This is a genomic window from Streptomyces sp. NPDC058274 (assembly GCF_042881375.1).
GTDB lineage: Bacteria > Actinomycetota > Actinomycetes > Streptomycetales > Streptomycetaceae > Streptomyces.
The window spans coordinates 1-113,434 of the sequence record NZ_JBHVXW010000004.1 but is presented as its reverse complement, the minus strand read 5'-3'; the positions used below and the strand labels follow the sequence as shown (position 1 = coordinate 113,434).

94 protein-coding genes and 1 pseudogene (1 of these 95 cut by a window edge) are annotated in these 113,434 nt (G+C 72.4%); 38 read left to right on the top strand and 57 right to left on the bottom strand.

What is annotated here, in order from left to right; translation table 11 throughout:
* Positions 1-590: the 3' end of an FG-GAP-like repeat-containing protein gene (locus tag ACFVYF_RS10480; RefSeq protein WP_389453906.1), read on the top strand. Its footprint begins 811 nt before the window's first position; the window shows 590 of its 1,401 coding nt (coding positions 812-1,401); its start codon lies beyond the left edge, outside the window; its stop codon occupies positions 588-590.
* Between the two features lie 240 nt (positions 591-830).
* On the opposite strand, the gene ACFVYF_RS10475 is transcribed toward ACFVYF_RS10480, so the two are convergent.
* Entirely contained in the window at positions 831-3,347 is a 2,517-nt protein-coding gene (locus tag ACFVYF_RS10475; RefSeq protein ID WP_389453903.1) for a tetratricopeptide repeat protein, read from the bottom strand.
* A 96-nt stretch (positions 3,348-3,443) separates the two neighbouring features.
* On the opposite strand from ACFVYF_RS10475, the gene ACFVYF_RS10470 reads away from it, so the two are divergent.
* Positions 3,444-3,965: a DUF2165 domain-containing protein gene (locus ACFVYF_RS10470; RefSeq protein ID WP_389453900.1), complete on the top strand. Its 522-nt coding sequence runs from the start codon at positions 3,444-3,446 to the stop codon at positions 3,963-3,965.
* Between the two features lie 60 nt (positions 3,966-4,025).
* Here the strand turns inward: ACFVYF_RS10470 and ACFVYF_RS10465 are convergent, their stop codons facing one another.
* Together ACFVYF_RS10465 and ACFVYF_RS10460 are read right to left on the bottom strand one after the other, a co-directional pair.
* A complete protein-coding gene (locus ACFVYF_RS10465) occupies positions 4,026-6,611 on the bottom strand; it encodes a bifunctional FO biosynthesis protein CofGH (protein WP_389453897.1) in 2,586 nt (861 codons plus the stop codon).
* 151 nt (positions 6,612-6,762) lie between these two features.
* A complete protein-coding gene (locus ACFVYF_RS10460) occupies positions 6,763-7,611 on the bottom strand; it encodes a TIGR03619 family F420-dependent LLM class oxidoreductase (RefSeq protein WP_389453894.1) in 849 nt (282 codons plus the stop codon).
* 128 nt (positions 7,612-7,739) lie between these two features.
* Here ACFVYF_RS10460 and ACFVYF_RS10455 point away from each other — a divergent pair, with 128 nt between their 5' ends.
* On the top strand, positions 7,740-9,251 hold the full coding sequence (locus ACFVYF_RS10455) for a CehA/McbA family metallohydrolase (protein ID WP_389453891.1): 1,512 nt from the start codon (positions 7,740-7,742) through the stop codon (positions 9,249-9,251).
* A gap of 127 nt (positions 9,252-9,378) precedes the next feature.
* Here ACFVYF_RS10455 and ACFVYF_RS10450 read toward each other — a convergent pair whose 3' ends face one another.
* From ACFVYF_RS10450 to ACFVYF_RS10420, 7 genes are all read right to left on the bottom strand, one after another.
* Positions 9,379-9,780 (bottom strand): hypothetical protein, encoded by a 402-nt coding sequence (locus ACFVYF_RS10450; protein WP_389453888.1) that lies wholly within the window; start codon positions 9,778-9,780, stop codon positions 9,379-9,381.
* 22 nt (positions 9,781-9,802) lie between these two features.
* Positions 9,803-10,372: a protease inhibitor I42 family protein gene (locus tag ACFVYF_RS10445; protein WP_389453885.1), complete on the bottom strand. Its 570-nt coding sequence runs from the start codon at positions 10,370-10,372 to the stop codon at positions 9,803-9,805.
* Positions 10,344-11,927, bottom strand: a complete 1,584-nt coding sequence (locus ACFVYF_RS10440; RefSeq protein WP_389453882.1) for a peptidoglycan-binding protein — start codon at positions 11,925-11,927, stop codon at positions 10,344-10,346. The genes ACFVYF_RS10445 and ACFVYF_RS10440 overlap by 29 nt, the downstream gene beginning before the upstream one ends.
* Before the next feature lie 11 nt (positions 11,928-11,938).
* Positions 11,939-12,310 (bottom strand): hypothetical protein, encoded by a 372-nt coding sequence (locus ACFVYF_RS10435; RefSeq protein ID WP_389453879.1) that lies wholly within the window; start codon positions 12,308-12,310, stop codon positions 11,939-11,941.
* Between the two features lie 378 nt (positions 12,311-12,688).
* Positions 12,689-13,405 (bottom strand): TetR/AcrR family transcriptional regulator, encoded by a 717-nt coding sequence (locus ACFVYF_RS10430; RefSeq protein ID WP_389453876.1) that lies wholly within the window; start codon positions 13,403-13,405, stop codon positions 12,689-12,691.
* Between the two features lie 20 nt (positions 13,406-13,425).
* On the bottom strand, positions 13,426-14,343 hold the full coding sequence (locus ACFVYF_RS10425) for an SDR family NAD(P)-dependent oxidoreductase (RefSeq protein ID WP_389453873.1): 918 nt from the start codon (positions 14,341-14,343) through the stop codon (positions 13,426-13,428).
* Positions 14,344-14,447: 104 nt separating this feature from the next.
* Complete coding sequence (locus ACFVYF_RS10420; protein WP_389453870.1) at positions 14,448-15,194, bottom strand: SDR family oxidoreductase; 747 nt, start codon at positions 15,192-15,194, stop codon at positions 14,448-14,450.
* A gap of 137 nt (positions 15,195-15,331) precedes the next feature.
* Between ACFVYF_RS10420 and ACFVYF_RS10415 the strand changes: the two genes are divergently transcribed.
* Entirely contained in the window at positions 15,332-15,727 is a 396-nt protein-coding gene (locus tag ACFVYF_RS10415; RefSeq protein ID WP_389453867.1) for a nitroreductase/quinone reductase family protein, read from the top strand.
* A gap of 238 nt (positions 15,728-15,965) precedes the next feature.
* Here ACFVYF_RS10415 and ACFVYF_RS10410 read toward each other — a convergent pair whose 3' ends face one another.
* The 6 genes from ACFVYF_RS10410 to ACFVYF_RS10385 all read right to left on the bottom strand — a co-directional run bounded on the left by ACFVYF_RS10410 (position 15,966) and on the right by ACFVYF_RS10385 (position 23,952).
* Positions 15,966-17,417: an aldehyde dehydrogenase family protein gene (locus ACFVYF_RS10410; protein ID WP_389453864.1), complete on the bottom strand. Its 1,452-nt coding sequence runs from the start codon at positions 17,415-17,417 to the stop codon at positions 15,966-15,968.
* Entirely contained in the window at positions 17,414-19,144 is a 1,731-nt protein-coding gene (locus tag ACFVYF_RS10405) for an amidohydrolase family protein (protein WP_389453861.1), read from the bottom strand. The genes ACFVYF_RS10410 and ACFVYF_RS10405 overlap by 4 nt, the downstream gene beginning before the upstream one ends.
* Before the next feature lie 354 nt (positions 19,145-19,498).
* The gene (locus ACFVYF_RS10400) at positions 19,499-20,617 is read right to left on the bottom strand and encodes an LLM class flavin-dependent oxidoreductase (RefSeq protein ID WP_389453859.1); all 1,119 of its coding nucleotides are present in this window, start codon (positions 20,615-20,617) and stop codon (positions 19,499-19,501) included.
* 97 nt (positions 20,618-20,714) lie between these two features.
* The gene (locus ACFVYF_RS10395) at positions 20,715-21,491 is read right to left on the bottom strand and encodes an SDR family NAD(P)-dependent oxidoreductase (RefSeq protein ID WP_389453856.1); all 777 of its coding nucleotides are present in this window, start codon (positions 21,489-21,491) and stop codon (positions 20,715-20,717) included.
* A 136-nt stretch (positions 21,492-21,627) separates the two neighbouring features.
* Positions 21,628-22,569, bottom strand: a complete 942-nt coding sequence (locus ACFVYF_RS10390; protein ID WP_389453853.1) for an LLM class F420-dependent oxidoreductase — start codon at positions 22,567-22,569, stop codon at positions 21,628-21,630.
* A 135-nt stretch (positions 22,570-22,704) separates the two neighbouring features.
* Entirely contained in the window at positions 22,705-23,952 is a 1,248-nt protein-coding gene (locus ACFVYF_RS10385; protein ID WP_389453850.1) for an amidohydrolase family protein, read from the bottom strand.
* A gap of 247 nt (positions 23,953-24,199) precedes the next feature.
* Between ACFVYF_RS10385 and ACFVYF_RS10380 the strand changes: the two genes are divergently transcribed.
* The 3 genes from ACFVYF_RS10380 (at position 24,200) to ACFVYF_RS10370 (ending at position 28,027) form a co-directional block, all read left to right on the top strand.
* Positions 24,200-27,142 carry a BTAD domain-containing putative transcriptional regulator gene (locus ACFVYF_RS10380; RefSeq protein WP_389453847.1) on the top strand — a complete coding sequence of 981 codons (2,943 nt, stop codon included), beginning with the start codon at positions 24,200-24,202 and terminating at the stop codon, positions 27,140-27,142.
* Between the two features lie 214 nt (positions 27,143-27,356).
* Positions 27,357-27,560 carry a hypothetical protein gene (locus ACFVYF_RS10375; protein ID WP_389453844.1) on the top strand — a complete coding sequence of 68 codons (204 nt, stop codon included), beginning with the start codon at positions 27,357-27,359 and terminating at the stop codon, positions 27,558-27,560.
* 311 nt (positions 27,561-27,871) lie between these two features.
* Positions 27,872-28,027, top strand: coding sequence for a hypothetical protein (locus ACFVYF_RS10370; protein ID WP_389453841.1), 156 nt, complete (start codon positions 27,872-27,874; stop codon positions 28,025-28,027).
* Here ACFVYF_RS10370 and ACFVYF_RS10365 read toward each other — a convergent pair.
* Positions 28,024-29,625, bottom strand: a complete 1,602-nt coding sequence (locus ACFVYF_RS10365; RefSeq protein ID WP_389453839.1) for a FadD3 family acyl-CoA ligase — start codon at positions 29,623-29,625, stop codon at positions 28,024-28,026. The genes ACFVYF_RS10370 and ACFVYF_RS10365 overlap by 4 nt on opposite strands.
* 103 nt (positions 29,626-29,728) lie before the next feature.
* On the opposite strand from ACFVYF_RS10365, the gene ACFVYF_RS10360 reads away from it, so the two are divergent.
* Genes ACFVYF_RS10360 through ACFVYF_RS10350 form a run of 3 tightly spaced genes read left to right on the top strand, consistent with a single transcriptional unit; the run spans position 29,729 to position 32,355 of the window.
* Positions 29,729-31,057: a lipid-transfer protein gene (locus tag ACFVYF_RS10360; protein ID WP_389453836.1), complete on the top strand. Its 1,329-nt coding sequence runs from the start codon at positions 29,729-29,731 to the stop codon at positions 31,055-31,057.
* 9 nt (positions 31,058-31,066) lie between these two features.
* Positions 31,067-31,579 carry a Zn-ribbon domain-containing OB-fold protein gene (locus ACFVYF_RS10355; protein ID WP_389453833.1) on the top strand — a complete coding sequence of 171 codons (513 nt, stop codon included), beginning with the start codon at positions 31,067-31,069 and terminating at the stop codon, positions 31,577-31,579.
* Complete coding sequence (locus tag ACFVYF_RS10350; RefSeq protein WP_389453830.1) at positions 31,576-32,355, top strand: enoyl-CoA hydratase/isomerase family protein; 780 nt, start codon at positions 31,576-31,578, stop codon at positions 32,353-32,355. The genes ACFVYF_RS10355 and ACFVYF_RS10350 overlap by 4 nt, the downstream gene beginning before the upstream one ends.
* A gap of 253 nt (positions 32,356-32,608) precedes the next feature.
* Here ACFVYF_RS10350 and ACFVYF_RS10345 read toward each other — a convergent pair whose 3' ends face one another.
* Positions 32,609-33,232 carry a hypothetical protein gene (locus tag ACFVYF_RS10345; RefSeq protein WP_389453827.1) on the bottom strand — a complete coding sequence of 208 codons (624 nt, stop codon included), beginning with the start codon at positions 33,230-33,232 and terminating at the stop codon, positions 32,609-32,611.
* A gap of 101 nt (positions 33,233-33,333) precedes the next feature.
* Between ACFVYF_RS10345 and ACFVYF_RS10340 the strand changes: the two genes are divergently transcribed.
* A complete protein-coding gene (locus ACFVYF_RS10340; protein ID WP_389453824.1) occupies positions 33,334-33,939 on the top strand; it encodes a hypothetical protein in 606 nt (201 codons plus the stop codon).
* Between the two features lie 280 nt (positions 33,940-34,219).
* Here ACFVYF_RS10340 and ACFVYF_RS10335 read toward each other — a convergent pair whose 3' ends face one another.
* Positions 34,220-36,559 (bottom strand): PQQ-binding-like beta-propeller repeat protein, encoded by a 2,340-nt coding sequence (locus ACFVYF_RS10335; RefSeq protein ID WP_389453821.1) that lies wholly within the window; start codon positions 36,557-36,559, stop codon positions 34,220-34,222.
* Between the two features lie 223 nt (positions 36,560-36,782).
* Complete coding sequence (locus tag ACFVYF_RS10330; RefSeq protein WP_389453818.1) at positions 36,783-37,562, bottom strand: VOC family protein; 780 nt, start codon at positions 37,560-37,562, stop codon at positions 36,783-36,785.
* Between the two features lie 133 nt (positions 37,563-37,695).
* On the opposite strand from ACFVYF_RS10330, the gene ACFVYF_RS10325 reads away from it, so the two are divergent.
* Positions 37,696-38,343 carry a TetR family transcriptional regulator gene (locus ACFVYF_RS10325; protein ID WP_389453815.1) on the top strand — a complete coding sequence of 216 codons (648 nt, stop codon included), beginning with the start codon at positions 37,696-37,698 and terminating at the stop codon, positions 38,341-38,343.
* 313 nt (positions 38,344-38,656) lie between these two features.
* Here the strand turns inward: ACFVYF_RS10325 and ACFVYF_RS10320 are convergent, their stop codons facing one another.
* Positions 38,657-39,145: a nitroreductase family deazaflavin-dependent oxidoreductase gene (locus ACFVYF_RS10320; protein ID WP_389453812.1), complete on the bottom strand. Its 489-nt coding sequence runs from the start codon at positions 39,143-39,145 to the stop codon at positions 38,657-38,659.
* The gene (locus ACFVYF_RS10315; protein ID WP_389453809.1) at positions 39,145-40,677 is read right to left on the bottom strand and encodes an acyl-CoA dehydrogenase family protein; all 1,533 of its coding nucleotides are present in this window, start codon (positions 40,675-40,677) and stop codon (positions 39,145-39,147) included. Before ACFVYF_RS10315 ends, ACFVYF_RS10320 begins: the two co-directional genes overlap by 1 nt.
* Positions 40,678-40,823: 146 nt before the next feature.
* On the opposite strand from ACFVYF_RS10315, the gene ACFVYF_RS10310 reads away from it, so the two are divergent.
* Entirely contained in the window at positions 40,824-42,131 is a 1,308-nt protein-coding gene (locus ACFVYF_RS10310; RefSeq protein WP_389453806.1) for an acetyl-CoA acetyltransferase, read from the top strand.
* A gap of 152 nt (positions 42,132-42,283) precedes the next feature.
* Here ACFVYF_RS10310 and ACFVYF_RS10305 read toward each other — a convergent pair.
* Positions 42,284-42,697: pseudogene (locus tag ACFVYF_RS10305) on the bottom strand (GtrA family protein); the annotation flags it as partial.
* Here ACFVYF_RS10305 and ACFVYF_RS10300 point away from each other — a divergent pair.
* The 3 genes from ACFVYF_RS10300 (at position 42,606) to ACFVYF_RS10290 (ending at position 44,344) form a co-directional block, all read left to right on the top strand.
* Positions 42,606-42,833: a hypothetical protein gene (locus ACFVYF_RS10300; RefSeq protein ID WP_389454745.1), complete on the top strand. Its 228-nt coding sequence runs from the start codon at positions 42,606-42,608 to the stop codon at positions 42,831-42,833. The pseudogene ACFVYF_RS10305 and the gene ACFVYF_RS10300 sit on opposite strands and share 92 nt — an antisense overlap.
* A gap of 336 nt (positions 42,834-43,169) precedes the next feature.
* Positions 43,170-43,607, top strand: coding sequence for a pyridoxamine 5'-phosphate oxidase family protein (locus tag ACFVYF_RS10295; RefSeq protein ID WP_389453803.1), 438 nt, complete (start codon positions 43,170-43,172; stop codon positions 43,605-43,607).
* Between the two features lie 65 nt (positions 43,608-43,672).
* Positions 43,673-44,344 (top strand): pyridoxal 5'-phosphate synthase, encoded by a 672-nt coding sequence (locus ACFVYF_RS10290; protein ID WP_389453800.1) that lies wholly within the window; start codon positions 43,673-43,675, stop codon positions 44,342-44,344.
* A 179-nt stretch (positions 44,345-44,523) separates the two neighbouring features.
* Here ACFVYF_RS10290 and ACFVYF_RS10285 read toward each other — a convergent pair whose 3' ends face one another.
* The 3 genes from ACFVYF_RS10285 to ACFVYF_RS10275 all read right to left on the bottom strand — a co-directional run bounded on the left by ACFVYF_RS10285 (position 44,524) and on the right by ACFVYF_RS10275 (position 46,209).
* Entirely contained in the window at positions 44,524-45,126 is a 603-nt protein-coding gene (locus tag ACFVYF_RS10285) for a GNAT family N-acetyltransferase (RefSeq protein ID WP_389453797.1), read from the bottom strand.
* A gap of 109 nt (positions 45,127-45,235) precedes the next feature.
* Positions 45,236-45,760 carry a Zn-ribbon domain-containing OB-fold protein gene (locus tag ACFVYF_RS10280; RefSeq protein ID WP_389453794.1) on the bottom strand — a complete coding sequence of 175 codons (525 nt, stop codon included), beginning with the start codon at positions 45,758-45,760 and terminating at the stop codon, positions 45,236-45,238.
* On the bottom strand, positions 45,757-46,209 hold the full coding sequence (locus ACFVYF_RS10275) for a DoxX family protein (RefSeq protein WP_389453791.1): 453 nt from the start codon (positions 46,207-46,209) through the stop codon (positions 45,757-45,759). Before ACFVYF_RS10275 ends, ACFVYF_RS10280 begins: the two co-directional genes overlap by 4 nt.
* Before the next feature lie 269 nt (positions 46,210-46,478).
* On the opposite strand from ACFVYF_RS10275, the gene ACFVYF_RS10270 reads away from it, so the two are divergent.
* Positions 46,479-47,678: a flavin-containing monooxygenase gene (locus ACFVYF_RS10270; RefSeq protein WP_389453788.1), complete on the top strand. Its 1,200-nt coding sequence runs from the start codon at positions 46,479-46,481 to the stop codon at positions 47,676-47,678.
* A 49-nt stretch (positions 47,679-47,727) separates the two neighbouring features.
* Here the strand turns inward: ACFVYF_RS10270 and ACFVYF_RS10265 are convergent, their stop codons facing one another.
* Positions 47,728-49,071, bottom strand: coding sequence for a hypothetical protein (locus ACFVYF_RS10265; protein WP_389453785.1), 1,344 nt, complete (start codon positions 49,069-49,071; stop codon positions 47,728-47,730).
* Positions 49,072-49,691: 620 nt separating this feature from the next.
* On the opposite strand from ACFVYF_RS10265, the gene ACFVYF_RS10260 reads away from it, so the two are divergent.
* Both ACFVYF_RS10260 and ACFVYF_RS10255 read left to right on the top strand, forming a co-directional pair.
* Entirely contained in the window at positions 49,692-51,917 is a 2,226-nt protein-coding gene (locus tag ACFVYF_RS10260; RefSeq protein WP_389453782.1) for an acetate--CoA ligase family protein, read from the top strand.
* A 58-nt stretch (positions 51,918-51,975) separates the two neighbouring features.
* The gene (locus tag ACFVYF_RS10255) at positions 51,976-52,947 is read left to right on the top strand and encodes an enoyl-CoA hydratase/isomerase family protein (RefSeq protein ID WP_389453779.1); all 972 of its coding nucleotides are present in this window, start codon (positions 51,976-51,978) and stop codon (positions 52,945-52,947) included.
* A gap of 22 nt (positions 52,948-52,969) precedes the next feature.
* Here ACFVYF_RS10255 and ACFVYF_RS10250 read toward each other — a convergent pair whose 3' ends face one another.
* Entirely contained in the window at positions 52,970-53,968 is a 999-nt protein-coding gene (locus ACFVYF_RS10250; RefSeq protein ID WP_389453776.1) for a hypothetical protein, read from the bottom strand.
* Positions 53,969-54,196: 228 nt separating this feature from the next.
* On the opposite strand from ACFVYF_RS10250, the gene ACFVYF_RS10245 reads away from it, so the two are divergent.
* Positions 54,197-54,856, top strand: a complete 660-nt coding sequence (locus tag ACFVYF_RS10245; RefSeq protein WP_389454698.1) for a flavin reductase family protein — start codon at positions 54,197-54,199, stop codon at positions 54,854-54,856.
* A 106-nt stretch (positions 54,857-54,962) separates the two neighbouring features.
* On the opposite strand, the gene ACFVYF_RS10240 is transcribed toward ACFVYF_RS10245, so the two are convergent.
* On the bottom strand, positions 54,963-56,279 hold the full coding sequence (locus tag ACFVYF_RS10240; protein WP_389453773.1) for an MFS transporter: 1,317 nt from the start codon (positions 56,277-56,279) through the stop codon (positions 54,963-54,965).
* A 71-nt stretch (positions 56,280-56,350) separates the two neighbouring features.
* Between ACFVYF_RS10240 and ACFVYF_RS10235 the strand changes: the two genes are divergently transcribed.
* Positions 56,351-57,403 carry a GlxA family transcriptional regulator gene (locus tag ACFVYF_RS10235; protein WP_389453770.1) on the top strand — a complete coding sequence of 351 codons (1,053 nt, stop codon included), beginning with the start codon at positions 56,351-56,353 and terminating at the stop codon, positions 57,401-57,403.
* Here ACFVYF_RS10235 and ACFVYF_RS10230 read toward each other — a convergent pair.
* The 4 genes from ACFVYF_RS10230 to ACFVYF_RS10215 form a co-directional block, all read right to left on the bottom strand.
* On the bottom strand, positions 57,284-58,576 hold the full coding sequence (locus tag ACFVYF_RS10230) for an MFS transporter (RefSeq protein ID WP_389453767.1): 1,293 nt from the start codon (positions 58,574-58,576) through the stop codon (positions 57,284-57,286). The two genes, ACFVYF_RS10235 and ACFVYF_RS10230, sit on opposite strands and share 120 nt — an antisense overlap.
* 125 nt (positions 58,577-58,701) lie before the next feature.
* Positions 58,702-59,751 (bottom strand): Zn-dependent alcohol dehydrogenase, encoded by a 1,050-nt coding sequence (locus ACFVYF_RS10225; RefSeq protein WP_389453764.1) that lies wholly within the window; start codon positions 59,749-59,751, stop codon positions 58,702-58,704.
* Between the two features lie 37 nt (positions 59,752-59,788).
* Positions 59,789-60,949: an acyl-CoA dehydrogenase family protein gene (locus ACFVYF_RS10220; protein ID WP_389453761.1), complete on the bottom strand. Its 1,161-nt coding sequence runs from the start codon at positions 60,947-60,949 to the stop codon at positions 59,789-59,791.
* Positions 60,950-61,150: 201 nt separating this feature from the next.
* The gene (locus ACFVYF_RS10215) at positions 61,151-62,062 is read right to left on the bottom strand and encodes an SDR family NAD(P)-dependent oxidoreductase (protein ID WP_389453758.1); all 912 of its coding nucleotides are present in this window, start codon (positions 62,060-62,062) and stop codon (positions 61,151-61,153) included.
* Between the two features lie 84 nt (positions 62,063-62,146).
* Between ACFVYF_RS10215 and ACFVYF_RS10210 the strand changes: the two genes are divergently transcribed.
* Positions 62,147-63,073 carry a cyclase family protein gene (locus ACFVYF_RS10210; protein ID WP_389453755.1) on the top strand — a complete coding sequence of 309 codons (927 nt, stop codon included), beginning with the start codon at positions 62,147-62,149 and terminating at the stop codon, positions 63,071-63,073.
* Positions 63,074-63,577: 504 nt separating this feature from the next.
* On the opposite strand, the gene ACFVYF_RS10205 is transcribed toward ACFVYF_RS10210, so the two are convergent.
* The 4 genes from ACFVYF_RS10205 to ACFVYF_RS10190 all read right to left on the bottom strand — a co-directional run bounded on the left by ACFVYF_RS10205 (position 63,578) and on the right by ACFVYF_RS10190 (position 67,763).
* Positions 63,578-64,060, bottom strand: a complete 483-nt coding sequence (locus tag ACFVYF_RS10205) for an ATP-binding protein (RefSeq protein ID WP_389453752.1) — start codon at positions 64,058-64,060, stop codon at positions 63,578-63,580.
* A 477-nt stretch (positions 64,061-64,537) separates the two neighbouring features.
* A complete protein-coding gene (locus ACFVYF_RS10200) occupies positions 64,538-65,413 on the bottom strand; it encodes an acyl-CoA dehydrogenase family protein (protein WP_389454695.1) in 876 nt (291 codons plus the stop codon).
* 8 nt (positions 65,414-65,421) lie between these two features.
* Entirely contained in the window at positions 65,422-66,576 is a 1,155-nt protein-coding gene (locus ACFVYF_RS10195; protein WP_389453749.1) for an acyl-CoA dehydrogenase, read from the bottom strand.
* Positions 66,576-67,763 carry an amidohydrolase family protein gene (locus ACFVYF_RS10190; RefSeq protein ID WP_389453746.1) on the bottom strand — a complete coding sequence of 396 codons (1,188 nt, stop codon included), beginning with the start codon at positions 67,761-67,763 and terminating at the stop codon, positions 66,576-66,578. Before ACFVYF_RS10190 ends, ACFVYF_RS10195 begins: the two co-directional genes overlap by 1 nt.
* A gap of 166 nt (positions 67,764-67,929) precedes the next feature.
* Between ACFVYF_RS10190 and ACFVYF_RS10185 the strand changes: the two genes are divergently transcribed.
* Positions 67,930-69,462, top strand: a complete 1,533-nt coding sequence (locus ACFVYF_RS10185; protein WP_389453743.1) for a class I adenylate-forming enzyme family protein — start codon at positions 67,930-67,932, stop codon at positions 69,460-69,462.
* 121 nt (positions 69,463-69,583) lie between these two features.
* Here the strand turns inward: ACFVYF_RS10185 and ACFVYF_RS10180 are convergent, their stop codons facing one another.
* Both ACFVYF_RS10180 and ACFVYF_RS10175 read right to left on the bottom strand, forming a co-directional pair.
* Complete coding sequence (locus ACFVYF_RS10180; RefSeq protein ID WP_389453740.1) at positions 69,584-70,096, bottom strand: EF-hand domain-containing protein; 513 nt, start codon at positions 70,094-70,096, stop codon at positions 69,584-69,586.
* A gap of 174 nt (positions 70,097-70,270) precedes the next feature.
* A complete protein-coding gene (locus ACFVYF_RS10175) occupies positions 70,271-70,651 on the bottom strand; it encodes an STAS domain-containing protein (RefSeq protein ID WP_383277192.1) in 381 nt (126 codons plus the stop codon).
* A 353-nt stretch (positions 70,652-71,004) separates the two neighbouring features.
* On the opposite strand from ACFVYF_RS10175, the gene ACFVYF_RS10170 reads away from it, so the two are divergent.
* Both ACFVYF_RS10170 and ACFVYF_RS10165 read left to right on the top strand, forming a co-directional pair.
* Positions 71,005-71,586 carry a sigma-70 family RNA polymerase sigma factor gene (locus tag ACFVYF_RS10170; protein WP_389453737.1) on the top strand — a complete coding sequence of 194 codons (582 nt, stop codon included), beginning with the start codon at positions 71,005-71,007 and terminating at the stop codon, positions 71,584-71,586.
* The gene (locus ACFVYF_RS10165) at positions 71,583-73,001 is read left to right on the top strand and encodes a maleylpyruvate isomerase N-terminal domain-containing protein (RefSeq protein ID WP_389453734.1); all 1,419 of its coding nucleotides are present in this window, start codon (positions 71,583-71,585) and stop codon (positions 72,999-73,001) included. The genes ACFVYF_RS10170 and ACFVYF_RS10165 overlap by 4 nt, the downstream gene beginning before the upstream one ends.
* A gap of 168 nt (positions 73,002-73,169) precedes the next feature.
* Here ACFVYF_RS10165 and purU read toward each other — a convergent pair whose 3' ends face one another.
* Positions 73,170-74,051, bottom strand: a complete 882-nt coding sequence (gene purU, locus ACFVYF_RS10160) for a formyltetrahydrofolate deformylase (protein ID WP_389453731.1) — start codon at positions 74,049-74,051, stop codon at positions 73,170-73,172.
* Positions 74,052-74,098: 47 nt separating this feature from the next.
* Positions 74,099-74,599 (bottom strand): hypothetical protein, encoded by a 501-nt coding sequence (locus tag ACFVYF_RS10155; RefSeq protein ID WP_389453729.1) that lies wholly within the window; start codon positions 74,597-74,599, stop codon positions 74,099-74,101.
* A 117-nt stretch (positions 74,600-74,716) separates the two neighbouring features.
* On the opposite strand from ACFVYF_RS10155, the gene ACFVYF_RS10150 reads away from it, so the two are divergent.
* Positions 74,717-76,024, top strand: a complete 1,308-nt coding sequence (locus ACFVYF_RS10150) for an ABC transporter substrate-binding protein (protein WP_389453727.1) — start codon at positions 74,717-74,719, stop codon at positions 76,022-76,024.
* Between the two features lie 55 nt (positions 76,025-76,079).
* Here ACFVYF_RS10150 and ACFVYF_RS10145 read toward each other — a convergent pair whose 3' ends face one another.
* Positions 76,080-78,092, bottom strand: a complete 2,013-nt coding sequence (locus ACFVYF_RS10145) for a hypothetical protein (protein ID WP_389453724.1) — start codon at positions 78,090-78,092, stop codon at positions 76,080-76,082.
* A gap of 285 nt (positions 78,093-78,377) precedes the next feature.
* Positions 78,378-79,763: a transcriptional regulator gene (locus ACFVYF_RS10140; RefSeq protein WP_389453721.1), complete on the bottom strand. Its 1,386-nt coding sequence runs from the start codon at positions 79,761-79,763 to the stop codon at positions 78,378-78,380.
* A gap of 429 nt (positions 79,764-80,192) precedes the next feature.
* Here ACFVYF_RS10140 and ACFVYF_RS10135 point away from each other — a divergent pair, with 429 nt between their 5' ends.
* From ACFVYF_RS10135 to ACFVYF_RS10125, 3 genes are all read left to right on the top strand, one after another.
* Positions 80,193-80,852 (top strand): bifunctional DNA primase/polymerase, encoded by a 660-nt coding sequence (locus tag ACFVYF_RS10135; RefSeq protein ID WP_389453719.1) that lies wholly within the window; start codon positions 80,193-80,195, stop codon positions 80,850-80,852.
* A 161-nt stretch (positions 80,853-81,013) separates the two neighbouring features.
* Positions 81,014-81,808, top strand: a complete 795-nt coding sequence (locus ACFVYF_RS10130; protein WP_389453716.1) for an ABC transporter ATP-binding protein — start codon at positions 81,014-81,016, stop codon at positions 81,806-81,808.
* Entirely contained in the window at positions 81,805-83,442 is a 1,638-nt protein-coding gene (locus ACFVYF_RS10125; RefSeq protein WP_389453713.1) for a transporter, read from the top strand. The genes ACFVYF_RS10130 and ACFVYF_RS10125 overlap by 4 nt, the downstream gene beginning before the upstream one ends.
* 145 nt (positions 83,443-83,587) lie before the next feature.
* Here ACFVYF_RS10125 and ACFVYF_RS10120 read toward each other — a convergent pair whose 3' ends face one another.
* Together ACFVYF_RS10120 and ACFVYF_RS10115 are read right to left on the bottom strand one after the other, a co-directional pair.
* Positions 83,588-84,517 (bottom strand): alpha/beta fold hydrolase, encoded by a 930-nt coding sequence (locus ACFVYF_RS10120; RefSeq protein WP_389453710.1) that lies wholly within the window; start codon positions 84,515-84,517, stop codon positions 83,588-83,590.
* A gap of 644 nt (positions 84,518-85,161) precedes the next feature.
* On the bottom strand, positions 85,162-85,854 hold the full coding sequence (locus ACFVYF_RS10115) for a metal-dependent transcriptional regulator (protein ID WP_383277156.1): 693 nt from the start codon (positions 85,852-85,854) through the stop codon (positions 85,162-85,164).
* 316 nt (positions 85,855-86,170) lie between these two features.
* Here ACFVYF_RS10115 and ACFVYF_RS10110 point away from each other — a divergent pair, with 316 nt between their 5' ends.
* Positions 86,171-86,926 (top strand): SIS domain-containing protein, encoded by a 756-nt coding sequence (locus tag ACFVYF_RS10110; RefSeq protein ID WP_389453707.1) that lies wholly within the window; start codon positions 86,171-86,173, stop codon positions 86,924-86,926.
* Positions 86,927-86,985: 59 nt separating this feature from the next.
* Here ACFVYF_RS10110 and ACFVYF_RS10105 read toward each other — a convergent pair whose 3' ends face one another.
* Entirely contained in the window at positions 86,986-88,371 is a 1,386-nt protein-coding gene (locus tag ACFVYF_RS10105; RefSeq protein ID WP_389453704.1) for a PAS domain-containing protein, read from the bottom strand.
* Between the two features lie 755 nt (positions 88,372-89,126).
* On the opposite strand from ACFVYF_RS10105, the gene ACFVYF_RS10100 reads away from it, so the two are divergent.
* The gene (locus ACFVYF_RS10100; protein ID WP_389453701.1) at positions 89,127-90,155 is read left to right on the top strand and encodes an isopenicillin N synthase family dioxygenase; all 1,029 of its coding nucleotides are present in this window, start codon (positions 89,127-89,129) and stop codon (positions 90,153-90,155) included.
* A 28-nt stretch (positions 90,156-90,183) separates the two neighbouring features.
* Here ACFVYF_RS10100 and ACFVYF_RS10095 read toward each other — a convergent pair whose 3' ends face one another.
* Entirely contained in the window at positions 90,184-91,284 is a 1,101-nt protein-coding gene (locus tag ACFVYF_RS10095; RefSeq protein ID WP_389453699.1) for a citrate synthase 2, read from the bottom strand.
* A gap of 370 nt (positions 91,285-91,654) precedes the next feature.
* On the opposite strand from ACFVYF_RS10095, the gene pdxH reads away from it, so the two are divergent.
* Positions 91,655-92,416 (top strand): pyridoxamine 5'-phosphate oxidase, encoded by a 762-nt coding sequence (pdxH, locus tag ACFVYF_RS10090; protein ID WP_389453696.1) that lies wholly within the window; start codon positions 91,655-91,657, stop codon positions 92,414-92,416.
* On the opposite strand, the gene ACFVYF_RS10085 is transcribed toward pdxH, so the two are convergent.
* The 10 genes from ACFVYF_RS10085 to ACFVYF_RS10040 all read right to left on the bottom strand — a co-directional run bounded on the left by ACFVYF_RS10085 (position 92,406) and on the right by ACFVYF_RS10040 (position 107,019).
* Positions 92,406-93,086, bottom strand: a complete 681-nt coding sequence (locus ACFVYF_RS10085) for a TetR/AcrR family transcriptional regulator (RefSeq protein WP_389453693.1) — start codon at positions 93,084-93,086, stop codon at positions 92,406-92,408. The two genes, pdxH and ACFVYF_RS10085, sit on opposite strands and share 11 nt — an antisense overlap.
* A complete protein-coding gene (locus ACFVYF_RS10080; RefSeq protein WP_389453691.1) occupies positions 93,074-93,808 on the bottom strand; it encodes an enoyl-CoA hydratase family protein in 735 nt (244 codons plus the stop codon). Before ACFVYF_RS10080 ends, ACFVYF_RS10085 begins: the two co-directional genes overlap by 13 nt.
* On the bottom strand, positions 93,805-95,379 hold the full coding sequence (locus ACFVYF_RS10075) for a 4-coumarate--CoA ligase family protein (RefSeq protein ID WP_389453688.1): 1,575 nt from the start codon (positions 95,377-95,379) through the stop codon (positions 93,805-93,807). The genes ACFVYF_RS10080 and ACFVYF_RS10075 overlap by 4 nt, the downstream gene beginning before the upstream one ends.
* Before the next feature lie 8 nt (positions 95,380-95,387).
* Positions 95,388-96,551, bottom strand: coding sequence for an acyl-CoA dehydrogenase family protein (locus ACFVYF_RS10070; protein WP_389453685.1), 1,164 nt, complete (start codon positions 96,549-96,551; stop codon positions 95,388-95,390).
* A 46-nt stretch (positions 96,552-96,597) separates the two neighbouring features.
* Positions 96,598-98,454, bottom strand: a complete 1,857-nt coding sequence (locus ACFVYF_RS10065; RefSeq protein WP_389453682.1) for an acetyl/propionyl/methylcrotonyl-CoA carboxylase subunit alpha — start codon at positions 98,452-98,454, stop codon at positions 96,598-96,600.
* 18 nt (positions 98,455-98,472) lie between these two features.
* Positions 98,473-100,077, bottom strand: a complete 1,605-nt coding sequence (locus tag ACFVYF_RS10060) for an acyl-CoA carboxylase subunit beta (protein WP_389453679.1) — start codon at positions 100,075-100,077, stop codon at positions 98,473-98,475.
* A gap of 34 nt (positions 100,078-100,111) precedes the next feature.
* Positions 100,112-101,809 carry an acyclic terpene utilization AtuA family protein gene (locus ACFVYF_RS10055; protein ID WP_389453676.1) on the bottom strand — a complete coding sequence of 566 codons (1,698 nt, stop codon included), beginning with the start codon at positions 101,807-101,809 and terminating at the stop codon, positions 100,112-100,114.
* Positions 101,806-102,645 carry a TIGR03084 family metal-binding protein gene (locus ACFVYF_RS10050; protein WP_389453673.1) on the bottom strand — a complete coding sequence of 280 codons (840 nt, stop codon included), beginning with the start codon at positions 102,643-102,645 and terminating at the stop codon, positions 101,806-101,808. The genes ACFVYF_RS10055 and ACFVYF_RS10050 overlap by 4 nt, the downstream gene beginning before the upstream one ends.
* Before the next feature lie 156 nt (positions 102,646-102,801).
* A complete protein-coding gene (locus ACFVYF_RS10045; protein WP_389453671.1) occupies positions 102,802-103,776 on the bottom strand; it encodes a DMT family transporter in 975 nt (324 codons plus the stop codon).
* A 138-nt stretch (positions 103,777-103,914) separates the two neighbouring features.
* On the bottom strand, positions 103,915-107,019 hold the full coding sequence (locus ACFVYF_RS10040; protein ID WP_389453668.1) for an FAD-binding and (Fe-S)-binding domain-containing protein: 3,105 nt from the start codon (positions 107,017-107,019) through the stop codon (positions 103,915-103,917).
* A 230-nt stretch (positions 107,020-107,249) separates the two neighbouring features.
* Between ACFVYF_RS10040 and ACFVYF_RS10035 the strand changes: the two genes are divergently transcribed.
* The 6 genes from ACFVYF_RS10035 (at position 107,250) to serC (ending at position 113,390) form a co-directional block, all read left to right on the top strand.
* Positions 107,250-109,412: an ATP-binding protein gene (locus tag ACFVYF_RS10035; RefSeq protein ID WP_389453665.1), complete on the top strand. Its 2,163-nt coding sequence runs from the start codon at positions 107,250-107,252 to the stop codon at positions 109,410-109,412.
* On the top strand, positions 109,409-109,816 hold the full coding sequence (locus ACFVYF_RS10030) for a roadblock/LC7 domain-containing protein (RefSeq protein WP_389453663.1): 408 nt from the start codon (positions 109,409-109,411) through the stop codon (positions 109,814-109,816). The genes ACFVYF_RS10035 and ACFVYF_RS10030 overlap by 4 nt, the downstream gene beginning before the upstream one ends.
* The gene (locus ACFVYF_RS10025; RefSeq protein WP_389453660.1) at positions 109,813-110,169 is read left to right on the top strand and encodes a DUF742 domain-containing protein; all 357 of its coding nucleotides are present in this window, start codon (positions 109,813-109,815) and stop codon (positions 110,167-110,169) included. Before ACFVYF_RS10030 ends, ACFVYF_RS10025 begins: the two co-directional genes overlap by 4 nt.
* A 13-nt stretch (positions 110,170-110,182) precedes the next feature.
* Positions 110,183-110,815: an ATP/GTP-binding protein gene (locus ACFVYF_RS10020; protein WP_389453657.1), complete on the top strand. Its 633-nt coding sequence runs from the start codon at positions 110,183-110,185 to the stop codon at positions 110,813-110,815.
* 17 nt (positions 110,816-110,832) lie between these two features.
* Positions 110,833-112,026: a cytochrome P450 gene (locus tag ACFVYF_RS10015; protein WP_389453654.1), complete on the top strand. Its 1,194-nt coding sequence runs from the start codon at positions 110,833-110,835 to the stop codon at positions 112,024-112,026.
* Positions 112,027-112,271: 245 nt separating this feature from the next.
* On the top strand, positions 112,272-113,390 hold the full coding sequence (serC, locus tag ACFVYF_RS10010) for a phosphoserine transaminase (RefSeq protein ID WP_389453651.1): 1,119 nt from the start codon (positions 112,272-112,274) through the stop codon (positions 113,388-113,390).
* The last annotated feature ends 44 nt before the right edge of the window (positions 113,391-113,434 follow it).

Genomic DNA, 113,434 nt, shown 5'->3' with positions numbered 1-113,434 from the left:
AGGTGTCGGAGACGATGCAGTACGACGCGGGCGCGGTCCGGGTCGTCTACGGCTCCTCGTCCGGCCCCTCCACCCGCACCGCGAAGATCACCCAGGACACGGCCGGCGTCCCGGGTGTGGACGAGGCGGGCGACAACACCGTGGGCTACGGCGACCAGTTCGGCTACTCGCTGGCCGCGGGTGACGTGACCGGCGACGGCTACCCCGACATCGCGGTCGGCGTGCCCGGCGAGGACATCGGCTCCGTGCGTGACGCGGGCTCGGTGGTGCTGCTGAAGGGCGGGGCCGCCGGTCTCACCGGCACCGGCGCGCAGGCCTTCGACCAGTCCACGTCCGGTGTCCCGGGCGCCTCCGAGGCGAACGACAACTTCGGCGTCGGGGTGCTGCTCGCGGACGTCAACGCCAACAACCGGGCCGACCTGATCGCGGGCGCCCCGCAGGAGGACGGTGCGTACGTCGACTCGGGCGCGGCCTGGGTGTTCCGCGGCTCCAAGGCCGGTCTGACGACCACCAACATCGCCTCGTTCGGTCCGAGTTCGCTCGAAGCGCCGGAGAACGGGGCTTACTTCGGGCAGGGGTTCGCCCACTGAGGCCTTCGGCGGGTGGGGTTCGGCCGGGGGCCTGCGAGCGCTCGTCTCCGGGGTGAACCATCGGGCGCGCCAGGGCACATGGCGCGCCCGGACGCCACGGGCCCGGGCCCTCGGCTACCCGAGTCCTCGGCTACCCGGCTCCTCGGCTCCTCGGTTCCCCGACTCCCGGGTATCGCCACCGCCGCCGTGCCCCGTCCGCGGGTGTCGCCGTCGCCACCGCCCGTGCCCCGTTCGCGAGTGTCACCCCCCGCCGTCACCCGCGAACCGCTCTCGGATCGCGGCCCGTTGTTCCAGCGCCCACGCGTACCCCGGCCTGAGCTCCAGCGCCCGGTCCAGATCGGCGAGGGCCTCCTCGTGGCGGCCGAGGGCGGCCCGGGATGCGCCCCGGCTCGCGTAGGCCGACGCGTACGCGCTGTCGAGCGCGAGGGCTCTGTCGTAGTCGGCCAGCGCCTCCTCGTGGCGGCCCGCCGAGCGCAGGGCGTCCCCGCGCTCGCACGCTCCCCAGGCCCAGTCGGGCTGCAGGGCGACCGCCCGGTCGAGGTCGGCGAACCGGCGCGTCTGGTCGCCGCGCGCCCGCCACACCCGGGCCCGGCGGGCCAGCGCCCACCCGTACCCCGGATCGAGTTCGAGCGCCCGGTCCAGATCCACGAGGGCCTCGTCGAGTTCACCACGGCTGAGCCGCGTCGCGCCCCGGGAGGCCCAGGCGAAGGCCTGCGCCGGATCGAGGGCGATCCCCCGGTCCAGGTCCTGGATCGCGGCGTCGTAGTTCCGCAGGATGCGCTGGTACTCGCCGCGCAGCGAGAAGGCCCGGCCGTCGTCCGGCGCCAGGGCGACCGCCCGGTCCAGGTCGCCGATCGCGCCTTCGTAGTCGCCCAGTTCACCGCGGCTCGTGGCCCGGCCCCGGTAGGCGCGGGCCAGCCCGGGGTCGAGACCGACGGCAGCCTCGTACTGCGCCAGGGCCGCCTCGTACGCGCCGGCCCGGTGCAGGGCGCCACCCCTGACCGTGTGGGCGAGGGCCCGCGCCGGTGCGTCGAGGCCGGCGGGGTCCGGCGAGAGGTCGTGATCGGACTCCTCCGTGGCGCTGGAGCCCTGGTGCTCCGAGGCGCGGTTGTCGCGCGGGGGACCGTTCAGCAGGAGTCCGAGCGCCGCGGCCGTCCCGTGCCCGGCGAGGCCCTGCCCCAGCTCGAACCCCCACCACGCCGCGTCCTGCGCGCCCGCGTCCCGCCCCGCCTCCAGCAGGGCACCGGCCCAGCGCACGGCGACGGCCTCCCCCTGGTCGCAGGCGTCGACGAAGTCCCGCAGCACCTCGGGCAGAACGGTCCAAGGCTGTGCGCACAGCCGGTGGTAGGACTCCGCGAGACGCAGCTCCCGCCACCGCTCGTCGGCCCACAACTCCCCTGTACCGCTTGCCACTTCGACATCGGCGCGCCAGCCCGCGAAGGTCTCCGCGAGGCGCCCGTGCCGCTCGGCCCAGCCGCGCGGGGAGCGGTGCCGCTGCAGACGCAGCATTGGGGCCCGTACGACCTCGTGGTACTGGATCCGGTCGCCGCGGTCGCTGACGAACGGCCGCCCCCGCAGCCAGTCGAACAGCGCGTCGGCGTCCTCGTCGGGGCAGTCCACGGCGGCCCGGAAGACATCGGCGTCGAGCCGGCGCGGGAAGGCACAGGCGAGGGCGGCGGCCCTGCGCACCGGGTCCTGCTCCCACTTCAGGAACCGCTCCACGGCCGTCGCGCTGGGATCTCCCACGTCGCCCGGATCGGCCGGCCGTGTCTCGGCGAGCGTGGAGACCAGCACCGGCAGTCCGCCGGTGAGCCGGAGCACCTCCGCCACGACCGGCGCCGAGACCACTCCCCGGTCCGCGAGCAGGCCCCGCGCCTCCGCCTCCGTGAAGGGGTCCAGCGGCACGTCCCGCACCCAGTCGGCGAAGCCGCCCCAGCGCAGGGTGTCGAAAGGGTGCTGGCCCGCGGTGACGACCACGACGTTCGCGGGCAGGGCGCCGTACCGGTCCGTGGTCATCGTGTCGTGCAGCCAGCCGTCGAGGAAGAGCCCGGTGCGCTCGTAGGTGTCGAAGAGCAGCACGATCCAGGGGACTTCGGCGGCGGCCCCGGCCAACTCGGCGAGCAGGACGGGCGTCAGTACGCGCTCCGGGGAGAGCACCAGCTGCAGGTCCTCCTGGTTGCGCAGCCGGGTTCCGAACCCCGCCCGCAACCGGTCGGCGCCCTGGGCGAGTTGGGCCGGATCGACGGCTCCCGCGAACGCGCCGACGCCGGGCACCAGACCGAGGCCCACCAGTCCGGCCCGCGCGGCGGCCAGGCTCGCCGCCGACGGTGAGGCGGCCGGCACCTCATCCCGTGCCACCACGGCCGTCTCCGCCTCGTGGCGCCGCTCACGATGGGTGGCCAGCAGCCGTTCCAGGTCCTTGAACCGGTGCCCCTGCCGGGCGAACCGCTCGCAGATCACCGCCAGCGCCTCGGGCACACTGCCCACGCCCTCGTCGACGTAGGCGGTGAGCGCGCCGCGTTCCCGGGCGAGCTGCTCCAACTCCCGTACGAGGAAGGTCTTTCCCACGCCCGCGTTCCCGTGGACGTGGAACAGGAACCGGTGCCGTTCGTCCCCGGACGGCACGTCCAGATTCTCCCGGAAGGCGGCGCGCTCGACCTGCCGCCCGACGAACCCCCGCCGCCGGCGCCCCTGAATGATCTCCTGCATCGACTGCACCGACTGCATGGACCGCGACGACGGCCGTGCCCGCGCCATGTGCACACCTCTCCCCCGGTCGGCCGGCATCCAGTCTCGCCCAACTCGCCGAAAAACTCCTGGGAGTCACCCCGGCCCCGACGACATAGTGGGACCATGTCCGTCACACGAACCCCTCGCACCCCAGGCGCACTCCCGCTCGCCGCCGCCCTCCTCACCGCCACCGTCGCGCTCTACATCACCCTCGTCGCCTTCGGGAACATCACCGACTTCGGCACCAACCAGCAGTTCGTACGCCATGTCCTCGCGATGGACACGACGTTCAAGGACGACGACCTGATGTGGCGGGCCATCACGTCCACCGCCTGGCAGGACACCGCGTACGTCGCGATCATCGTCTGGGAGACCCTCGCCGCCCTCATCCTCCTCGCCGCCACCTACCTGTGGATACGCAGCGACCACGCCCAGGCCCGCCGCATCTCCACCTACGGTCTGCTGATGGTCCTGCTCCTCTTCGGCGCCGGCTTCATCGGCGTCGGCGGCGAGTGGTTCGCCATGTGGCAGTCCAAAACCTGGAACGGCCTCGACGCCGCCACCCGCGTCATCACCCTCGCGGGCATCACGCTGGTGGTGATCCATCTGCCGTTCGGCGGCCGATCCACGGAGCCGTCCGCCTAGGCCTGTCCGCGCCCCGACCGGGGCTCGTCCAGGCCCCGGTCGGACGGTGAGTCGCTCCGCTCAGTCCAACACCGGCAACAACTCCGGCAGATGACCGTCCGAAGCCGCAGCCGCCTGTTGGCGTTCCGCCGGGACCGCGCCGTACAGGGTGGTGCGGGGCTTGGCCGGGCGGCCTGCGGTTTCGGCTACGGCGATCAGGTCCTTGACGGACTTGTAGGAGCCGTAACTGGAGCCGGCCATGCGGGAGATGGTCTCTTCCATGAGGGTGCCGCCGAGGTCGTTGGCGCCGGAGCGGAGCATTTCGGCGGCGCCCTCGGAGCCGAGCTTGACCCAGCTGGTCTGGATGTTGGGGATGTGGGGGTGCAGGAGCAGCCGGGCCATGGCGGTGACCGCGCGGTTGTCGCGGACGGTGGGGCCGGGCCGGGCGATGCCCGCCAGGTACACCGGGGCGTTGGTGTGGATGAAGGGCAGGGTCACGAACTCCGTGAAGCCGCCGGTCTGTTGCTGGATGCGGGAAAGCGTGCGGAAGTGGCCGAGCCAGTGGCGGGGCTGGTCCACGTGGCCGTACATCATGGTCGAGGACGAGCGGATGCCGAGTTCGTGGGCGGTGGTGATCACTTCGATCCAGGTGGCCGTGGGCAGTTTGCCCTTGGTCAGGATCCAGCGGACCTCGTCGTCGAGGATCTCGGCGGCCGTGCCGGGGATCGAGTCGAGGCCCGCCTCCTTCGCGGCGGTCAGCCATTCGCGGATCGACAGGCCGGTGCGCGTCGCGCCGTTCACCACCTCCATCGGGGAGAAGGCGTGGACGTGCATCCCCGGGACGCGCTCCTTCACCGCCTTGGCGATGTCGAAGTACGCGGTGCCGGGCAGGTCGGGGTGGATGCCGCCCTGCATGCAGACCTCGACCGCGCCGACGTCCCAGGCCTGCTGGGCGCGGTCGGCGACCTGGTCGAGGGAGAGGGTGTACGCGTCGGCGTCCGTGCGGCGCTGGGCGAAGGCGCAGAACCGGCAGCCGGTGTAGCAGACATTGGTGAAGTTGATGTTCCGGGTGACGATGTACGTGACGTCGTCGCCGTTCACCGACTTGCGGACCTCGTCCGCGATGCGGCACAGGGCGTCCAGGGCCGGCCCGTCCGCGTGCAGCAGGGCGAGGGCCTCGTCGTCGGTGAGCCGGGCCGGGTCGTCGGCGGCCGTCGCCAGCGCCTGCCGGACGTCGGTGTCGATGCGCGAGGGCACCATCCCGGGTGCCGCGGCCTCGCGCAGCGCGCCCCAGTCGCCGTAGACGAGGTCGAAGTCCTCCCGCCGGTCGCCGGTGCGCCCCTCGGTGTCGATGGTGCGGTGCAGGTCCGTGCGGCCTGACGAGGTGAACGCCTCCTCGGGCTCCTGCCACGGATGCCCCTCGACGACCGCGTCCTCGCGGGCGAGGCCCGTCTCCGGGTCCGCCAGCGCCCGGACGTGCGGCAGCAGTCGCGGGTCCAGCCACGGCTCGCCGCGCTGTACGAACTCCGGGTAGACGCAGAGCCGTTCGCGCAGTTCGAAGCCGGCCGCCGCGGACTGCTCGCGCAGGACGTCGATCCCCGGCCACGGCCGCTCGGGGTTCACATGGTCGATGGTCAGCGGGGACACCCCGCCCCAGTCGTCGATGCCGGCGGCGATCAGCCGCCCGTACTCGGCGTCCACCAGGTTGGGCGGCGCCTGGAGGCAGCCGCCGGGGCCCATGATGTGCCGCGCCACCGCGACCGTGGCGACGAGCTCGTCCAGCTCGGCGTCGGGCATCCCGCGCATCGCCGTGTCCGGTTTGGCGCGGAAGTTCTGGATGATCAGTTCCTGGATGCCGTGGTAGGCCCGGGAGGTCCGGCGCAGCGCGAACAGCGACTCGGCCCGCTCCTCGTACGTCTCACCGATGCCGATGAGCAGTCCGCTGGTGAAGGGGACGGAGGAGCGGCCCGCGTCCTCCAGGACCCGCAGCCGCACCGCCGGTTCCTTGTCGGGCGAGCCGTGGTGGGGGCCGCCCGGCTCGGACCACAGGCGGGTGGCGGTCGTCTCCAGCATCATGCCCATCGACGGCGCGACCGGCTTCAGCCGCTGGAAGTCGGTCCACGACATCACCCCGGGGTTGAGGTGCGGCAGGAGGCCCGTCTCCTCCAGGATGCGGATCGAGATGGCCCGTACGTACGCGATCGTGTCGTCGTATCCGTGCGCGTCCAGCCATTCGCGGGCCTCGGGCCAGCGGTCCTCCGGCTTGTCGCCGAGGGTGATCAGCGCTTCCTTGCAGCCGAGTCCGGCGCCCCGGCGGGCGATGTCGAGCACCTCGTCCGGGGACATGAACATCCCGTGCCCGGCACGGCGCAGCTTGCCCGGCACGGTGACGAAGGTGCAGTAGTGGCACTTGTCCCGGCACAGCCGGGTGAGCGGGATGAAGACGCTCTTCGAGTACGTGATGACGCCGGGGCGACCGGCTGTCGCGAGCCCGGCGTCGCGCACCCGGCCGGCGGACGCGGCGAGGTCGGCCAGGTCCGCGCCGCGCGCCTGGAGCAGCACGGCGGCCTCGGTGACGTCGAGCGCGACGCCGTCCCGCGCGCGTTTGAGCGCGCGCCGCATGGAGTTCGCCGTCGGCCCGGTTCCGGAGGTCTCGGAGGTCGTCATCCTTCGAGCATACGATCGCCGTGATCAGGCCAAACGGGCGCGGCCCGGTGCGTACCGCCGGACGGGCCGTCCAGGAGTGCTCCCGGCCCGGGCCGCCCACCGCTCCCGCCGCTCCCGCCGCCCACGGACGCCCCCGTTCCGCACCCTGCACTCACCGCGTGTACGCGGCGTACTCGTCGAGCACGCGCAGGACGTCCGCCTCGCCGGCGGGCGGGAGTTGCAGGACGACCTCCTCGATGCCCAGCTCCGCGTAGTACGCGAGCTTGCCCGGGGTGGGCAGGACGGCGGACGGCACGACGTGCAGCGCGCCGGGGTCCCGGCCGGCGTCGGCCCAGACGGCGCGCAGGACGGGCAGTGACTCACCCAGTCCGCGCCCTCCGATGGGCATCCACCCGTCCGCGTACTCACTGATGTGCGCGAAGAGCTTCGGCCCGGCCGCGCCCCCGATGAGCGTGCGCGGCCCGACGACGGGACCGCGCGGCTTCTGTACGGGTTTGGGGTGGGCGTGACTGGCCCGGACGCTCCCGTACGTCCCGTCGTAGGCGGTCGGCTCCGCGGCCCACAGCGCCCGCATCAGCGCCATCCGGTCCCGGCCGAGCTCCCGTCGCGTACGCCAGTCGACTCCGTGGTCGGCGGCCTCCTCCACGTTCCAGCCGAACCCGATCCCGAGGGTGAAGCGGCCTTCGGAGAGGTGGTCGAGCGTCGCGATCTGTTTGGCGAGGCCGATGGGGTCGTGCTGGGCGATGAGCGTGATGCCGGTGCCGAGCCGCAGGTCCCGCGTGACCGCGGCGGCCTGCGCGAGGGCGACGAAGGGGTCGAGGGTGCGCCCGTACTCGCGCGGCAGCGGGCCGCCCGAGGGGTTCGGGGTGGTGCGTTCGACAGGGATGTGGGTGTGCTCGGGCAGGAACAGCCCGGCGAAACCGCGCTGTTCCAGTTCCCCGGCGAGCCGCACGGGGGTGATGGTCTCGTCGGTGAGGAAGATCGTGGTGGCGATCCGCATGGGCCCTTCCTAGCATCAGCGCCGCCAAGTCGAAAGCTGTGGATCCCCTTCCCTTGCACGGGAGTTCACGGCTCAATACCAAGTTGGTACGCGCCACCCCTGTCACTCACCACACCGGGAGCACCAGCATGTGCGAGGACGACCACGGGATCGGCAGACGCGCCCTGCTCGTGACGGGAGCCGCCGCCGCGCTTACGTTGGGCAGCGTGACCTTCGCGAACGCGGCCGGTACAGCCGGCGGAACCGAGACCCGAACGGTGCGCGGCACCCTGCCCACCGGTTCGCCGGACTTCGTCTATCTGCCGGTCGAAGTCCCCGCCGGCGTACGGGAGATCAGGGTCGCCTACACCTACGACAAGCCGGCTGTCCCGGCCGGCACGATGGCCAACGCCCTCGACATCGGCGTCTTCGACGAACACGGCACCGAGCTGGGCGGCCGGGGTTTCCGCGGCTGGTCGGGCGGCGCCCGCACGGAGTTCTTCATCCGGGCCGACGAGGCGACGCCGGGCTACATCCCGGGCCGGGTCCGTCCGGGTACCTGGCACATCGCGCTCGGCCCGTACACGGTGGCGCCGCAGGGACTGTCGTACGAGGTCACCATCACGCTCACGTACGGCGAGCCGGGCCAGGCGCCGAAGCCGGTGTACCCGCCGTCCCGCGCCAAGGGCCGCGGGCGGGCCTGGTACCGCGGCGACTGCCATCTGCACTCCTGGTACTCCGACGGCCGCCGCACCCCGGCGGAGATCGCCGCCCTCGCCCGGGCCGCGGGCCTGGACTTCATCAACTCCTCGGACCACAACACCTGCTCCTCGCACGCCCATTGGGCGGACCAGGCGGGCGACGACCTGCTGATCATGGTCGGCGAGGAGGTGACCACGCGCAACGGCCACGTGGTGGCCCTCGGTACCGACCCCGGCACGTTCATCGACTGGCGCTACCGCGCCCGGGACAACCGCTTCGGCAAGTACGCCCGGCAGATCCGCGGAGCCGGCGGCCTGGTGGTCCCGGCCCATCCGCACGCCACCTGCATCGGCTGCAACTGGAAGTTCGGCTTCGCTGAGGCGGACGCGGTCGAGGTGTGGAACGGCGCGTACACACCGGACGACGAGGTAGCGCTGGCCGACTGGGACGGCATGCTGGTCGCGTCCGTGCGCGAGGGGCGGGAGTGGATCCCGGCGATGGGCAACAGCGACGCCCACCGCGACCCCGACCCGGTCGGTACGCCGCAGACCGTGGTCCTCGCCGAGGATCTGACCCGCGACGCCATCCAGGACGGCATCCGGGCCGGCCGCTCGTACGTGGCCGAGTCCAAGGACGTGTCGCTGACCTTCTCGGCGGCCGGCCCGAAGGGTGAACACGCGGGCATCGGCGAGCGGTTGCGGGTGGCGGCGGATGCCCCGGTGACCGTCAGCCTGTCCGTCACCGGCGCCCCCGGCTGCACCCTCCGCTTCGTCACCGACCAGGGAGTCCTCTTCACCTCCCCGGCCGTGGACGCGTCCGGCGCCGGCACGGCCCAGTGGCGTACGACGGCGGCGAACTCCTCGTACGTCCGCGCCGAGGTCCGTCACCCGGCGCAGGTCCCGAGCCTCCCGGGCCCGCTGGCGGCGTTCACCAACCCGGTCTTTCTGGGCCGATCGTGACGGAGCCCGTCTTCGTCGGCCGTTCGTGACGGTCGCGGTCAGCCGGGCCCGGGTCGTGACTGTCCCCGTCAGCCAGGGCCGGGTCGTGACAGTTCCCGTCGGCCAGGGCCGTTCGTGACGGTCGCGGTCAGCCGCGGGCTCGTTCCAGCTGCCGTAGCTCGATGACACTCGCCACGGCCCGCAGCCAGCGGGCGGCGGTGTCGTCGGCGGCGACACCGCCGACGAGTTCGGTGGCCGCCTGCAGCCAGGCGCGGACCACGGCCGCCGCTTCGGGGCGCGGCAGCGGTTCGGGCAGCTCCGCCGCGTAGGCGAGGCCGCCGGCGCGGACGGTGTCGGCGAGGAAGGCGACCGAGCGGGGCTGGGTGCCGAGGCGGTCGAGGACCACCGCGGCGCCCGCGACGCCGTCGCCGAACAGCGCGGTGCGCCGGGGTCCCGCGGGCGCGGTGAGGCCGTACCGCAGCAGGACGGTGAAGTCGAGCCGGGCCAGTTCGTCGTCGGTGCGGGACGGGGGGTGCGGGGTGGTGTTCATGGCGAGCCTCGGTTGTCTCGTCTCAGCTGACGGTGACGGTGTAGGTGACGCGCTCGGGCTCGGGGGACGAGGACGAGGACGAGGTCGGCGTGGCCTTCGCCGATGAGGGCGAGGAGGTCGAGGAGGGCGTGGTCGTCGCCGACGGGGTCGACGAGGCCGTCGCGGTCGGGGTGTTCGGGTCCGTCGCCGACGCGGTCGGGGAAGCGGTGCTGTCGTTGCAGGTGTTGAACGTGCAGTGCAGCAGCACGATCTTGGTGGTGCCCTTGCCGGTGGCCTCGAAGGTGAAGACGAGGTGGCCGCCGCTGCCGGGCGCCGCCTCGTCGGAGTCCGACTCGTAGCGGTTGCCCCGGCTGCGGACCACCGAGCTGTCGGGCTTCGGGTCGGCCAGGTACCAGTGCTCGCGGGTGGAGGCGTTCTCGTTGACAGCGAGCGTGAAGCGCTCCCCGACCCCGGCGGTGATGCTGCTGTCCGAGACGGGGTGGCTGGTGGGTCCGTCCGTGCCGCCCCCGCAGCCCGCGACGAGTGCGAGGAGCGCGGCCGCCGCGACGGCGCCGGTGCCCCTGCTACTGCGGGACGTAGACCTGGTACGCATTGGGGAGATCACTGCTGGATGCCTTACCCATGTTGCCGTTGATGAAGTCGTCTTCGCTGACCCAGGTGGTCGTGCCCCAGGGGTTGTAGACCTGCAGCATGTCGCCCTCCTGGGCGATGATGGTCATCGCGTGGGCGCCGTTGCTGCCCGAGACGTCGACCGGCACCGGGCGCCCCTCCGCGACCGCCTTCTCGACGTCGGTGAGCACCGCCCGGCGCTCGTCCGCGTTGTTCAGGTCGTGGCGCTGGTAGTCGTTGCCCGTGGCGCTGCCGATGGCGGAGTCGGCGATGCGTTCCTGGCCCTCCTGGCCCATGCCGCCCCAGTTCGCGCCGCCGTCGCCCTCGGTGTGCAGCCGGTGCTGTTCGGCCACCAGACGGTCCCTGAAGGCCTTGGGGTCGTCCTCCTGTCCGCTGGGGCCGCCGGTGAGGTCGAGGGCGTACACGGGGTCGACCATGGCGCGGGCGGTGACGGTGGACGAGGCCACACAGGTGCCCTCGGAGCCGTTGCCGCCCTGGATCCACGCCTGGCCGTCGAACGTGACGGAGTCCTTGTTGTTGTTGGAGCCGTCCTTGGCCAGGCCCTCGTCGTCGAGGCTGTCCGCCTCGGTGACCACCGGCGTGAGGTGCCGGCGCATCCATTCGGGGTCCTTGCCGTGGATCTTGCCCTGGAACGCCTCGATCTCCTGGACGCTGTGGCCCGAGGCCAGGGCCTTCATCAGATAGGCCCGTTCCTGCGCGCTGTCCGAGTGCGACAGCATCCGCTCCATGGCCGCCTCGTCGTCGAGGTTCAGCTGGTCCATGCGCCGGGCGGCGCGCTCCAGGTCGCCGGCCGAGAGGATCTCGTTCATCTCGGGATCGCCGTCCACCGCGCTGGTGTCGGCGAGCATCAGCCGGTCGACGGCGGTCAGTTCACTGGTGTCCAGCTTCCCGGCGCGGGCCTCGGAGGTCCACTTGTTGAGGTCCCGGGCCGCGATCCGTACGGCCTCCTCCTCGGCGACGGCGGCCGCGTGCATCAGCCCGACCCCGTCGGAGGCGAAGAAACGGGCGGTCAGCCGGTCGTTCTCCTCGTCGTCGTTCTCGTGCAGGTCGTCGAAGAACCCGTCCCTGCCGCCGAGTTTGCTCTTCGCGTCCTGCAGTTTCCCGCGGCCGTCGCCGTCCCGCTGCTGTGCGTCCTTGACCGCGTCGGCCAGCGCGAGCAGCACCATCGCGCCGCCCTGGAACGCCTCGGCCAGCTGCGTCGCGGCGCGGGCGGCGGCGGCCACCACGTCGGAGGCGAGGACGCTCGTGTCGCCGACCCAGACCTCCGGCAGGCCCTTGCGGGACACCCGGTCGACCCGGTCGTACACGTCCCCGGCCTTGTCGACCTGGTCGCGGTACTTCTTGCTCAGCGTCTCCAGCGTCCCCACGTCGCCCTTCGGGGCGGACACGGAGAGCGCGCTGTCGATCAGGTCCAGCAGATCGTTCTTGCTGCCGGCCTTGGGGATGGACTCGCAGAGCCCGGCCAGCCATGCGCGGCGTCCGGCCGGAGTGTCCGCCGGCCGCAGGAATCCCGTCATCTCCGGAGCCCTCAGTAACCCGACAGGGCCGAGGGGCGCCCGGCGTTCGTCGAGGTGGTGGTGAGCCGGCTCTCGCCGACGGTGACGCTGTTGGTCTGCGTCTCGACGAGGGAGTCGCTGCCGGAGTAGGCCCCCTTGGCGAGCCGCACCTTGTCGCCGAGCTCGTGCAGCGCCGATTCCAGCGTGCGGGCTTCCGCCTGCCACGCGGTGGCGAACGAGTTGAACGCCGCGGAGGCGTCGGAGCCGCCCAGGGCGTCCGCCGAGTAGCACATCGCCGGCGTGACGGCCGTGCGGATCTTCCCCGCCTGGTCGCCCGCGCCGTCGAGCTCCTTGGCCGGGCCCGACATGCCCGCCTTGACCTGGTAACCGTCCGAAGAGGTCATCTTTTTCCCCCGATCCCGTCCCCGTGCCTCCCGCGCTGTCGACGCGGGCGCCCGGGCCGGGCCATGCCTTCGATCTGACCGTGCGGGGGAGGCTAACACGGGGCGGACACACCGCTGTCCCGGATCACATGCCTCCCACAGGGCTCACACACGATCCACGTGGTGACGCTGCTGGGGGGCTTCGCCGAGGCCCCCTGGGGGCCGTCTGGGGGCTGTTGGCGACCGCCCGGGGACTCCGCCGGCTTCTGGCGCCCCCGGCCCTCGCGGCGAACCGGCGCTCCCGGCCCTCGCAGCGCTCACGGCGAACCGGCGCTCCCCGCACTCCCGGGCCATCCCGGGCCATCCCGGGCCATCCCGGGCCATCCCGGCGCAACGGCCCTACTCGCGCGGCGCGTTGGAGAGCCGGTCCAGCCATTCGGTCAGCAGGGTTCCCTCGGCGGGGGTGAGCGCCGGGCTCGGCGACTGGCGGAGCAGCGCGCCGAGCGAGGCCGCGGTGGCGGGCACCCGTACCTCGTCCCCGCCGGCCGGGGAGGCGGCGCCCGCGGCCATCACTTCCGGCGTGAAGACCATCGCGTGGACGGCGTCGCGGACGCGGCGCGAGATGGTCGGGTCGTCGAAGGTCGCCGGGCGGGAGACCAGCATCAGGGCGACCCCGACGTTGGCGGACATCACCAGCTGCGCCGCCAGCTCCGGCGCCATCCGCAACTTGCCCTGCTCGGCGGCCCGTTGGAGGTCGGAGGTGAGGATCCGGTGGGACTCCAGGGCGGCGGCCGGCGGGGTGCGCATCGCCGGGGAGTTCATCAGCCGGTAGAGGTTCGGGTTGCGCAGGGCGAAGTCGGTGTGGGTGTCCCAGCCGTCCCGCAGATCCTGCACGGGATCCGTACCGGGGCCACGCTCGCGCTTGGTCGCCAGGTACTGGCCGAAGCCGTGGTCGACGACCGCCGACAGCAGGCCCTCCTTGTCCCCGAAGTGGCGGTAGAGCGCGGGTGCGCCGACGCCCGCCGCCTCGCACACGGCCCGGGTCGAGACGTCCCCGTCCGGGGACTCGGCGACCAGGGCCGCGGCCACTTCGAGAATGCGCGCTTTCGTACTCACGGGAGCGACGCTACCCGCCGTCACGCGGGCGCCTCCGTCCGCTCGCCGACCGACTGCGGGGCCAGCAGGTCGGCCAGCCCGATCCGGGTGAGGAACTCGGCGCGGATGCGGTCCGCGACCCGGCTGACCTCCTCGGACCCGTCGTTCGCGGGGTCGACATGGACCCGGAAGGGCCGCTTCCCGTCAGGGGCGTCGACGATCTCGACGATCGCGTCGGCCACCAGGGAGACATCGGCGTCGGCCGGGGCGAGGGCGGCCAGGCGCTGGGCGACCTGGTCCATCAGTCCCGCGTACCGCGCCTCGTACGCGGGGATCACGGTCTGCTCGGCCGGGTGCCCGCCGGTGGCGAAGTGGTTGGTGCCGGAGGTGAAGGCGCCCGGCACGACGATGCTCGTCTCGATGCCGAAACGGGCCAGCTCGGCGGCGTACGACACGGCGAGCGCGTCCATCGCGGCCTTGGCGGCGAAATACGGCGCCAGATAGGGCGGGGTGCCGCCCCGGCTGGAGGTGGACCCGACCCACAGCACCAGGCCGTGTCCCTGGGCGCGCAGCTGGGGCAGGGCGGCCCGGTTGACCCGCTGGGTGCCCAGCACGTTGGTGTCGTAGACCGCGGCCAGCTCCTCGGGGGTGAAGGCCTCCGTCGGCCCGGTCACCATGTGGCCGGCGTTGTGGACGACGACGTCGAGCGTGCCGGCCTCGGCGAGGATCGTGCCGACGGCCGCGTCCGCCGACTCCTGGGAGAGGACGTCGAGTTCGACGGTCCGCAGCCGCACACCGTGCTCGGCGGCGTACGCCTCGGCCTGTGCGACGCGGTCCGCGTTACGGCCGCCGGTGTCACGCATCGCCGCGTAGACCGTGTGGCCGGCCCGGGCCAGTGCGCGGGCGGCGAGTGCGCCGAAGCCGGAACCGGCGCCGGTGATGACGATGGTCTTGCTCATGGCAGAACTCCTCGAAGCAGTGCGGTCGTTACTGGTCGAAGCAGTGCGGTAGTTACCGGTCGGCGGGACGGCTCTCGCTCACCGGTCGGCGGGACAGCTCTCGCTCAGACGATTCCGCCGTTGGCGCGGATCACCTGGCCGTTGACCCAGCGGCCGGGGCCGGCCAGGAAGGAGACGACCTCGGCGATGTCCTGCGGCGTACCGAGGCGCTCCAGCGGCGGCTGGGCGGCCATCCGCGCGACGGTCTCCTCGTCCTTGCCGTCCAGGAAGAGCGCGGTGGCGGTCGGGCCGGGCGCCACCGCGTTGACGGTGATGTCCCGGCCGCGCATCTCGCGGGCCAGGATCAGGGTCATGGCCTCGACGGCGCCCTTCGTGGCGGCGTACCCGCTGTAGCCGGGGAGGGCGAGAGCCAGCACGGAGCTGGAGAAGTTGATGATCGCCCCGCCCTCGCGCAGCCGGCGGGCGGCCTGCTGGTCGACGACGAAGGTGCCGCGGATGTTGGTGCGGTGCATCCGGTCCAGGGCGTCGAGGTCGGTGTCGACCAGCGGGGCCAGGGTCATGACGCCCGCCGCGTGGACGACCACGTCGACACCGCCGAAGGCGGCCTCGGCCGCGTCGAAGAGGGCGGCCACCTCGGTCTCGTCGGCCACGTCGGCGCGGCAGGCGATCGCCTGTCCGCCGTTCTCCGTGATCGCGGCGACGGCCTTGTCGGCCTCGGCCTGGTTGCCCGCGTAGTTCACGACGACGGCGAATCCGTCGGCGGCCAGGCGCTCGGCCGTCTCCCGGCCGATCCCACGGGACCCGCCGGTGACGACGGCCACCCGGCTGGAAGTGCTGGACTGCTCGCTCATGACGTTGCTCCTGTCGCAGCTGGGGTTGCGGTGCGCACCCCGACAAGAACAACGCTAACACCAACACGTTAGCGACGCTACGGGCCAGCCGGCTGGAGTACGTTCACACCGGCAGCGGACCGGGAGAAGGAGCACGCATGTCGCGTCAGCACGAGGCCAAGTTCCGGGCGGTCACGGCCTTCCAGCGGCGGATCGCCAATCCGCTGCTGCGCCGGGTGCCGTTCCAGACCCTCCTGGAGACCACGGGCCGCACCTCCGGCCTGCCGCGCCGCACCCCCATCGGCGGGCGCCGCGTCGGACAGGCCTTCTGGCTCGTCTCCGAGTACGGCGAGAAGTCCCAGTACGTACGCAACATCAAGGCGAACCCGCAGGTCAGGGTAAGAGTCAACGGCCGTTGGCATGCGGGTACGGCCCATCTGATGCCCGCGGACGACCCCCGCGCCCGGCTGCGCACCCTGCCCCGCTTCAACAGCACGGCGGTCAAGGCCTTCGGCACCCAGCTGCTGACCGTGCGGGTGGATCTGGAGGGCTGACCGCCCGGCACGAGCGAACGGGCCGCGCCCGAACGCCGCGGTGCGGAGCGCTCAGCGAGCGGGTGGGTCGGCCGGCCCGTGGCCCTGCCCATGGCCGTCCCCGGCCGGATGGTAGAAGGCGGCCCGCAGGCCCGCCCCTGGCATCCGGCGGTCCGCACCCTGGCGGAGTCGGCCGCCGGTCATCTGGCACGGTCCGCCTCCCGCTCCTCGGAGGCCGGAGCCGTCCCGGACAGCGGCGTCAGCCCGCCCACACGATCGACTGCACCTCGCTGTACGCGTGCAGGGCGTACGAGCCCACGTCCCGGCCCACTCCGCTCTTCTTGAAGCCGCCGAACGGGGCCTCCATGTTGCGGCCGACGGTGTTCACGCCGACTCCGCCGGCCCGCAGGCGGCGGGCGACGCGGAAGGCGCGGGCCACGTCGGCCGACCAGACGTAGTCGATCAGGCCGTAGTCGCTGTCGTTGGCGAGGGCGATGCCCTCCTCCTCGTCGTCGAAGGGGACGACCACGACGACTGGGCCGAAGATCTCCTCCCGGACGACCCGCATGTCGGGGGTGCAGTCGGCGAGCAGGGTCGGCGCGACATAGAACCCCCGCTCGTACGGCGGCCGTTGACCGCCCGCGACGACCCGCGCGCCCTCCTTCCGGCCCAGTTCGACGTACGACTCGACGCGGTCGCGGTGGGCCGCCGAGATGACCGGGCCGACCACCGTGCCCCGCTCCCGCGGGTCCCCCACCTTCAAGTGACCTGCATAGGCGGCCAGTTGTTCGACCAGCCGGTCATGCAGACCCCGCTGCACCAGCACCCGCGTCGGCGCCGTGCAGATCTGTCCGCTGTAGAACGAGAACGTGGTGCCGATCCCGGCCACCGCCGAGTCCAGGTCCGCGTCGTCGAAGACGAGTGCCGCGCCCTTCCCGCCCAGCTCCATGAGCTGCCGTTTCATCCCGCGCCCGCAGACCTCGGCGATCCGCTGCCCGACGGCGGTGGACCCGGTGAAACTCACCATGTCCACGTCGTCGCTGTCGACCGCGGCCTCGCCGGCCTCCGCCCGGGAGCCGCTCACCACGTTCACGACCCCCGGCGGAACGCCCGCCTCCGCCAGGGCCTCCGCCATCCGGTACACGGACAGCGGGTCCTGCGGGGCGGGCTTCACGACCACGGTGTTGCCCATGGCGAGGGCCGGCGCGATCTTGCCCGCCGGGTTGGCCCAGGGGTTGTTGTACGAGGTGATGCAGGTGACCACGCCGACGGGCTGGCGCACGGCCAGCGCACCCATCACGGCGGCCTTCCCGAAGGGGCCCGCCTCGTTGATCTGCGGCGGCAGCGCCTGCTCCACGGGCTCGGGCCGCGCGTACCGCCGGAAGCGTGCCATGCCCACACCCACCTGCATGCCGCGTGCGGTGCCGGTCGTGGCGCCGCTCTCGGCCTGGGCGAGCTCGGCGTACGGGACGAAGTTGCGCTGGATGATCCCGGCAGCGCGGTCGAGGACGGCGGCGCGTTCCCCGGCGGGCGTGCGCGACCACGCCCCGAAGGCCTCGCGGGCCGCGGCGGCCGCCGCGTACACCTGCTCCCGCGAGGCCTCCGGCGCAAGGCCGACGACGCCCTCGGTCGCCGGGTCGATCACCTCGTAGAACCCGTCGTCCGGCGCGACCCACTCCCCGTCGATGAACAGCCGCTGTTCCTCGGTCACTTGGTGCTCACCGTCCTGGTGTCCCGCCCCGACCGCAGCACCCTCCCCGGCACGGAACCGCTCACCACGTCGTCCCGGATCACCTCGACTCCGTTGACCCAGACGGCTTTCACGCCGATCGCCCTGGCGTCGAGCCGCGGACTGTCTCCCGGCAGGTCGTGCACCAGGGTGGCCTTGCCCGCGTCGATCCGCTCCGGGTCGAAGAGCACGAGGTCCGCATGGAAGCCCTCCCGCAGCCGGCCGCGCTCGCGCAGCCCGAAGAGCCGCGCCGGGTCGTCCGTCAGCATCTTCACCGCCTGCTCCAGCGACACCAGCTTCCGCCCGCGCAGACAGTCCCCGATGAACCGGGTGGTGTACGGGGCTCCGCACATACGGTCCAGATGGGCGCCCGCGTCGGAGCCGCCGAGCATGACGTCCTCGTGCCGCCAGGTCTCCTGCCGCAGCGCCCAGGAGTCGGGGTCGTTGTCGGTGGGCATCGGCCACAGCACCGTACGCAGCCCGTCGTTGGCGCAGATCTCCACCAGGCACTGGAACGGCTCCTGGCCGCGCTCGGCCGCAATGTCGTTCACGACCCGCCCGGTCAGGCCCTCGTTCGCCGCGCTGTAGGTGTCGCCGATGACGTACCGCCCGAAGTTGGCGAGCCGGCGGAAGACGCCCGCCTCCTTGCTGTCCGCCCGGCGCAGCATCCCGGCCCGTACGTCGGGGTCGCGGAGCTTCTCGATCCGCTCCGGCACCGGCAGGCCCAGGACCTCGCCCCACCCGGGGATCAGGTTCAGCGCGCAGAAGGTGCCCAGCGACATGTTCATGGGCGTGAGGATCGGCATGGTGAGCGCGACGATGCGGCCGCCGGCCTTGCGGGCGCGCTCGCTCGCCTCCAGCTGGCGGGGGACGCGCTCGGGGACGGACGCGTCGATCGTCAGGACGTTCCAGTTCAGGGGGCGGCCCGCCGCCGCGCTCATCTCCACGAACAGATCGATCTCGTCGTCGCTGAACTGGTCGAGGCAGCCGGCGACGATCGCCTCGATCTGGGTTCCCTCGTGGTCGCCGACGGCCCGGGAGAGGGCCAGCAGTTCCGCGGGCTTCGCATGCCGGGAGGCGACCGGTTTCCCGTCGCCGTCGGAGTGGGTGGAGGACTGGGTCGTGGACAGCCCCCAGGCTCCGGCCTCCATCGCCTCGTGGAAGAGGGCGAGCATCTCCGCAAGCTGCTCCTCGGTCGGCTGCCCGCCGACCGCGTCCGCGCCCATCACGTACCGCCGCAGCGCACAATGCCCCACCATGAAGCCCGCGTTGACGGCAATCCGCCCTTCCAGGGCGTCCAGGTACTCCCCGAAACTGTGCCAGCTCCAGGGCGCGCCCTCCTCCAGGGCGACCAGCGACATGCCCTCGACCTTGGACATCATGCGGCGCGTGTAGTCGGCGTCATCGGGGCGGCCGGGATTCAAGGGGGCAAGGGTGAAGCCGCAGTTGCCGCCCGCGACGGTCGTCACCCCGTGGTTCAGCGACGGCGTCGCGTACGGGTCCCAGAAGAGCTGCGCGTCGTAGTGCGTGTGGGGGTCCACGAAACCGGGCGCGAGGACGAGCCCGGCGGCGTCCTCGCTGGTCCGCGACGGCTCGGTGACCGACCCGATCACGGCGATTCGCCCATCCCGTATCCCCACGTCAGCGGTATACGCGGCCGCCCCCGTCCCATCCACCACGCTCACACCCTTGATCAAATGATCAAGCATCTCCAACCCCTTCCCTCACATCCCTCACCAGAGCCCCGCCAGGGACAAGCCCCCGAAGGGGGTCAGGGGCGCGGGGAACTGCGCGCCCAGCCCCCACTCCCCCGCAGCCAAGCGACTCCCGCCCCGTCAGGGGCAAGACCCCGAAGGGGTCAGGGGCGCGGGGAACTGCGCGCCCAGCCCCCACACACCCGCAGCCAAGCGACTCCCGGCCCGCCAGGGCCAAACCCGACCCCGAAGGGGTCAGGGGCGCGAGGAACTGCGCGCCCAGCCCCCACACACCCGCACCCGCACCCGCACCCGACAGGGAGCCCCACCCACAAGGACCGCCCCCGCAAAAACCAGCAACGCGACCCGTCAGGCCGACTGCCGGAACCGCGAGGTCCGGTGCACAGGATCCGTATCGATCTTCGGAATCACGTGCTCCCCGATCAGCTTGATCGACTGCAACGTGTCCTCCCGCGAGATCCCGATCGGCATCCCGAAGGACAGCTGATCGGCCCCCGCCTGCTCCCACCGCTTGCACTGCGTGAGCACCTCGTCCGGGTCGCCGCAGATCAACAGCTCCTCGGCGATGAGGAGTTCGATGATCTCCTCGTTGAACTCGGGGAGCGTCTCGGGCCACACGGGGAAGCCCTCGGGCCGCGGGAAGGTGTCGTGGTAGCGGAAGACGAGCGACTGCAGATAGTGCAGTCCACCGCCGGCCGCGATCCGCACGGCCTCCGCGTGCGTCGGCGCGCAGATCGCCGTCGACGTCACCATCACGTTGTCGTTGACGAAGTCCCCGACCGGCTCGGCCTCGACGATCGCCGTCTTGTACTGCTCGAGGACCCACTCCATGTCGGAGACCTTCTGCACACTGAAGCCGAGCACCCCGAGCCCCTTGCGGGCGGCCATGGCGTACGAGGGCGGCGACCCGGCGGCGTACCACATCGCGGGGTGCGACTTCCCGTACGGCTTGGGCAGGATCTTGCGCGGCGGCAGCTGCCAGTGCTTGCCCTGGAACCCGACGTACTCCTCCTGGAGCCACATCTTCGGGAACTCGGCGATGGTCTCTTCCCAGATCTCCTTGGTGTAGTTCATGTCGGTGACGCCCGGTATGAAGCCGAGGATCTCGTGCGAGCCCGCGCCGCGTCCGGACCCGAACTCGAAGCGTCCCTCGCTGAGATGGTCGAGCATGGCGACCTTCTCGGCGACCTTCACCGGGTGGTTGACCTGGGCGAGCGGGTTGAAGATCCCGGAGCCGAGGTGGATGCGCTCGGTGGCGTGGGCGAGGTATCCGAGGAAGACGTCGTTCGCCGAGAGGTGCGAGTACTCCTCCAGGAAGTGGTGCTCGGACGCCCAGACGTACTTGAAGCCGGACTGGTCCGCCTGGATGACGTACTCGGTCTCCTCCATCAGCGCCTTGTGCTCCGCGAGTGGATCCGTCTCGGCGCGCTTGCCCACGTATCCCTGTACAAAGAGCCCGAATTCCAAGGAGGTTCACCGTCCCCACGTCTTAGCTGACGTACCGTCAGATTCTCTGCGCCGACTGTTGCACCGCACCCATGGACCGTCAATAGCTGACGCCCTGTCAGATAACGCTCACGCCCGCCAGCCAGCCGCCGTCGATCACGAAGGGCTGCCCGGTGATGTACGAGGAGTCCTCGCTGGTGAGGAAGAGGGCAAGCTTGGCCACCTCCTCCGGCTGTCCGATCCGCCCGAGCGGCACGAGCTTGCTGTACAGCTCGTCGAGCGCCTGGGAGGTCTCCTCGCTGTTCGCGGCCGGGTCGAGCTGCGACGGGTTGCTCATCGCCGTGTCGATGGCACCCGGGCAGACGGCGTTGACGCGGATCTTCCGGCCGGCCAGTTCGAGGGCGGCCACCCGGGTCAGCCCGACGATGGCGTGCTTGGTCGCCGTGTACGCGCCCACGTACGCCATCCCGGTCAGTCCCGCGTACGAGGCGGTGTTCACGATGGTCCCGCCGCCCGCGGCCGCTATCTCCGGCGCCACCGACTTGATCCCCAGGAAGACCCCGACCTGGTTGACCTGCACGATCTGCTGGAACTCGTCGAGGGGCGTGCTGACCAGCTCGTTGAAGCGCAGGATGCCGGCGTTGTTGACGAGCCCGTCGATCCGTCCGTACGCGCTCCCGGCGGCGGCGACGGCCGCGTGCCAGTCGGCCTCCTGGCTCACGTCCAGGTGGACGTACCGCGCCCCCAGCTCCTTCGCCAGCGCCTCCCCCTGGTCGTCCAGCACGTCCGCGATGACGACCCGCGCGCCCTCCGCGACGAAGAGCCGCGCCTCCTGCTCACCCTGCCCGCGCGCCGCGCCGGTGATGAGGACGACCCGTCCGTCGAGCTTGCCCATGGCATGACTCCCTGAGTGAGGTGGGACACGGCTTCAGTCGAGGTGGGACGCGACCCCGGCGCCGAACGCGGCCATCCGGTCGACGAGTTCGACGAGTTCGGCGAGTTCGGCGAGTTCGGCGAGGGAAGTCACGGCTTCAGTCGAGGTGCGGCGCGACTCCGGCGCCGAACGCGGCCATCTGGTCGGTGAGTTCGGCCCGGCTGCGGCTGCGGAACCGCACCTGGATCTGGTGCACCCCCATCGCCCGGTACGCCCTGAGCGACTCGGCGAGCGCGTCCGGCGAGCCGCTGAGCGTGCGCCGCCCGACGTCCCAGCCGGGCGCGCCCACGTACAGCGGCTCGGTGATGGCCCCGACGGCGATGGGGTCGGTGACGCCCGCCTCGGCCCGGAGGCGGTGCAGCCGGGCGATCTGGTCCGGGAGCCGGTCACGGGGATCGTCCTGCGGCAGCCAGCCGTCACCCCGGACGGCGGCCCGGCGCACGGCGGCGGGCGAGGACCCGCCGACCCAGACCGGGATCCGCTCCTGCGCGGGGCGCGGCCGCTGGCCGAGCCCTTCGAAGTCGTACAACTTGCCGTGGTGGACGGGGTATTCATCCGGCCCGAGCGCGGCGCGCAGGGCGTCGATGGACTCGTCGAGCACCGGACCCCGGCGCTCGAAGTCCACCCCCAGCGCCTCGAACTCCTCCTGTACGTGCCCGGCGCCGACCCCGAGGACCAGCCGGCCGCCGGCGAGGTGGTCGAGGGTCGCGTACTGCTTGGCGGTGACCAGCGGGTGCCGCAGCCCGACGATCGCGACATGGCTGAGCAGCCGCACCCGTTCGGTCACGCCCGCCAGAAAGGCGAGGGTGGCGACGGGGTCGTACCAGATGGTGCTCATGGCGCCCGCGAGCCGGCGCGGGATGGCGACGTGGTCGCAGCTCGCGAGGTACGCGAAGCCGGCCCGGTCGGCGGTACGGGCGATCTCGACGAGGTCGTCCGGGCCTGCCTCGGCCTCCCAGCCCTCCGCGTAGATGGTGCTCTGCGACTGGACGGGGAGTTGCATCCCGTACGCCAGTCGCCCTTCCGGCAACACCCACATGGGCACGCACCCCTTATCTGACGGACCGTCACATCGCAGGCAAGCAATGCTCCTTGCTGACGGGTCGTCAGACAAGAGGCGTGCGAGCTTTCACGGCGCCCGCCGGCCGGCGGGCCGGTTCTCCGGTCCACCCCTTCACTGCGCCCAGAGGCCGTCGTCCGTCAGGCCCAGCAGCTCGATGGCGTTGCGCCGTACGATCCGGTCGACGACGTCCGCGTCCAGGTGGCCCATCTGCGCCTCGCCGACCTCGCGGGACTTGGGCCAGGTGGAGTCGGAGTGCGGGTAGTCGGTCTCGTACAGGACGTTGCCGACACCGATCGCGTCGAGGTTCCTGAGCCCGAAGGCGTCGTCGAAGAAACAGCCGTAGACGTGCTCGGTGAAGAGCTCGGACGGCGGCCGGTGGACCTTGTCGGCGACCCCGCCCCATCCCCGGTTCTCCTCCCAGACCACATCGGCGCGTTCCAGGATGTAGGGAATCCACCCGATCTGCCCCTCGGCGTACATGACCTTCAGATTCGGGAAGCGCTCGAACTTCCCGCTCATCAGCCAGTCGACCATCGAGAAGCAGCAGTTGGCGAAGGTGATGGTGGAGCCGACGGCGGGCGGGGCGTCGGCGGAGGTCGAGGGCATACGGCTGCTGGAGCCGATGTGCATGGCGATGACCGTGCCGGTCTCGTCGCAGGCGGCGAGGAAGGGGTCCCAGTCGTCGGTGTGGACGGAGGGCAGCCCCAGGTGGGGCGGTATCTCGGAGAAGGCCACCGCGCGGACGCCCCGGGCGGCGTTGCGCCGTACCTCCTCCGCCGCCAGCCGGGCGTCCCACAGCGGGATCAGCGTCAGGGGTATCAGCCGGCCCCCGGCCGCCGGGCCGCACCACTCCTCCACCATCCAGTCGTTGTAGGCCCGCACCCCCAGCAGCCCCAGCTCGCGGTCCTTGGCCTCGGTGAACGTCTGACCGCAGAAGCGGGGGAAGGTCGGGAAACAGAGCGCCGACTGGACGTGGTTGACGTCCATGTCCGCCAGCCGCTGCGGGACGTCGTACGAGCCCGGGCGCATCTGCTCGTAGGTGATGACTTCGAGCTTGATCTCGTCGCGCGAGTAGCCGACGGCGGTGTCGAGACGGGTCAGCGGCCGGTGCAGATCCTCGTACACCCACCAGTCGCCGATCGGACCGTCGTCGCCGGGGCTGCCCATGACGGGCGCGAACTTGCCGCCCAGGAAGGTCATTTCCTTCAGGGGCGCACGGACGATACGCGGGCCGCTGTCCTGGTACTTCGCCGGGAGCCGGTCCCGCCAGACGTCCGGGGGCTCCACCGTGTGGTCGTCCACCGAGATGATCTTCGGGAAGGCGACTGAGGGACTCTCCGTGCTTTCCGTGGTCTCCATACGGCCCACGGTAGCGCTGATCTGACGGGTCGTCAGCTAGTCGTGGGCCAGGCCGTGGCCCCCCTCGCGGGATCGCCCGTATTCCCGTCCGCGGTGGTCGACTGTGTGCGGATGTGTGGGGAGAGCTTGTGAGGACCTTGTGGTGTAGCGCCCACGCCCCTGTGATCGCCGTCTCCCACGGCTGACGCATCCGCCATGAACAAGGCAAACTGGCCTCGTTGTCATGACGGTCGGCAGGGGGACAGCGATGGACGGTGTACCGCGAGTGCCGGAGCAGCGGGGCCCCGAGAACTCGGCGGCGCTGCGCTTCGGCGTGCTCGGCCCGGTGCGCGCCTGGCGCGGGGCGGAGTCCCTGCCCATGGGTTCCCCGCAGCAACGCGCCCTGCTCGCCGCGCTGTTGCTCCGCGAGGGCCGTACGGCGACGGCCGCCGAGCTCATCGACGCCCTGTGGGGCGAGGAGTCGCCGTCCCAGGCGCTGGCCGCCGTCCGTACGTACGCCTCCCGGCTCCGCAAGGTCCTGAACCCCGGTGTGCTGGTGAGCGAGTCCGGCGGGTACGCCCTGCGCCTGCCCGAACCCGGCGCACTAGACCTCGCCCGCGCCCAGCAGCTCGCCACCGACGCCGAGAAGGCGAAGAACACCGGCGGCCTGTGCCAGGCCCGCGGCCTGCTGAACGAGGCACTGGCGCTGTGGGACGGGGAGCCGCTGGCCGGCATCCCCGGCCCGTACGCGGACCACCAGCGCACCCGCCTGGACGAGTGGCGTCTGCAACTGCTCGAATCCCGCCTCGACATGGACCTGGAGCAGGGCTGCCACGCGGAGGCGGTGTCCGAGCTGACGGTCCTCACGGCCGCGCATCCGCTCCGGGAGCGGCTGCGCGAGCTGCTGATGCTCGCGCTGTACCGCTCGGGCCGCCAGGCGGAGGCCCTCGCCGTGTACGCGGACACCCGGCGCCTGCTCGCCGACGAGCTCGGCGTCGACCCCCGGGCCGGTCTGAAGGAGCTCCAGCAGCGCATCCTCCAGGCGGACCCCGGCCTCGCGGAACCCTCGGCGCCGGCCGCCGAGCCGGCCTCCGCACCCGTACGGCCCGCACAACTCCCGGCGACGGTCCCGGACTTCACCGGCCGGGCGTCCTTCGTGTCCGAGCTCGGCGACGTGCTCGCGTCCGCCGAGGGGCGGGTGATGGCGGTCTCCGCCCTGGCCGGGATCGGGGGCGTGGGCAAGACCACCCTCGCCGTGCACGTGGCGCACCAGGCGCGCGGGGCCTTCCCCGACGGGCAGCTGTACGTGGACCTCCAGGGCGCCGGGGCGCGGGCCGCGGAGCCGGAGACGGTGCTGGGCGCGTTCCTGCGGGCCCTCGGCACCTCGGACTCCGCCATCCCCGACTCCCTGGAGGAGCGCTCCGCCCTCTACCGCTCGGTGCTGGACGGCCGCCGGGTGCTGGTCCTGCTGGACAACGCCCGGGACGCCGCGCAGGTACGGCCGCTGCTGCCCGGCACCGAGGGATGCGCGGCGCTGGTCACCTCCCGGATACGGATGGTGGACCTGGCCGGGGCGCACCTCGTGGACCTCGACGTCATGTCTCCCGAGGAGGCACTCCAGCTCTTCACGAAGATCGTCGGCGTGGAGCGGGTGGCGTCGGAACGCGAGGCCGCGCTCGACGTGGTCGCCGCCTGCGGCTTCCTCCCCCTCGCCATCCGCATCGCCGCCTCCCGGCTGGCCGCGCGCCGCACCTGGACCGTCTCGGTGCTGGCCGCGAAGCTCGCTGACGAGCGCCGCCGGCTGGACGAACTCCAGGCCGGCGACCTGGCCGTCAAGGCCACCTTCGAACTCGGCTACGGCCAGCTCGAGCCGGCCCAGGCCCGCGCCTTCCGGCTGCTGGGCCTGGCCGACGGCCCGGACATCTCACTGGCGGCCGCCGCCGCGGTGCTGGACCTCCCCGTCGAGGAGACGGAGGACCTCCTGGAGTCCCTCGTCGACACGTCCCTGCTGGAGTCCGCCGCCCCCGGCCGCTACCGCTACCACGACCTCGTCCGCCTCTACGCGCGTGCCTGCGCCGAGCGCGACGAACATCCCCCCACCGAGCGCGACGCCGCGCTCTCCCGCCTCCTCGACTTCTACCTGGCCACGGCCGCGGGCGTGTACGCGATCGAGCGCCCCGGGGACCGGCTGGTGGACCACCTGGAGCCGACCGGCACACCGGGCCTTGCCTTCGCGAACCGGCAGGCCTCCTGGGACTGGCTCTATTCCGAGGCCGTACCCCTGCTCGCCTGCGTCCGGCAGTCGGCCGGCCCCGGGACCCTGCGCCGCGCGATCGACCTGCTGTGGGCGGCTGTGGACCTGGCCGAGTCGGGGGCCAACTCCAAGGAGTACGAGGCCGCCGCGGCGGCGCTGCGTGACGCCGCCCGGCAGACGGCGGACACCCGCGCGGAGGGCCGGGCCTGCGTCGTCCTGAGCAACGCCCGTCTCTTCTCCGGGGTGTTCGACCAGGCGTACCGGGAGGCGCAGCAGGCGCTCCAGCTCGCCGAGGCAGCCGACGACCCGCTGCCCACCTGCTGGGCCGCGAACATCCTCGGCAGCATCGCCTTCTACCAGAACCGTCACGAGGACGCCGAAGGGCACTTCAGCCGGGCCATCGAGAGGTTCCGCGGCTGCGGCGACATGGCCGGCTCGGCCAGCCCCCTGTGCAACCTCTCGCGCCTGCACCTCGCCGCCGGCCGCGCCGACAGCGCCGTCGTCCTCGCCCGCCAGGGCACCGAGATCTACGAGACCCTGGGGCACTCCCTCCGGGTGGCCAACGGCCGCTATGCCCTGGGGATGGCCCTCGGCAAGAGCGGGCAGCATGCGGACGCCACCGCGCAGCTGGAGGAGGCGCTGCGCATCTTCCGCGGCAGCCGGCAGCGGCTGTGGGAGGGCATGGCCCTGTGCCGGCTCGCCGAGGTCGACCTGGACGCCCGCAAACCGGCGCGGGCGGCGAGCAACGCCGAGATGGCCCTGACGGTGCTGCGGGGCATCGGCGGCGAGTGGCGCCGCGGCAACGTCCTGACGGTCCTTGGCAGGGCCCTGGAAGGCATCGGCCAGTCCGGCCGGGCCCAGGTCTGCTGGCGCGAAGCCCTCGAGATCTACGAGAAGCTGGGCTCGCCGGAGGCCGCCGAGGTCCGCACACACCTGACGCCGATCGCGGCTGCGTAGGCGGTCCGTCAGGGCGTTCATCGTTCGTTTATCGCGGTCAGGCAGTCTTTTCCTTGTCGATCCGTCGCGTCGGGGGGCAGACGGACCGCCGGTGAAGGTCGCCTCGCTCGCAGTTCAGGGTGGGCGACCCGAGTGGCCCGTCCGGCCGTTCACGGGGGAACAGCCGGACGGGCTCTCGAAGTCCAGCCAGTGCCACAACAGGGGAGGCAGCAACATGAGCGCCACGGAGAAGGACGGCCCGGTCGTCGGACCCGACAACACCCACGTCACGGGCGGGGAGGCGGACGCGGGGGACATCAGGCCGCTCAACACCCACGTGACCAGCAGCCCGATCAAGCCGCTGAACACGCACGTGACCGACGAGGACGACGGCGAGACCACGCCGGACAACACGCACGTGACGTCCGAGCCCAGCTAGACCTTCACCCACACGGGGATCGGCCGCGGCGGCGCGGAGGGGGAGCCGCCGCGGCCGAAGTGTGTGCGGCGCGATGTCTGTTGATGCCGGGCGCCGGGGGGCACCCGGCATCCGAATGCACCAGCCGTGGCGGACACCCGGCATCCGGACCCGCGCGCCGTGGTGAGCGCGTCCGGACGCCGGATCCGCCACCGCGGCGGGCGCGTCCGGACGCCGGATCCGCCGCCGTGGCGGGCGCGTCCGACGTCCGGACCCCCTGCCGTGGTGGACACCCGCCGTCCGGACGCGCCCTCTCAGCCACAGGAGTCGCCATGACCCGCACCAGGAAGACCCTGATCACCCTCGCGCTCGCGCTCGCCGCGGCCACCGTCGCCGGCACCTCGGCACCGACGTTCGCCGGCACCCCCGCGCAGGACACCGGTGTGGCCCACACGGACAACACCCACATCACGTCCGAGGACGGCTAGGTCCTGGTGCGCAACTCCCCCTTCACCACCTTCCCGCTCGCGTTGCGCGGGAGTTCGCGTACGAATTCCACTGTGCGGGGGACCTTGTAGTTGGCCATCTCGCGGCGGGACCAGGCGATCAGGTCGTCGGCGGTGAGGGTGGAGGTGGGGCGGCGGACGACGTAGGCCTTGCCGACCTCGCCGAGGCGGGGGTCGGGGATGCCGATGACGGCGACGTCGGCCACGTCGGGGTGGAGGCCGAGGAGCTGCTCTATCTCGGCGGGGTAGGCGTTGAAGCCGCCGACGATGAACATGTCCTTGATGCGGTCGGTGATGCGCAGATTGCCGTCGCGGTCCAGTACGCCGACGTCGCCGGTGCGCAGCCAGCCGTCGGGGCTCAGTACGGCGTCGGTGGCGAGGGCGTCCTCGAAGTAGCCCCGCATGACGTTGAAGCCGCGGACCAGGATCTCGCCGGGGGAGCCGGCCTCGACGGTGGCGCCGGACGCGTCCACGACCCGTACCTCCGTGCCCGGAAGGGCGCGTCCCGACGTCGCGGCGATCACCGGCGGCGCGTCCCCGCGCCGGCACATCGTGACGATGCCGCTCGCCTCGGAGAGCCCGTACGCCGTCAGGACCGTGCCGATCTTCAGCTCCGTCTTGAGGCGCTCCACCAGCCGCAGCGGGACCACCGCCGCACCGGTCACCACCAGCCGCAGCGCCGACAGGTCGTACGCGTCCCGGGACGGGTGGTCCAGGAGGGACTGGTGGAGCGTGGGCGGGCCCGGCAGGACCGAGATGCGCTCCGCGGCGACGTTCGCGAGGACCGTGTCCACGTTGAACACCGGCTGCGGGATCATCGTCGCGCCCCGCATCAGACAGGCCACGATCCCGGCCTTGTAGCCGAACGTGTGGAAGAAGGGGTTCACGATCAGATAGCGGTCCCCCTCGCGCAGACCGGACAGTTCGCACCACATGGCGTACGCGCGCAGCGTCTGCGCGTGGGTGATCACCGCTCCCTTGGGGCGCCCCGTCGTCCCGGACGTGAAGACGATGTCCGAGGCGGAGGAGCCGGTGACGTCCTCGCTCCGCGCCCGGATCTCGGCCGGTCCCACCCCCTCCCCGCCGGCCAGGAAGTCCTTCCAGGTACGGAAGTCGGCCGGGGCGTCGTCCGAGAGCACGACCACCTGCTCCAGATGCGGCAGCCCCGGCAGCGGTCCGGGCCCGTCCCCCTCCCCCGCGGCCCGCCGCAGCGACGCCACATACGACGTCCCGAGGAACGTGCCCGTCACGAACAGCAGTTTCGCCCGGCTCCGGGACAGGACGTACGCCGCCTCCGCCCCCTTGAAGCGGGTGTTCAGCGGGACCAGGACCGCGCCGGCACAGACGGCACCCAGTGCGGAGACGATCCAGTCCAGGGTGTTGGGCGCCCAGATCGCCACCCGGTCACCGAGCCGCACCCCGTTCGCCAGACAGGCCGCCGTCGCCCGCTCCACGCGCGCGCCCAACTCCGCGTACGAGACGCGGGTACGGCCCTCGACGACCGCCTCGGCGTCGCCGTACCGCTCGGCCGCGGCCCGTACCAGTCCCGGGATGCTGCCCCACTCCAGGTCCCCGCGCATCGCACGCCTCCCCACGACCCCGACACCACTAGCTGACTACCCGTCAGATTAGCTGTAGCCTGACGCCCTGTCAGCAGCCGGGACGGCGTGCGGAGGTGGACCCATGGCGGGGATCAGGGCGACGGGCACGACCGGAGCAGCAAGGGCGAGCAGGGCCGCGCGTGCGGGCCTGGCAGCAGGTACGGGTACGGACACCGGGGCGGGACAGCAGGTCGCCGGGCCCGCGCCCGGCGGTGACGCGAGCCCCGCGCGCCGCCGGTCACCGTCCCGCCGGTCCGGACACTCCGCCGGGATCAAGGACGCCACCGCGATCGTCGGCATCGGACAGACGGCCTTCGCCAAGCAACTCCCGGAGTCCGAAAAGGCGTTGGCCTGCCGGGCCATCCTCGCCGCGCTCGACGACGCCGGCATCGCACCCGCCGAGGTCGACGGTCTCGCCTCCTACACCATGGAGGAGACCGACGAGGTGGAGGTGGCCAAGGCGCTGGGCTTCGGCGACCTCACCCACTTCAGCAAAGTCGGCTACGGCGGCGGCGGTTCCTGTGCCACCGTCGCCCATCTCGCCGCCGCCGTCGCCACCGGGCAGGCCACGGTCGGTGTCGCCTGGCGGTCACGCAAGCGCGGCAGCGGTCCCCGGCCCTGGAAGAACACCACCGTCCAACTCCCCACCCCCGCCCAGTGGACCCGGCCCTTCGGCCTGCTCCGCCCGGCCGACGAGATCGCCATGCTCGCCCGCCGCTACATGCACGAGTACGGCGCCACCCGCGACCACCTGTTCCACGTCGCGCTCGCCTGCCGCAACCGGGCCAACCAGAATCCCGCCGCCCTGATGTACGAGCGCCCGCTGACCCGCGAGATGTACATGACCTCCCGCTGGATCAGCGAGCCGCTCTGCCTCTTCGACAACTGCCTGGAAACGGACGGGGCGTTGGCCTGCGTCATCGTCTCGGCCGAGCGGGCGCGCGACTGCCGGCAGCGGCCCGCCTACATCCACTCCGTCGCCCAGGGCCTGCCCGCCCAGCACCACGGCATGGTCAACTACTGGAACGACGACCCCCTCACCGGCCCCGCCTGGACCGCCGCGCGCCACCTATGGAAGCACTCCGACATCACCCCGGAGGACGTGGACGTCGCCCAGATCTACGACGCCTTCACCCCCCTCATACCGCTCTCCCTGGAGGGCTACGGCTTCTGTGCCCGCGGCGAGGGCGGGGCGTTCACCGAGGGGGGCGCGCTCGAAATAGGCGGGCGGCTGCCGCTCAACACCGGCGGCGGTGGCCTCTCGGAGGCGTACGTGCACGGCTTCAACCTCATCAACGAGGGCGTGAAGCAACTGCGCGGCACGAGCACCGCCCAAGTCCCCGGCGCCGCCACCTGCCTGGTCACGGCCGGGGAAGGGGTCCCGACCTCCGCCCTGCTCCTCAGGGCCTAAGGAGCCGACATGACGGCCACCAGCGACACGCTCCTCTCTCCCGTCCCCGACGACGACGGAGCCCCCTTCTGGCGGTACACGGCCCGCGGTGAACTCCGCGTCCAGGCCTGCGCCGCCCCCGACTGCGGCGAGCTCCGCTTCCCGCCCCGCCCCTGCTGCCCGCACTGCCACTCCTTCGACAGCGAGTGGCGCCGGATGAGCGGACGGGGCCGGATCTGGTCGTACGTCGTCCCGCATCCGCCGCTGCTGCCGGCCTACGCGGAGCAGGCGCCGTACAACGCGATCGTGGTGGAACTCGCCGAGGCTCCGCGGATCCGGCTCGTGGGGAATCTGGTCAGCGGGCCCGACGCGCCTCTCAACTCGGTCGATCCGGAGCGGATCCGGATCGGGGCGCGGGTGCAGGTCGTCTTCACGCAGGCCGACACCGAAATCGGAAGCGGAGGCGGAGGCGGAAGCGGAGGCGGTGACGGCTTGGGGTCCGCCGGGGTGTGCCTGCCCCGCTGGGTGCTGGAGCGGTCATGAGCGGCGGCCTGCGCGTCAGCATCGACAAGGACAGCGGCGTGGCCGTCCTCACCCTCGACCGGCCGGAGCGGCTCAACGCGATCGACCTCGCCACGGCGGCCGAACTGGCGGCCGCCTGGCGGGAGTTCCGGTTCGACGACTCCGTACGGGCCGTCGTCGTCACCGGCGCGGGTGAGCGGGCCTTCTGCACGGGCATCGACCGGGGCGTGGACGTGGCGCAGCCCAACTCCCCGTACATGATGGACGATCCGCTCCTCGCGATCGGGCCGAAGGCGAACGACCTGTGGAAGCCGCTCATCGCCGCGGTCCAGGGAATGGCCTGCGGTGGGGCGTTCTATCTGCTGGGTGAGGCGGAGTTCGTCGTCGCGGACGAGACCGCCACGTTCTTCGATTCGCACACGACGTACGGCATGGTCAGCGCCTATGAGTCCGTGCACATGGCGTTGCGGATGCCGTACGGGGAGGCGGCTCGGATGGCGCTCATGGGGACCGCCGAACGGGTCTCCGCGCGGCGGGCCTACGAGGTCGGACTGGTGTCCGAACTGACGGCGCCCGGTGCCGCGTTGGAGGCGGCCGTGCACTGCGCGACGGTCATCGCCTCCTACCCTCCGGGGGCTGTGCAGGGCACGGTCCGCGCCCTGTGGACGGCACGGGAGGCAGCGCGCGCCCACGCCTTCGCGCAGGCGCCGCACCTCATCACGCTCGGCAATCTGGCCCCGGAACGGCAGGCGGAACTGTTCGCCGCGCGACGGCCGGACGGCTTTCGGGTGCGGTGAGTCCGGACTGACCGTCGTGCGCCCGGTGCCGGTGGGTGGGCGGGTCCGTGCCGGTACATCCGCCCGTCGCCCTACCGGTTCTTCTGTTCCCGGGAGCGCCGACGTTGCCCGTACTCGCGTATGGCGACGGGCATTTGATGTACCGGCACGGCCCCTTCCGCGCGTACGCGGCTGCGGGTACCTGGGGGTTGCGGGCGGCGGCCGGCTCGTGACCGCACCCCGCGGGTGCGGTCGGTGACCGGTCGCGCTGGCGTCAACTCCCCGTTGTGGCCAGCCGGTCGACCTCGCAGTGGTCGACCGAGTCGATCAGGCCCGAGCCGCCGACCTCCACACGGACGGTCGCCTTGCCCTTCGCGGGCACGGTGACCTCCGCGTACTCGTCGGTGATCCAGATGTCCGCCTCGTCCTTGAAGGTGACCGAGGTCGCGAAGGTGGCCTTGCGCGAGTTCGGGTTCGTGACCTCGACGGTCGCGTACGGCTTCTTCTTGGTCGCGCAGCTGATCAGCTTCGCCGTGCCGTCCTCCAGGGTGCTCGTGCCGCTGGAGGAGGTGGAGCGGTGGGTCGGACGCCGGTTGTAGGAACTGCCGCTGCTGCCAGTGCTTCCGGTGCTTCCGGTGCTGCTACTGCTGGTGCTGTCGTCGTACGGGTCGTCGTAGTCGTCGGTCGATCCCGATGTCGTCGAGCCTGAGCTGTACGAGCCGCCGCTCGACGTCGACGACGACGAACTGTCGTGGTTCTGGCTGGAGCTGCTGCAGCCGCCCCCGCCTCCGCTGCTGTGCCGGCTTCCGTGACCGCGCCCCGAGGAAAACCCCGTCAGGGCGAGCACCACCATGGCCAGTACCGCTGTGAATTTGAGCCTGCGCCCCCGTTTTTGCATTCCGTCACCCTACTGACGCCAGTCACACGAGTCACACCGCGTGGCGGGTACCGCGTGGCGGGCGTAGCGTCGTGAGCGAGAGCTGTGAGGAGGCCCCTCGTATGGTTCGCAACGTACTCGGGTCGGTGCTCGCGCTCATTGGAGCGGCGGCCGCCGTCTGGAGCCCCTTCCGTGCCTGGTACGACGGCCGTCTCGGGCGGTACTACCGCCTGGGCGACCTGTTCTCCGGGTCCGGGGTCACGGACGTCCGTGCCGCGCTGTTCGGCTCGGTCCTCCTGCCCTTCGTCGTCGCGGCGGTCGTCACGCTCGCCGGGATTCTGCTGCGCTCGCGATCGCTGGTTGCCCTGGCAGGCGTGATCGTGCTCGCCTTCACCGTCCTGTGGATGGTGCGTGTCGGGCAGGCGGAGAGCGGTCTGACCGTCGACAGCAACGGGAACGGGCTCGGTGTGGGGGTCGCGACTGCCTTCGGAGGCGGTGTGCTGCTGCTGATCGCGGCGGTCCTGATGCGGGGGCGGGGCGGGGGTCGCCTGGGTCGCGATCGCCGGTTGCGGCCGGCGGAGCCTGAGCCCGGGGATCGGTCGGGGCCGTACGGGCCTGGGGAGCAGGCGCCGTACGAGGAGCGGCCTCGGGAGTGGGAGTCCGGCGAGCGGCCGGGGTCGGATGCGCCCACCGCCACGTGGCGGCGGCCGCCGGGGGATCAGGGGTGACGTCGGTTCCGGTCACGCCCGGGGGCTCCGCCCCCAGACCCCCTATCGGCCTGAACGGCCTCGTCCTCAAACGCCGGACGGGCTGAAATCTCTCCCCCGGGCTGCCTGAAAAGCTCCCGCCCACGCGGGCAGAAAAGCCTTCGCCCAGGCTGTCTGAAAAGCGCCCGCCCACACGGGCAGAAAAGCCTTCGCCCAGGCCCGCTTAAACGCTCCCGCCCGCACGGGCAGCCTCCGCCCGCCCCAGCCGGAGTCGCATCACCCCGTCTGGGCCGGAGTCACCTCACCCCGTCCGGGCCGTCCCCGTGCCCTTCTCCGCGTCCAGGGCGTACACGCAGCGGTCCTTGCTGCAGGCGTAGACGACGCCGTCCTTGACGAGGGGGGCGCCGGTGATCTCGCCGCCGGTGGCGAGCTTCCAGCGGAGGCGGCCGTCGTCGGCTTTGAGGGTGTAGAGGAGGTGGTCGGTGGAGCCGAAGTGGATGCGGCCCTCGGCGACGGCGGGGGCGCCGACGATGTCGCCGCCGGCCTGGAAGCGCCACTTGGGCGTGCCGGTGACCGCGTCGAGGGTGTAGAGGCCCTTGCCGCTGCCGACGTGGACGTGGCCGGTGGAGACCAGGACGGGCTCGATGGAGGAGCGGGACTCGGTGGCGATGCGCCACCGGTCGCGGCCGTCGGTGGCGTCGAGCGCGTACACGGTGCCGAGGTAGTCGGCGAGGTAGACACCGCCGCCGGTCACCGCGGGCCCCGGCGCGAAGGTGGGCGGGCAGAGGAAGACGGCGGGTGCCTCGAAGTGCCAGCGGACGTGGCCGCTCGACACGTCGATGGCGAGGACCCGGGTGCCGGCGGAGACGTACACATAGCCGTCGGAGGCGTGGGTCAGCCGGACGGGGACGCCACCGCAGGAGGCCGCGTCACCGATGGGGTACGACCAGCGCTCCTCGCCGGTGCGGGCCTCCAGGGCACGCAGCCGCGCGTCCTTCCACACGTAGACCGTGCCGTCGTGGACGGCGGGCCCGGCCTCCGGGGACTCGAAGTCGGTCTGGGCGCCGGAGATCTCCCACAGCTTCTGGCCGTTGCCGGCCTCCCAGGCCTGGACGCCGCCGCCACGGGTGCCGGTGACGACGGTGCCGCGGTCGGCCTTGAGGGAGTACACCCACGCGTCGGCGGACAGCCGCCAGAGGTCGGCGCCCTCCCGGGCGTCCAAGGCGAAGAGCGTGGGGCCGTCGGAGGCGTGGATACGGCCGTCCGCGACCGCCATCGACCAGGCGACGTCCCGCGTCTTGAAGCGGCGCCGGCCCGTGGCCACGTCCAGCGCGTGGACCTCGAAGGAGGTGACGTAGACGAGGTCGTCGGCGACGACGGGCGTCCCCCAGACGTCGTTCGACATGCGGAAACGCCACGGCCGCCAGCCGGCGGGCGCTTCCGGGGGCGCGGGCGCGACGGTGGGCGCGGGGTCGGCGCCGTTCACGCCGGCGCGCGGGCGGGACCAGGACGCGGCGAGGCCGGCCTCCGGAGGAGGCGCCTTCACCGCGGCGGCGCGGGCGTCCGCGACCCGGGGACCGGGCCCGATCGGCACCCGGGCGCCGGCCAGCCGCACCGGGCCGGTGTCGGGCGCCCCGACGGACAGGGGCGCGGGAGCGTGCTGTGGGACGGGCGGCACCATGGGGGGCGCGGCGACACTGCCCCGTCCGCCGCTGCGGCCCGACGTGGACGGCTTCACGGGCGGACGGCCACCGCGGCGCGTCTCGATCAGGCCCACCGCGCGCTCGGGCAGCCACGCCGACGCCGTACCGCTGTCGTCGGAGCCGGAGCCGAAGAGGTGCGGTGCCAGCTGGGCCTGGAGATCGGCCGGGTTCGGGCGGCCGGTCGCCTCCATCTGCATGCAGGACTCGATGAGCGGGCGCAGCTCCTCGGGAAGACCCTCCAGGTCCGGGCCCTCGCGCAGCAGCATGAAGACCGTTTCGACCGGGTTCGCACCGTGGAAGGGGGCGTGGCCGGTGGCGGCGAAGACGAGCATCGAGCCGAGCGAGAAGACATCACTCGCACCGGTGACGCTGCGCGAGTCCTTCGCCTGCTCGGGCGACATGTACGCGGGCGTGCCGACGGCGACGTTCGTCATGGTCAGACGGGTGTTGGAGACGCCGGACGCGATGCCGAAGTCGATGACGCGGGGGCCGTCCTCGACGACGAGCACGTTCGACGGCTTGAGGTCGCGGTGGACGAGACCGGCGCCGTGGATGGACTGGAGGGCCTCGGCCACCCCCGCCGCGAGCCACCGCACCGCCTGGGCCGGCAGGGGCCCGCACTCATTCACTATCTCCTCGAGCGAGGGCGCGGGCACATAGGCGGTGGCCAGCCACGGCACCGCGGCCCGCGGGTCGGCGTCGACCACGGCCGCCGTGTAGAAGCCGGACACGGCGCGCGCCGCCTCGACCTCGCGGGTGAAGCGGACCCGGAACAGCTGGTCCTCGGCGAGCTCCGTCCTGACCGTCTTGATCGCCACGCGCCGGCCGGACGCCGAGCGCGCGAGATAGACCAGCCCCATGCCGCCCGCACCCAGCCGTCCCAGCACCTCGAACGGCCCGATCCGCCGCGGATCGTGCTGCGTCAGCTGATCCACCACTTGCCTGCCACCTCCCCGTACGGGCCACGTCATCCACGTATGAACGCGGCCCCGTGCAGCGTCTCACCACCGAACCGCCATGGCGGCACGCACCCTGATTCTTCCTGTCCGGGCGACTGGTTGCGAACCCGGGGGCGGATCGGGGTGTCTCAGGACAAAACCATGCCGCACGTCTCCTGAGAAGCGGCGGCCGGATGGTGGAACGCCCGAGCGGGAGCTCGTCTCAGCGTTGCAGCACCGCGAACGACGCCCCCTGATTGTCCGTGACCACGGCCACCCTTCCGTACGAGGTGTCGAACGGTGCCTTCTGGACCCGGCCGCCGAGCCGCTGCACGGTCTCCAGCGCGGCCTCGCACTCCGGTACCCCGAAATGGACGAGGAAGTGCGGCGGCATCTCGACGGGGAAGACGTCGGACACGGCGGCGCGGCCCACGTCGGGCTGTCTGCCGCTGTCGAAGACCTCCTCGTAGAAGTCGTCGGCCGGCTCCCGGTCGTACAGCTCGGCCCAGCAGAAGGAGCCCGGCTCGTGGTGCCGGCCGAAGCCGGGGTGGCTGTCGGGCTGCCAGAGGCCGAAGACGGCACCCTGCGGGTCCGCGGCCAGCACGGACGTACCGAGGGAGTCCACCGGCACGGCTTCCGTGATCACCTGCCCGCCGGCCGTGCGGATCCGCTCGACGAGGGCTGCCGCGTCGGGGGTGGCGAAGTACACCGTCCACACCGTGGGCATCCGTCCGTCCCGCTTGGGCACGAGGGCCGCCACGGACTCTCCGTCGCGGTACGCCCAGACGGAGCTGCTCCGCTCCGCGGTGGCGTCCCGAGGATCCCGGGGGACCCGCGGAATACGAGGAGTGCTGTACGCCGCCTCGAAGGTCCACCCGAAGAGGTCACCGTAGAAGCGCTTGCCCGCCTCGACGTCGGAGAGCTGGGCGTCGACCCAGCAGGGGGCGCCCTCCGCGAACGGGGCGGATGCGCCAGATGCGGCAGATGCCGTGGATTCGGCCATGCCGCCAAGCTAATGGCCCCTCACGCCCCGCGCACGGTGGGCGCGGCCCGTTCACCGCCCCTCGGAAAGAGGCCCACTCCCCATTTGCAGTCGGCCGAATCGCGCTCCGATCACCCCTCGGTAAGCTGACGGCATGACAGGACAAGTGCGTACCGTCGACGGCCGTGTCGCCGGACGGCGTGGGCAGGCGACCAGGCAGAAGCTGCTCGACTGCCTCAGCGAAATGCTCAGCTCGTCGCCCTACCGGGACGTCAAAGTCATTGATGTCGCCCGGAAGGCGGGCACTTCCCCGGCGACCTTCTACCAGTACTTTCCGGACGTCGAGGGCGCCGTCCTGGAGATCGCCGAGCAAATGGCGGCGGAGGGCGCCGGGTTGACCCAGCTGCTCGCGGGCCGCTCCTGGGTCGGCAAGGCCGGCTGGAGCACCGCGCAGGAACTGGTCGACGGCTTCCTGGAGTTCTGGCGGCGCAACGACGCGATCCTGCGCGTCGTCGACCTGGGCGCCGCCGAGGGCGACAAGCGATTCTACAAGATCCGTATGAAGATCCTGAACTCCGTGAACAACTCCCTGACGGACTCCATCACCGAGCTCCAGTCCAAGGGAAGGATCGACAAGGACGTGAACCCGGCGGCGATGGCCGGTTCGCTCGTCGCCATGCTCGCGGCGGTCGCCTCGCACCAGAAGGGCTTCCAGTCGTGGGGCGTCAAGCAGGCTGAACTCAAGCCGAACCTGGCCCTGTTGGTGCACCTCGGCGTGACGGGCAAGAAGCCGACGAAGTAACTCCTCCCCTTCTGCCCGGCCCAAGTCCTGTCATGCGGGCGGCAGTCCACCCCGGTGGGCTGCCGCCCGCTGCGCTGTGCGGGGTGTGCCGGGCGGGCTGCGCTGTGCGGGCGACCACTCTTGAGCAACCGTGCCGGACACCGGCGGGTTCCTGCTGGTGGAGCAACTCGCCCCTCTGCGATCAGCGTCGGTGGAGCAAGTCACCGCACCGCGATCACCGCCGGTGGAGCAAGTCACCGCACCGCGATCACCGCCGGTGGAACAAGTCACCGCACCGCGATCACCGCCGGTGGAACAAGTCACCGCACTGCGATCACCGCCGGACGATCCGGAACAGCCGGATCTCGCGGCTGATCCGCGCCTGGTACGTGGCGTAGGGCGGCCAGAAGGCCAGCGCCGCCTGCCAGACGGCGGCCCGCTCGTCCCCCTCCAGGAGGCGGGCCGTGACGGGCACGTCCCGCCCCTTCCAGCTGACCTCGGCCTCCGGATGCGCCAGCAGGTTGGCGGTCCACGCCGGGTGGCCCGTACGGCCGAAGTTGGACCCGACGAGAATCCAGCTGTCCGGGTCCGCACCGCCAGTCGCCCCCTCCGGCATGCACGCCAGCGGCGTCCGCCGAGGGAGACCGCTCCTGGCACCGCGCACCGTGAGGACGACGCCCGGCAGCATCTGGGCGCTGAGCAACACCTTGCCGCGGGTCAGGCGGTGCACGGCACGGTCAAGGACGGGGACGACATGCGGCGCGATCCGGGCGAACGTCCGGGTCGAGGACACCTTCTGCACCAGCCGGACTCCCGGAGCCATCAGACCGCCACCTCTCCCGCGTCGAACAGTCGCGCCGCGTCCGCCGCGTGCGCGCGCAGCCGGTGCACCGGCCCGAACAGCAGCTCGTCGCCCGACGCCCGCTTGAAGTACAGATGCGCCTCGTGCTCCCAGGTGAAACCGACTCCTCCGTGCAGCTGGATGCCTTCGGAGGCGGCGGTGCGCAGCGCCTCCAGCGCCTGCGCGAGAGCAAGCCCACCGACCCGCCCGCCGGCCCCCGCGCCGGCCCCCGCGCCGGCCGGCTGCGTGAGCCCGCCTCCGATCCGCTCGCCCGCCGGCCGCGCGAGCCCTCGGATCCGCTCGCCCGCCCCCGCGGCGGCCGACTGCTCGGGCTCACCGACCCGCCCGCCCACTCCCACGGCGGCCGGCCGCTCGAGCCCTGCGCCCCGCTCGTCCACTGCTACGGCGGCCGGCCGCTCACCGCCCTCCGTACCGTCCGCGCCCGCCACCCGTCCACCGCTGCCCGTGCCCACCACTCCTTCACCGCCGTCCGCGCCCGCCACTCGTTCACCGCTGCCCGTGCCGCTCGCCCAGGCCGCGTAGTACGCCGCCGAGCGCGCCGCCTGCACCTGGACGTACACATCCGCGAGCCGGTGTTTGACCGCCTGGAACGAACCGATCGCCCGACCGAACTGTTCCCGCTGCTGCACGTACTCCACCGTCCGCTCCAGCGCGCGGTCCGCGGCGCCGACCGCTTCCACGGCGAGGACGGCGGCGGCCGCATCCCCGACGCGGGCGAGCGCTCCGGGCACATCGACGGCCTCGGGGCCGGGACCGTCGGCGGCCTCGTCGCCGAGCAACTCGGCTGCCACGTCCCGCAGTTCGATCCGCGCCTGGGGCCGTGTCGCGTCCAGCGACGTCTGCCGCACCCGGACGAGCCCGTCGGCTCCCCCTCCCCCGCCTTCTCCCGGCCGTACGAGGAACAGCCGCGTCCGCGACCGGGCGAAGCCGCCGGTGTGGGCGGCCACCACCAGAAGCCCGGCACTGTGTCCGTCGAGCACCTGGGACGCCTGTCCGTAGAGGCGCCACCCGCCGTCGGACCGTCTGGCCTGTACGCCACCGGCGCGTCCGCCGCCCGCCCAGTCCCCGCGGTTGTCGCCGACCAGGGCGAGGGCGGTGGCGAGGCCGGCCCCCGGCACGGCGAGCGCCGCGGTCAGTTCCCCGGCCGCGATCCGGGGCAGCAGCTCGGCGCGCTGGGCCTCGGTGCCGAGGGCCAGGATCAGCGGCGCGGCCAGCACGGCCGTGGACAGCAGCGGGGACGGAGCCAGGGCGCGCCCCGACTCCTCGCAGGCCAGGGCGAGTTCGGTCACCGAGCAGCCGACACCGCCGTACGCCTCGGGGAGGGCGAGCCCGGGCAGTCCGAGCTGGTGCGCGAGGGCCTCCCAGAGGGCGCTGTCGTATCCGGCGGGGGTCCCGGCCGCGGCCCGCACCTCCTCCGGCCCGCACCGCTTGAGCAGCAACTCCCTGACCGTGCGGCGGATTTCTTCCTGTTCGGCAGTGAAGCGGGTGTCCATGGGCGAGCTCCTCCCCCGGGCCGGTTCCCGACACCCGGACTCCGGCTCCAGATCTGACGGTCCGTCATATTAGGGCGGCGCCAGGCAGATGCACAGGGGCGCGACACCCTCCCACGACGGCCATTATCTGATGTACCGTCAGATTCATGACCTCAACGACCCCGGGGAGTCCGGGGAGTCCGGGGAGTCCGGGGAGTCCCCGGACCACAGCCCCTGGCACCCGCCCGGCCCCCGGCGCCGACACCAGCGCCGCCGCCTCCGCCTCCGCCTCCGCCTCCGCCTCCGCCTCCGCGGGGAAACGCAAGGTCGCCGTCGTCGGCGTCTCCCTCTCCGACTGCGGCCGGGTGGACGACGCGACCCCCTACACCCTGCACGCCCAGGCCGCCCGCCGCGCGCTGGCCGACTCGGGCCTTGGCCGGGAGGTGGTCGACGGTCTCGCGTCCGCGGGCCTCGGCATCCTCGCCCCCATAGAGGTGGCGGAGTACCTCGGGCTGAAGCCCCGCTGGGTGGACTCCACCTCGGTCGGCGGCTCCACCTGGGAGGTCATGGCCGCCCACGCGGCCGACGCGATCGCCGCGGGCCATGCGAACGCCGTCCTGCTGGTCTACGGCTCCACCGCCCGCGCCGACATCAAGGCCGGCCGCCGTACCGGCAACCTGTCCTTCGGCGCCCGCGGGCCGCTCCAGTTCGAGGTCCCGTACGGCCACACCCTCGTCGCCAAGTACGCGATGGCCGCGCGCCGCCACATGCACCAGTACGGCACCACACTCGAACAGCTCGCCTCCGTCGCCGTACAGGCGCGCGCGAACGCGGCGGACAACCCGCAGGCCATGTTCCGCGACCCGATCATCGTCGACGACGTCCTGTCGGGCCCGATGATCGCGGACCCGTTCACCAAGCTGCACTGCTGCATCCGCTCCGACGGCGGCGCGGCGGTCCTGCTCGTGGCCGAGGAGTACGTACGCGACTGCCGTACGGACCCGGTGTGGATCCTCGGCACCGGGGAGCACGTCTCGCACACGACGATGTCCGAGTGGGCGGACTTCACCGTGTCCCCGGCGGCAGTGAGCGGACGGCTCGCCTTCGAACGCGCCGGCCTGCGCCCCGACGAGATGGACCTCGCCGAGATCTACGACGCCTTCACCTACATGACGCTCGTGACGCTGGAGGACCTGGGCTTCTGCGCGAAGGGGGAGGGCGGCGCCTTCGTGGAGAAGGGACGGCTGACGCTGAACGGGGACCTGCCGGTGAACACCGACGGGGGCGGCCTCTCGGCCCAGCACCCGGGAATGCGGGGGCTGTTCCTGCTCGTGGAGGCGGTACGGCAGTTGCGCGGCGAGGCCGGGGAACGCCAGGTGCGCGGGGCCGGCGGGCGCCTGCCGGAACTGGCGGTCGCCTCCGGGACGGGCGGATGGTTCTGCTCTTCGGGGACGGTGGTACTGGGCCGGGGGTGAGCCCACGGCCGGCTGCCCGCGTACGCCGGTGTCCGCAGCCGCGTGCGCGCGTTCGGCCTGCTCACCGGAACGGGGACCGGGACCACCACCCGGGCCGGGACCGGGGCCGGGCTCACGACCGTGACCGGGACCACCACCCGGGCCGGGGCCGGGGCCGGGCTCACGACCGTGACCGGGATCGCAACCGGGACCGGGACCACCACCGGCTTCCGGGCACCCGCGAAGACGAACAGCCGCAGCACCAGGAAACGTCCGACGCCGGCGAGCCCGGAGGCGCTGAGGTAGACGGCCTGCTCCGTCGGCATCCCGGGCGACGACTGCACCAGGTGCAGGACGAACATCGCCAGTGAGGTCACCGCGTAGGCGGCCGAGGCCGATCCCGCGGCCTGCCAGTGCTGGCGCCATCCGGCCCGCCGCCCGGCCCCGAAGGTGAAGCGCGCGTGCAGCTCCGTGCACAGGAGGGTGGAGGCGACGGTGACCAGCGCGTTCGCCACGGCCCAGGCGAGCGGGCCGGCGAGCAGTGCCACGGCCGCGCTGGAGAGCAGCCCGACACCGCCACCGCACACGACGAACCGAACGAACGAGGCGAGCGGACCGGGAGCCGCCTCCTTCACCTCGGATCCCCGCGCTGCGAACGCCGTCCCCGGCTCCGGCGAGAGCAGCGAATTCATGGTGGGGATTCCTTCCGGACGGGGCATCTGAACCTCTGGATCAACTGGGTTCAACGATGTCGTCGCCCGCTCCTCGGCACGAGGAGGCGGACTCCCGGACTGGAGGTATGGGTAACCCCACCATGGACCGGGTGCCGTCCCGCAGTGCCTGCTGGGCCGCCCCGCGGGCGACCAAGTGGCGGGAGCTACGCGGCGGGTGGGGCCCAGGGAATGTGGCCGGCGCGGTCCCCGGACAGGCGGGGCGCGGTCCCCGGAATCCGAAGGAGCACGGTCCCCGGAATACAGAGAGGCGCTGTCCCCGGAATACGGAAGGGCACGGGGCAAGCTGACGTGGACATCCACTGTTCGCAGCTTGGAGGAGACCGACATGGCCCTGAACCGCGAAGAGCGCGCAGCCTTTCTCGCTGAACCGCACGTCGCCGCACTGGCGGTCGACGCGGGGGCGGGCAGGGCCCCGCTGACCGTGCCGATCTGGTACCAGTACGAGCCGGACGGCATCGTATGGATCCTGACCGGTCTCAACTCCCGCAAGTACGAACTGATCGGCGCGGCGGGCCGGTTCTCTCTCATGGTCGACCGGGTCGAACCCACCGTCCGCTATGTGTCGGTCGAGGGCCCGGTCATCCACACGGCCCCCGCCACCCGCGAGGAGCTCCACGAGATGAGCGCCCGCTACCTCCCTGCCGAACACGTCGACGCCTATGTCGACTTCGCCTGGAAGGAGCACGGCGCACAGGTGGTGGTCCGCATGCGACCCGAACGCTGGCTGTCGTCCGACCTCGGCACCGGCGTCCCGGAGGAGTAGTACGACGAGAACCCGGACCCAGGTCGTCGGAGGCCTTGGCAAGGTCATCGGTGGACAATCGAGGCATGAGCGCTGCCGACACATCCTCCGAGTTCACCGGCCTGCTGCGGTCCCAGCGGGTCTGGGACACCGAGCTGCCCTCCTTCGATCCCGGCGCCGCCCCCGGCGAGCCGCTGCCACTGTTCGTGCGGTGGTTCGCGGAGGCGGTGGCGGCCGGTCAGACCGAGCCGCACACCATGTCCCTGGCGACGGCGGACGCGGACGGCCTGCCCGACATCCGTACGGTGATGCTGCACGGTGCGGACGCGGAAGGCTGGTCCTTCGCGACGCACACGACCAGCCGCAAGGGCCGCCAGCTGGCCGCCCGCCCGTATGCCGCGCTCGGCTTCTACTGGCCCGCGCAGGGCCGCCAGATCCGTCTGCGCGGACCCGTCACCGTCGCGCCGGTGCAGGAGGCGCAGGCCGATCTGCACGCCCGCTCCACCGGCGCGCTGGCCGCCGCCCTGGTCGGCCACCAGAGCGAAGTCCTGCCCTCGTACGAGGAGTTGGAGCGCGCCTCGAACGCCGCCTGGACCCACGCCGAGCGCGAACCGGACGCCCCCGTCCCGACCTGGACCCTGTACCGCCTCCATCCCCAGGAGGCAGAGTTCTTCCAGGGAGACACCCACCGACGCCACGTACGAGTCAACTACCGCCGTACGAGCGGGGGTTGGCTCAAGGAACTCCTGTGGCCATGAGGAGGTGCGGGAAGTGTGGGACGACGCAGCTCAGAGAAAATGAACGGGGCGCAGTCCCCAGGGACGATGGGCCCCGCTCGAGCGAATCCGGGAGTGGGGGAGAGCAGAGGCAGCGGCGGCGAAGCCCACCCCGGAGGGCACCCCACGCGGAGGACACCCCACGCGGAGGACACCCCCGGTCAAGGCGCGACCGGCTCCGGGTCCGTAGCAAGCCGCGCATGCAGATGAACGTCCCGGAACGCATCGCTGCGCGCCGCCTCGAACATCGCGCCCCGCAACGTCCCCTCCCAGAGAAACCCGCACCGCTCGGCCACCCGACAGGAGACGTCGTGTCCAAGCGCGTGCCCGAGCTCCAGCCGGTGGAGCCCGAGCTCACTGAACGCGAAGCGCGCGGCCAGCAGCAGCGCGCGCGTCGCGACCTGCCGCCCGCGGGCCTCCGGCAGGACCCAGTAGCCGACGCGGGCGACACGTATGACGTGGTCGATCTCGTTGACGCCGATGTGGCCGAGCGTGACACCGGTGCCGGCGTCCGTGACCCGGAAGGAGACGCCGCTGCCGTCGGCCGCGCTCTCGGCCCGCGCCCGGAGCGAGTCCCGCGCGTCGTCGATGTCCCGCACCGCCTTCAGCGGCGTGTTCCACCGCTGGAACTCCGGATCGGACAGCCCCCGCAGCCAGGCCCCCGCATCGGCGTCGGACTCCGCGTTCCAGGGACGCAGCCGCAGGCCATGGCCCTGCGGCTCGGGGAAGGACGGGGTGGCGTACTGCGCGTGGACATCGGACATCCAGCTATTGAAACCCGCGATCCCGTGCACGTGACACCCGGCCCGCCCACCGCCGGTCGCGACGGACGTACGCCACCGGCGGACGGGTGCGCCACCGCCCCCTCCCGGTCTACCTACCGGGCCGGAACACCGCCACCCGCACCAGCGCCTCCCTCGCCCCGGCCTCCCGGAACGTCACCTCCAGCGCCATCCCGATCCGCAGCGCACTCTCCTCGCACTCCACGACCTCCGTCATCATCCGGGGCCCCTCGGCGAGATCGACGACGGCGGCGACGTACGGTGTGCGCCCGCCGAACGGCGGGAGGTCGTTGCGGTGCACGACGGACCAGGTGTAGAGGGTGGCCAGGCCGCTCGCGGGCCGCCACTCCACGTCCTCGCTCCAGCAGTGCGGGCAGAACTCGCGGGGGTAATGATGGTCGCGTGCGCAGCCGGCGCAGTGGCGGAGCAGCAGCGTGCCGCGGGCGGCGGCCTCCCAGTAGGGGCGGGTGAACGCGTCGGTCTCCGGCAGGTCGAAACGCGCGCCCGCCCGAACAGCCCGATCGCCCGCGTCCGTCCCCGGCCCGCCGGAGTGCGCGCTGACGCCAACAGCCCGATCGCTCCCGTCGGCCTCCGACCTGCCGGAGCGTGCGCTCATCCGAACAACCCGAGCGCGCTGTCCAGCGACCACGTCTGCCACGCCATCCCGAAGAGGCCGACGACGGAGATCAGCGCCATCATCGAGTTCTGCCCCTGCTCGGCCCAGTCGTGGATCATCAGGACGAGGTAGAGGAGGTTGAGGAGCAGGCCTCCGATCAGGGCGACCGGGGTCAGGAAGCCGGCGATCAGGCCGAGCCCCAGGGCTAGTTCGGCGTAGACGACGACGTACGCCATCGTCCGCGGGCGCGGCGCGACCATCACGTCGAAGCCGCTGCGGACGGCGTTCCAGCGGTGCTTCCCCGCGACGTCCGCCGCCCATGCGATCCCGGTCCCCCGCTCGAACCAGGCCTTCTTGTCCTTGTGCCGCCAGCTCTCCAGCCACCACAGTCCGAGGCCGATACGGAGCACGGCGAGCCATTCCGCGCCGGTGAGCCAGATCGTGTCCATGGATGCCCACGCCTTCGAATCGGTTTCTGACGGTACGTCAGTTCAGCGCACGGAGGGCGCCGGCGCAAGAGGCGTACGAGGCCGGCCCGGCCCGCACACCAGGGCCGCATCCGGGCCGCACCGCCCGGTTCCCCGCCTGCACGCCCCCGCCACAACCAAGTGACCTACGTCACTGGTCCCACCCATCCCTCCCGCAGCCGTGATCGATTCGCAACCGATTCCGGTCTTGACCGAGACCCATCAAGTGAGGGCCTGATTACGCTCGGCTCATGGCCGATTCGACTTCTTCCTCGACACCCCGCACGGTGCCGTCCCACGAAGACCGCCCCGTGTACGTGATCGGCGGCGGCCCGGGCGGACTCGCCGCGGCGTACGCGCTGCGTTCCCGGGGCGTACGGGCCGTCGTACTGGAGAAGTCCGACAAGGTCGGGGCTTCCTGGCGGCGCCACTACGACCGGCTGCGGCTGCACACCACCCGGCGGCTGTCCGCCCTGCCCGGACTGCCGATGCCGCGCTCCTTCGGACGCTGGGTGTCGCGGGACGACGTGGTGCGCTACCTGGAGAAGTACGCCGAGCACCACGAGCTGGAGATCGTCACCGGCGTCGAGGTCTCCCGCGTCGAACCCGCCCCGGGCGGCGACGGCTGGCTGCTGCACGCCACCGGCGGGCGCGAACTGACGGGCAGAGCGGTGGTCATCGCCACCGGCTACAACCACACGCCCCACATCCCCGACTGGCCCGGCCGCGACAGCTACACCGGCGAACTCCTGCACGCCGGCGACTACAGCAACCCCGCCCCCTACACCGGCCGCGATGTCCTCGTCGTCGGCGTCGGCAACACGGGCGCCGAGATCGCCGTTGACTTGATCGAAGGCGGCGCCTCGCGCGTGCGTCTCTCCGTCCGGACCGCGCCGCACATCGTGCGCCGTTCCACGGCCGGCTGGGCCGCCCAGTTCACGGGCATCGTCGTACGACGACTGCCGGTCGGCCTCGTCGACCGCCTGGCCGGGCCGATGGCCAGGCTGAGCGTCCCCGACCTCTCCGCCCAGGGGCTGCCCCGCCCCGACACCGGCCTCTACTCACGCGTCAGAGAAGGCTCCATCCCTGTCCAGGACGTCGGTCTCATCGACGCCGTCCGCAAGGGACGGGTCGAGATCGTCGCCGCCGTCGACTCCTTCGAGGACGGCAAGGTCGTCCTCGCCGACGGCAGCCTGGTGGGCCCGGACGCCGTGATCGCCGCGACCGGTTATGTCCGCGCGCTGGAAGGCGTCGTCGGACACCTCGGCGTACTGGACGAGCGGGGCCGCCCCGTCGTCCACGGCGCGCACACCCCGAAGGACGCGCCCGGCCTGTACTTCACCGGCTTCACCAACCCGATCAGCGGCATGCTCCGCGAACTGTCGATCGACGCCGAGAAGATCGCCAAGGCCGTGGCCCGCGACGCGGCCCGAACCCGCGCCGCCCGCTGAGAAACGTTCCTTCCACAGCGGGCTCCTCTCGGCGCCGCCACGCCCGCGTTCAGTTGACCGCGAGTACAGCCGTGTTGTTCGTGGTGTCCGGGTCGTACCGGAACTCGCCGAAGTCGGGGTGGATGCTGACGGCGCCGGTCGTGCCGGGCACCACGCTGTCGACGCGCAGCTTGAAGGCGTAACCACGCTCCGCGTTCTCCAGCACCCAGTACGGCAGGGCGCAGTCGTATCGGGGAGCGCCCGTCTGCTGCGGGTAGTAGCCGCCGCCGAGGGTGTGCGGAGCGCAGCCCGAGGGAACACCGGTGACCGTGGTGCCGTCCGGGACGATCAGCCTGACCACGGCGACCGGGTCACCCGAGCCCAGATTGCCCAGCCAGGCCGGTCCGTTGTTCTTGAACGTCAGCGGTGCCGTGACCGTCTCACCCGCCGCACCGGTGACCGCCGCGCCGGTCACCGAGAAGTCGGCGGCGTTGTCGGCACCGATCTGCAGAGCCAGGTAGTTGTCGTCACCCGACAGGTCGGTGGCGCCTCCGCCGGGCTCGACGCTGATGTCCAGCCGCTCGTTCAGCGCGTGCCGCGCGAGCGCGACCTCCAGCGGTGCGGGAAGCGCGAAGGATTCGCCCGGTGCCAGCACCTCGTCGAACGTGCAGGTCGCGTACGACATCGGCGCGTACTCGTCACCGCTCGACGTCGTGTACGCGCACTGGTCGTACCGGGTCAGCCAGTCGAGCCCGTACGAGGCGGAGAGCTTCACCGTGAACCCGTGCGCGCTCTCGTTGCCCTTGTTGGTCAGCGCGAACGGAATCGTCTCGGCGCTGCCGGGTCCGGCGTGCGTGACCGGGGCGATGTCGGCGATCGCCAGGTCGGGGCCGGCCGCGATCTCGACCGTGGTGTCGAAGCTGTTCCCGGGCGCCTTGAGCGTGCCGTCGGGGCCGCCGGTCGCCGTCGCGCCGTACGTGATCGTCCCCTGCGACCCGGACCGCGCGCCGTCGGCCGCCCTGACTCCGAGCCGGACCTGAGGACTGTAGTCGGGCCCGATCACGGGGACCTGGGCCACGCTGCACACCGCGGTCGTCCCGGTCGGCGCGCAGTTCGCCGGCCAGGTCACGTCGGCGACCCCGGCGAGCCCGGAGACGTCGACGCTGAGCTTGCCGTCGGTCACCGCGAAGTTGCTGTTGTCGTGATAGAGCCCGACGTCGAGTGTGCGGGTCTGCGGCGCACCTCCGCCCGCGCCCAGCGGCAGGGTCTGCTGGTACGGCGCGTCGATCCAGAGTTGGTCGGACTCGGGCTCGGCCACCGCGGGTCCGGCCGCGAGGCCCATGGTGACGAGGCCGGCGGACAGGGTCGCGCAGGCTCCCAGCCGCAGTACGCGGCCGACGGAGGCAGGACTCATGACATCCCCAGGTGTGAGACAGACAGGACACACGGCCCTGGGGCGGCGGCACCGGTCGCGCGTCCGCCCGGGCCGCATGTCTTGGACGATCAAGGCGAGTTGAAGGTTGTACACAGCTGTGCGCAGCCGTGGCCGGACGCCGACAGCAACAACGGCACCCCGGCCGCACGCCTCCTCCCCGGGCGCGTGAGCCCTTGGACCCCTCACCCACGCTTCCTCCCCGGGCGGGTGAGCCCCTGGCCCTTACGCACGCTTCCTCCCCGGGCGCGTGAGTCCCTGGACCCCTCACCCACGCTTCCTCCCCGGGCGCGTGAGTCCGTGGCCCTTACGCACGCTTCCTCCCCGGGCCAGGCCCGGGGTCCTTTCCGGCCGTTTCTCCTCCGACGCGTTCTCCTCTTGAGCCGGGCGGGCACGAACCAGGTGCCCGGAACCCGTCCTCGGTGTCCGGAACCCGTCCTCGGGCCCGGCGCACCCGTCCTCGGGCTCCGGCGGGTCGGCGGGGCGGCGAACACCCGCCTCGCGCACAGCCTTTGCGTGCACGACGGTTCCTGACACGGCGTCAGTTAAGTAATCTGACACTGCGTCAGTTAATTGGCTGTCACAGAGGAGCGGGCGGACCGATGCTTGGATCAACCCACGGCACCCTCACCACCGACTCCCGCCGGGCCCGGGTCATCGCCTGCGGCGAGCAACCCTCACCGGTCGTCCACGGCAGGCCCGCCGAGGTCGACGACCTGGACGTCAGCGGCCGTCCGCTGTACGCCCCCGTACCCGATCTCGACCGCTTCTTCCGTCCCGAGTCCGTGGCCGTGATCGGCGCCTCGGACGCCGAGGGCCGACCGAACACCGGGATCACCCGGCAACTGGTCGCGTGGGCCGAGCGGGTCGGCGCGCGGCTGCACCCCGTGCACCCCGCCCGTCAGTCGGTCTTCGGCATGCCCTGCTCCCCCTCCGTCGCCGATCTGCCCGAGCAGGTGGATCTGGCCGTCCTCCTGGTCGCCGACCCCCTTCCCGTGATCGAGGAACTGGCCGAGGCCAAGGTGAAGTTCGCCGTCGCCTTCGCCTCCGGGTTCGCCGAGACCGGGGCGGAGGGCGCTGCCGCCCAGGCCCGGCTCGCCGGCGCCGTCGCCCGATCCGGGCTGCGGCTGCTCGGCCCGAACACCAATCTCAACGCCTTCGAGAAGTTCCGTGACGACCTCGACGGGCCCGCGATCGCCCTCATCACCCAGTCCGGACACCAGGGCCGGCCGGTCTTCGCCCTCCAGGAACTGGGCATCCGCCTCTCGCACTGGGCACCCACCGGCAACGAAGCCGATCTGGAGACCGCCGACTTCATCTCCTACTTCTCCGAGCGGCCCGAGGTCGGTGCCATCGCCTGTTACGTCGAGGGGATGAAGGACGGCCGCTCCTTTCTGCTCGCCGCCGACCGGGCCGCCCGGCGCGGGGTGCCGGTCGTCGCGGTGAAGGTCGGCCGCACCGAGACCGGCGCCCGCACCGCCGCCTCACACACCGGCAAACTGACCGGCGCGGACTCGGTGGTCGACGCGGCGATGCGGCAGTACGGCGTGATCCGCGTGGACGGACTCGACGAACTCCAGGACACCGCTGCTCTGTTGGCCCGGGCGCGCGCCCCGCGGGCCGACGGGGTCGTCGTCTATTCGATCTCGGGCGGCACGGGCGCGCACTTCTCGGATCTGGCGACCGGGGCCGGGCTGTCGCTGCCCACCCTGTCCGCCGCCAAGCAGGCGGAGCTGCACGAGTGGATCCCGGAATATCTGAACGTCGCCAATCCCGTCGACAACGGGGGTCACCCGGTGGGCGACTGGCGTGGCCGCAAGATCATCGACGCGATCCTCGCCGACCCGTCCGTCGGGGTGCTGATCTGCCCCATCACCGGCCCCTTCCCGCCGATGAGCGACAAGCTCGCGCAGGATCTGGTGGACGCGGCGGAACAGACGGACAAGCTGGTGTGCGTGGTGTGGGGCTCGCCGGTCGGCACGGAGTCCGCGTACCGCGAGACGCTGCTCGGGTCGTCGCGGGTCGCCACCTTCCGCACCTTCGCCAACTGCATCACGGCCGTCCGCGCCTATCTGGACCACCACCGGTTCGTCGCCGCCTACCGCTCCCCCTTCGACGAGGCGCCCCGTCTGCCCTCGCCCTCCTTCCGCAAGGCGCAGGCGCTGATGCGGCCCGGGCACCAGCTGAGCGAGCACGCGGCGAAACAGCTGCTGCGGGCGTACGGAATCCGCGTGCCGCGCGAGCAGTTGGTGACCAGCGCGGCGGCGGCCGTACGGGCGGCGAGCCAGGTCGGCTACCCCGTCGTGATGAAGGCGTCGGGCGCGCAGATCGCCCACAAGACCGAACTCGGCCTGGTGAAGGTCGAGCTGACCTCCGCCAGTCAGGTCAGGGACGCCTACCGGGAGCTCACCGACATCGCGCGCTACGAAGGGATCTCGCTCGACGGGGTGCTGGTGTGCCAGATGGTCGAGCGAGGGGTCGAGATGGTCGTGGGCGTCACCCATGACCCGCTCTTCGGGCCGACCGTGACCGTCGGGCTCGGTGGCGTCCTCGTCGAGGTGCTGCGCGACGCGGCCGTGCGCGTACCGCCGTTCGGCGACGATCAGGCTCGGGGGATGCTGGACGAGCTGCGGGGGCGGCCGCTGCTCGACGGCGTGCGGGGCGGGCCGCCCGTGGACGTGGACGCGCTGGTCGAGGTGATCCTCCGCGTGCAGCGGATGGCCCTGGAACTCGGCGACGACATGGCGGAGCTGGACATCAACCCGCTGATGGTGCTGCCCCGGGGGCAGGGGGCGGTGGCCCTGGACGCGCTGGCGGTGTGCCGGTAGGCAGCACAGCCAGGCCCACAGCAACCACCGCATTCCCCGTACGCATTGGAGCATCCCCATGTCCGACTCCCCCCGTGAGTCCCCCGACGACTCCCCGGGTCCCGTCCCCCAGGACCCGGAGAAATCCCTCGACTCATTGGTACTGCACGCCACTGACAACGCCGTCTCGTGGATCACCCTGAACCGGCCGGAGGCGATGAACGCCGTCACCTGGGACCAGCGGGAACGGGTGATCGCCCTGCTCGCGGAGGCGTCCGCCGACCCCGAGGTACGCGCGGTCGTCATCACGGCGACGGGCCGCGGCTTCTGCGCGGGCGCGGACCTCCGGAGCGCGCCCGGCACCGGCACCGGTACGGGTACCGCCCCCGGTACCGGTACCAGCAACGCAGCCCCCGCTGCCCCCTCGACCCCCGCTGCCCCCGCAACCCCTGCCGGCCCCGCCGGCCTCGCCAACCCCGGCGCCCGCGTGCCCGGAGACGTCGCCCGCACCATCCGTCTCGGCGCCCAGCGCCTGATCTCCGCCGTCCTCGACTGCGAGAAGCCGGTGATCGCCGCGGTGAACGGCACCGCGGCCGGTATCGGCGCCCATCTCGCGTTCGCCTGCGATCTGGTCCTCGCGGCCGAATCCGCCAAGTTCATCGAGGTGTTCGTGCGCCGTGGCCTGGTCCCGGACGGCGGCGGCGCCTATCTCCTCCCGCGCCTGATCGGGCCGCAACGCGCGAAGGAGCTGATGTTCTTCGGTGACGCGCTGACCGCCCCGGACGCCGAACGGCTGGGGCTCGTCAATCGCGTCGTCCCCCTGGAGGACCTGGAGAAGACGGCCCGCGCATGGTCCGAGCGGCTCGCGACCGGACCGACCCGCGCCCTCGCCCTCACCAAGCAGCTGGTCAACGCCTCCCTCGACACCGACCGCAGCACCGCCTTCACCGCCGAGGCCGCCGCCCAGGAGATCAACATGACGACGTCGGACGCCCACGAAGGCGTCACCAGCTTCGTGGAACGCAGAAGCCCGCACTACCGGGGACGCTGAGTCAGGACGCACAGGTCCCCCACTACCGGGGACGCTGAGTCAGGACACGCAGGTCCCCGTCGTCCGGGTCCCCGAAGCGGACGTAGAGCTCCGGCCTGTTCGCCGTGCCGCCGATCGTCCAGAACGTCTCATCACCACAGCCGCCGAGGCTGACGACCACACCGTCCGGCGCCCCGGCGTCCCCCTCCTGGCCACCGTCCCCCTCGTCCTCATGGCCGCCGCCCCCCTCGTCCCCGTGGTCGCCGTCCCGGTCGGGGAGCCAGGTGCCTGTCCCGTCGCACGGCAGGAATTCCCTGGTCCCGTCGTACGCGAACTCGGGTTGTGCGGGCACCGCGGTGAGCTCGGCTCGTCCCCCCGGCCGAAGCCGCAGTACGGCGCCGTCGTCGCCGCTCCAGACTCCGGCCAGCTGATCGGCGGACAGCCGCGGAGGCTCGTACTCGTCGATGAGGCCCGTGGCGAGCGCCACCGAGCCCGTGACCAGGACCAGAACGCCCAGGCAGAAGGCGGCCAGCGCCGAGCGGAGCCAGATGCTCCGGCCGCGCATCGCCGTCCCGGTGAGCCGGGCCCGTCGGCGGACGTGGGCGACGCCCAGCGCGGGCAGCAGCCCGGACCCCACGATCAGCTCGGCCGCGCCGGTGAACGACCAGTGCACGAGTACGACACCGACCGCGGCCCACCCCGCGCCGAGCACGACGACGAACAGCAGATGCCAGGCCCACTCGGGGCCACGCGCGCGCCGGACCACGAGTCGGGCGAGTTCGGCGGCGGGCATCGCGTGCGTGACGGCGTGCAGCAGACCGCCGACGGCCAGGACCGGCGGCGCGAACACCAGCATGCACATCAGGCCGAACGCGCTCCCGTACCCCGAGCCGTAGGGATTGTCGTCGAAAGCCGAGACGACGTAGATCGCGACGAACACCGGAAGCTGCGCGGCCCAGACCGCGGCGGCCGCGTTGATATCGGAGGCCGCCCAGTTCAACCCCTCGCGCCGACGCCGGCGCGCCTTGTCTCCCCACCCCATGGGGCCGAACATACGCGCAGGCCGCCGGCCCCCGGCACGAGGGTTCCCATGGTGGCTCCGGCCCCCCAGCACGAGGGTTCCCGTGGTAGTTCCGGGCCCCCAGCACGAGGGTTCCCGTGGTGGCTCCGGCCCCCAGCACGAGGGTTCCCGTGGTGGCTCCGAGCGCCCCACCCCTTCCCATCTGACACCCCGTCAGCTTCAATGAGAGATGTGATGGGACACGCAGGGATGGCGGCCGCCGCTGTCCGGTACCTCAGGTCGGCCGGGGCCCCCACCGTCGCGGGGCCCGTCGAGGCGTTGCCGCGACCGGAGTTGCGGGCGGTCGGCGACGACGAGCGGGCGCCCGTCGATCAGGGCGAGTTCCGGCGGGTGATGAGCAGCTTCGCGACGGGCGTCACCGTGATCACCGCACCGGCGTCCGACCCCGGAGCCGACCCCGGAGCGGACCCCGGAGCTGCAGCCGGCCCCGGAGCAGCAGCTGGAGCCACCGCCGCACCCGGCGCCCCCGCCGGCTTCGCCTGTCAGTCCTTCTCGTCGCTCTCCCTCGACCCGCCGCTGATCGCGTTCATGGTCGGCCGTACGTCGACGACCTGGCCGCGGATCGCGCGTGCGGGCGTCTTCTGTGTGAACGTGCTGGGCGCGCACCAGGGCGAGCTGTGCCGGGGGTTCGCGGTGAGCGGCTCGGACAAGTTCGCCGGTGTCGTGTACGACGCCGCGCCCGCCTCCGGCTCCCCCCGTCTCGCGGGCACCCTCGCCTGGATCGACTGCACGATCCACGCGGTCCACACGGGCGGCGACCACCTCATCGTGGTGGGCCGGGTGGACGCGCTCGGCAGGTCCGCCGACGACGCGGCGCCCCTGCTCTTCCACCGGGGACGTTTCCTCTAGCGTTCCTCCGGGACCTCGGGCACGCCGGACGGCTCAGTGCGCCGGAGACGTTCCTCCAGCGCACCCCGCGGCCCAGGAACGCTTCCTCCACCGCGCCCCTGGCGCCTCACGCCAGGGCGACACCCACCCGGACCGGCCGTCGCCGGATCACCAGCACCATCAGGGCCGCCGCCGCGCACAGCGCCCCGCTGGCGTACCAGACCACGTCGTACTCGCCGAAGGTGTCGCGCGCGACTCCGCCGAGGAAGGCGACGAGGGCGGCGCCGACCTGGTGGGAGGCGAGGACCCAGCCGAAGACGATGGCGCTGTCCTCTCCGTACAGCTCGCGGCACAGGGCGATGGTGGGCGGGACGGTGGCGACCCAGTCGAGGCCGTAGAAGACGATGAAGAAGATCATCGGAGGGTGCACCGACGGCGTGACCAGCAGCATCGGCAGGAACAGGAGCGAGACACCGCGCAGCGAGTAGTACACCGCCAGCAGCCGGCGCGGCTCGAAGCGGTCGGTGAACCAGCCGGAGGCCACCGTGCCGACCACGTCGAAGACACCGATCACCGCGAGCAGCGAGGCGGCCGCCGTGATCGGCATGCCGTGGTCGTGGGCCGCGGGCACGAAGTGGGTCTGGACCAGGCCGTTGGTCGACGCCCCGCAGATCGCGAAGGAACCGGCCAGCAGCCAGAAGGGCCCGGTGCGGACGGCGGAGGACAGCACCTTCAGCGTCCGGCGCGCGGCCCCTTGCACCGGGGCGGGCTTCGGTACGAACTCCGTTGCCCCGTACGGCTTCAGGCCCACGTCCGCCGGGTGGTCCCGCAGCAGCAGCCAGACGAAGGGGACGACCGCGAGGGCGGCGAGGGCCACCGTCACCGCGGCGGGGCGCCAGTTGTGGTGCGTCACGATCCAGGAGAGGACGGGGAGGAAGATCAGCTGACCCGAGGCGGAGGCGGCGGTGAGCAGTCCGGTGACCAGGCCCCGGCGCTCGGTGAACCAGCGGTTGGTGACCGTCGCGGCGAAGGCGAGCGCCATCGAACCCGAGCCGAGCCCCACCAACAGGCCCCAGCAGAGCAGCAGTTGCCAGGCGGCCGTCATCCAGACGGTCAGCCCGGAGCCGATCGCGATGACCATCAGGGCGATCGCGACCACCCGGCGGATGCCGAAGCGGTCCATCAGTGCGGCGGCGAACGGCGCGGTGAGCCCGTACAGCACGAGGTTGATCGAGACCGCTGCCCCGATCGTGCCGCGCGACCAGTGGAACTCGTCCTGCAGCGGGTCGAACAGCAGGCTCGGCAGCGAACGGAAGGCGGCCGCTCCGATGATCGTCACGAAGGCCACGCCGGCGACGAACCACGCGCGGTGGACACGTACGCGGCGGGACGGCGGGGGTCCGGCGGCCTCTCCGGCAGTGAGGGCTTCGGTTGTCTGGGTCACGTCATAGAGCCTCGGGCCTGCGGTCTCCGCAAACGAGTGGCCGGAAGGACAGCATTCGCTAGAATCGGGCCATGGCCCGTCCTCCGGAAACCGCCCACCGCCGGCACCGCGTCGTCGTCCTCGCCCTCGACGGGCTGCTGCCCTTCGAGCTCGGCATCCCGCAGCGCATCTTCAGACTCGCCAAGGACGCCGAGGGGCACCCGCTGTACGAGGTCGTGACCTGCTCGGTCCGCCCGCCGGGCCCGGTCGACACGGACGCCGACTTCGCCGTACTCGTCCGCAGCGGGCCGGAGGCACTGGCCACCGCCGACACGGTCGTCGTACCCGCCTCGTACGAGCTCGGCCCCGTCCACGAGGAGGGCGTCCTCACCCCCGAGCTTTCCGCCGCCCTCGCCCACATCCGGCCCGGCACCCGGCTCGTCTCCATCTGCACCGGCGGATACGTGCTCGCCGCCGCCGGCTATCTCGACGGGCGCCCCGCCACCACCCACTGGGCCTCCGCCGAGCACTTCCAGCGGCTCTTCCCGAAGATCAAGGTGGACCCGGACGTCCTCTTCGTCGACGACGGCGACGTCCTCACCTCCGCCGGTGTCGCCGCCGGGATCGACCTGTGCCTCCATCTCGTACGCCGTGACCACGGCACCGGCGTCGCCAACGCCGTGGCCCGCCGCACCGTCGTGCCCCCGCACCGCGACGGCGGACAGGCGCAGTACATCCACCGGCCGGTGCCCGAGCCGCAGGTGGCGACCACCACCGCAGCCCGCGCCTGGGCGCTGGGCCGCCTGCACGAACCGATCCAGCTGCGCGACATGGCCGAGCAGGAGGCCATGTCCGTACGCACCTTCACACGCCGCTTCCGGGAGGAGGCCGGCATCAGCCCCGGCCAGTGGCTCACCCAGCAGCGCGTCGAACGGGCCCGGCATCTGCTGGAGTCCAGCGACCTGTCGATCGACCAGGTCGCCCGGGACGCCGGCTTCGGCACGGCCCAGTCGATGCGCCAGCACCTACAGGCCGGCCTCGGCGTCACCCCCACCGCGTACCGGCGCACCTTCCGGGCCGGGAGCGGCACCCGGTCCGGTGCCGCCGGCCACAGCGACGACTTCCGTGCCGGAAGCGTGAGTTGAGGGCGAGCGGCCGGCCGAGGTGCGGTGGCTCTCCCCCACCGAACCCACCGCCGTGAGCAGCAGCGTCAGCCCGACCCCGGCGAGGATCGCCGTGGAGGGCGCGACGAAGTGCAGCAGGGCGCCGGCGAGCGAGCCCGTCGCCGCGTACCCCACGCCGACGGCCGCGTACATCACCGAATAACCGGCGGCCAGCGCACTCGGCGGAAGCGCCTCGCGCAGGGACAGATTGCGGGTGAGCATCGCGCCCGCCTGGAGCACGCCCGCGACGACGAGGACGGCCGCGATCCAGCCGGTGGCGGGTATCAGCGCGACCAGTGCCACGCAGGCCGAGACACCGCACATCAGCACCACGCTCCGGGTGAGCAGCCGCCCCGGCCAGGAGCGGAGCCCGTACACGAACGCGCCCAGGCCGGAGCCGAGCGCGAAGCCGGTGAGCAGCGGCCCCGACCAGCCGACGCCGATGGCACGCTGCTCCAGCAGGGCGGGCAGGACGAGTTCGGCGAGGGCGAGCAGGGAGAGACTGGCGGCACCGGTGACGTACACCGGCCAGGCGCGGGCCAGGATGCGCGGCATCGAGACACCGCCGCGGTCCGTCACGTCCGCCTCCCAGCCGGCCGGCAGCAGCCACAGGCCCGCGACGGACGCGCCCATCAGGGCGGCGGCGAGCAGCAGCGGGAGCCTGGGGGCGAGGCCGAGCGCGAGACCGGTGACCGCGGCCGGGGACAGCGCCCATATCCCGGACATCAGCATCGACTCGGCGGAGAGCGCCTGAGTGACGGCACCCTTCGGGACGATGCCGGTGAGCAGCGTGCGCAGACCGCCCGGGGTCGCGGCGGGGGCGGCGCCGGCGAGGAACGCGAACGCGCCGAGGACCATCGCGTGCGCGCCCGGAAAGGCGCCGAGACCCACGAAGCCGACGGCACCGGCGGCGAGCCCGGCCGCCATCTGCGTCCTGGCCCGCTCGGGCCGCATGCGCATCCCCAGCAGGGGTGCGCCCACGATCTCACCGATGACGTACGCGGCCGCCAGGATCGCCCCCAGCGCATAGCCACCCGGTCGCTCGCGGACCAGGAAGACCAGGGCCAACGGGGCCATGGCCACCGGCAGCCGAGCGCCGACGGCCACGACGGCCCAGGTCAGCACCTGCTTGGAGGCGATGTCTCGATAACTCATGCGACGACGTTAGGGGACACCACCGACAGTGCCCCAGGAGATTTCCCGCCCTGTGGACAACCGCGTTCTCCGCGCCCTCGCGCCCCCGGGACCCGTGCGCTCCAGCACACCCGGGACCGTGCGCTCTAGAACGTCAGCACCGCCCGCGCCACCTTCCCCTGATGGGCGTCGTCCGCCGCCTTCTCGAAGTCCTCGATCGGATACGTCTCGGTCACCAGCTCGTCCAGCAGCAGCCGCCCCTCCCGGTACAGATCGGCGTACAGGGCGATGTCCCGCTGCGGTCGCGAGGAGCCGTAGCGGCAGCCGAGGATCGACTTGTCCAGGTACATCGAGGAGACGAGGAAGGACGCCTCGGCGGTGGCCGGCGGGACACCGAGGAGGATCGCCTGGCCGTGCCGGTCGAGCAGATCGACGGCCTGGCGGATGAGTTCGACGCGGCCGACGCATTCGAAGGCGTGGTCGGCCCCGTTGGGCAGGATGTCCCGCACCCCCTCCGCCGACGTGAGGAAGTGCGTGGCGCCGAACTGGCGGGCCACCGCCTCCTTCGCCGGGTTCGCGTCGACCGCGACGATCGTCAGGGCGCCCGCGAGCCGCGCGCCCTGGAGGACGTTGAGCCCGATGCCGCCCGTCCCGATGACCAGCACACGGTCCCCGCGGTCCACCCGCGCCCGGTTCAGCACGGCTCCCACGCCGGTCAGCACTCCGCAGCCGATCAGCGCGGCGGACGGCAGCGGAATGTCCTTGGGGATCCTGACCGCCTGCACCGCCTTCACCACCGTGCGTTCCGCGAAGGCCGAGTTGGACGCGAACTGGTAGAGCGTGCGGCCCTCCCGGCTGAACGGCTGCTGCGGCATCCCGATCGCCTTGCGGCACATGGTCGGCCGCCCCCGGTCGCACTCCGCGCAGGCACCGCAGTTGGCGAGCGTGGACAGCGCGACATGGTCGCCCGGCCGGACATGGGCGACGCCCGCGCCCACCGCCTCCACGACACCCGCACCCTCATGTCCGAGCACCACCGGAACGGGGAAGGGTATGGTCCCGTCCACCACTGACAGATCGCTGTGGCAGAGCCCGGCCGCGGAGATCGCGACCAGCACCTCGCCGGGTCCTGGATCCCGTATCTCCAGATCGTCCACGACCCGGGTCTGCTTCCCGTCGAAGATCACACCTCGCATCGCGCCGGCTCCCCTCTGGTCCCTGACTGTCCGGTGGTCATCCCCTGGGCTCCTTCGGCAGGCCGAGCACCCGCTCGGCGATGATCGTGCGCTGGATCTCGTCCGAACCGCCGTAGATGGTGTCGGCCCGGCCGAAGAGGAACAGGTGCTGGAACGCGTCGAGTTCGTACGGAGCGGACGGCGACCAGTCCGTGGGCCCGACCGCGGCCCCGGCCCCGCGCACCCGCATGGCCAGCTCGCCGAGCCGCTGATGCCACCGGCCCCACAGCAGCTTGGCCACGCTCGGCGCCCCCTCCCCCTCCGCCGCGCCCCCCAGGGTGCGCAGGGCGTTCCAGCGCATCGCCCGCAACTGAGCCCACTGCAGTACGAGATGGTCGCGTACGACGGGATCGGCGACCGCGCCCGTGGCGACCGCCGTCTCGATCACACGCCCCAATTCCTCGGCGAATCCGATCTGTTGGGCGAGGGTCGAGACACCGCGCTCGAAGCCGAGGAGGCTCATCGCCACCCGCCAGCCGTTCCCCTCGCCGCCGACGACGTGCTCGGCGCGTGCCACCGCGCCGTCGAAGAAGACCTCGTTGAACTCGCTGGTCCCCGTGAGCTGCCGGATCGGGCGGACCTCGATGCGGCCCGGCTGGTCCATGGGGACCAGGAGGAACGTCAGGCCGTGGTGGCGGGTCGATCCGGGCTGCGTACGGGCGAGGACGAAACACCAGTCGGCCTCGTGCGCGAGGGAGGTCCAGATCTTCTGTCCGGTGACGCGGTACGAACCCGATGGGCCAACTCCGTTGTCGGGTACGGCGGTTGTGCGGACGCCGGCCAGGTCCGAGCCCGCATCCGGCTCGCTGTAGCCCTGGCACCAGAGTTCCTCGCCGCGCGCGACGGGAGGCAGGAACCGCTGCTTCTGCGCCGGGGTGCCGTGGGCCAGCAGCGTGGGGGCGAGGAGGTTCTCGCCGATGTGGCCGGTGCGGGCGGGGGCCTTGGCGCGGGCGTACTCCTCCGCCCAGACGACCTGCTGGGTCAGGCTCGCGGTGCGGTTGCCGTAGCCGTCCTCGCTCCAGCCGAGACCGATCCAGCCGCCCGCGCCCAGCTCCCGCTCCCACACCCGGCGCTCCGGGGCTCCTTCGAGATGCGCGGCGAGCCAGCCGCGCACCTCCTCCCGGAAGGCCTCGTCCTCTGCTCCGAACCCGAACTCCACGGTGACCGCCTTACGTTGGCTGGGTTCACGCTTTCGTCTGATGCCCGAAGGCCGGGTCCGACACCGGACAGACCACCACCGGCCCTGTGACCGGGATCCGGTGGACCGCCGACCCCGACGGGCGCGGCACGGACCACCGGCCCGGCGACCGGGATCCGGTGGACCGCCGACCCCGGCGCCCGTGACGGCAGCCGCCGAACGCTAGGCGTTCGGCCGCCCCTTCTCCGCCGCCGCCCGCGCCATCGCCTCCACCCGTTCCAGCAGCGGCATCGGGTCCACGCCCACCGTCCCCGGGAGGAAGTCGGCGATCTTCTCCGGCGTCCAGGAGCCCTCGGCGTAACCGGCCCGCAGCTCTCTCGGCTGGGCCCAGACCGCGATCTTGGGGCCGGCGATCGTATAGACCTGCCCGGTGATCCGTTCCTCGCGGGCGCGCTCGGACAGGAGGTACACGACCAGCGCGGCCACGTCCTCCGGCTCACCGATCTCGGCGAGCTCCATCGGGACGTTGGCGGACATCCGGGTCCGCGCGACGGGCGCGACCGCGTTCGCCGTGACCCCGTACTTGTGCAGTCCCAGTGCGGCGCTGCGGACCAGCGAGATGATCCCGCCCTTCGCCGCGCTGTAGTTGGCCTGCGCGACGGACCCCTGGTGGTTGCCGCTGGTGAAGCCGATCAGGGTGCCGGAGCCCTGCTTGCGCATCACGGCCGAGGCCGCGCGGAAGACCGTGAAGGTGCCCTTCAGGTGCGTGGCGACCACCGGGTCCCACTCCTGCTCGGACATGTTGAAGAGCATCCGCTCGCGCAGGATCCCCGCCACGCACACGACTCCGTCGATCCGGCCGTACGACGTCAGGGCCGCGTCGACCACCCGCTGCCCGCCCGCCATCGTCGAGATGTCGTCGGCCACCGCGACCGCGTCCCCACCCGCGGCCTCGATCTCCTTGACCACCGTGTCGGCGATCGAACTGGTCGGCTCGGCGCCCTCGATGGACACCCCGTAGTCGTTGACGACGACGCGTGCCCCTTCGGCCGCCGCGGCGAGCGCGACGGCGCGGCCTATCCCCCGCCCCGCTCCCGTCACGGCGATGACCTTGCCTGCCAAGAAGTTCCCCACGCCCGGCCCCTTCCCGTGGTTTCTGACGGACCGTTAGATTCTATGACCCGTCAGATACCTGGAGACAAGCCCCGGGGAGGACTCATGTCACTGCCGGCCGAGTTCCACGACATCGCCAAGCGCGTGAACAACTGGGGCCGTTGGGGGGCCGACGACGAGATCGGCACCCTGAACCTCATCACCGACGAGGTGGTGCGCGAGGCCGCCGCCGGCATCCGCACCGGACGCCGGATCCCCCTCGCGCTGCCCCTCCAGCAGGACGGCGTCCAGACCGGGATGATCCCCGGGCGGGTCAATCCCCTGCACGTGATGGTGCAGATCAACCAGGAGCTGTTCGGACCCGGCACCGTCGCGTGCAGCGACGACGCCGTGACCATGGGGCTCCAGGCGGCCACCCACTGGGACGCGCTCACCCACGTCTCCCACTCGGGAAGGCTCTACAACGGCCGCCCGGCCGGCACGGTCACACCCCATGGCGGCGCCGAGTTCAGCGGGATCGACAAGGCCCGGCACATCGTCTCGCGCGGTGTCCTGCTCGACGTCGCGCGCGCCCGGGGCAAGCACCGGCTCGACGGCGGCCATGCCGTGACCCCCGAGGACCTCGACGCGGCCGAGGAACTGGCGGGCACGCGCGTGCGTGCCGGCGACATCGTCCTGGTGCGGACCGGGCAGATCCAGGTCCTTCTGGCGGGCGACAAGCACGCGTACGGCTACCCGTCACCGGGACTCTCCGTGCGCACCCCCGAGTGGTTCCACGCGCGCGACGTCGCCGCGGTCGCCAATGACACCCTCACCTTTGAGATATTTCCTCCGGAAATCGAGGATTTGTGGCTTCCTGTGCACGCGCTCGATCTGGTCGAAATGGGGATGTTGCAGGGCCAGAACTGGAATCTCGAAGAATTGTCCACAGCCTGTGGAGAAGAAAAGCGCTACAGCTTCCTGCTGTCGGCGATGCCCGAGCCCTTCGTGGGCGGCACGGGGACCCCGGTGGCACCGGTCGCCGTGCTGTAGCACCGGTCGCCGTGCCGTAGCGCCGGCCAAGTGCTGCAGCAACCGCCCGGAGACCGTTCCAGGGGCTGCTCCACAAGAATCGGCTGGCGGCGCGCCACTGCCCGCCCCGAGCACGGCACCGCGCGCCGCCATCCGCCTCCGGCGTACCCCGTCCCGCTCCCTCTTGGCCCTTGAGGAGCCGACGCCGAATCGCGAACCGCACTCGCCGAGGGCTCCCGTCACCGGAACCCTCGTCGTCCCCTCGCGGCGGATCGCTGTCCACAAGCGTGATCAAACGGACACGTCACGTCAACACCCGATCGGGGATTCATTACTTACGCCCTATTTGTGACGGCGCGTACGGAAGCACTGCACGGCGCATTCGGCCTTGGTTCACGCCGCGGAAACGGATTCCGTGCATGTATGCACGGCAACGCTCCGCGCCCGGCGCGGCGGGCCATGCCGGTCGCGCCGGCGGACCCCGGTCGCGCGGGGTCCGTCACACCCGGGCACCGCCCGGACGCGCTACACCGCCTCGTACGCGAATCCGTCGTACGCCGGGTACGCGGCCGCCCGCGTGACACCCGGCGACGTACAGCGGTCGACCTCGCACCAGATGCGCTTGCCGCGGCCCTCGGGGGTCCAGCCCCACCGGTCGGCGAGACCGTCGACCAGCTCCAGCCCGCGGCCGTTGGTCTCGTCGCCCTGTGCGTGCCGGGGCGCCGGCGGACAGCCGCTGGAGTCGGCCACCTCCAGACGGACCGTGCCCGAGGGCGCACCGGAGGAGTCGTCCCGCACGCCTTGGAGCTGGAGGCGCAGCACGGCCGGACAGCCGGTGTGCACCACCGCGTTGGTGACCAGCTCGGAGACGAGCAGGATCAGCGTCTCGGCGAGCGGCTCGTCGGCTCCTATTCCGGACCCCGCGAGCCGCGAACGGGCCCACCTCCTGGCGCGCCCCACCTCCGCGGGGTCGGGCCGGATCTCCAGCTGCACTTGAAGCACCTGCACCGCTCACACCATCCGAACCGGCGGACACATCGCCTCGCGCCTCACCAGGGCCACGATCGTGGCCATCGCCTGCATGGCCAGAACCAGGGTCACGGAACGTGATTCCCTTGAGAGACAGCATGGTTGACGTACAGTCACCCCAACAAGCGCTTCGGGCATATTCCAGCGCGAAGGAGTACGCGTACGGCATACTGTGCGACGCTCATTGCGGGGAGTCGAACAGGCAGGGTCGGGGGTCCGCCCTGCCCTGCGAGCGGCACGCATCGCCGGGTCCGGCGTCGCCTCGTGGGCGCCACCGGGATGGTCCAGCCTCAGAACCACTCGCATCCCACACAAGGTACCGGAGCACGGCGCCGACTCCAGGCCGTGACAAGTCACGCGTAGGACACAACCCGATATCAACGCTCCGTAATTCCGGTATGCCACAATCCGCGACATCCGTCCGGGCGCTTCCCTTTACCGGCCCTGCACAGAGCCTCAGCGCCCCGATCCGGACAGCAGATTCCCGGCCAGCGCCTCCTCACTCTGTGTCGCGTCTCCCGCACGGTGCGTCCGCACCCAGGCCCGCTTCAGGTGCAGATGCACCTCGGACTCCCAGGTGAAGCCCATGCCGCCGTGGACCTGGAGGCAGTCGCGGGCGCCGCGTACGGCGGCCTCGTCGGCGAGCAGCCGGGCGGCGGCGATGTCCAGCGGGTCGGCGGTCACCGCGGCCGCGTAGACGGCCACGCGCGCCACCTCCACCCGTACCAGCAGCTGCGCGCACAGGTGCTTGACCGCCTGGAAGGCCCCGATCGGCTGCCCGAACTGCTCGCGCGCCCGGGCGTGTTGCACGGCCAGCTCGCAGCACCGGGCCGCACCGCCCAGCTGCTCGGCGGCGGTGAGGAGCACGGCGACGGGATCGGCGGCGGGCGGGCGGGGCACGCGGTGCAGCGGGGTCAGCGGGTCCAGGGACCTCAGCGGGACCGCTCCGGCGATGTCACCGCCTGCGACGTCCGCCGCCTCCAGCCACTCCACGAGTCCCCCGTGGACGGCCGTGACGACGCTCTCGCCGGTCGCCGCGCCGGCCACGGTCCCGGCCGCCAGATGCGTGGCCACCAGCGGTCCCGGCAGCAGCACCCGGCCGGCCTCCTCGAAGGCCAACACGGCTTCCGGAAGGCCGAGTCCGACTCCGCCGTCGGCCGCCGGAAGGCGGAGTGCGAAGAACCCGGCCGCGCCGAGCTCCCGCCACAGCGCGCGGTCCAGGCCGCCGCCGTCCGCCGCGGCCCGCAGCGCCTCGCTCCCGAAGCGCCGCGCCAGCAGCTCCCGTACGCCTGCCTTCAAGGCCCGCTGGTCATCGGTGAGTTGGAAGTGCACGGAGTGTGTCACCGCCCCTTCGGCAGGCCCAGGATCCGCTCGGCCACGATGTTCATCTGGATCTGCGAGGTGCCGGCCGCGATGGTGTACGACAGCGACGACAGCCGGTCGAGGGTCCAGTCCCGCCCGAGGTCGAGCGCTTCGGGACCGAGCACCTCGGCGGCGGCGTCGTACAGCTCCTGGCGGGCGTGGGAGTACCGCAGCTTGAAGACGGATCCGCCGACGCCGGGCACGCCTTCCGTTTGCTGCGACTCGCTGACGTTCCACTGCGTGAGCCGCCACAGCGCGCGGAACTCGGCGTTGAGCCTGCCGAGCCGGCGGCGCAGTACGGCGTCGTCCCAGCGGCCGTTCGCGCGAGCCTCGCGGGCGAGCGCGCCCAGCACGCGGCGGCAGGCGACGACCTCGCCGACGAAGGCGGTGCCGCGCTCGTAGGACAGGGTCACCATGGTCACGCGCCAGCCGTCGTTCTCGGCGCCGACGCGGTTCGCCACCGGGATCCGCACGTCGTCGAGGAACACCTCCGCGAACTCGGTGGAACCGGCGAGGGTGCGCAGCGGCCGGACGGTGATGCCGGGCGCGTCCATGGGCATGGCGAGCCAGCTGATCCCGCGGTGTTTGGGGGCCGCGGAGCCGGTCCGCACGAGCAGCTCGCACCAGTCGGCGACCTCCGCGTGGGAGGTCCAGATCTTGGAGCCGCTCACTACGTAGTCGTCGCCGTCCCGCGACGCGCGCGTGCGGAGCGCCGCGAGGTCCGAGCCCGCGTCCGGTTCGCTGAACCCCTGGCACCAGACCTGCTCGCCGCGCAGGACGGGCGGCAGCCAGCGCGCCCGCTGCTCGGCCGTCCCCTCGGCGGCGATCGTCGGCCCGGCGTGCAGCAGCCCGACGAAATTGGCCCCTACGTAGGGTGCGCCCGCCTTTTCCGTCTCCTCCAGGAAGATGAGGTGCTGGGTGGGGGTCGCGCCCTGTCCGCCGGCGTCCACGGGCCAGTGCAGGCCCGCGTACCCGGCGTCGTACAGCATCCGCTGCCAGCCGAGGTCGTACGCGCGTCTGCCGGGCCAGTCGTCGGGCGACGGTTTGGCGGGCAGGCCGGGGAGCACCTTGGCGAGCCACTCCCGCAGCCGCTCGCGGAAGTCCTCCTCCTCGGGGGTGTACGCCAGGTCCACTAGAGGTCCAGGTCGAGCATCCGGATCGCGTTGCCGCGCATCAGCTTGTGAATCGTCTCGTCGTCGAGGCCCTTCACATGGTCGAGGGCGACCTCCTTGGTGTGCGGGAAGGTCGAGTCGACGTGCGGGTAGTCGGTCTCGAAGGTGGCGTTGTCGCGGCCGACCACGTCCAGGGACGCGACCCCGTGCTTGTCGCGGAAGAAGCAGCAGAAGATCTGCCGGTAGTAGTACGTCGACGGAGGCTCCGGGATCAGGTCGCGGACGCCGCCCCAGGCGCGGTGCTCCGCCCAGACGTCGTCGGCGCGCTCCAGGGCGTACGGGATCCAGCCCATCTGCCCTTCGGAGTAGGCGAGTTTGAGCCGGGGATGCTTCACGAGCACGCCGGAGAACAGGAAGTCCATCATCGAGGCCATGGCGTTGTTGAAGCTCAGCGAGGCCTGGACGGCCGGGGGCGCGTCCGGGGAGGCGGCCGGCATCTGGCTGCTCGACCCGATGTGCATGTTCACGACCGTGCCGGTCTCCTGGCAGACGGCGAAGAACGGGTCCCAGTAGCCGGAGTGGATCGACGGCAGTCCGAGGTGGGTGGGGATCTCCGAGAAGGTCACGGCCTTCACGCCCCGGGCGGCGTTCCGCCTGATCTCGGCGACCGCCAGGTCGATGTCCCAGAGCGGGATCAGGCACAGCGGGATGAGCCGGCCGCCGCTGTCGCCGCACCACTCCTCGACCATCCAGTCGTTGTAGGCGCGCACGCAGGCCAGCGCGACCTCCTTGTCGTGCGCCTCCGCGAAGGTCTGCCCGCAGAAGCGCGGGAAGGTGGGGAAGCACAGGGACGCCTCGACATGGTTGAGGTCCATGTCCGCGAGCCGTTCTTTGGGGTCCCAGCAGCCCCGCCGCATCTCCGCGCGCGTGATGCCCTCCAGCGTCATCTCGTCGCGGTCGAAGCCGACGGCGGCGATGTTGCGCTTGTACGGGAACTTGAGGTCCTCGTAGATCCACCAGTCGGTGGGCGGTCCGTCGGGGTCCATCGTGATCCGGTACTTGCCGGCGATGTAGGCGAGCTCGCCGATGCCCGCGGTGAGCGGCTTGGGCCCGCGGTCCCGGTACTTCTGCGGAAGCCAGGTCTCGAAGAGGTGCGCGGGCTCGATCACATGGTCGTCGACGCTGACGATCCGCGGCAGTTCCGTCATGGGTCCCTCCACCGTGCGGTCCGTGACCGTGAGGTCCGTGTCCGACGACCCGTCATATCTGATGACCCGTCAGATAGCAGGCTATCCCCGCACCCCTGGACCGACAAGGCGGCGAGCCCTACGCTCTGCCCACCATCTGACTACCCGTCAGCTACAGGGGGTTGAAGTGAACGACACCGCGCACACCCTCGGCCGGTCCCGCACGCTCTGGGAGCTGGTGACCCGCCGCGCCGACCTCACCCCCGACCGTCCCGTGCTGCTCCAGGACGACCGCGCCCTGAGCTTCGGCGAGCTGCGCGAGCGGGCCGAGCGGGTCGCGGCGGGCCTGTACGACAGGGGCGTACGGCCCGGCACGGTGGTCGCCTGGCAGCTGCCCACCCGCATCGAGACCGCGGTGCTGTCCTTCGCGCTGGCCCGCCTGGGCGCCGTGCAGTCGCCGGTGATCCCCTTCTACCGCGACCGTGAAGTCGGCTTCGCGCTCAGGGAGTCCAAGACCGAGTTCTTCGCCGTACCGGGCGAGTGGCGCGGCTTCGATCACGCGGAGATGGCACGGCGGCTCGGCGCCAAGAACGTCTTCGAGGCGTACGACCGGCTGCCGGACGGCGATCCGTCGGTGCTGCCCGACCCGCCCGCCGACGGCACCTCGGTGCGCTGGATCTACTGGACCTCGGGCACCACCTCCGACCCCAAGGGCGTGCTGCACACCGACCGTTCACTGATCGCGGGCGGCTCCTGCCTGGCGCACGCGCTGCGCCTGTCGGCCGACGACGTGGGCTCGATGGCCTTCCCGTACGCACACATCGCCGGGCCCGACTACACGGTGATGCTGCTGCTGTACGGCTTCCCGGCCGTGATGTTCGAGCACTTCGCGCTGCCCGGCGCGCTGGAGGGCTATCGCAAGCACGGCGTGACGGTGGCCGGCGGATCCACCGCCTTCTACTCCATGTTCCTCGCCGAACAGCGGAAACAGCCGGGCGAGCCGGTCATCCCGACCCTGCGGCTGCTGGCCGGCGGCGGAGCGCCGAAGCCGCCCGAGGTCTATCACTCGGTGGTCCGCGAGATGGGCGTCCAGCTCACCCACGGCTACGGGATGACCGAGGTCCCGATGATCACGATGGGCGCTCCGGACGACTCGGCCGAGAACCTCGCGACCACCGAGGGCAGGCCCCCGGAGGGCATGGAGATACGTGTGGTGGACGGCGCGGGGCGGCCGGTTCCGTACGGTGTCGACGGGGACGTACGACTGCGCGGGGAGGCCGTCTGCCAGGGGTATGTGAACCCGGAGCAGAGTGCCGAGGCCTTCGACGCGGACGGGTTCCTGATCACCGGGGACGTCGGGCATCTGACGCAGAGCGGCCATCTCGTTCTCACCGGCCGGCTCAAGGACATCATCATCCGCAAGGGCGAGAACATCTCGGCCAAGGAGATCGAGGATCTGCTGCACTCCCACCCGGGGGTGGCCGACGCGGCGGTCATCGGGCTGCCGGACGCCGAGCGCGGGGAGCGGGTCTGCGCGGTGGTCGAACAGCCGCCGGGAGCCGAGGAGTTGACGCTGTCGGCCGTCACGTCGTATCTGCGCGCGGAAGGGCTGTCCGTGCACAAGCTGCCGGAACAGCTGGAGGTGGTGGACGCCCTTCCGCGCAACGAGGCGCTGCGCAAGGTGCTCAAGTACAAGCTGCGGGAGCGCTTTTCGGGGTGAGGGTCACTTCGAGGCGGTGCACGGCTGTCTCCTTCGGATGCCGTGAACGGGCGTCAAGTGGGCCTCACGCAGGGGGTCGTGCGCCGAGGTTGCCTCGCTCACGGGCCCGTGCACGGCTGTCTCATTCGGGGACCGTGAAGTAGCGGGCGAACGCGGTCACGACCTCCGTCTCGCCGATCCGGCCGTCGGCGTCCGTGTCGAGGGCGCCGGCCGCGAAGGCGGCGACCTCCTCGGTCGCGCCCAGGGCCTTCAGGACACGGGCGGTCTCCTCGACCGTGGCCGCGCCGTCGCCGTCCGTGTCCGCCACCGCGAGGGCCGCGTGCAGGAAGGGACGGGCGATCTCGGCGAACCGGTCGGGGTTGTCGCGCAGCCGCTTCACGGCGCCGTTCACGAACTCCTCGCGCGTGATGCGCTGGTCGCCGTCCCGGTCCGCTATCCCCGCCATGCCCTGCCAGAAGGCCTCGGCACCGCTGTAGAGGTACTGGCCCTGATCCGACCGGGCCGCCTTGCCGAATTCGGCCAGAACCGCCTTGGCCGCCGCGTTGAAGTCCTCCCGGTTGATGTAGCCGTTGCCGTCCTGGTCGAAGGTGGCGAACCGGGCGGCGATCCTCCGCTCGTACTCGGTGCTGACCATGGTGTTTTCGGACCGCCTTACATCTCAGCCGGACTCTCAACCGGGCTGCGGGTGCATCTGGCAGGGAGCGTACGTCGCCGAGGGCTCCGCCGGAGCGGAAAACGGCGCTTGTACCAAGACCGCGGGAATTCCGGGACAACTGTGTGGCACTGCGGCCCCGCGGAGTGGAACGTGTCACGCGGACATGGGGCGGGACTCCTCGTCGAGGGCGGTGACCAGGTCCGGGTAGACGTCGAAGAGGCGGCGCACGCCGAGGGCGGCGAGGACCCGGTTGACGTGCGAACCGTCCTCCGCGCCCTGGGCGGGCAGTATCAGCCGCAGACGTCCCTGGCAGGAGCGGATGAGACGACGGGTCGCGATCAGCACGCCCACGCCGCTGGAGTCGCAGAAGAAGACCTCCGAGAGGTCGAGGACGAGATCGTGCCGCCCGTCGGCCACCACGTCGTGCACCCCCTGGCGCACCACGGGCGACGTCACCAGGTCCATCTCGCCCGTCACCTGGAGCACGGCCCACTCGCCGCGCTCCCCGTCGGTCACTCTGAGCGTCACCGCCACGCCTCTCGTCGGGGACAGAAACGGAACCCGTTCCTTCATTTCTCCTGCGCGGCTGCCCGGCCGTCGTTTCCATGAAACACCTACGGTCGATCGAAAGCGCGTACCGGTCGAGCCATTTCAATCGCGTACGGTCCGATTCGATCAGGCCTGATCGTGGCGGAGTCGGGTAGGCGCCGCGCCAGTGAGAGCAGGGTGGGCGTCCCCTACCACCCCCGGCGCGTCAAGGGGCGCACATTGCCGCAAAGGGGCGTGCGCTGTCGGACGTGCCGACTACATTCGAGACAGCGATGGACACAGGCTGGACAGGCCGGACAGAGGACAGGCACCGGAACGGGCAGGGGTGAGGGAGCCGCATGGCGAAGAAGGACGCACCGCCCCGCTGGGACCGCAAGATGCAGCAGCGGCTGGCACGCGGCGAGGCGGCGGCGCTCGGCGAGCTCTACGACCGATTCGCTTCACTCGTGCACGGCCTCGCCCATCGCGTGCTCGGAGACGAGCGGGCCGCCGACGGGATCACCCGCGAAGTCTTCGTCCACGTCTGGGAGAACCCGGACGCGTACGACCCCAAGCAGGGCCCGCTGCGCTCCTGGGTCGCGACGCTGACCCACCGCCTCGCGGTCCAGCGGCTGCGCGCCACCGAGACCGCCGCGCTGGCCGACGGCGGCCGCGGCACCACGGAGGACCTGGAGCGCAAGGTGCGCCGCGCCTCGGTGGCCGCCCGCGCGGACTACATCGTCACGTCGATGCCCACCCCGTTGCGGGCCGCCCTGGAGCGCGCGTACTTCCAGCGCCGCGACTACCGCCAGACCGCCGTCGACCTCGGCATCACCGAGGACGAGGCCCGCCGCCGGCTCCGCCTCGGCCTTCAGCTGCTGTCCACCGCCCACGACAGCGGGCCCTCCGGGGCACCGCCCGAATACGGGGGTGCGCGGTGAACGCGGGCGCGAACCGCTTCGAGGCGTTCGACGGGGACGACGGCTCCGACGGACTCGAGGGGGAACTCGAGAAGGAGAACGAGGAGGAGCCGGGGGACGCCGGTAAGTCCGGTACGTCTGATACATCCGGCTCTGGCGACTCTCGCGGCTCTGACGGCCCGCACGACCCTGACGGTCCGGACAGCGGGGCCGGGCCGGAGCAGGAACAGCCGCCACGCATACCTCTGCCGCGTGCCTCCGTGGAGGACACCGGCCACCCGCTCCCCGGGCTGGACACGATCACGGCGGCCTTCTCCCCCGCGCCTCTCCTCCTGGAGCACCGCGTGCTGAAGTCACTGCTCGGCGCGTGGGCGCTCGCCGCCTGTTCGGCGGAGGAGACGATGGCCGTCGAGGACCACCTCGGCGACTGCGGCGCGTGCGCGGACGAGGCGCTCCGGCTGCGCGAGGCCGTCGGCCTGCTGCACCCGGCCGAGAGCCTCGACCTCGACCCGACGCTGCGCACCAGGGTCCTGGAGGGCTGCCTCGACCGGCGGCCGCCGCGCATTCCGGTACCCGACTGGGCGACTCCGTACGACGCCGAGACCGCGCGGCTCGACGCGCTGCTGCAGGACATCGGCGGTGCCGAGTGGCACGCGCCCGTGCGGCTGCGCTGGTTCTCGGGCGCCGGCCCCGCGAGCCGCCGTACGACGGTCGCCGGGGTGATCGCCCATCTGCTCACCGTCGACGGCCTGGTCGCCGTCGCGCTGGGCCTGGAGGACCCGCTCGGCGACACGCGGCCGGACGAGAGCACACCCGCGGGCCGCACCGAGGCGTTCTGGGCGGCTTCCCACTTCCCGCCGACCCGCGCCCTGCGCGGTCCCTGGCGCGAGCAGAGCCACAACCTGGTGCGGACGGTGTCGTTCGCCGGCGGTGGCTCCGGCCGCCTCCCCGTGCCGTACGGCGGGTTCGACCTGCCGCTGCGGGACTCGATGCTGGACCGGGCCTTCGAGTGCTGGGTGCACGCGGGCGACATCGCGGACGCGGTGGACTATCCGTACGAACCGCCGGCCCCGCGCCATCTGCACCGGATGATAGATCTGGCCGTCCGCATGCTGCCCGCCTCGCTGGCCGAGCGGCGCCGGACGGGCCTGTCCGCACCGCCGTCCCGGCACCTCGTCGCGGCCGGCGCGGCCGGCCGCAGCCTCCGGCTGGAGATCGAGGGGTCCGGCGGCGGCGAGTGGCTCATCCCGCTCGACTCCCCCGGCGCGATCGCCTCCGCCGAGCGTGAGGTCGCCCATGTCGCCCTGGACGGAGTGGAGTTCTGCCGGCTGGCCGCGGGGCATGTGGCGCCCGAGGAGGCGGCCGCAGGTCAGGACGGCGACCGCGAGGCGATCAAGGACGTACTGTTCGCGGCGGCGTCGCTGAGCCGCATGTAGAACGGCTCGTTTCAGCCCCCTGCCGACGGGGACCGGCAGGGTGGGATGGCTCGTTTCAGTCCCTCGGGAAGGGGCGGGACGGCCGAACCGGCAGGGGCCGGACGACTCGTTTCAGCCCTTGCGGCACGGGCCGGCAGCGGAGAAGGGCCGAAGACAGCCGATCTGCGGCTACGCGAAGACGACCGTGCGGCGCCCGTTCAGCAGAATGCGCCGCTCCGCGTGCCACTTGACGGCCCGCGCCAGCGCCTGGCACTCCACATCGCGGCCGATGGCGACCAGCTGGTCCGGGGTCACGCCGTGGCCCACCCGCTCGACCTCCTGCTCGATGATCGGCCCCTCGTCGAGGTCGGCCGTCACATAGTGCGCGGTGGCCCCGATGAGCTTCACCCCACGGGCGTGCGCCTGGTGATACGGCTTCGCGCCCTTGAAGCTCGGCAGGAAGGAGTGGTGGATGTTGATGATCCGACCGTTGAGATGCTTGCAGAGGTCGTCCGAGAGGACCTGCATATAGCGGGCGAGGACGACCAGTTCGACGTTCTCCCCGCGGACCAGTTCGAGCAGCTGCGCCTCGGCCTCGTCCTTCGTGTCCTTCGTCACCGGAATGTGGTGGAAGGGGATGTCGTACGACCCCACGAGTTCGGCGAAGTCAGTGTGGTTCGAGACCACGGCCGCGATCTCGACCGGCAGCGCGCCGATGCTGGCGCGGAAGAGCAGGTCGTTCAGGCAGTGACCGAACTTGCTGACCATCAGGACGACGCGCATCCGGTCCTCGACCCGGTGGATCTGCCAGTCCATGCGGAAGGAGTCACCGATCGCCGTGAAGCTGGCGCGCAGCTTCTCCACCGTCACCGGAGACTCGGCCGAGAAGTGGACCCGCATGAAGAACAGTCCCGTGTCGTGGTCACCGAACTGCTGGCTGTCCTCGATGTTGCAGCCGGTCATGAAGAGGTAGCTCGACACGGCGTGCACGATGCCCTGTTTGTCCGGGCAGGAGAGGGTGAGGACGTACTGCTCGGCGGGCGCGACGGCGCGGACGGACTGCTCGTTCATGCACGCCAGGGTCCCATACGCACCGCCCCGGGCGGACTGCCGTCCCGCTAGGCGGACCGCGTCAGAATGCGCAGCACCTCCAGGGTGCGGGGCGCCGTGTCCGGTTCCTCCCCGTCGCTCGTCGCCAGGCGGACATGGGCGTCACGGGCGGCGCGGACGGCCTCGGGCCACGCGTGGTGGTCGAGGTACGCGGAGACGGGAGCGTCGGGGCCGACCTGGTGCATGATCCGCAGCACGCGCAGCACGGCGGTGTCGACGAGCGCCGCCTCCTGCGAGTCACGGAAGATCGTTCCGACGTACTTCTCGGCGGACCAGTTGTCGAGCCAGGTGTCCTCGACCAGGCGGTAGACGGCATCGGTGACGTCCCCGTATCCGTCCACGCCCGCGAGCCAGACGTCCCGCTGGAACGCGGGGTCGGAGAGCATGTGCAGCGCGGAGCGCACATTGCTGCGCCAGCGCCACCAGGGCATGTCATTCAGTGGCATGCCGCCCATGGTGGATGAGCGGCGGCCACGACGGGAAGAGTTCTCCGAACCTTGCACGGTCATCGATCGTACGTTCCCCCCGGGAACCCGCTCCGCGCCCCCCGTAATTCACCTGCGCGTCACCACGCGTTGACCGCGGGTCACTTCGGGGTTGGTGGTGTGACGGAATCGTGCATGTCCATGACCGGCAGGCGTCGCACGCGCACCTCACCCGTCCTCTCCCGCCCCATCAGAACCGCGGTGCTGTCCGCGGGTGCGTTGGCGGTGTGTGCGTCGATAGCCGTCGGCTGTGGAGTCGTCCCCGGTGTCACAGGGGGTTCCGGGGACGGCTCCGTCACCGTCATGACCTGGGCACCCGAGAAGACGGCCGCGACCAACAAGCCCGGCATGCCCGCCATGGCGCAGGCCTACGCGCGCTGGATCAACGCCCGGGGCGGCCTCAACGGCCGCGAGCTCAAGGTCCTCACCTGCAACGACCACGACAACAGCGTCGACGCCGCGAAATGCGCCCGGCGCGCCGCCAAGGAGAACGTTGTCGCGGTCATCGGCTCCTACAGCCAGTACGGCGGCTCCTTCCTCTCTCCGCTGCAGTCCGCCGGCATTCCGTACATCGGCGGCTACGGCCTCACCGACGACGAGTTCAAGAGCCCGCTCTCCTACCCCGTCAACGGCGGGCAGCCCGCGCTCCTCGCCGGGCTCGGCGAGGAGCTCGCCAAGGACTGCGGTCCCGTCGCGCTGGTCCGCCCCGACACCATCGCGGGCGACGAACTCCCGGTGCTGCTCAGCGCCGGTCTCAAGGCGGGCCGGCACCCGGCCGCCACCGACGTACGGGCCCCCGACGACTCCACCGAGTACTCCGCGCAGACCACGCAGGCTCTGGAACGGGCGACCTCCGACCCGCTGAAGCGCGGCTGCGTGGTCTCCGCGCTCGGGGACCGCACGGACGCGTTCATGGACTCCTTCCGCCACGACCGCGACGACTATCCGAAGGTGCGCACCGCCTCGGTGCTCGGCAGCGTCGACCAGACCGTGATCGACGCGACCGGCGGAAAGTCCGGGCCCTACGAGGACGCGTACGTCACCGGCTGGTACCCGGCGGCGAACGACGCCCGCTGGGCCGACATGAAGCAGGTGATCCGCGAGCACGCCTTCGGCGACAACCGGATCGACCCGGCGGACGCGGGCGTGCAGACCACCTGGATCGCGTACACGGTGTTCCAGCAGATCGTCGAGGCGCTCGGCGACGGCGAGGTGAGCTCGCGCACGGTCCGGCGGACCCTCGACAACGGGCTCAAGGTGACCACGGGCGGGCTGACACCGACGCTGAGCTGGCGCTTCGAGGACCTGCTCGCGGCCGTCGACTTCCCGCGCCTGATCAACGCCGACGTGACCTACCAGGTCGTGCGGCAGGGCCAACTGGTCTCCGCGCGGCGCGGGTTCGCCAACATGTCGAAGACCTTGGAGAGCGCGGCCTCCAGCACGTTGTGAGGACGGGCCGCGCCGCACCCGCGCTGTGGCCCGCACCCTCAGCGAGCGCCGGCCGTCACAGCTGGGTCGGCTGGCGCTGCGTCAGTCCGTAGGTGGACGCGATGGAGTTCCACAGCCTCGAGGCCTTGGTCTTCTCGGCGCTGGCGGTGCCGCTCGCGCGGTTGCCGGCCTGGGTCTGTCCGGTGGTGCGGGCCTGGCCCTTCTTGCAGCCGTTCTTGCCGGCCGCCTGGTCGGCCCAGGACGCGTAGTGGTTGTCCGCGGAGGCGGACGCCTTCCAGGCGCTGGTGAGCGCGGTGGTCAGCGCGGCGTGGTCCGGGAGCTTGTCGACCTTGAGGCCGGAGAGCCGGGTGACGAGGTCGCCGCGCTGCTGGGCGGCGTCCCGCAGATCGGTGGCCGCCTGGTCCAGGTTGTTGCAGACCTTGACGTTCGCGACCGCCCTGATCACGGAGTCGCGGCTGTCGTTGCTGTCCGCCAGGAGCTTGTCGAGCGCGACGGCCTGTTCCTTCGCCGGGTCGGCCGACGCGGACCCGGAACCGTCCGAGGCGGGTGCCGTGGCCGAGACCGTCTTGCTGTTGTCGCCTTTGCCGTCGGAGCTCGAACTGGTGCTGAGCATCGCCCCGGCGCCGATGCCGAGCACGGCGATACCGACTCCGACGGCGACGATCACCGGCACGCGCGATCCGGTACGGCCGCCGCCACCGCCGTCGGAGGCACCGCGCCGTGCGGCGGCCCGGCCGCCCGGCGCACCGGGCCCCTGCGGGTGCTGCGCGGTACGCGGGCCCTGCTGCTGGTGCTGTGCGTCGAAGCGCGGCAGCTGCTGCGTGGACGAGGGCCCGTCGCCCTGCGTGCGGAAGAGGTTGTCGAACTCCGCGGGCGGCTGGCGGTCCTCCGGGTCCCCGGGACGTATCCCGTACTGCGGGTCCTGCTGCGCGGGCACCGGGGCGATGAACTGCGTGGCCTGGGCGTCGGGATGCGCGGCGGGCGGCAGCGGTCCGGCGCCGCCCTGCGTGCGCCCCAGGTACTGCGTGGCGTCGGCGGGCACCTCGGGCGGCAGCGCCCCCGGGCCCACCGGCGGGAGGAACTGCGTGGCGCCCTCGTGCGGCCCGGCCGCCGGGACGGGCGGCAGGAACTGGGTCGCCCCCTCGTCGGCAGGGGATCCGGCCGGCGGAACGAACGGAATGTACTGGGTGGCGCCTTCGTCGACCGGGGCGGCGGGCGGCAACGGCGAGCCCGCTCCGGCGCCCGGCACGGGAGCCGGAGTGCCGGCGGGTCCCTGCGGGGGCAGCGCGGAGGCGTGCGCGCCGGGCGCGCTGCCGGGCGCCTGCGCCCCTGGGGCGTGCGCACCGGGGCCCTGTGGCGCCGGGTAGCCGCCGGGGGCGTACGACCCCGACTGCGCGCCCTCCGGCGGCAACGGCTGCGGCTGGGACGGCACGCCGCCCCAACTCTGCTCCTGGCCGGACGAGTTCCAGCCCTGCTGCCCGGCGGACGCGTCCCAGCCCTGGGATCCGTCGGGAGCACCCCAGCCCGGTGCCGGCTCGGACGGGGGCTGCTCGGGCGCTCCCCAGTTCTGGACCGGCACGGCGGCGCCGTCCGCGACCGCTCCCCAGCGTTGTTCCGCGTCCTGGCTGCCGTACCCGGGGTGGCCCTGGTCCTGGCCGGGCCGCGCGTCCTGTCCCGGTCCGTGGCCGGTGCCGTATCCGGGACGGTCCTGGTCCTGGCGGGGCCCCGCCCCCTGCCCGGCGCCGTAGGCGGGACCGTGGTCCAGGCCCTGGCCGACGCCGTAGGCGGGACCGTGGTCCTGTCCCTGGCCGACGCCGTAGGCAGGACCCTGGCCCTGGCCCTGCCCGGCGCTCTGGTCCATGCCCTGGTCGGAGCCCTGTCCGGGCTGCGGAGCCGGCGGTGCCGACGGGGCCGGGCCCCATGGCTGGCCCCAGGCCTGTCCGCCGGCCGGCGTCGCGCGGTCGCCCGTCATCCCCGGCAACAGGGGTTCGCCGCCGTCGGAGGGCAGCACGATGCCTTCGCGCGCGGGCCGCGCCGAGGGCTCCTCGCCCTGTCCACTCTGCGTCACCGGGACTCCTACTGATGGGGGACCTTCGGAATCGTCGGCTCACGCTACCGGGTCCCGTCGACCAGGTGCCACGCAGCACGTGACGAGACCCAGTACCCCTGTGACCGGGGTAACGAAACCGCCCCCCATTGCGCTGTACATGCCTCCCTTCACGGCACGCGCGCCCGTTGTCCGCCCGTTCACGCCCGCGCACGCCCAGCGTTCACATCGTGCGCGACACCTCCACGCACGCCCGCACGCGTCCGCAGGCACGCGCCACCCGCCGTACCTGCGCACGCCCCCCGGTCACGCCGCTGCCTGCAACTCCATCCGTGCCCCGAACTCCCGTACCACCGCCTCCTCCCGGAACGGCTCGAGGCGCTGCTGGAAGTCCTCCAGATACTCCGCGCCGCGGTTGGAGCGCACGGTGCCGAGGAGTTCGACGGCACGCAGGCCCGTGTGGCAGGCCTGCTCGATCTCGCGCCGCTGCACCTGAGCGGTGGCCAGCAGGACGAAGCCGATCGCCCGGCGCCTCGCCCGCGACTCGGGATGCCCGGCGAGGGACTCCTCCGCGCACCGCGCGGCCGCCTCCGCCTGCCCCAGGTCCCGGTGGCAGTGCGCCAACTCGTCGGCGAGATAGGCCTCGTCGAAGTGCGTGATCCACACCGGGTCGTCCCCGGAGGCCGCGTCGGCCCCCTCCAGCGCGGTGAGCGCCCGCCCCGACGCCACCTGGGCCGCGCGCGCGTCGCCCATGAGCGCGTGCCCCCGGGCCTCCGCGGCGTAGAACATCGACTCCGTGCGCGGGGTGACACGCCCCCGCGCCCCCTCCTGCGCCGCGCGCGCCAACTGCGCGATCTCACGCGGGTTTCCGAGCTGCGCGGCCAGGTGGCTCATGGACGCGGCCAGCACATAGCCGCCGTACCCGCGGTCGCCCGCCGCCTGGGCGAGCCGCAGCGCCTGGATGTAGTACCGCTGGGCGAGCCCCGGCTGACCGGTGTCGATCGCCATGTACCCGGCGAGTTCGGTCAACCGGGAGACCGCGGCGAACAGTTCGCGCCCGACCGCCTCCCGGTACGAGCCCGCGAGCAGCCCGGAGACCACGCTGTTGAGGTAATGCACGACGACCGGGCGCACATGCCCGCTGCCGTACTGGTGGTCCAGGTCGGTGAGCGCCTGGGTCATCGCGCGGACCGCGGCCACGTCCGAGAGCCCGACCCGCGGGCCGGCCGCCCGCGCCACCTGCGAGTCCGGCGCGGAGATCAGCCAGTCACGGCTGGGCTCGACGAGCGCGGACGCGGCGACGGACGAGCCGGACAGGAAGTCCCGCCGCCCCACGTCACTGCGCCACAGCTCGCAGACCTGCTCGATGGCCCCCAGGACGGTCGGCGAGAACTGGAGGCCGACGCCGGACGCGAGGTTCTTGCCGTTGGCCATACCGATCTCGTCGATCGTGACCGTACGGCCCAGCTTGCGGCCGAGCGCCTCGGCGATGATCGCCGGCGCCCGCCCCCGCGGCTGCTGTCCGCGCAGCCAGCGCGCCACGGACGTCTTGTCGTACCGCAGATCGAGACCGTGCTCGGCGCCGCACATGTTGACCCGGCGGGCCAGCCCGGCGTTCGAGCAGCCCGCTTCCTGGATGAGCGCCTGCAGCCGTTCGTTCGGCTGCCGCGCGACGAGAGGCCTTGCGGCCATGGCGTACCCCCTGCTTTCTGGCGGGTTCGCCTGCCGGACGCCGGCGCCCGTGCCGGAGGACGACCGCGGCCGGCCCTGCGGGCCTTCGCGCGCTCGCCCCCTCGACACCGGCGCGCCCTTCGGCTCTCTCGCCATGTGTCTGCGGTGCCTGCCCACGCACCGAGTTGACGTGACCTCAGCGACCGGCTCCACCGAAAGAAGCCGGCCAGGAAGATCAATGCCCCGCCGAGATACGGAAGATGCGAGACATGTGAGGATTGCCGGGGTAAAGGCGATTGCCCGACCCCTCACCTGGTTACCCAGCCCCCGCTGTCGTTTCTCCTGCGCGCCCCCGCACATGCATCCATGCGCCCCACATGCGGAATCGATGCTCCTCCCCCGCGCGCGTGTCAGCCGTAACCCGAGGTGGGCCCGGGAGTTGAGTTCACCGTGGAAGAGACCATCGCAGGCACCGAGACCGCTCAGATCCCCCAGCAGCGCGGCGAAACGCTGCTGGACACCGCCGTGCGCTATGCCGAGGAGCGCCACTGGGACGTGTTCCCCGGCACCTGGCTGGAAGCCGTCGACGGGGTGCAGCGCTGCTCCTGCGGCGAGCCCGCGTGCGCCGTGCCCGGCGCGCACCCGACGCGTGAGGACTGGGCGACGCAGGCGACGGGCAGCGCGACCGTCGCGCGCCGCCTGTGGTCGAAGCAGCCGACGGCGTCGATCCTGCTGCCCACCGGGCGTACGTTCGACGCGCTGGACGTGCCCGAGACGGCCGGGTTCCTGGCGCTGGCGCGGATGGAGCGCATGGAGCTGACCCTCGGCCCGGTGACCTGCACGCCTGACCGCCGGATGCAGTTCTTCGTACTCCCCGGTGCCGCCGCCAAGCTCCCCGACCTCGTCCGCAAGATCGGCTGGCCGCCCGCCTCCCTCGACCTGGTCCCGCTCGGCGAGGGCGCGTACGTGGCGGCTCCGCCCACCCGTTACGGGTCCCGGGGCGCCGTCCAGTGGGCGTGCCGGCCCACGCCCGCGAACCGCTGGCTCCCGGACGCGGAGGAGCTGATCTCGCCGCTCGCGTACGCCTGCGGGCGGGACGGGCGCAGGTAGCGGGCGCCGCCGGCGGGTATCGGCGGGCCGCGGATGTCTCATGGGGTGCCGGCGGGCCGCGGATGCGTCAGCCGGTGCCGGCGGGCCGCGGACGCGTCGTGGCTGATCGCGCAGTTCCCCGTGCCCCCAAAAGCAGCGGCGCTTCCCCTTAGGGTGCTTGCATGACCGAGGGACCAGCAGGGACAGGCGCGGCCGCCGTACGTGTACGAGGGCTCTGGAAGCGGTTCGGGGAGCAGGTCGCGGTCGCCGGGATCGACCTGGAGCTGCCCGCAGGGCAGTTCATCGGGCTCGTCGGACCGAACGGGGCCGGGAAGACCACGACCCTGTCGATGGTGACCGGGCTACTCAGGCCCGACCAGGGCAGCGTCGAGGTCGTCGGCCACGACGTGTGGCGCGATCCGGTCGAGGTCAAGGCGCGGATCGGTGTCCTGCCCGAGGGCCTGCGCCTCTTCGAGCGCCTCTCCGGACGCGAACTGCTCGCCTACACCGGCCGGTTGCGCGGTCTGCCCGGCGCCGAGGTCGACAAACGGGCCACCCAGCTCCTCGACGTACTCGACCTCGCGGGCGCCCAGCACAAGCTCGTCGTCGACTACTCGACCGGGATGCGCAAGAAGATCGGCCTGGCCTGCGAGCTCCTCCACAACCCCGAAGTCCTCTTCCTCGACGAGCCCTTCGAAGGTGTCGACCCCGTCTCCGCGCAGATCATCCGGGGCGTCCTGGAGCGCTACACCGCCTCGGGCGCCACCGTCGTCTTCTCCTCCCACGTCATGGAGCTCGTCGAGTCGCTGTGCGACTGGGTGGCCGTCATGGCCGCCGGACGCATCCGTGCGCACGGGCCGCTCGCGCAGGTGCGCGGCAGCGCCCCCTCCCTCCAGCACGCCTTCCTCGAACTCGTCGGCGCGCACGGCCGGAGCGCCGGCTCCGACCTCGACTGGCTGGGCGGCGGCGCGCGATGAGCACCGGAACCGACACCCAGGGCCCGCCGCGGACCCGTACCCCCGCCGAGTCCGTCACCCCCGTCCTCGTCCGCCTGAAGCTGTCGCTGCTGCGCAACGGGCTGCGGCAGTCGGCCGGGCGGCGGGCCGCGTACCTCACCACGACCGTCCTCGTCCTGCTCATCGCCGCCCTCCAGCTGATCGGCCTGATCGCGCTGCGCGGGAACGCGCACGCCACCGCCGTCGCCGTGCTGCTCGGGGCGATCCTCGCGGTCGGCTGGGCCGTGATGCCGCTGTTCTTCCCCAGTGGCGACGAGACGCTCGACCCCACCCGGCTGGTGATGCTGCCGCTGCGCCCGCGCCCCCTCGTCCGCGCGCTCCTCGCGGCCTCGCTGGTCGGCATCGGGCCGCTGTTCACGCTGTGCCTGCTCGCCGGTTCCGTGATCTCCGTGGCGCACGGCCCGGCGGCGTACGTCACCGCGGTGCTCGGCGCGGTGCTGGCGCTGCTCGTCTGCGTGGCCCTCGCGCGGGCCGTCGCGGCCGCCAACCTCCGGCTGCTGACCAGCCGCCGGGGCCGCGATCTCGCGGTGCTCAGCGGGCTGGTCGTCGCGATCGGCGCCCAGGTGGTCAACTTCGGGGCGCAGCGCCTCGGTTCCGCCGGGGGCCTGTCCCGGCTCGACCCGGTCGCGGACGTGCTGCGCTGGGTGCCGCCCGCCTCGGCGATCGGCGCGGTGCGCTCGGTCAGCGAGGGGTCCTACGGCGCCGGAGCCGTCCAGTTCCTGCTGTCCGTGGCCGCGCTGGCGGGCCTCCTCGCGCTCTGGACACGGCACCTGACCCGGCTGATGACCTCGCCGGACGGGTCCACGTTGCAGTCGGCCGAGCCCGCCGCCCGGGAGCGGAGCTCGACGGGCCTCAGCCGGCTGCTGCCCGCCGGCCGCACCGGGACCGTCATGGAACGCAGCCTGCGCTACATCTGGCGCGACCCGAAGACCAAGGCCGCCTGGGTGACCTCGCTGGCCATCGGGCTGATCGTGCCGGTGTTCAACGCCCTGCAGGGCACCGGCTCGATCTACTTCGCCTGCTTCGCGGCCGGCATGCTCGGCATCCAGATGTACAACCAGTTCGGGCAGGACACGTCCGCGTTCTGGATCGTGGCGATGACGATCTCGTCCACCCGGGACGCGTACGTCGAACTGCGCGGGCGGGCCCTGGCGCTGCTGGTCATCACCCTGCCGTACGCGACGTTCGTGACCGTCCTGACGACCGCGATGCTCGGCGACTGGCCCAAACTGCCCGAGGCGCTCGGGCTGTCCTTCGCGCTCCTCGGCGCGATGCTGGCGACCGGCGCCTGGTCGTCGGCCCGCTTCCCGTACTCCATCCCGCAGGAGGGCTACAAGAACGTGGCCCCCGGGCAGGCGGGCCTCGCCTGGATCTCGATCTTCGGCGGGATGGTGTCGGCCGCGCTGCTGTGCGCTCCCGTCATCGCCCTCACGATCTGGCTGAACGTGGCGGCGGACGGCGACGAGTGGACCTGGCTGCTGCTGCCGCTGGGGGCCACGTACGGCGCGCTGCTCTCGCTGCTCGGGCTGCGGCTGGCCGCACCGCGCACGGCACGGCGGCTGCCGGAGATCCTCGCGGCGGTCAGCAAGGGGTGACGCTCGCTCTGCGGGGCGGGCGTCCCGGAGCCTGCTCACGGCTTACGGCTCACGGCTCACGGCGTGAGCAGGCGCGGGCCGGCGTCCCGGAGGTCACGGCGTGAACGCGTCCCTGAGGCGGGCGTCCCGGGGCTCACGCCGGGGCTTACGGCGTGAGCACGCCCTCCATGAACGGCTCGATGGCCGTCCGCCACGCCTCCGGCTGGTCGTAGTGCACGAGGTGGCCGGCGTCGGCGACCTCCGCGTACTGCCCGCGCGGCAGGACGCGGACCATCTCCTGGGACTCGGCCCGGCCCAGCTCGCCGTCGAGGCCCCGGACGACCAGGGCGGGGCACTGGACCTGGGCGAGCTCCTCCCAGTGCGCGTCGTACACCCAGGTCTCGCGGGACGTGAGCATCTGCTCCGGCTCGAAGACGGGGCGCCAGCCGTCCGCCGACTCGGACATCACCTCGGCGTAGAACTCCCCGCGGGCCGGGTTCGGACGCTCCACCCAGGGGTCGTCCTCGCCGAACCACTTGCGGACGTCGGCCAGCGTGGCGAACGGGACGGGCCAGGCCTTGAACCAGTCCTCCCACTCACGCTGCGACGCGGCCCCTAACGCCGAGGCCCGCATGTCGCAGATGATCAGGCCGCAGACGAGATCGGGGCGCCGGGCGGCGAGCTGCCAGGCGGTGAGCGCGCCCATGGCGTGACCGATGACGACGGCCGGTGCGAGGCCGAGCTGTTCCAGAGCGGCCTCGGCGTCGTCGACGTACGCCTCGCGGGTGTAGCAGCCCTCGGGCGGCTTGTCGCTCTGGCCGTGCCCCCGCTGGTCGAGCGCTACGGCGCGATACCGCTCGGAGAGCCAGCGCGCCGTGGACGCCCAGTGCGAGGCCCGGCCCATCAGGCCGTGCAGCAGGAGCACACCGGGACCGCGCTCGGCGCGCTCCTGCGCCACCGGTCCGGGGCCGCCCTGCGCGGGCACGGTCCTGACCGGCTCGGCGGACCGCGCCGGATCGGTCTTGGGAGGGTCTCCGAACTCCCAGGCCGCCAGTCGTACGCCGCCTGCTCCGGTCACGTCGATGCGCCGCACCATAGGTCCTGGCACCCCCCTGCCTCGCTCGGACCGCTCACTCCCGCCGGTCCACCCTCGTACCGCTGGTCGTCCCGCTGCTCCTGCTGGTTCCCGCCGCACGCCGTGTGCGCTGTCACCGCACGCGCCGGTTGTTACAGCGCGCGCCCCACGTGGTCCGTCACCCCACGCTATCGAATGCGAATTCGAGAACGCGGTTCCTGAGGGCAACACCCCTCATTCGAGTGACCCCCTGGGGGGATTGGCCGCCGCCGCCGAGGGGAGATCTTTCAGCGGGAGACGGACCGCTCGGGGAAACCGGTCCGGAAGGGATGACCCTGGGAGCTCGGGGCTCCGGGTCAGCACAGGGGAGGACAGGCCCCGGCGCCATGTGGCGCCGGGGCCCTCTCCATGTCTTCGGCACATCGTCCCGCCCCCTCCCCGGCCGCGCGACATCGCTGTCGGACGACGGCCAAGAGCCCCTCGGTCATATGCCTCACGCGACAGCGTCGCACGCAAACCGTCGCCGCGCTGCGCTTCCGCACACTGAATCTTGGATTGTCTACGTTCGCGGAAGCGTCACAACTTCCTCTGCAGGCGCGGTAGTTGACAGCCAGCCAACCCTCGGCGGCTGCTCGAGCGGTGCGGTGAGGGGGGCGGCCGCGAGGTCAGCGCTTGGCCACGAACACATGGGAGGCCACGTCGGCCTCCAGCTCCGCGGCCTCGCCACCGCTGCCCACCAGCACCCCGCCCGGCGACTCCGTGACACTGACGACCGAGCCGGGCTGCACGCCCGCCCGGCGCAGCGTGTACATCAGCTGCGCGTCCGTCTGGATCGGCTCACCGATGCGCCGCACGACCACGGTCTTGCCGTCCGCCCCCGGGTCGAGGTCGGCCAGCGACACCATGCCGGCGTCCAGGAACGGGTCGGCCCCGTCCTTCTCGCCCAACTCCTCCAGGCCCGGGATCGGGTTCCCGTACGGCGACTCGGTCGGGTGGCGCAGCAGCTCGAGGACGCGGCGCTCCACCGCTTCACTCATCACGTGCTCCCAGCGACACGCCTCGGCGTGCACCTGCTCCCACTCCAGACCGATCACGTCGACGAGCAGGCACTCCGCGAGCCGGTGCTTGCGCATCACACGGGTGGCAAGACGGCGGCCCTCATCGGTGAGCTCCAGGTGCCGGTCGCTGGCGACGGCCACCAGGCCGTCGCGCTCCATCCGCGCCACCGTCTGGCTGACGGTCGGCCCGCTCTGGTCGAGCCGCTCGGCGATCCGGGCGCGCATGGGGACCACACCTTCCTCCTCCAGCTCGAGGATGGTGCGGAGATACATCTCCGTGGTGTCGATCAGTCCGGACATACGTGCCCCTCGATTTGCTCTGCCGGAGGCTCTACCGCTCCCGGCTGGTGCGCTGGCCCTGGATTCAATTCTGACGCATACCACTGACAACCGTGCCGCGCCGTTGATACCGGACGGTTACGTGTGCCTCCGCGGGCACCCCCGCCGCCCCCGGGGGGCCGTATTGACAGGGCACTGGTCCAGACCGCAACGTGATCCGCGACACGACGGGAGTACGGCCACGCCGGGCCGCCGGTTCACCCGGGCCGGCGCCGACGCCCGCGCCGCCGTGCCGATGCCGTGACGACGCCGACGCGACCTCGAAGGAGCTTCGCCGATGAGCGAGAGCAAGCTGGCCGGACAGTTCTTCGACGCCGCGATCGCCCTGCTGCAGCGGGTACGGGACGAGGACGGCGAGTCGATCGCCGCCGCGGGCGCACTCATCGCCGACACGGTGGCCGACGGGGGCCGGCTGTTCGCCTTCGGCGCCGGGCACTCCTCGCTGGCCGCCCAGGACCTCGTCTACCGCGCGGGCGGCCTCGCCCTGATGAACCTGCTGGCCGTCCCCGGTGTCGTCGGCGTCGACGTCATGCCGGCCACGCTCGGCTCCGCCCTCGAACGGGTCGACGGCCTCGCGAGCGCCGTCCTCGACACCAGCCCCGTCCGCTCCGGCGACCTCCTCGTGATCATCTCCCTCTCCGGCCGCAACGCCCTCCCGGTCGAGATGGCCATGAACGCCCGGGCCCTGGGAGTGAAGGTCATCGGCGTCACCTCCGTCGCGTACGCCTCGGAGACCAAGTCCCGGCACAGCTCCGGCAGCTACCTCAAGGACCACTGCGACCTCGTCCTCGACTCGAAGATCGCGGTCGGCGACGCGGAGATCACCGTGGACACCGTCCCGGCCCCCTTCGCCCCCGCCTCCACCGTCATCACGACCGCCCTGCTCCAGGCCGTCATGGCCACCGCCGCCGGCACCCTGGCCGACCGCGGCATCGAGCCCCCGCTGCTGCGCTCCGGGAACGTGGACGGCGGCCACGAGTGGAACGGCCGCGTGTTCGAGGAGTACGGGGACCGGATCTTCTACCGCCGCTGAGCACATCGGCCGCCGACACCGTGGGCGCCCGTGCCCATGGCGAGAGGGACCCCGGCGGGCTACTCCCGCTCCACCGTCCCGGCCAGATCCAGCGCCGCCGCGATCCGCACCGCCACATCCTCCGCGTACGACGCGTCCGCGCGCTCGAACTGAGTGCGCCCCGCACCCCGCAGAAACGTCACCACACCCAGCGTGCGGCCCCGGCTGCGCAGGACCGCGCACAGGGCGTGCACGGAGCCCGGCGGCCACTGGCGGCTCTCGGCCCACTCCCGCGCCGAGTCGGCGGACGCCGAGGCGCTCGCGCTGGCCCGCACCGACCCGACCCGGTCCACGCACTGCAACGCCGGATGCCCGTCCCCGTACCGGATCGGCAGTCCCGCCTTCCCGGCCAGCAGACTCGGCCCGGGCGGTCCGGCGGGCGTGGCCACCGCCCGCACCAGCCGCACCGGCCCGCCGCTCTCGGCCGCCGCGCCCCCGGCCACCCGGTCGATCACCGCATGATCCGCGAAGCCGGCGAGGGAGAAGTCCAGATAGACGGTGGCCGCCTCCTCCGGGTCCTCGCACTCGGCGGCGGCCCGCCCGGCCCGGTGCAGCTGATTCGCGCGGAACCGCAGCAGCGCGGCCTCCTGCTCCGTCTGCTTCGCCTCGGTCACGTCCTGGAAGAGCCAGCCGACGCCCAGCGGAACGGGCTCTTCCGCCAGCGGCGAGGCCAGCCGCAGGAACCCACTGCGCCAGCAGCGCCGCTTCTCGCCCTCGGCCGCCCGCACGCTCACCCACATCTCGGCGGGCGCGGGCGGAGCCCCCTCGGCGAGCACATGCGTGAGCGCGCTCTCCAGCTCCTCGACACCCTGCGAGAGCAACTCCCCGAGCGGGCGGCCCAGTACGGCCGTACGCCCGATGCCGAGCGCGCGGGCCGCGTGCGCGTTGACCACGGCCGGCCGCAGATCGACGTCGACCAGCACGACACCCCAGCTGGCGTCCTCGAACAGCGCCTCGCTCAGCGCGATGGACCGCTCCAGATCGATCTGGGTGTGCACTTCGCTGAACGCGCAGTAGAGCCCGGCGGGCTTCCCGTCCGGACCGCGCACGGCCGCCGACTGGGTCCGGACGAGCACCCGCCCGCCGTCCTTGGTCAGCAGCGCGAACTCGTGCACCTGGCGCCCGGGCGTCTGCATCGCGGACAGCAGCCGGCCCTCGACCTCCTCGGCGTCCGCGGTCCGCACGGCCCACCCGGCGAACCCGCGCCGCCCCACGGCCTCCGCCGCGGTCCACCCGAGAATCCGCTCGGCCTCACGATTCCAGTGGGTGACGACACCGTCCGCGTCGAAGGCGCACAAAGCCGCGTCCATGCCGTCAAGCAGCGCGGCAAGAAGATCCGAACCATCCCGCTCGGGCTCGTCCGGCCCCAGCTCATCGGTGGTCCCACTCCGCCGGGAAGCACTCACCTGGACCCCCTGCAGGCTACGTGCGCACGTACGGCGCGTCGGTTCGCTCACTCGGAATCATTCAACTCGAACGTGACCCAGCCCACATCACGTTCCCAGAAGTTCGAACGAAATCGTTGTACCCCGAATTCCCGGCCCACCTCCCCAGCAGCCCCGGCACCGGACGTTCCCGGTGATCCCTCGGCTCCCCGCGGGTGCCCCTCCGCGGCCGCCTCGAAAAAACCCCTTGAGCCGCGTCCGATCGGTTCCTAGTGTGTGACCCACGCCGAAAGGAGGTGATCGGGTACATGTATGAGACCCGGACAAGCGAGGTGGCTGCGGGCTAGCGGCCCGTCACCACATGCAGTGCGGTGCCGGACCAGCGTGTGAGCGAAGCGCGCAGCCGGCCCCATCCCAAGCAGTCACCCGACCCGCAGACTCGCCGGTACGTCCGGCCGGCTCCTCGCCCCAGGCGAGGGACCCGAGTCTGCGGGTCGTCTGCGTGTGCGGGGGCCTGTGCATGGTGAGCGGGGGCCTGTGCATGGTGAGCGGGGACACATCCTTCTCGGGCGGGCCGCAGTACTCTGGGCGCATGCTTTCGCTCGTACGGCGCCGCCACGTGGACTTCGGCCGCGTCACGAGCATGGGCTGTCGACGGTCCTTCTGACCCCAGCCCCGGTTTTCTCTCTTTCTTCTCCTCGCCCATCCGGCTCCCGCGGCCCCGCCCCACCCTTGGCGGCTGTCCGGGCACCCGTAGACCCCTGCGGACACATCCCATGACGAACATCGCGACGAATCCGTCGTACCAGCAGCTTCCGATCATTGATCTGTCGGCCGCCGACCGCGGTCCTCAGGCGCGTGCGCTGTTGCACGCGCAGTTGCACAGTGCCGCCCATGACGTGGGCTTCTTCCAGCTGGTCGGGCACGGAGTGCGGGACGCGGAGACCGCCGCCCTGCTCGGGGCGATGCGGAGGTTCTTCGCCCTGCCCGAGGCCGACCGGCTGGCCCTCGACAACGTCAACTCACCGCATTTCCGCGGGTATACGCGGACCGGTGACGAGCGTACGGGTGGCAGCCGGGACTGGCGGGACCAGCTGGACATAGGCGCCGAGCGGCCCGCGCGGACACCGGGCCCGGGTGAGCCTGCGTACTGGTGGCTGGAGGGGCCGAACCAGTGGCCCGCCGCGCTGCCCGAGCTGCGGACGGCCGCACTGGCGTGGATCGACCGGCTCAGTGCCGTCGCGGCGCGGCTGCTGCGGGAGCTGCTGGCCGCGATCGGTGCGCCCGCCGACTTCTACGAGCCGGCCTTCGGGGAGCGGGCGCATCCGCAGCTGAAGCTGGTGCGCTATCCGGGGAGTGCGGGGGACGGCGCCGATCAGGGGGTGGGCGCGCACAAGGACTACGGGTTCCTGACGCTGCTGCTCCAGGACGAGGTCGGGGGGCTCCAGGTGCAGCGCGGGGACGGGAACTTCCATGATGTCCCGCCGATCCCGGGGGCCTTCGTGGTCAATCTGGGGGAGCTGCTGGAGGTGGCGACGAACGGGTATCTGGTGGCCACCAATCACCGGGTGGTGAGCCCGCCCGGGGCCACGGAGCGGTTCTCGGTGCCCTTCTTCTACAACCCGCGGCTGGACGCGCGGGTGGAGCCGCTGGTCTTCCCGCACGCGTCCGCGGCGCCCGGGGTGACGACCGATCCGGCGAATCCGCTCTTCGCGGAGTACGGGCGCAACGAGCTGAAGGGCAAGCTGCGGGCGCACCCGCTGGTGGCCGCCCGCCATCACGCGGAGCTGCTCGTTCCCGCGTGATGGCCGGCGGCGTACCGCTGGGCGCCGGTCAGTGCGTGATGCCCTCGTATCCCTCGATCTCCTGGGGGTTGCGGGTGCCGGGGCCGATGTAGCGCGCGGACGGCCGTACGAGCCGTCCGGTGCGCTTCTGCTCCAGGATGTGCGCGGACCAGCCGGCGGTGCGGGCGCAGGTGAACATCGAGGTGAACATGTGGGCCGGGACCTCGGCGAAGTCGAGGACGATGGCGGCCCAGAACTCGACGTTGGTGGCCAGGACCCGGTCCGGGCGGCGGGCGTGGAGTTCGGCGAGGGCGGCCTTCTCCAGGGCTTCGGCGATCTCGAAGCGGGGGGCACCGAGTTCGCGGGCGGTGCGGCGCAGGACGCGGGCGCGGGGGTCCTCGGCGCGGTAGACGCGGTGGCCGAAGCCCATCAGGCGTTCGCCGTTGTCGAGGGCCTGCTTGACGTAGGCCTCGGCGTCCCCGGTGCGTTCGATCTCCTCGATCATGCCGAGGACGCGGGAGGGGGCGCCGCCGTGCAGGGGGCCGGACATGGCGCCGACGGCTCCGGAGAGGGCGGCGGCCACGTCCGCGCCGGTGGAGGCGATGACGCGGGCGGTGAAGGTGGAGGCGTTCATGCCGTGCTCGGCGGCGGAGGTCCAGTAGGCGTCGACGGCCGCGACGTGCTTCGGGTCGGGTTCGCCGCGCCAGCGGATCATGAACCGTTCGACGACGGACTGGGCTTTGTCGATCTCACGCTGCGGGACCATGGGCAGGCCTTGGCCGCGGGCGGACTGGGCGACGTACGACAGGGCCATGACGGCGGCGCGGGCGAGGTCGTAGCGGGCTTCCCGCTCGTCGATGTCGAGGAGCGGTTTGAGGCCCCAGACGGGGGCGAGCATGGCGAGTGCGGACTGAACGTCGACGCGGATGTCGCCGGAGTGGACGGGGATGGGGAACGGTTCGGCGGGCGGCAGGCCGGGGTTGAAGGCGCCGTCGACGAGGAGTCCCCAGACGTTTCCGAAGGAGACGTGACCGACCAGGTCTTCGATGTCGACGCCGCGGTACCGGAGTGCGCCGCCCTCCTTGTCCGGTTCGGCGATCTCCGTCTCGAACGCGACGACTCCCTCAAGTCCGGGTACGAAGTCGGACATCAGGCGGCTCCTCGTGATGTGGGCGACAGATGGTGTGCGGGGGATGGTGGCGACCATGTGCCGGACTGGTGGTGGTGTCCGGTCCGGTTCCACGGTCGTATACGAAGACTCGTGCAGGTCTGCCCGAGTGTCTTCCACGGCTCGCGGTCCGGAGCGGTCACTCCGGTCATGCCCCGTGCGGCTGGCGGTCACCCAACCGGAACGGCAGCAGCACGATATCCCCGAGTGCCACCTTTGGGGAGAGTGCGCGGCACTCAGTGCCACACAGTGACGAAGCGCACGCCGCCGCCGGGCGACACATACGGACGGCACCCCACCCCCGTCGCCGGGCGGCCGCATACGGAAGCCACCCCCGTCCCCACGCGGGCGCATGCGGCAGGATGACGGCGTGAACGACCGCTTCCCGGATGAATCCGCCGCCGAGCCCCTCGTCCAGCGCGCAGCCGAGGCCGCCGGGCCCGCCGCCGAAGAACCCGTCGACGATCCCGCCGCGATGCGCGCGCACTATCGCGCCGAGGGTCTGGACCAGCGGGATCTCGACCCGCACCCGATGGGCCAGTTCGCCCGCTGGTTCCGGCAGGCGGCGCGGGCGGCCGTGCAGGGCATGGTGTACGAGCCGAACGCGATGGTCGTCTCCACGGCGGACGCGGAGGGCCGGCCGAGTTCTCGTACGGTGCTGCTGAAGCAGTACGACGAGCAGGGCTTCGTCTTCTACACGAACTACGAGTCCCGCAAGGCGCTGGAGCTGTCCGGGAATCCGTATGTCTCGCTGCTGTTCCCGTGGCATCCGATGGCCCGCCAGGTGATCGTCTCGGGCACGGCCCGCCGGACCGGGCGGGACGAGACGGCGGCGTACTTCCGTACCCGCCCGCACGGCTCGCAGCTCGGCGCCTGGGCGAGTCTCCAGTCCTCGGTGATCTCCTCGCGTACGGAACTCGAGGCGTCGTACGCGGAGTTGGCGGCCCGCTATCCGGAGGGCGAGCAGGTGCCGGTGCCGCCGAACTGGGGCGGTTTCCGGGTGGCGCCGCAGGCGGTGGAGTTCTGGCAGGGCCGGGAGAACCGGCTGCACGACCGGCTGCGGTACGTGGCCGAGCCGGACGGCGGCTGGCGGCTGGAGCGGCTCAGTCCGTGACGTCGGTGGCGGGCCGCGCCGCCACGGCGGGGCCGAGCGCCATGTCGGGGCCGAGCGCCATGACGGGGCCGAGCGCCGCGTCGAGGAGAGCGGCCCACTGGGCGACGACGCGTTCGCGGCGCCCCGCGTCGTCCGTGAGCAGGTTCGCGAGGCCGAGGCCGCGGGCCATGTCGAGCAGGCCCTGGACGGTTTCCCGGGCGCCGGGGCGGGATTCGTCGGCGGCGAGCAGCTCGACGGCGATGCGGTGGGTCTCGCGGCCGACGCGGGCTTCGAGTTCGGTGACGCGGGGGCGGAGCTGGTCCTCGTTGGAGGCGGCGACCCAGAGGTGCAGGGCCGCGCGGAAGAGGGGGCCGGTGTAGAGGTCGACGAGGGCGGAGACGACGGCGCGACGGTCGGCCGCGCCCTCGGGGAAGAGGGCGCGCAGGGCCGTGGAGCGTTCCTCGGCGACGTACTCGACGGCCGCGGTGAAGAGGTCCTCGCGGGTGGGGAAGTGGTGCTGGGCGGCGCCGCGGGAGACGCCGGCGCGTTCGGCGACCACGGAGACGGTCGAGCCCGCCCAGCCGTGGTCGGCGAGGCAGGCCACGGCGGCTTCCAGGAGCCGTCGGCGGGTGGCCCGGCTGCGGTCCTGTTTCGGGGCGCGGTCGACAGCGGTCGGAGTCACAGCACCCATGGGGGATCCCGTCGTTCGAGGAAGGCCGTCATTCCCTCGCGGGCCTCGGCGGAGGCGAAGAGCCGTGCCGAGAGCGCGGTCAGCGCGGCGGTGTCCCGGTCGAAGGTCTCCAGCACGATAGCCGTGAGCAGCCGTTTCGTCTCGGCCAGGGCCTGGGGTGAGGATCTGCGCAGTCCGTCCAGGAGCGGCGCGAGGGTCTCGTCGACGTCGTCGGAGGCGGCCGTGAGCAGGCCGATGCGGGCGGCTTCGGGGGCGTCGAAGCGTTCGCCGGTGAGGTAGTAGCGGGCGGCGGCCCGCGGGTCGAGGCGGGGCAGCAGGGGCATGGAGATGACGGCGGGGGCGACCCCGATGCGGACCTCGGTGAAGGCGAAGGTGGCTCCGGGGCCCGCGGCGGCGAGGTCGCAGGCGCCGACCAGACCGAGTCCGCCGGCCCGTACGTGGCCGGTGATCCGGGCGAGGACCGGCTTGGGCAGCTCCACGACCTGCCGCAGGAGCGCCACGAACGCGGCGGGGTCGGGCGGCTGGGTGAGGTCCGCGCCGGCGCTGAAGGTATTGCCGGTGTGAGTGAGGACGACGGCGCGTACGACGGGGTCCTTGCCGCACCGGGTGAGGGCGCCCGCGAGGTCCTGGACGAGCGGGGCGGAGAGGGCGTTGCGGTTCTCCGGGGAGTCCAGGGTGAGGGTCGTGACGCCGCGCGCGTGGGTGACGCCGACGAGGGTCATGAGCGCTCCCGCAGGTCGCGCAGTTCCCGGCGCAGGATCTTCCCGGAGGCGGCCCGGGGCACGGCGTCGATGAAGGTCACTCCGCGGACCCTCTTGTACGGGGCGACGCGTTCGGCGACGTGCATCATGACCTCGCTCTCGGAGAGGCCGGCCGCGGCGGGCCGGCGCACCACGTAGGCGTGCGGGACCTCGTTGTTGTCGTCGTTGTAGACGCCGATGACGGCGGCGTCGGCGATGCCGGGGTGGGTGAGCAGCAGCCCTTCGAGTTCGGCGGGCGCGACCTGGAAGCCCTTGTACTTGATGAGTTCCTTGACCCGGTCGACGACGAACAGCCAGCCGTCGGCGTCCACATGGCCGACGTCCCCGGTGTGCAGCCAGCCGTCGGCGTCGATCATCGCGGCGGTGGCGTCGGGCTGTCCGAGGTAGCCCTTCATGACCTGGGGGCCCCGGATGGCGATCTGGCCTGCTTCGCCGACACCCAGCTCCTTGCCGGGGTCGTCGAGGGAGAGGATGCGCATCTGCGTGCCCGCTATGAGCTTGCCGACGGTCCCGGGGGGCGGGTTCTCGGCGTTCAGGGGGACCACGTGCGTGCCGGGCGACAGCTCCGTCATGCCGTACGCCTGGCCGACCGGGGGCAGGCCGAGCCGCTGGGAGCAGGCGGCGGCCAGTGAGGCGTCCAGGGGTGCGGCGGAACAGATGATGTAGCGCAGGGACGACAGGTCGTACTGGGCGACCGCCGGGTGCTTGGCCAGGGCGAGGACGATCGGCGGGGCGACGTACAGGCCGGTGATGCGGTGCTTCTCGATGGCCGCGAGGAAGGTGTCGAGGTCGAAGCGGGGCAGTACGACGACGGTGGCGCCCTGGCGGAGCGGCGCGTTCATCAGGGCCGTGAGCCCGTAGATGTGGAAGAACGGCAGCACGGCGAGGATGCGGTCGCCGGGGCCCATCGGCACGGACGGCGAGAGCTGCGCAAGGTTGGTGGCGATGGACCGGTGGGTGAGCATGACGCCCTTGGGGATGCCGGTCGTGCCCGAGGAGTACGGGAGGGCGGCGATGTCCTCGACGGGGTCGATGCCGACCACCGGCTCGGGCGCGGTCGAGCCGAGCATGTCGATCAGCGAGCGGTGCCCGGGCGCGCTGTCGCAGACGAAGATCTCCTGGACGCCGCCGGCAAGTTCGGCCGCCGCGCTCGCGGCCTTCAGCAGAGGCGACACGGTGACGATCCAGCGGGCGCCGCAGTCGCGCAGCTGTTTGGCGAACTCCTCCGGCGTGGACAGCGGGTGGACGGTGGTGACCGAGGCCCCCGCACGCGTGGCGGCGTAGAAGGCGAGGGCGAAGGCGACGGTGTTCGGGCTGTGCAGGGCGAGTACGTCGCCCTTGCGGACGCCTGTCTCGGCGAACGCGGCGGCGAGCCGGCGGTGGAAGCGGTCCACCTGTTCGTAGGTGAGGGTGGTCCCGTCCACGCCGTCGATGAGCGCGGGGGCGTCACCGCGCTCGGCGGCCCGGCCGAGGACCGCCTCGTGGATGGGGACCTCGACGGCCGGGACGTCGGCGTACTCGCTGCGGAACACGGGTCCTCCTAGTACGACTTGGGCAAACCCAGGGTCTGGTGGGAGACGTAGTTGAGAATCATCTCCCGGCTGACCGGCGCGATACGAGAGACGCGGGACGCCGTGATCAGCGAGGCGAGTCCGAACTCCCGGGTCAGGCCGTTGCCGCCGAGGGTGTGCACGGCCTGGTCGACGGCCCGTACGCAGGCCTCGCCGGCCGCGTACTTGGCCATGTTGGCGGCCTCGCCGGCGCCGACGTCGTCCCCGGAGTCGTACAGGTGGGCCGCCTTCTGCATCATCAGGCGGGCGAGTTCGATGTCGATGTGGGCCTGTGCGAGGGGGTGCGCGATGGCCTGGTGGGAGCCGATGGGCTCCTTCCAGACGGTGCGTTCGCGGGCGTACTCGACGGCCCTGGAGAGCGCGTAGCGGGCCATGCCGAGGGCGAAGGCGGCCGTCATGACGCGTTCGGGGTTGAGTCCGGCGAAGAGCTGGAGCAGTCCCGCGTCCTCGTCGCCGACGAGTGCGTCGGCGGGCAGCCGTACGTCGTCGAGGGTCAGCTCGAACTGCTTCTCCGCGCCGTGGAGTTCCATGTCGATCTGCCGTCGCCCGAAGCCCTCGGCGTCGCGCGGGACGATGAACAGGCAGGGCTTGAGGCGTCCGGTGCGGGCGTCCTCGGTGCGGCCGACGATGAGGGTGGCGTCGGCGATGTCGACGCCGGAGATGAACACCTTGCGGCCGCTGAGCAGCCACCCTCCCCCTTCGTCGCGGCGGGCGGTGGTGGTGATCCGGTGCGAGTTGGAGCCGGCGTCGGGTTCGGTGATGCCGAAGGCCATGGTGCGGCTGCCGTCCGCCAGGGCGGGGAGCCACTCCTGTTTCTGCGCGTCGGTGCCGAAGCGCGCGATCACCGTGCCGCAGATCGCGGGCGATACGACCATCATGAGCAGCGGGCAGCCTGCCGCACCCAACTCCTCCAGAACAATGGAGAGTTCGGCTATACCGCCGCCTCCACCTCCGTACTCCTCCGGCAGGTTGACGCCGAGGTAGCCGAGCTTGGCGGCCTCGGTCCAGAGCTCGTCGGGGTGGCGCCCCTCGGCGATGACCTTGGTGATGTAGTCACGGCCGTAGCGTTTGCCGAGCGCTGCCACGGCTGCTCGGAGGTCCTTGTGCTCTTCGGATTCGATGACCGGGCTCATGGGGTCTCCGTAAGGTGTGGGGTGGCCAGGGACGGCCGGATGTGGCTCATGGGTCCTGCCGCTCAAGGGGCTCGACCACGGCCAGCAGCGCGCCGACCTCGACCTGTTGCCCCGGGGCGGCGTGCAGGGCGGTGAGCGTGCCCGCCGTCGGTGCGGAGATCTTGTGTTCCATCTTCATCGCCTCCAGCCACAGCAGGGGCCGGCCCGCCTCCACCCGGGCCCCCTCGGCCAGCCCTTCGGCGACGCGGACGACCGTCCCGGGCATCGGTGCCAGCAGTGAGCCGGGGGCGCGGTCCGCCACCGGGTCGGGGAACCGGGGCAGAGCGGTGAGGGCGGTGGCGTTCACATACACCTGGTCGGCGTACCGCGTCACCTCGAACTTCCGTCGTACGCCGTCCACTTCGAGTACGACGAGACGGGCGTCGGCGTGCACCACGCGCACCCCGTCGGCGCTGAGGCCGTCGCGGGTGTGCCGGTAGTGGACCTCGTGCTCGGTGCCGTCGATCAGGTAGCGCTTGGACTGCGGCCGGGAGGCGAGGTTGCGCCAGCCGCCGAACCGGGAGCGGCCGTGCGCGTCAGCGAGGGCGGCGGCGAGCGGTGCGTACGGGTCCGGGGCGGGCGTCGTGAGCTCGGCGAGGTGGCGTTCGTAGAACCCGGTGTCCATCCGGGCGCCGGCGAACTCGGGGTGCCGCAGGGACCGTACGAGGAGGTCCCGGTTGGTGACCGGGCCGTGCAGGGCCGCCCGCTCCAGCGCGCCGGCGAGGGCGCGCAGGGCCTCGGCGCGGGTGGGGGCGTGGGCGACGGCCTTGGCGAGCATGGCGTCGTAGTGGACGCCGATGGAGTCGCCGTCGCCGTAGCCGGTGTCCAGGCGGATGCCGTCCGGTACGGCGAGCCGGTGCAGGGTGCCGGTCTGCGGGGTCCAGTCGTGCGCCGGGTCCTCCGCGTAGAGGCGGGCCTCGATGGCGTGCCCCCGCGCGCGGGGCGGGTCGCTGTCGAGGGCCGCGCCCTCGGCGACCTGGATCTGCAGGGCCACCAGATCGATGCCGAACACCGCTTCCGTGACGGGGTGTTCGACCTGGAGGCGGGTGTTCATCTCCAGGAAGTGCGCCCTGCCGTCGGCGACCAGGAACTCGACCGTGCCGGCGCCCACGTAGTCGACCGCGCGGGCGGCGCGTACGGCCAGCTCGCCGATCTCCGCGGCGAGTTCGGGCGCGAGCCCGGGTGCCGGGGCCTCCTCGATGACCTTCTGGTGACGTCGCTGGAGGGAGCAGTCCCGGGTGCCGAGCGCCCAGACGGTGCCGTGCGTGTCGGCCAGGATCTGCACCTCGACATGCCGGCCGCCCTCCACATAGGGCTCGACGAAGACCTCGCCGTCGCCGAAGGCGCTGAGAGCCTCGGCGCGGGCGGCCGTCAACGCGGCGTCGAGCTCGGCGAGTTCGCGCACGATCCGCATTCCGCGTCCGCCGCCGCCGGCCGCCGCCTTGACCAGCACGGGCAGGTCGCCGGCCGTCACCGCGGCCAGGGGTTCGAGCCCCATCAGCTTCTTGGCGCGCGTCTTGGACGCCATCGCCTCGATCGCCTCGGGCGGCGGTCCGATCCAGACGAGGCCCGCGTCGGTCACGGCCCGCGCGAAGCCGGCGTTCTCGGACAGGAAGCCGTAGCCGGGGTGGACGGCGTCCGCACCCGCGTCCAGGGCCGCCTTCACGATGAGTTCGCCGCGCAGATACGTCTCCGCGGGCGCCGCGCCCGGCAGCCGGACGGCCGCGTCGGCCACGCGCGTGTGCAGGGCGTTCTCGTCGGCGTCCGAGTGCACGGCGACGGTACGGATGCCCAGCTCACCGCAGGTCCGGAAGATGCGGCAGGCGATCTCGCCGCGGTTGGCGACGAGCACTGAAGTGATCATGGAGTTCACGAGAATCCCTCACATCCGGAAGACGCCGAAGCCGCCGCGCGCGCCTTCGTAGGGCGCTGTGTGGATCGCGGACAGGCAGAGGCCGAGGACGGTGCGGGTGTCGCGCGGGTCGATGACCCCGTCGTCGTACAGCCGCCCGGACAGGAACATGGGCAGGGACTCCGACTCGATCTGCTGCTCGACCATCGCGCGCAGCGCGGCGTCGGCCTCCTCGTCGTAGGGCTGCCCCTTGGCGGCCGCCGACTGCCGGGCGACGATCGACAGGACGCCGGCGAGCTGCTGCGGGCCCATGACGGCCGACTTGGCGCTGGGCCAGGCGAACAGGAAGCGCGGGTCGTACGCGCGCCCGCACATGCCGTAGTGGCCCGCTCCGTAGGAGGCGCCCATGAGCACGGACAGGTGCGGGACCCGCGAGTTGCTCACCGCGTTGATCATCATCGCGCCGTGCTTGATGATGCCGCCCTGCTCGTACTCCTTGCCGACCATGTAGCCGGTGGTGTTGTGCAGGAAGAGCAGCGGGATGTCGCGCTGGTTGGCGAGCTGGATGAACTGGGCGGCCTTCTGGGACTCGGCGCTGAACAGCACGCCCTGTGCGTTGGCCAGCACCCCGACCGGATAGCCGTGCAGGCTCGCCCAGCCGGTCGTCAGGCTCGTCCCGTACAGCGGCTTGAACTCGTCGAAGTCCGAGCCGTCGACGATGCGGGCGATGACCTCGCGCGGGTCGAAGGGGTGCTTGAGGTCGCCGGGGACGATCCCCAGGAGCTCGTCCTCGTCGTACTTGGGCGGCGCGGCCGGGCCCGGATCGCCGTACGCCTTGCGGTGGTTGAGGCGGGCGACCACCCGCCGGGCCTGCCGGAGGGCGTCCTGCTCGTCGACGGCGAAGTAGTCGGCGAGACCGGACACGCGCGCGTGCATCTCGGCGCCGCCCAGCGACTCGTCGTCGCTCTCCTCGCCGGTGGCCATCTTCACCAGCGGCGGCCCGCCGAGGAAGACCTTCGCCCGCTCCTTGACCATGATCACGTGGTCGGACATGCCGGGGATGTACGCGCCGCCCGCCGTGGAGTTGCCGAAGACGACGGCGACGGTCGGGATCCCGGCGGCGGACAGTCGTGTGATGTCCCGGAAGATCGCGCCCCCGGGGATGAAGATCTCCTTCTGGGACGGCAGATCGGCGCCGCCGGACTCCACGAGGCTGATGCAGGGCAGCCGGTTGGCGAGGGCGATGTCGTTCGCCCGCAGGGCCTTCTTCAGGCTCCAGGGGTTGCTGGCCCCGCCGCGCACGGTCGGATCGTTCGCGGTGATCAGACACTCCACGCCCTCGACGACCCCGATCCCGGTGACCAGCGAGGCGCCCACGGTGTACGCCGGGTCGCTCCCCCAGGCCGCGAGCGGCGACAGCTCCAGGAACGGGGTGTCCGGGTCGAGCAGCAGCTCGATGCGCTCCCGGGCGAGCAGCTTGCCGCGCTTCCGGTGCCGGGCGACGTATTTCTCGCCGCCGCCCGCCAGCGCCTTGGCGTGCTCGGTTTCCAGCTCGGCGAGCCTGCCGAGCATGGCCTCGCGGTTCTCGGTGTAGTCGGAGCCGCGGGTGTTCAGGGCCGAGGCGAGCACGGTCACTTGCGGGCCTCCGGGGGGTGCGGGTGGCGGGCGGTCACAGCAGGGCCTCCGGTATGTCCAGGTGGCGGGAGCGCAGCCATTCGCCGAGGCCCTTGGCCTGCGGGTCGAAGCGGGCCTGCGCGGCGACGCCCTCGCCGAGGATCCCCTCGACGACGAAGTTGAGCGCGCGCAGATTCGGCAGGACATGGCGTACGACGGTCAAGTCGGCGCTCTCCGGCAGGAGTTCGCGGAACTTCTCGACCGTGAGGGTGTGCGCGAGCCAGCGCCAGGCCGCGTCGTCACGCACCCACACGCCCACGTTCGCGTTCCCGCCCTTGTCGCCGCTGCGGGCCCCGGCGACCAGGCCCAGGGGCGCCCGGCGGGACTTCTCCCCGGCCGGCGGCGGCTCGGGCAGCGGCGGCACGTCCGGCGTCTTAAGTACGCGGGTGGCCTCGGGCGGCGCCACGGGGATGCGGCGGCCGTCGTCGAGGACGGCGACATGGTCCACGGCACCCTGGTCGACGTACACGTCCTCGAAGACCCCGTAGGGCGCGCCCTTTCCGGGGGGCGCGAGCACATGGAAGCCGGGGTAGCTCGCCAGCGCCAGTTCGACGGCGGCGCCGCTGAGGGTCCGCCCCACCGCGTTCTGGTCGGGGTCGCGCACGACGAGCCGGAGCAGGGCGCTCGCCGTCTCCTCGCTCGGCGCGTCGGGATGGTCGGTGCGGGCGAGCTCCCACCGCACCTGCGCGGGACGGGACTTGGCGGCGTCCAGCGCGGCTTCCATCTGGTCCTGTACGAGCGCGGCCTTCCGCTCGATGTCGAGCCCGGTCAGCACGAACACGACCTCGTTGCGGAATCCGCCGAGCCGGTTGAGCCCGACCTTGAGGGTCGGCGGCGGGGCCTCCCCGCGTACGCCCTCGATCCGGACCCGGTCGGGGCCGTCCTGGGTGAGCCGGACGCTGTCGAGCCGGGCGGTGACATCGGGCCCCGCGTACCGGGCGCCGCCCGTCTCGTACAGCAGTTGCGCGGTGACCGTGCCGAGGTCCACGACGCCGCCGGTGCCGTCGTGCTTGGTGATGACGCCGGTGCCGTCCTCGTGGAGTTCGACGAGCGGGAAGCCGGGGTGGCGCAGCTGCTGCGGGGGATGCCCGGCGAAGAAGGCGTAGTTGCCGCCGGTCGCCTGTGTGCCGCACTCCAGCACGTGCCCGGCGACGACGGCGCCCGCGAGCCGGTCGTACTCCTCCGGTCCCCAGCCGAAGTGCGCGACCGCGGGCCCGGTGACGAGCGCGGCGTCGGTCACCCGCCCGGTGACCACGATGTCGGCGCCCTCCCGCAGACAGGCGGCGATCCCGCCCCCGCCGAGGTAGGCGTGCGCGGCGAGACTCGTCGGGTGGTGCCGCGTGAGATCGTCTCCCTCGACGTGCGCGACCCGGACCGGGATGCCGAGCCGTCCTGCCAACTCCCTTACGGCGTCGGCAAGTCCGGCGGGATTCAGCCCACCGGCGTTGGCGACGACCCGCACGCCCCGTTCGTGGGCCAGCCCGAGGCACTCCTCCAGCTGCCGCAGAAACGTCGTCGCGTAACCCCGCGCGGGGTCGCGCAGCCGGTCCCTGCCCAGGATGAGCATCGTCAGCTCGGCGAGGTAGTCACCGGTCAGCACGTCCAGCGGCCCACCGGTGAGCATCTCGCGCAACGCGTCGAAACGGTCACCGTAGAACCCGGAGGCGTTCCCGATCCGGAGGGGCCGGGTCATACGCGGGGCTCCTTGGTGGGGGCGGGCCGGCCGCGGGGCGCCTCGACGGGCGCGTTTCCGGCCGGGCGCCCAGCCCCCGGCGGGCCGGCGAACGCCTGCGCGATGTCCAGCCAGCGGTCGGCGTCCGGGCCCTCCGCCCGTACGGCGAGGTCGGCGCGGTGGGCCCGTTGCGTGACCAGCAGACAGAAGTCGAGCGCCGGTCCGGTCACCCGCTGGGCGGCGTCCTCGGGGCCGTACGCCCACAGCTCCCCGGACGGTGCCACGACCTCCACCCGGAACTCCTCCGCCGGCGCGCTCAGCCCCCGTACCCCGAAGGCGAAGTCACGCGCCCGCACCCCGATGCGCACCACATGCCGCAGCCGGTCCGTGGGTGCGCGGACCACACCCAGCGCGTCGGCGACGTCCTGTCCGTGCGCCCAGGTCTCCATCAGGCGCCCGGTGGCCATGGACGCGACCGACATGGGCGGCCCGTACCAGGGGAAGCGGGTCCCGGCGGGCGCCGACCGCAGGGCCCGCTCCAGCGCCGCGCGTCCTTCCCGCCAGGCGGCGAGCAGCCGGTCCGGGGGCAGCCCCGCCCCCGCCTCGGCCGCCTCGTCGACGAACGTGGCGGGTGCCGAGAGCGCCTTCTCCACCTCGGCCGCGAAGGCCTCCGCGTCGGTCACGGCCAGCAGGGCCGACCGGTCCGTCCAGGCGAGATGCGCGATCTGATGGGCCACGGTCCACCCCGCCGCGGGGGTGTCGAGGGCCCAGCGCGGCTCCGGCAACTCCCTTACCAGCCGGTCGAGTTCGGCACTCTCCCGGCACAGGTCGTCAATCACGGACGACGGATCGGACACGACACGCTCCCCTCGGGGCACGACGGTGTGCCCCGGAGCATGCCAGCGGGCGCAGAAACAATCAAGCGTGCTTGCATTTGTTTCTGGCGGCACCAGAAGAAGCGCCCCGGAGGGCGTGCCTGAAGAAGCCCTGCCGACGGGAGGCCCCGCGGGGACCTAGGTGGCGTCGAGCCCCTTGCCCCTGCCCCGGCCCACCTGGGTCCGCACCGCACCCATGCTCGCGGCGATGACCAGGGCGATCGCGAGCGCCTCGGTGACGGAGAGGGCCTGGTCCAGGACGAGGAAGCCGGCGGTGGCGGCCACGGCCGGTTCCAGACTCATCATGATCGCGAACGTGGCGGCGGGCAGCCGGCGCAGCGCGAGCAGTTCGAGGGTGTACGGCAGCACGGACGACAGCACGGCAACCGCGGCACCGAGTCCGATCGTGGCCGGCACCAGCAGCTTCGTACCGGACTCGACGATCCCCAGGGGCAGGAACAGCACCGCCGCGACCACCATGGCGAGGGCGAGCCCGTCGGCCTGCGGGAAGCGGCGCCCCGTACGCGCACTGAAGATGATGTACGCCGCCCACATGGCGCCCGCGGACACGGCGAAGGCGACACCGACGGGGTCGAGGCCGCTGAATCCGCCGCCGCCGAGCAGGAAGACACCGCCGAGGGCGAGGCCCGCCCAGACGAGATTGACCGCGCGGCGGGAGGTGACGACGGAGAGCGCGAGCGGGCCGAGCACTTCGAGGGTGACGGCGGTGCCCAGCGGGATCCGGGCGACCGACTGGTAGAAGAGCCCGTTCATCCCGGCCATCGTGATGCCGAAGACGACGACCGTGCCCCAGTCGGCGCGCGCGTGCCCGCGCAGCTTGGGCCGGCATACGAGCAGCAGCACGATCGCGGCCACGACGAGCCGCAGCGTCACCACGCCGAGCGCCCCGACGCGCGGCATCAGGGTCACCGCGAGGGCCCCGCCGAACTGCACGGAGATCCCTCCCGCGAGGACGAGACCCACGGGCCCGAGGGCGCCCAGCCCCCGGGAGCCGCCCGTGGTCGCGGACTCCGCCGCCGCGGCGAGGGACGGCTCGCTCGCCGACGCGGCCGCGGCGACCGACGGGGACCGGTCAGCACTGGGGAGGTTCACGAGGGGCCGTCCAGGGAGTTCGGGTCGAGTTGGGCTCGCAGCGAGCTGCGTCCAGCGTGCTGTACTTGCGAGTCCAGGGTAATAGACCTACGTCAGGGCTGTGAAGACCTTTTGCAGCTTACGCCGCGGTGCGATGGGTCACCCGGCGTCACCCGCCTCCAGTCCCTCCGCCAGCACCTCCGCCAGGTGCCTGCCGCTGCGGCCGGCGAGCTGGTCCAGTTGCGTACGGCAGGAGAAGCCGTCCGCCAGGAGCACCGCGTCCTCGGGCGCGGACCTCACCGCGGGCAGCAGCTGCTCCTCCGCGCAGGCCGTCGACACCTCGTAGTGCCCCTTCTCGAAGCCGAAGTTGCCGGCCAGGCCGCAGCAGCCGCCGGCGAGGGCGCCGGTGAGGCCCGCCGCCTCGCGCAGCCGGCGGTCCGCCGCGTCGCCCAGGACCGCGTGCTGGTGGCAGTGGGTCTGGCCGACGACCGGGCGGTCGAGGCGCGGCGGGGTCCAGTGCGGGGCATGGCGTTCCAGCGCTTCCGCGAACGTGAGCACGGCGGCCGCCAGCCGTGCCGCGCGCGGGTCGTCGTGGAGCAGTTCCGGGAGATCGGTGCGCAGGGCGGCGGCGCAGCTCGGTTCCAGGACGACGACGGGGAGGCCGGCCTCCAGGGCCGGTTCCATCAGGTCCAGCGTGCGGCGCATGACCGTACGGGCGCGGTCCAGCTGGCCGGTGGAGACATACGTCAGACCGCAGCAGACGCGGCGACGGCGCAGGGACGACAGGAACGGGGACGCGAGGGCGCTCACCTGGAGCGGCCCCCGCGACACCCCGTCGCCGACCGGAGCCGTCGCCGGTCGCACCGTCGGCGGCAGCAGCACCGCCAGGCCCGCCGCCTCCAGCACACGGACGGCCGCCCGCCCCACGGACGGCGAGAGGTACTCGGTGAACGTGTCCGGCCACAGAACGACCGCGTCCCGCCCGGCCCCGGGAAGCTCCTCCCGTGCACCGCGCTCCCCATCCCGCCCGACCTCAGCGGACTCCCCCCGAGAACCACGCTCCCCACCCCGCCCGGCCCCGGAAAACCCCTCCCGCACACCGCGCTCCCCGCCTCGCTCGGCCCCAGGGATCCCCTCCCGAGAGCCTCGCCCCGTGTCCCCTACGACCTCCCCCGCCCGCTCGCGGAACCTCCGCGACCACCAGCGGCTGAACGGCTCGCGGGCCAGCCGGGGCAGCGGTCGCTCGGGCGCGATCCCGCCCAGTCGCCGGGCCACGGCCGCCAACGGCCGTACGGCGGCGAGGGAGTTGATGAGCCCGGCCGAGCGGGTCCGGGCGGCCAGATCCAGCCAGCGCGGCAGCCGGCCCATCGCGTAGTGCGCCGCCGGGCGCGCGCGGCCCGCGTAGTGGTGGTGGAGGAACTCCGCCTTGTACGTGGCCATGTCGACGCCGACCGGGCAGTCCGTCCGGCACCCCTTGCAGGACAGGCACAGGTCGAGCGCGTCCCGGACCTCGGTCGAGCGCCAGCCGTCCGTCACCACCTCGCCCGCGAGCATCTCGTGCAGCAGCCTGGCTCGGCCGCGCGTGGAGTGCTCCTCCTTCCCCGTCGCACGGAACGAGGGGCACATCACCCCGGACCCGGCCGCGGCACCCGGACCCACCGCCTCCGTACGGCACTTGGCGACTCCCACGCAGCGCCGGACCGCCGCCGAGAAGTCCCCGCCGTCCGCCGGATATCCGAACTCCACGTCCACCGGCTCGCGCGGGAGGACCGCGAACCGCAGGTTCTCGTCCAGCGCGTGCGGGCGCACCAGCATCCCGGGGTTGAGCAGGTCGTCCGGGTCCCAGACGGCCTTCGCCCGCTCGAAGAGCCCGACCAGCTCGGCGCCGTACATCTTCGGCAGGAGCTCCGCCCGCGCCTGCCCGTCGCCGTGCTCACCCGAGAGGGAGCCGCCGTGGGCGGCCACCAGCTCCGCCAGCTCCTCGGAGAAACGACGGAAGCGGGCCACCCCGGGGGTCGTCATGAGGTCGAAGTCGATGCGTACGTGGATGCAGCCGTCGCCGAAGTGCCCGTACGGGGTGCCGCGCAGGCCGTGGGCCGTCAACAGGCCCCGGAAGTCCCGCAGATACGCCCCGAGCCGGGCGGGCGGCACCGCGCAGTCCTCCCAGCCGGGCCACGCCTCGCTGCCGTCCGGCATCCTGGTCGCCGTACCGCTCGCGTCCTCGCGGATGCGCCACAGGGCGCGCTGCCCGGCCGGATCCGTGACCACCAGGGAGTCCAGGACGTCGGCGGCGCGCACGACCGCGTCCGCCCGCGCCCGTGCCTCCCCCGCGTCCGCCCCGCCCGTCTCCACGAACAGCCAGGCCCCGCCGCTGGGCAGGCCCGCGTCGGAGCGCACCAGGTCGGCCGCCATCCCCTCCACCGTCAGCGGCCCATGCGGCAGGAGTCCCGCGGCCGCCTCCGCCGCCGCGCTCTCGTCCGCGTACGCCAGCACGGCCAGCGCACGCGCGCGGGGGGCCTCGACCAGGCGCACCACGGCCTGCGTCAGCACCCCCAGCGTGCCCTCGGAGCCGCAGAAGGAGCGGGCGACATCCGCGCCGTTCTCGGGGAGCAGGGCGTCCAGCGCGTATCCGGAGATACGGCGGGGGAGGTCGGGGAAGCCCGTGCGCAGCCGCGCCAACTCGCCGTCCACCAGCGGGCGCAGGCCCTCGGGGGCGCCGGCCCAGTCCTGGCCGAGGCGCAGCGCGGCGCCGCGGGAGGTGACCACCGACAGCTCCCGCACGCTGTCCGCCGTCGTGCCCCAGGCGACCGAGTGCGAGCCGCACGAGTTGTTCCCGATCATGCCGCCGAGGGTGCAGCGGCCGTGCGTGGAGGGGTCCGGGCCGAAACGCAGCCCGTGCGGGGCGGCCGCCTCCTGGAGGCGGTCGAGGACAAGGCCCGGCTGGACCACGGCCGTTCGCGTGCCCGGATCCAGCGACAGCAGCCGGTTCATGTGACGGGTGAAGTCCAGGACCACGCCCGTGCCCGTCGCCTGCCCGGCGATCGACGTGCCCCCGCCGCGCGGCACGACCGGCACCCCGCGCTCCCGGCACACCGACAGGGCGGCCGCCACGTCGTCCGCGTCGCGCGGGGAGACGACACCGAGTGGGACGCGCCGGTAGTTGGACGCGTCCATCGTGTGCAGCGCCCGCGCCGTCACGTCGAACGCGACCTCGCCGCGGACGGCCCTGACCAGTGCGGCTCGAAGCTCCCCGGGATCTGTCATGTCTCCAGGATGCATCCCGTCACTGACAGTGACCCGGCGGCACGCTTCCGGTGAGCGCCCGGAGGGGCCGTCCGGAACCGGCCGGATTCCGCGGCCAGAAGCCGAACCTGCCCAATTCGATCACCAACTCTCATATAGTGACGGCTTGTTGGGCATCAGGCGTCGCTCCACGCGCAGAAACAGGAATCTCGCCCAGAACACGACCGAGGCCCCCACCGAGGACACGATTCATGACCGCGCCCCTCCCCCCAGGCGAACGGCCCACGTTCCGCACGGTCGCCCCCGCCCCTCTGCTCACCGCCGCGCTCTGCGCCGTCGCGGTCCTCGGCGTGGTCTTCCGCGCGCCGGACTCGGCGCGCGTGCCCCTCGCCTGGGGTGCCGGTGCCGGTGCGGTCCTGCTGTGCGCGGCCGTCACGGTGGCGGCCCGCGCCACGCAGCGGTCGAAGCTGGCCCGCCGTCGCCTCGACACGGTGACCGCGGACGCCGCCCGGCTGCTGCGGGAACGGGCCCTGCTGGCCGAGGAGTTCGCGCAGGAACGCGCGCGCCTGACGGGCGAGCTCGCACAGGAACGCGCGCGTCTGACGAGCGAGCTCGCGCAGGAGCGTGCGCGGCACGCCGAGGAGGCCGCCCGCGAACGGGTCAGGCTCACCGAGGAGTTCGTACGCGAACGGGCCCTTCTCACCGAGGAGTTCACCCAGGAGCGGATGCGTTTCACGGACGACCGGGGCCGCCTCGCCGAGGAGAACGCCCGGCTGGCCGAACGGGCCCGGCAGGCCGCGAACGCCCGGGACGCCGCCGTCGCGGCCACCGCCAACGCGGCCGGCCGGATGCAGGCGCTGGCCACCGGCATGCTCGCCGACCTGCGCGCGATGGAGGAACGGCACTCCGACGAGGAGGTCCTCGCCGACCTCCTCCACCTCGATCACCGCACCGCGCAGGCGGGCCGGCTCGCCGACTCCGTCGCCGTCCTCGCGGGCGCCCGCACGGGCCGCCGCTGGGCCCGCCCGATCGTCATGGAGTCGATCCTGCGCGGCGCGATGGGCCGCATCAGCGGCTACCAGCGCGTCCGCGTCCACTCCGCCAGCGAGGCCGCCGTCTCCGGCCACGCCGCCGAGGGCGTCATGCACGCGCTCGCCGAACTCCTCGACAACGCGGCGAACTTCTCCCCGCCGACCGCCGAAGTGCACGTGTACGTCGAGCAGGTGCCGGCCGGTGTCATCGTCTCCGTCGAGGACAGCGGCCTGGTCATGGGCGACGTACAGCTGCGCCGCGCGGAGCGGGCCGTGTCCGGCGACACCGGCGAGCTCGGCGGCCTCACGGGCACCCGGCTCGGCCTCGCGGTGGTCGGCCGGCTGGCCCGCAAGCACGGTCTGACGGTGTCGTTCCGGCCGTCCGCGCGCGGCGGTACGGGTGTTCTGGTGCTCATCCCCCAGGCCCTCCTCGCGATACCGGCGACCCCGCCGTCCGGGTCCACGGCTCCCCTCCCGGTGCCCGCCGAGCCCACGGCCCCCCTGCCCGCGCTGCCCGAGCCCACCGCTCCCCTGCCCTGGCCCGCCGAGCCCACCGCGCCCCAGCCGAGCACCCTGCCCGCGCCCGCCACCGCCGAGGACGGCGAGGACGCCGACGTACGGCCCCGCGCGTCGTACGCCGCCGGCCGCGCCATTGCCGACCTCGACCCGGACCCGGTCCCGACCCACGAGTCGCCCACCCGGTCCGACACCGACACCAGCACCGACACCGATCCGGACACCGACGGCGCGAGCGACACCTGCATCGACACCGGCACCGGCACCGGCACCGACTACGACCCGGACTCCACCGGCGGCCTGCCCAAGCGGCACCGGGGCCGCACCCTCGCCGCGGCCGAGCGCGGGCTCGCCCAGGCGGCGAACACCGCGGACACGGCGGGCACGGCGGGCACGGCGGGACGGACCGACGGCGACTCCACCGACGCCAACGCCGACGCCGACGCCGACGGGAACCGGGACGGGTACGGGGACCGGTACGGGTACGGCGCCAGGACCCGGGCCGCCCGCTTCAGCAGCTTCCGGCAGGCCGTACGCGGTTCGGCGCACGACCCGGCCGCCGCGCGGGACGACGCGACCGGGAGCCGCTTCGCCGGCGGCACCCCCGAGGGGAACGCGACCCCCGCGAGCGCCCCCGCGGCGCCGGAGCGCGCCCCCATGTGGACCGCGCCCCAGGAGGCCACGCGCGCCACGGCGACCGGCTCCCAGCCGGCGATGGGCGCCCCGTACGAGAGGGGCGCCGCAGCCCCCGTACCCCAGGAAGCGACGCGCACCGCGCAGACCGGCCCCCAGCCAACCTCCCCCTCCTCCCCCTCCTCCCTCTCCTCGCACCCCTCCTCGCATCCGGAAGGCGACACCACCCCATGACCGGCATCACGACCGCCGACGCGAAGCTCGCCTGGCTCATCAAGGGCCTGCTGGAGCGCACCCCGGGCGCGCGGCACGCGCTCGTGCTCTCCCGTGACGGGCTGAAGCTGTGCCGTACGCCGGAGCTCTCCGTCGACCAGGCCGATCAGCTCGCCGCGATCGCCGCCGGCATCCAGTCGCTGTCCTACGGGGCGTCCATGGAGTTCGGCGACGGCAGCGGGGGTGTGCGCTCGGCCATGGCCGAGTTCTACGGCGGGGTGCTGTTCATCGTGGAGGCGGGCGAGGGCGCGCATCTGGCCGTGATCGCGGCCGAGGACGCCGACGCGGGCCTGGTCGGGCACCACATGAGTGAGCTGGTCGAGCAGCTGGGCGAACACCTGCGCGCGGAACCGCGTACGTCATGAGCCGGCCGGGCAGGGACGACGCGCCCGACCGGCTCTACACCCTCACGGGAGGGCGCAGCCGGTCCGGGCCCGACACCCCGTTCGACCTGGTGACGCTGGTGGTCGCCGAGTGCGGTCCGGTACCGGGGATGCAGTCGGAGCACGCGGCGATCCTGCGGCTGGCCGAGCGGCCCACGGCGGTCGTGGAGATCTCGGCCGAGCTGCGGCTGCCGGTGACCATCACCCGGATCCTGCTCTCCGACCTCCTCGCCGCGGGCCGGGTCAGCGCCCGCCACCCCCGCAGGGCCGTTCCCTCCGGTCCGCCCGATCCCGACATCCTGGAGCAGGTGCTCGTTGGACTCCGCAACCTCTGACGCGAGGACCCCGTTGGGGGCCACCGCCGACAACGGCCTGAAGGTCGTGATCGTCGGCGGCTTCGGCGTCGGCAAGACGACCCTGGTCCGCTCCGTGAGCGAGATACGTCCCCTCAGCACCGAGGAGACGATCAGCCGGGCCGGCGAGGCCGTCGACGGCCTCAGCGAGGTCCGCGGCAAGACCGCGACCACCGTCGCCTTCGACTTCGGCCGGATCACCCTCGACGCCCGCAATGTGCTGTACCTCTTCGGCGCGCCCGGCCAGGAGCGCTTCGGGTTCCTGTGGGACCGGCTGTTCTCCGGGACGCTCGGCGCGGTCGTCCTGGTCGACACCCGCCGGATCGGCGACTCCTGGTACGCCATCGACCGCCTGGAGCACCACGGCACACCGTTCATCGTCGCCTGCAACGACTTCGGCGGCCCGGCCCACACCCCGCACCGGGTCCGCGAAGCCCTGGACCTCGACCCGGGCATCCCCCTGCTCGACTGCGACGCCCGCTCCCGCGAGTCCGGCAAGCGCGTACTGATCACCCTCGTCGAACACCTCCAGACCCTGTACGCAGTCCAGCCGGCCGGCGTCCCGACGCCCACCTCCACCGGTGTCGCCGCCGAAAACGCCTTCCGCTCCCCGGAGTTGGCCCGGTGACGCCGGAGCCCGCACCCGTGCCCCTGAGCGGGTCCAGGTTCCGGACCGAACCCGCCACGCTGTACCGGGAGTTGCGACGCGAGCACGGTGCCGTGGCGCCGGTCGTGCTCGACGGCGACGTACCGGCCTGGCTGGTGCTCGGCTACCGCGAGCTGCACCAAGTCACCGGCGACCCCGTGCTGTTCAGCCGGGACTCCGGCCTGTGGAACCAGTGGCACCGCATCCCCGGCGACTGGCCGCTGCTGCCGATGATCGGACGCAGACAGCCGTCGGTCCTCCACACGGTCGGCGCACGCCACCGTGAGCGCGCCGCGATGATCGGCAACGCGCTCGGAGCCACCGACCCCCACGAACTGCGCGCCCAGGCCGAGAAGTTCGCCGACGAGCTGATCGACGCGATCTGCGCCAAGGGCGAGACGGACATCGTCACGGAGTACGCGGCCCTGCTGCCGGTCCGCGTCCTGGCACGGCTGTACGGCTTCTCCGACGAACAGGGCCCGGGGCTGGTCACCGCCCTCAACGGCATGGTCAACGGGCGGGAGGGCGCGCCGGCCGGCCGGCAGCACCTCGCGTCCTGCACGGCGCGGCTGGTGGCCGAGCGGAAGGCCGCGCCCGCGCACGACGTCGCGTCGCGCATGCTCGCCGATCCCGCCGGCTTCACCGACGAGGAGATCGCCCACGACCTGATGGTCATGATGGTCGCGGGCCACCAGCCGACCGCGGACTGGATCGGGAACTCGCTGCGGCTGATGCTGACCGACGAACGGTTCGCGGCATCGCTGTTCGGCGGCCGGCACAGTGTCGCCGAGGCGATGAACGAGGTCCTGTGGGAGGACACCCCCCTCCAGAACGTGGCCGGTCGCTGGGCCTCCCGCGACACCCAGCTCGGTGGCCGTCACATCCGCTCCGGCGAGCTGCTGCTCCTCGGTCTCCAGGGCGCCAACTCCGACCCGCAGGTCCGCACCGACGGGTCCGCCTTCACCGGTGGGAACAGGGCCCACTTCTCCTTCGGGCACGGGGCGCACCGGTGTCCGTTCCCCGCGCAGGAGGTGGCGGAGGTCATCGCGCGCACCGGTATCGAGGTCGTGCTGGACCGGCTCCCGGACATCGACCTCGCCGTCCCGGCCGGGTCGCTCGCCCGCCGCCCCTCACCCTGGCTGCCCGGCCTCACGGAACTCCCCGTGCGCTTCACTCCTGTGCCGGCCCTGTAGGACCCAGGCCTTTCCTCGCCCCCGCCGCCCCTACCCGTCCCGTACCTGGGGGCTCCGCCCCCAGACCCCCGTATCGCGCTGATGCGCTCGTCCTCAATCGCCGGACGGGCTGAAACCAGCCCCTCCGGCGTTCGAGGAGCGGGGGTCCGGGGGCTGGTCCCCGGTATGGGACCCGTAGCGCCCCGCGCGTCTCAGCCGACGGACGACGTTTCACCCACGTTTCCGGAAACGGTTAGGCTCCCGTCGTGGCTGAGATCCGGATTCCCGCTGACATCAAGCCCGCCGACGGACGTTTCGGCGCGGGCCCCTCCAAGGTGCGGACGGAAGCGCTGGACGCGCTGGCCGCCACCGGCAGTTCCCTCCTCGGTACCTCTCACCGCCAGGCCCCCGTCAAGAACCTGGTCGGCAAGGTGCGCGAAGGCGTGCGCGAGCTGTTCTCGCTGCCCGACGGCTATGAGGTCGTCCTCGGCAACGGCGGCTCCACCGCGTTCTGGGACATCGCGACCCACGGCCTGATCGAGAACAAGTCCCAGCACCTGAGCTTCGGCGAGTTCTCGTCGAAGTTCGCGAAGGCCTCGAAGCTCGCTCCCTGGCTGGCCGAGCCGACCGTGATCACCAGCGACCCCGGCACGCACCCGGAGCCGGCCGCCGAGGCGGGCGTGGACGTGTACGCGTTCACCCACAACGAGACCTCCACCGGCGTCGCCGCCCCCATCAAGCGGGTCGCGGGCGCCGACGAGGGCTCCCTGGTCCTCGTGGACGCGACGAGTGGCGCCGGCGGCCTCCCGGTCGACATCGCCGAGACCGACGTCTACTACTTCGCCCCGCAGAAGTCCTTCGCCTCCGACGGCGGCCTGTGGATCGGCGTCTTCTCCCCGGCCGCGATCGAGCGCGCCGAGCGCATCCACGCGAGCGGGCGCCACGTACCGGAGTTCTTCAGCCTGCCGACGGCGATCGACAACTCCCGCAAGAACCAGACGTACAACACCCCCGCCCTCGCGACCCTCTTCCTGCTCAACGAGCAGCTGGAGTGGATCAACGGCCAGGGCGGTCTGGACTGGTCGGTGCGCCGCACCGCCACCTCCGCGCGCACGCTGTACGGCTGGGCCGAGGACGTGAAGTACGCGACCCCGTTCGTCACCGACCCGGCCAAGCGCTCGCAGGTCATCGGCACGATCGACTTCGCCGACGAGATCGACGCCGCGGCCGTCGCCAAGGCCCTGCGTGCCAATGGCATCGTCGACACCGAGCCCTACCGCAAGCTCGGCCGCAACCAGCTCCGTGTCGCGATGTTCCCGGCGATCGACCCGGCGGACGTCGAGGCGCTGACGAACTGCATCGACTACGTGATCGACAAGCTCTGACGCTCGTACGGCAACGGGGGCCCCGGCACTGGAGAGTGCCGGGG

What these genes read in the sequence shown, in the direction of transcription:
- ACFVYF_RS10370 (WP_389453841.1), top strand. Translation starts at nt 27,872, where the DNA reads ATGACCCGCACCAGGAAGACCCTGATCACCCTCGCGCTCGCGCTCGCC.
- ACFVYF_RS10385 (WP_389453850.1), bottom strand. Translation starts at nt 23,952, where the DNA reads ATGGAGACCACGGAAAGCACGGAGAGTCCCTCAGTCGCCTTCCCGAAG.
- ACFVYF_RS10285 (WP_389453797.1), bottom strand. Translation starts at nt 45,126, where the DNA reads ATGTCCGATGTCCACGCGCAGTACGCCACCCCGTCCTTCCCCGAGCCG.
- ACFVYF_RS10265 (WP_389453785.1), bottom strand. Translation starts at nt 49,071, where the DNA reads ATGAGTCCTGCCTCCGTCGGCCGCGTACTGCGGCTGGGAGCCTGCGCG.
- ACFVYF_RS10155 (WP_389453729.1), bottom strand. Translation starts at nt 74,599, where the DNA reads ATGACCGTGCAAGGTTCGGAGAACTCTTCCCGTCGTGGCCGCCGCTCA.
- ACFVYF_RS10450 (WP_389453888.1), bottom strand. Translation starts at nt 9,780, where the DNA reads ATGAACACCACCCCGCACCCCCCGTCCCGCACCGACGACGAACTGGCC.
- ACFVYF_RS10440 (WP_389453882.1), bottom strand. Translation starts at nt 11,927, where the DNA reads ATGACGGGATTCCTGCGGCCGGCGGACACTCCGGCCGGACGCCGCGCA.
- ACFVYF_RS10470 (WP_389453900.1), top strand. Translation starts at nt 3,444, where the DNA reads ATGTCCGTCACACGAACCCCTCGCACCCCAGGCGCACTCCCGCTCGCC.
- ACFVYF_RS10425 (WP_389453873.1), bottom strand. Translation starts at nt 14,343, where the DNA reads ATGAGCAAGACCATCGTCATCACCGGCGCCGGTTCCGGCTTCGGCGCA.
- ACFVYF_RS10125 (WP_389453713.1), top strand. Translation starts at nt 81,805, where the DNA reads ATGAGCACCGGAACCGACACCCAGGGCCCGCCGCGGACCCGTACCCCC.
- ACFVYF_RS10435 (WP_389453879.1), bottom strand. Translation starts at nt 12,310, where the DNA reads ATGACCTCTTCGGACGGTTACCAGGTCAAGGCGGGCATGTCGGGCCCG.
- ACFVYF_RS10260 (WP_389453782.1), top strand. Translation starts at nt 49,692, where the DNA reads ATGCTTGGATCAACCCACGGCACCCTCACCACCGACTCCCGCCGGGCC.
- ACFVYF_RS10100 (WP_389453701.1), top strand. Translation starts at nt 89,127, where the DNA reads ATGACGAACATCGCGACGAATCCGTCGTACCAGCAGCTTCCGATCATT.
- ACFVYF_RS10340 (WP_389453824.1), top strand. Translation starts at nt 33,334, where the DNA reads ATGGTTCGCAACGTACTCGGGTCGGTGCTCGCGCTCATTGGAGCGGCG.
- ACFVYF_RS10095 (WP_389453699.1), bottom strand. Translation starts at nt 91,284, where the DNA reads ATGTCCGACTTCGTACCCGGACTTGAGGGAGTCGTCGCGTTCGAGACG.
- ACFVYF_RS10270 (WP_389453788.1), top strand. Translation starts at nt 46,479, where the DNA reads ATGGCCGATTCGACTTCTTCCTCGACACCCCGCACGGTGCCGTCCCAC.
- ACFVYF_RS10025 (WP_389453660.1), top strand. Translation starts at nt 109,813, where the DNA reads ATGAGCCGGCCGGGCAGGGACGACGCGCCCGACCGGCTCTACACCCTC.
- ACFVYF_RS10280 (WP_389453794.1), bottom strand. Translation starts at nt 45,760, where the DNA reads ATGAGCGCACGCTCCGGCAGGTCGGAGGCCGACGGGAGCGATCGGGCT.
- ACFVYF_RS10380 (WP_389453847.1), top strand. Translation starts at nt 24,200, where the DNA reads ATGGACGGTGTACCGCGAGTGCCGGAGCAGCGGGGCCCCGAGAACTCG.
- pdxH (WP_389453696.1), top strand. Translation starts at nt 91,655, where the DNA reads ATGCGGCAGGATGACGGCGTGAACGACCGCTTCCCGGATGAATCCGCC.
- ACFVYF_RS10150 (WP_389453727.1), top strand. Translation starts at nt 74,717, where the DNA reads ATGACCGGCAGGCGTCGCACGCGCACCTCACCCGTCCTCTCCCGCCCC.
- ACFVYF_RS10310 (WP_389453806.1), top strand. Translation starts at nt 40,824, where the DNA reads ATGACCTCAACGACCCCGGGGAGTCCGGGGAGTCCGGGGAGTCCGGGG.
- ACFVYF_RS10115 (WP_383277156.1), bottom strand. Translation starts at nt 85,854, where the DNA reads ATGTCCGGACTGATCGACACCACGGAGATGTATCTCCGCACCATCCTC.
- ACFVYF_RS10420 (WP_389453870.1), bottom strand. Translation starts at nt 15,194, where the DNA reads ATGAGCGAGCAGTCCAGCACTTCCAGCCGGGTGGCCGTCGTCACCGGC.
- ACFVYF_RS10080 (WP_389453691.1), bottom strand. Translation starts at nt 93,808, where the DNA reads ATGACCCTCGTCGGCGTCACCCACGCGCGCGGCGTCACGACCCTCACC.
- ACFVYF_RS10120 (WP_389453710.1), bottom strand. Translation starts at nt 84,517, where the DNA reads ATGGTGCGGCGCATCGACGTGACCGGAGCAGGCGGCGTACGACTGGCG.
- ACFVYF_RS10330 (WP_389453818.1), bottom strand. Translation starts at nt 37,562, where the DNA reads ATGGCCGAATCCACGGCATCTGCCGCATCTGGCGCATCCGCCCCGTTC.
- ACFVYF_RS10465 (WP_389453897.1), bottom strand. Translation starts at nt 6,611, where the DNA reads ATGACGACCTCCGAGACCTCCGGAACCGGGCCGACGGCGAACTCCATG.
- ACFVYF_RS10290 (WP_389453800.1), top strand. Translation starts at nt 43,673, where the DNA reads ATGAGCGCTGCCGACACATCCTCCGAGTTCACCGGCCTGCTGCGGTCC.
- ACFVYF_RS10395 (WP_389453856.1), bottom strand. Translation starts at nt 21,491, where the DNA reads ATGGGCAAGCTCGACGGACGGGTCGTCCTCATCACCGGCGCGGCGCGC.
- ACFVYF_RS10250 (WP_389453776.1), bottom strand. Translation starts at nt 53,968, where the DNA reads ATGGGGTGGGGAGACAAGGCGCGCCGGCGTCGGCGCGAGGGGTTGAAC.
- ACFVYF_RS10325 (WP_389453815.1), top strand. Translation starts at nt 37,696, where the DNA reads ATGACAGGACAAGTGCGTACCGTCGACGGCCGTGTCGCCGGACGGCGT.
- ACFVYF_RS10040 (WP_389453668.1), bottom strand. Translation starts at nt 107,019, where the DNA reads ATGACAGATCCCGGGGAGCTTCGAGCCGCACTGGTCAGGGCCGTCCGC.
- ACFVYF_RS10475 (WP_389453903.1), bottom strand. Translation starts at nt 3,347, where the DNA reads ATGGCGCGGGCACGGCCGTCGTCGCGGTCCATGCAGTCGGTGCAGTCG.
- ACFVYF_RS10235 (WP_389453770.1), top strand. Translation starts at nt 56,351, where the DNA reads ATGGCCCGTCCTCCGGAAACCGCCCACCGCCGGCACCGCGTCGTCGTC.
- ACFVYF_RS10255 (WP_389453779.1), top strand. Translation starts at nt 51,976, where the DNA reads ATGTCCGACTCCCCCCGTGAGTCCCCCGACGACTCCCCGGGTCCCGTC.
- ACFVYF_RS10065 (WP_389453682.1), bottom strand. Translation starts at nt 98,454, where the DNA reads ATGATCACTTCAGTGCTCGTCGCCAACCGCGGCGAGATCGCCTGCCGC.
- ACFVYF_RS10345 (WP_389453827.1), bottom strand. Translation starts at nt 33,232, where the DNA reads ATGCAAAAACGGGGGCGCAGGCTCAAATTCACAGCGGTACTGGCCATG.
- ACFVYF_RS10350 (WP_389453830.1), top strand. Translation starts at nt 31,576, where the DNA reads ATGAGCGGCGGCCTGCGCGTCAGCATCGACAAGGACAGCGGCGTGGCC.
- ACFVYF_RS10275 (WP_389453791.1), bottom strand. Translation starts at nt 46,209, where the DNA reads ATGGACACGATCTGGCTCACCGGCGCGGAATGGCTCGCCGTGCTCCGT.
- ACFVYF_RS10375 (WP_389453844.1), top strand. Translation starts at nt 27,357, where the DNA reads ATGAGCGCCACGGAGAAGGACGGCCCGGTCGTCGGACCCGACAACACC.
- ACFVYF_RS10295 (WP_389453803.1), top strand. Translation starts at nt 43,170, where the DNA reads ATGGCCCTGAACCGCGAAGAGCGCGCAGCCTTTCTCGCTGAACCGCAC.
- ACFVYF_RS10360 (WP_389453836.1), top strand. Translation starts at nt 29,729, where the DNA reads ATGGCGGGGATCAGGGCGACGGGCACGACCGGAGCAGCAAGGGCGAGC.
- ACFVYF_RS10085 (WP_389453693.1), bottom strand. Translation starts at nt 93,086, where the DNA reads ATGGGTGCTGTGACTCCGACCGCTGTCGACCGCGCCCCGAAACAGGAC.
- ACFVYF_RS10170 (WP_389453737.1), top strand. Translation starts at nt 71,005, where the DNA reads ATGGCGAAGAAGGACGCACCGCCCCGCTGGGACCGCAAGATGCAGCAG.
- ACFVYF_RS10210 (WP_389453755.1), top strand. Translation starts at nt 62,147, where the DNA reads ATGTCACTGCCGGCCGAGTTCCACGACATCGCCAAGCGCGTGAACAAC.
- ACFVYF_RS10030 (WP_389453663.1), top strand. Translation starts at nt 109,409, where the DNA reads ATGACCGGCATCACGACCGCCGACGCGAAGCTCGCCTGGCTCATCAAG.
- ACFVYF_RS10320 (WP_389453812.1), bottom strand. Translation starts at nt 39,145, where the DNA reads ATGGCTCCGGGAGTCCGGCTGGTGCAGAAGGTGTCCTCGACCCGGACG.
- ACFVYF_RS10365 (WP_389453839.1), bottom strand. Translation starts at nt 29,625, where the DNA reads ATGCGCGGGGACCTGGAGTGGGGCAGCATCCCGGGACTGGTACGGGCC.
- ACFVYF_RS10055 (WP_389453676.1), bottom strand. Translation starts at nt 101,809, where the DNA reads ATGACCCGGCCCCTCCGGATCGGGAACGCCTCCGGGTTCTACGGTGAC.
- ACFVYF_RS10315 (WP_389453809.1), bottom strand. Translation starts at nt 40,677, where the DNA reads ATGGACACCCGCTTCACTGCCGAACAGGAAGAAATCCGCCGCACGGTC.
- ACFVYF_RS10460 (WP_389453894.1), bottom strand. Translation starts at nt 7,611, where the DNA reads ATGCGGATCGCCACCACGATCTTCCTCACCGACGAGACCATCACCCCC.
- ACFVYF_RS10390 (WP_389453853.1), bottom strand. Translation starts at nt 22,569, where the DNA reads ATGTGGGTGTTGCCGGAAGGGCGACTGGCGTACGGGATGCAACTCCCC.
- ACFVYF_RS10230 (WP_389453767.1), bottom strand. Translation starts at nt 58,576, where the DNA reads ATGAGTTATCGAGACATCGCCTCCAAGCAGGTGCTGACCTGGGCCGTC.
- ACFVYF_RS10130 (WP_389453716.1), top strand. Translation starts at nt 81,014, where the DNA reads ATGACCGAGGGACCAGCAGGGACAGGCGCGGCCGCCGTACGTGTACGA.
- ACFVYF_RS10445 (WP_389453885.1), bottom strand. Translation starts at nt 10,372, where the DNA reads ATGCGTACCAGGTCTACGTCCCGCAGTAGCAGGGGCACCGGCGCCGTC.
- ACFVYF_RS10140 (WP_389453721.1), bottom strand. Translation starts at nt 79,763, where the DNA reads ATGGCCGCAAGGCCTCTCGTCGCGCGGCAGCCGAACGAACGGCTGCAG.
- ACFVYF_RS10190 (WP_389453746.1), bottom strand. Translation starts at nt 67,763, where the DNA reads ATGACGGAACTGCCGCGGATCGTCAGCGTCGACGACCATGTGATCGAG.
- ACFVYF_RS10180 (WP_389453740.1), bottom strand. Translation starts at nt 70,096, where the DNA reads ATGGTCAGCACCGAGTACGAGCGGAGGATCGCCGCCCGGTTCGCCACC.
- ACFVYF_RS10405 (WP_389453861.1), bottom strand. Translation starts at nt 19,144, where the DNA reads ATGCTTGATCATTTGATCAAGGGTGTGAGCGTGGTGGATGGGACGGGG.
- ACFVYF_RS10355 (WP_389453833.1), top strand. Translation starts at nt 31,067, where the DNA reads ATGACGGCCACCAGCGACACGCTCCTCTCTCCCGTCCCCGACGACGAC.
- ACFVYF_RS10035 (WP_389453665.1), top strand. Translation starts at nt 107,250, where the DNA reads ATGACCGCGCCCCTCCCCCCAGGCGAACGGCCCACGTTCCGCACGGTC.
- ACFVYF_RS10225 (WP_389453764.1), bottom strand. Translation starts at nt 59,751, where the DNA reads ATGCGAGGTGTGATCTTCGACGGGAAGCAGACCCGGGTCGTGGACGAT.
- ACFVYF_RS10070 (WP_389453685.1), bottom strand. Translation starts at nt 96,551, where the DNA reads ATGAGCCCGGTCATCGAATCCGAAGAGCACAAGGACCTCCGAGCAGCC.
- purU (WP_389453731.1), bottom strand. Translation starts at nt 74,051, where the DNA reads ATGAACGAGCAGTCCGTCCGCGCCGTCGCGCCCGCCGAGCAGTACGTC.
- ACFVYF_RS10245 (WP_389454698.1), top strand. Translation starts at nt 54,197, where the DNA reads ATGGCGGCCGCCGCTGTCCGGTACCTCAGGTCGGCCGGGGCCCCCACC.
- ACFVYF_RS10455 (WP_389453891.1), top strand. Translation starts at nt 7,740, where the DNA reads ATGTGCGAGGACGACCACGGGATCGGCAGACGCGCCCTGCTCGTGACG.
- ACFVYF_RS10110 (WP_389453707.1), top strand. Translation starts at nt 86,171, where the DNA reads ATGAGCGAGAGCAAGCTGGCCGGACAGTTCTTCGACGCCGCGATCGCC.
- ACFVYF_RS10415 (WP_389453867.1), top strand. Translation starts at nt 15,332, where the DNA reads ATGTCGCGTCAGCACGAGGCCAAGTTCCGGGCGGTCACGGCCTTCCAG.